General features: G+C 58.2%; 106 protein-coding genes and 1 pseudogene (2 of these 107 only partly in view). 49 read left to right on the forward strand and 58 right to left on the reverse strand.

Features of this window, described 5'->3' with window-relative positions; translation table 11 throughout:
• From KZO34_RS04125 to KZO34_RS04140, 4 genes are all read left to right on the forward strand, one after another.
• Positions 1-81, forward strand: partial view of a YfaZ family outer membrane protein gene (locus KZO34_RS04125; protein ID WP_219473655.1) — the final stretch only. 480 nt of this gene lie to the left of the window's left edge; 81 of the gene's 561 nt are visible here — the last part of the coding sequence; its start codon lies off the left edge, out of view; its stop codon occupies positions 79-81.
• 136 nt (positions 82-217) lie between these two features.
• Positions 218-2,401, forward strand: a complete 2,184-nt coding sequence (locus KZO34_RS04130) for a hypothetical protein (RefSeq protein ID WP_219473657.1) — start codon at positions 218-220, stop codon at positions 2,399-2,401.
• A 91-nt stretch (positions 2,402-2,492) separates the two neighbouring features.
• Entirely contained in the window at positions 2,493-3,419 is a 927-nt protein-coding gene (locus KZO34_RS04135; RefSeq protein WP_219473658.1) for a glucosaminidase domain-containing protein, read from the forward strand.
• Between the two features lie 38 nt (positions 3,420-3,457).
• Complete coding sequence (locus KZO34_RS04140; RefSeq protein ID WP_219473660.1) at positions 3,458-4,351, forward strand: acyltransferase; 894 nt, start codon at positions 3,458-3,460, stop codon at positions 4,349-4,351.
• A gap of 6 nt (positions 4,352-4,357) precedes the next feature.
• On the opposite strand, the gene KZO34_RS18865 is transcribed toward KZO34_RS04140, so the two are convergent.
• The 6 genes and pseudogenes from KZO34_RS18865 to zapE form a co-directional block, all read right to left on the reverse strand.
• Entirely contained in the window at positions 4,358-4,630 is a 273-nt protein-coding gene (locus tag KZO34_RS18865; protein ID WP_459076678.1) for a response regulator transcription factor, read from the reverse strand.
• 57 nt (positions 4,631-4,687) lie between these two features.
• Positions 4,688-6,640 (reverse strand): annotated as a pseudogene (locus KZO34_RS04145) (tetratricopeptide repeat protein); the annotation flags it as partial.
• A gap of 680 nt (positions 6,641-7,320) precedes the next feature.
• Positions 7,321-8,682: a DUF1329 domain-containing protein gene (locus KZO34_RS04150; RefSeq protein WP_219473664.1), complete on the reverse strand. Its 1,362-nt coding sequence runs from the start codon at positions 8,680-8,682 to the stop codon at positions 7,321-7,323.
• Between the two features lie 33 nt (positions 8,683-8,715).
• Complete coding sequence (locus KZO34_RS04155) at positions 8,716-10,614, reverse strand: DUF1302 domain-containing protein (protein WP_219473666.1); 1,899 nt, start codon at positions 10,612-10,614, stop codon at positions 8,716-8,718.
• 379 nt (positions 10,615-10,993) lie between these two features.
• Positions 10,994-12,178, reverse strand: coding sequence for a thiolase family protein (locus KZO34_RS04160; RefSeq protein WP_219473668.1), 1,185 nt, complete (start codon positions 12,176-12,178; stop codon positions 10,994-10,996).
• An 87-nt stretch (positions 12,179-12,265) separates the two neighbouring features.
• Positions 12,266-13,363: a cell division protein ZapE gene (zapE, locus tag KZO34_RS04165; RefSeq protein ID WP_257900304.1), complete on the reverse strand. Its 1,098-nt coding sequence runs from the start codon at positions 13,361-13,363 to the stop codon at positions 12,266-12,268.
• Between the two features lie 231 nt (positions 13,364-13,594).
• On the opposite strand from zapE, the gene KZO34_RS04170 reads away from it, so the two are divergent.
• Positions 13,595-14,026: a Z-ring associated ZapG family protein gene (locus KZO34_RS04170; RefSeq protein ID WP_218634986.1), complete on the forward strand. Its 432-nt coding sequence runs from the start codon at positions 13,595-13,597 to the stop codon at positions 14,024-14,026.
• 4 nt (positions 14,027-14,030) lie between these two features.
• Here the strand turns inward: KZO34_RS04170 and KZO34_RS04175 are convergent, their stop codons facing one another.
• From KZO34_RS04175 to KZO34_RS04225, 11 genes are all read right to left on the reverse strand, one after another.
• Positions 14,031-14,774 carry a Nif3-like dinuclear metal center hexameric protein gene (locus tag KZO34_RS04175; RefSeq protein WP_219473677.1) on the reverse strand — a complete coding sequence of 248 codons (744 nt, stop codon included), beginning with the start codon at positions 14,772-14,774 and terminating at the stop codon, positions 14,031-14,033.
• Between the two features lie 80 nt (positions 14,775-14,854).
• Positions 14,855-15,907 (reverse strand): histidinol-phosphate transaminase, encoded by a 1,053-nt coding sequence (gene hisC / locus KZO34_RS04180; RefSeq protein ID WP_219473679.1) that lies wholly within the window; start codon positions 15,905-15,907, stop codon positions 14,855-14,857.
• 34 nt (positions 15,908-15,941) lie between these two features.
• Positions 15,942-17,249 (reverse strand): histidinol dehydrogenase, encoded by a 1,308-nt coding sequence (gene hisD / locus KZO34_RS04185; protein WP_219473680.1) that lies wholly within the window; start codon positions 17,247-17,249, stop codon positions 15,942-15,944.
• A 43-nt stretch (positions 17,250-17,292) separates the two neighbouring features.
• A complete protein-coding gene (gene hisG / locus KZO34_RS04190; protein WP_219473682.1) occupies positions 17,293-17,940 on the reverse strand; it encodes an ATP phosphoribosyltransferase in 648 nt (215 codons plus the stop codon).
• 29 nt (positions 17,941-17,969) lie between these two features.
• On the reverse strand, positions 17,970-19,232 hold the full coding sequence (murA, locus tag KZO34_RS04195; protein WP_219473683.1) for a UDP-N-acetylglucosamine 1-carboxyvinyltransferase: 1,263 nt from the start codon (positions 19,230-19,232) through the stop codon (positions 17,970-17,972).
• A gap of 28 nt (positions 19,233-19,260) precedes the next feature.
• Entirely contained in the window at positions 19,261-19,503 is a 243-nt protein-coding gene (locus KZO34_RS04200) for a BolA family protein (RefSeq protein WP_219473685.1), read from the reverse strand.
• A gap of 113 nt (positions 19,504-19,616) precedes the next feature.
• Positions 19,617-19,937: an STAS domain-containing protein gene (locus KZO34_RS04205; protein ID WP_219473687.1), complete on the reverse strand. Its 321-nt coding sequence runs from the start codon at positions 19,935-19,937 to the stop codon at positions 19,617-19,619.
• Entirely contained in the window at positions 19,934-20,587 is a 654-nt protein-coding gene (locus KZO34_RS04210; RefSeq protein ID WP_219473688.1) for an MlaC/ttg2D family ABC transporter substrate-binding protein, read from the reverse strand. Before KZO34_RS04210 ends, KZO34_RS04205 begins: the two co-directional genes overlap by 4 nt.
• Positions 20,588-20,626: 39 nt before the next feature.
• Positions 20,627-21,076, reverse strand: coding sequence for an outer membrane lipid asymmetry maintenance protein MlaD (gene mlaD / locus KZO34_RS04215; protein WP_219473689.1), 450 nt, complete (start codon positions 21,074-21,076; stop codon positions 20,627-20,629).
• Between the two features lie 45 nt (positions 21,077-21,121).
• On the reverse strand, positions 21,122-21,904 hold the full coding sequence (mlaE, locus tag KZO34_RS04220) for a lipid asymmetry maintenance ABC transporter permease subunit MlaE (RefSeq protein ID WP_219473697.1): 783 nt from the start codon (positions 21,902-21,904) through the stop codon (positions 21,122-21,124).
• Positions 21,901-22,713, reverse strand: coding sequence for an ABC transporter ATP-binding protein (locus KZO34_RS04225; RefSeq protein WP_219473700.1), 813 nt, complete (start codon positions 22,711-22,713; stop codon positions 21,901-21,903). The genes mlaE and KZO34_RS04225 overlap by 4 nt, the downstream gene beginning before the upstream one ends.
• Positions 22,714-22,946: 233 nt before the next feature.
• Between KZO34_RS04225 and KZO34_RS04230 the strand changes: the two genes are divergently transcribed.
• The 12 genes from KZO34_RS04230 (at position 22,947) to yjgA (ending at position 32,285) form a co-directional block, all read left to right on the forward strand.
• Entirely contained in the window at positions 22,947-23,927 is a 981-nt protein-coding gene (locus KZO34_RS04230; protein WP_219473702.1) for a KpsF/GutQ family sugar-phosphate isomerase, read from the forward strand.
• Positions 23,927-24,496: a KdsC family phosphatase gene (locus tag KZO34_RS04235; protein WP_219473704.1), complete on the forward strand. Its 570-nt coding sequence runs from the start codon at positions 23,927-23,929 to the stop codon at positions 24,494-24,496. Before KZO34_RS04230 ends, KZO34_RS04235 begins: the two co-directional genes overlap by 1 nt.
• The gene (gene lptC / locus KZO34_RS04240) at positions 24,493-25,143 is read left to right on the forward strand and encodes an LPS export ABC transporter periplasmic protein LptC (RefSeq protein WP_308318771.1); all 651 of its coding nucleotides are present in this window, start codon (positions 24,493-24,495) and stop codon (positions 25,141-25,143) included. Before KZO34_RS04235 ends, lptC begins: the two co-directional genes overlap by 4 nt.
• A complete protein-coding gene (gene lptA, locus KZO34_RS04245) occupies positions 25,127-25,684 on the forward strand; it encodes a lipopolysaccharide transport periplasmic protein LptA (RefSeq protein WP_219473706.1) in 558 nt (185 codons plus the stop codon). The genes lptC and lptA overlap by 17 nt, the downstream gene beginning before the upstream one ends.
• Complete coding sequence (gene lptB / locus KZO34_RS04250) at positions 25,662-26,387, forward strand: LPS export ABC transporter ATP-binding protein (RefSeq protein ID WP_219473708.1); 726 nt, start codon at positions 25,662-25,664, stop codon at positions 26,385-26,387. The genes lptA and lptB overlap by 23 nt, the downstream gene beginning before the upstream one ends.
• 154 nt (positions 26,388-26,541) lie before the next feature.
• Positions 26,542-28,074: an RNA polymerase factor sigma-54 gene (locus KZO34_RS04255; protein WP_219473710.1), complete on the forward strand. Its 1,533-nt coding sequence runs from the start codon at positions 26,542-26,544 to the stop codon at positions 28,072-28,074.
• 112 nt (positions 28,075-28,186) lie between these two features.
• Positions 28,187-28,495: a ribosome hibernation promoting factor gene (gene hpf / locus KZO34_RS04260; protein WP_041341072.1), complete on the forward strand. Its 309-nt coding sequence runs from the start codon at positions 28,187-28,189 to the stop codon at positions 28,493-28,495.
• Between the two features lie 86 nt (positions 28,496-28,581).
• A complete protein-coding gene (ptsN, locus tag KZO34_RS04265) occupies positions 28,582-29,052 on the forward strand; it encodes a PTS IIA-like nitrogen regulatory protein PtsN (protein WP_219473712.1) in 471 nt (156 codons plus the stop codon).
• Positions 29,053-29,080: 28 nt separating this feature from the next.
• Entirely contained in the window at positions 29,081-29,965 is an 885-nt protein-coding gene (gene rapZ / locus KZO34_RS04270) for an RNase adapter RapZ (protein WP_219473715.1), read from the forward strand.
• A 7-nt stretch (positions 29,966-29,972) separates the two neighbouring features.
• Complete coding sequence (locus tag KZO34_RS04275; RefSeq protein ID WP_219473716.1) at positions 29,973-30,242, forward strand: HPr family phosphocarrier protein; 270 nt, start codon at positions 29,973-29,975, stop codon at positions 30,240-30,242.
• Positions 30,243-30,357: 115 nt separating this feature from the next.
• Positions 30,358-31,719 carry a magnesium transporter gene (gene mgtE / locus KZO34_RS04280; protein WP_219473718.1) on the forward strand — a complete coding sequence of 454 codons (1,362 nt, stop codon included), beginning with the start codon at positions 30,358-30,360 and terminating at the stop codon, positions 31,717-31,719.
• A gap of 35 nt (positions 31,720-31,754) precedes the next feature.
• Entirely contained in the window at positions 31,755-32,285 is a 531-nt protein-coding gene (gene yjgA / locus KZO34_RS04285; RefSeq protein ID WP_219473720.1) for a ribosome biogenesis factor YjgA, read from the forward strand.
• A 20-nt stretch (positions 32,286-32,305) separates the two neighbouring features.
• Here the strand turns inward: yjgA and KZO34_RS04290 are convergent, their stop codons facing one another.
• The 7 genes from KZO34_RS04290 to KZO34_RS04320 are packed head-to-tail and all read right to left on the reverse strand — an operon-like array spanning position 32,306 to position 41,488.
• On the reverse strand, positions 32,306-33,145 hold the full coding sequence (locus tag KZO34_RS04290) for a carbon-nitrogen hydrolase family protein (protein ID WP_219473722.1): 840 nt from the start codon (positions 33,143-33,145) through the stop codon (positions 32,306-32,308).
• 12 nt (positions 33,146-33,157) lie between these two features.
• Positions 33,158-36,928, reverse strand: coding sequence for a YhdP family phospholipid transporter (locus KZO34_RS04295; RefSeq protein ID WP_219473724.1), 3,771 nt, complete (start codon positions 36,926-36,928; stop codon positions 33,158-33,160).
• 40 nt (positions 36,929-36,968) lie between these two features.
• Positions 36,969-38,447, reverse strand: coding sequence for a ribonuclease G (gene rng / locus KZO34_RS04300; protein ID WP_219473726.1), 1,479 nt, complete (start codon positions 38,445-38,447; stop codon positions 36,969-36,971).
• A complete protein-coding gene (locus KZO34_RS04305; RefSeq protein ID WP_219473735.1) occupies positions 38,444-39,046 on the reverse strand; it encodes a Maf family protein in 603 nt (200 codons plus the stop codon). Before KZO34_RS04305 ends, rng begins: the two co-directional genes overlap by 4 nt.
• A gap of 2 nt (positions 39,047-39,048) precedes the next feature.
• Complete coding sequence (gene mreD, locus KZO34_RS04310; RefSeq protein ID WP_219473738.1) at positions 39,049-39,525, reverse strand: rod shape-determining protein MreD; 477 nt, start codon at positions 39,523-39,525, stop codon at positions 39,049-39,051.
• Positions 39,525-40,400 (reverse strand): rod shape-determining protein MreC, encoded by an 876-nt coding sequence (mreC, locus tag KZO34_RS04315; protein WP_219473740.1) that lies wholly within the window; start codon positions 40,398-40,400, stop codon positions 39,525-39,527. Before mreC ends, mreD begins: the two co-directional genes overlap by 1 nt.
• 47 nt (positions 40,401-40,447) lie before the next feature.
• On the reverse strand, positions 40,448-41,488 hold the full coding sequence (locus tag KZO34_RS04320; RefSeq protein WP_219477161.1) for a rod shape-determining protein: 1,041 nt from the start codon (positions 41,486-41,488) through the stop codon (positions 40,448-40,450).
• A 375-nt stretch (positions 41,489-41,863) separates the two neighbouring features.
• Here KZO34_RS04320 and gatC point away from each other — a divergent pair, with 375 nt between their 5' ends.
• The 7 genes from gatC to KZO34_RS04355 all read left to right on the forward strand — a co-directional run bounded on the left by gatC (position 41,864) and on the right by KZO34_RS04355 (position 49,639).
• Complete coding sequence (gene gatC / locus KZO34_RS04325) at positions 41,864-42,151, forward strand: Asp-tRNA(Asn)/Glu-tRNA(Gln) amidotransferase subunit GatC (RefSeq protein ID WP_219473741.1); 288 nt, start codon at positions 41,864-41,866, stop codon at positions 42,149-42,151.
• 29 nt (positions 42,152-42,180) lie between these two features.
• Complete coding sequence (gene gatA / locus KZO34_RS04330) at positions 42,181-43,638, forward strand: Asp-tRNA(Asn)/Glu-tRNA(Gln) amidotransferase subunit GatA (RefSeq protein ID WP_219473742.1); 1,458 nt, start codon at positions 42,181-42,183, stop codon at positions 43,636-43,638.
• A gap of 24 nt (positions 43,639-43,662) precedes the next feature.
• Positions 43,663-45,114 (forward strand): Asp-tRNA(Asn)/Glu-tRNA(Gln) amidotransferase subunit GatB, encoded by a 1,452-nt coding sequence (gatB, locus tag KZO34_RS04335; protein ID WP_219473744.1) that lies wholly within the window; start codon positions 43,663-43,665, stop codon positions 45,112-45,114.
• Positions 45,115-45,392: 278 nt separating this feature from the next.
• On the forward strand, positions 45,393-45,803 hold the full coding sequence (locus KZO34_RS04340; RefSeq protein ID WP_219477162.1) for a PilZ domain-containing protein: 411 nt from the start codon (positions 45,393-45,395) through the stop codon (positions 45,801-45,803).
• Positions 45,804-45,973: 170 nt separating this feature from the next.
• Entirely contained in the window at positions 45,974-46,882 is a 909-nt protein-coding gene (gene cysD / locus KZO34_RS04345; protein ID WP_219473746.1) for a sulfate adenylyltransferase subunit CysD, read from the forward strand.
• A gap of 1 nt (position 46,883) precedes the next feature.
• Entirely contained in the window at positions 46,884-48,542 is a 1,659-nt protein-coding gene (gene cysN / locus KZO34_RS04350; protein ID WP_219473748.1) for a sulfate adenylyltransferase subunit CysN, read from the forward strand.
• Between the two features lie 80 nt (positions 48,543-48,622).
• Positions 48,623-49,639 (forward strand): nucleoid-associated protein, encoded by a 1,017-nt coding sequence (locus tag KZO34_RS04355; protein WP_219473750.1) that lies wholly within the window; start codon positions 48,623-48,625, stop codon positions 49,637-49,639.
• A 21-nt stretch (positions 49,640-49,660) separates the two neighbouring features.
• Here the strand turns inward: KZO34_RS04355 and KZO34_RS04360 are convergent, their stop codons facing one another.
• From KZO34_RS04360 to trmH, 3 genes are all read right to left on the reverse strand, one after another.
• Positions 49,661-50,260, reverse strand: a complete 600-nt coding sequence (locus tag KZO34_RS04360) for a DUF2931 family protein (RefSeq protein WP_219473752.1) — start codon at positions 50,258-50,260, stop codon at positions 49,661-49,663.
• A gap of 3 nt (positions 50,261-50,263) precedes the next feature.
• Positions 50,264-52,177, reverse strand: a complete 1,914-nt coding sequence (locus KZO34_RS04365; RefSeq protein WP_219473754.1) for a T6SS phospholipase effector Tle1-like catalytic domain-containing protein — start codon at positions 52,175-52,177, stop codon at positions 50,264-50,266.
• Between the two features lie 235 nt (positions 52,178-52,412).
• On the reverse strand, positions 52,413-53,123 hold the full coding sequence (trmH, locus tag KZO34_RS04370; RefSeq protein ID WP_219473756.1) for a tRNA (guanosine(18)-2'-O)-methyltransferase TrmH: 711 nt from the start codon (positions 53,121-53,123) through the stop codon (positions 52,413-52,415).
• A gap of 181 nt (positions 53,124-53,304) precedes the next feature.
• Here trmH and miaB point away from each other — a divergent pair, with 181 nt between their 5' ends.
• The 5 genes from miaB to lnt all read left to right on the forward strand — a co-directional run bounded on the left by miaB (position 53,305) and on the right by lnt (position 58,580).
• Positions 53,305-54,651: a tRNA (N6-isopentenyl adenosine(37)-C2)-methylthiotransferase MiaB gene (miaB, locus tag KZO34_RS04375; RefSeq protein ID WP_219477164.1), complete on the forward strand. Its 1,347-nt coding sequence runs from the start codon at positions 53,305-53,307 to the stop codon at positions 54,649-54,651.
• An 81-nt stretch (positions 54,652-54,732) separates the two neighbouring features.
• On the forward strand, positions 54,733-55,716 hold the full coding sequence (locus KZO34_RS04380) for a PhoH family protein (RefSeq protein WP_219473758.1): 984 nt from the start codon (positions 54,733-54,735) through the stop codon (positions 55,714-55,716).
• Positions 55,713-56,186 carry an rRNA maturation RNase YbeY gene (gene ybeY / locus KZO34_RS04385; protein ID WP_219473767.1) on the forward strand — a complete coding sequence of 158 codons (474 nt, stop codon included), beginning with the start codon at positions 55,713-55,715 and terminating at the stop codon, positions 56,184-56,186. The genes KZO34_RS04380 and ybeY overlap by 4 nt, the downstream gene beginning before the upstream one ends.
• A complete protein-coding gene (locus tag KZO34_RS04390) occupies positions 56,183-57,028 on the forward strand; it encodes an HlyC/CorC family transporter (RefSeq protein ID WP_219473770.1) in 846 nt (281 codons plus the stop codon). The genes ybeY and KZO34_RS04390 overlap by 4 nt, the downstream gene beginning before the upstream one ends.
• Positions 57,018-58,580: an apolipoprotein N-acyltransferase gene (lnt, locus tag KZO34_RS04395; RefSeq protein ID WP_219473771.1), complete on the forward strand. Its 1,563-nt coding sequence runs from the start codon at positions 57,018-57,020 to the stop codon at positions 58,578-58,580. The genes KZO34_RS04390 and lnt overlap by 11 nt, the downstream gene beginning before the upstream one ends.
• Here lnt and KZO34_RS04400 read toward each other — a convergent pair.
• A complete protein-coding gene (locus tag KZO34_RS04400) occupies positions 58,549-59,097 on the reverse strand; it encodes a zinc ribbon-containing protein (protein ID WP_219473773.1) in 549 nt (182 codons plus the stop codon). The genes lnt and KZO34_RS04400 overlap by 32 nt on opposite strands.
• 205 nt (positions 59,098-59,302) lie before the next feature.
• Between KZO34_RS04400 and leuS the strand changes: the two genes are divergently transcribed.
• From leuS to KZO34_RS04425, 5 genes are all read left to right on the forward strand, one after another.
• The gene (gene leuS / locus KZO34_RS04405; protein WP_219477166.1) at positions 59,303-61,888 is read left to right on the forward strand and encodes a leucine--tRNA ligase; all 2,586 of its coding nucleotides are present in this window, start codon (positions 59,303-59,305) and stop codon (positions 61,886-61,888) included.
• A gap of 1 nt (position 61,889) precedes the next feature.
• A complete protein-coding gene (locus tag KZO34_RS04410) occupies positions 61,890-62,477 on the forward strand; it encodes an LPS-assembly lipoprotein LptE (RefSeq protein ID WP_219473775.1) in 588 nt (195 codons plus the stop codon).
• A complete protein-coding gene (gene holA / locus KZO34_RS04415) occupies positions 62,474-63,481 on the forward strand; it encodes a DNA polymerase III subunit delta (protein ID WP_219473776.1) in 1,008 nt (335 codons plus the stop codon). The genes KZO34_RS04410 and holA overlap by 4 nt, the downstream gene beginning before the upstream one ends.
• 110 nt (positions 63,482-63,591) lie before the next feature.
• Positions 63,592-63,855, forward strand: coding sequence for a hypothetical protein (locus tag KZO34_RS04420; RefSeq protein ID WP_219473778.1), 264 nt, complete (start codon positions 63,592-63,594; stop codon positions 63,853-63,855).
• Between the two features lie 192 nt (positions 63,856-64,047).
• Entirely contained in the window at positions 64,048-64,683 is a 636-nt protein-coding gene (locus KZO34_RS04425) for an endonuclease (RefSeq protein WP_219473780.1), read from the forward strand.
• A gap of 77 nt (positions 64,684-64,760) precedes the next feature.
• Here the strand turns inward: KZO34_RS04425 and KZO34_RS04430 are convergent, their stop codons facing one another.
• The 8 genes from KZO34_RS04430 to bioB form a co-directional block, all read right to left on the reverse strand.
• Complete coding sequence (locus KZO34_RS04430) at positions 64,761-66,557, reverse strand: acyl-CoA dehydrogenase C-terminal domain-containing protein (RefSeq protein ID WP_219473782.1); 1,797 nt, start codon at positions 66,555-66,557, stop codon at positions 64,761-64,763.
• 211 nt (positions 66,558-66,768) lie between these two features.
• Positions 66,769-68,568: an acyl-CoA dehydrogenase C-terminal domain-containing protein gene (locus KZO34_RS04435; protein WP_219473784.1), complete on the reverse strand. Its 1,800-nt coding sequence runs from the start codon at positions 68,566-68,568 to the stop codon at positions 66,769-66,771.
• A gap of 262 nt (positions 68,569-68,830) precedes the next feature.
• Positions 68,831-69,463 (reverse strand): putative metalloprotease CJM1_0395 family protein, encoded by a 633-nt coding sequence (locus KZO34_RS04440; RefSeq protein WP_219473786.1) that lies wholly within the window; start codon positions 69,461-69,463, stop codon positions 68,831-68,833.
• A 9-nt stretch (positions 69,464-69,472) separates the two neighbouring features.
• Complete coding sequence (locus tag KZO34_RS04445; RefSeq protein WP_219473789.1) at positions 69,473-69,718, reverse strand: flagellar basal body rod C-terminal domain-containing protein; 246 nt, start codon at positions 69,716-69,718, stop codon at positions 69,473-69,475.
• 51 nt (positions 69,719-69,769) lie between these two features.
• Positions 69,770-70,462 carry a dethiobiotin synthase gene (bioD, locus tag KZO34_RS04450; protein WP_219473791.1) on the reverse strand — a complete coding sequence of 231 codons (693 nt, stop codon included), beginning with the start codon at positions 70,460-70,462 and terminating at the stop codon, positions 69,770-69,772.
• Between the two features lie 37 nt (positions 70,463-70,499).
• Positions 70,500-71,348, reverse strand: coding sequence for a malonyl-ACP O-methyltransferase BioC (gene bioC, locus KZO34_RS04455; RefSeq protein ID WP_219473793.1), 849 nt, complete (start codon positions 71,346-71,348; stop codon positions 70,500-70,502).
• Positions 71,345-72,520 carry an 8-amino-7-oxononanoate synthase gene (bioF, locus tag KZO34_RS04460; protein WP_219473795.1) on the reverse strand — a complete coding sequence of 392 codons (1,176 nt, stop codon included), beginning with the start codon at positions 72,518-72,520 and terminating at the stop codon, positions 71,345-71,347. The genes bioC and bioF overlap by 4 nt, the downstream gene beginning before the upstream one ends.
• Before the next feature lie 20 nt (positions 72,521-72,540).
• Positions 72,541-73,629: a biotin synthase BioB gene (gene bioB / locus KZO34_RS04465; protein ID WP_257900195.1), complete on the reverse strand. Its 1,089-nt coding sequence runs from the start codon at positions 73,627-73,629 to the stop codon at positions 72,541-72,543.
• A 329-nt stretch (positions 73,630-73,958) separates the two neighbouring features.
• Here bioB and KZO34_RS18620 point away from each other — a divergent pair, with 329 nt between their 5' ends.
• Positions 73,959-74,414: a ComF family protein gene (locus KZO34_RS18620; protein ID WP_257900196.1), complete on the forward strand. Its 456-nt coding sequence runs from the start codon at positions 73,959-73,961 to the stop codon at positions 74,412-74,414.
• Here KZO34_RS18620 and KZO34_RS04475 read toward each other — a convergent pair.
• Entirely contained in the window at positions 74,411-75,520 is a 1,110-nt protein-coding gene (locus KZO34_RS04475) for an NAD(P)/FAD-dependent oxidoreductase (protein ID WP_219473797.1), read from the reverse strand. The genes KZO34_RS18620 and KZO34_RS04475 overlap by 4 nt on opposite strands.
• 156 nt (positions 75,521-75,676) lie before the next feature.
• Here KZO34_RS04475 and KZO34_RS04480 point away from each other — a divergent pair, with 156 nt between their 5' ends.
• Genes KZO34_RS04480 through cmoB form a run of 5 tightly spaced genes read left to right on the forward strand, consistent with a single transcriptional unit; the run spans position 75,677 to position 79,287 of the window.
• A complete protein-coding gene (locus KZO34_RS04480) occupies positions 75,677-76,102 on the forward strand; it encodes a hypothetical protein (protein ID WP_257900197.1) in 426 nt (141 codons plus the stop codon).
• 12 nt (positions 76,103-76,114) lie between these two features.
• Positions 76,115-77,131: a serine/threonine protein kinase gene (locus tag KZO34_RS04485; RefSeq protein ID WP_219473799.1), complete on the forward strand. Its 1,017-nt coding sequence runs from the start codon at positions 76,115-76,117 to the stop codon at positions 77,129-77,131.
• 33 nt (positions 77,132-77,164) lie between these two features.
• The gene (locus tag KZO34_RS04490) at positions 77,165-77,530 is read left to right on the forward strand and encodes a kinase (RefSeq protein ID WP_219473801.1); all 366 of its coding nucleotides are present in this window, start codon (positions 77,165-77,167) and stop codon (positions 77,528-77,530) included.
• Positions 77,523-78,278 (forward strand): carboxy-S-adenosyl-L-methionine synthase CmoA, encoded by a 756-nt coding sequence (cmoA, locus tag KZO34_RS04495; RefSeq protein ID WP_219473804.1) that lies wholly within the window; start codon positions 77,523-77,525, stop codon positions 78,276-78,278. The genes KZO34_RS04490 and cmoA overlap by 8 nt, the downstream gene beginning before the upstream one ends.
• Positions 78,279-78,294: 16 nt before the next feature.
• Positions 78,295-79,287, forward strand: coding sequence for a tRNA 5-methoxyuridine(34)/uridine 5-oxyacetic acid(34) synthase CmoB (gene cmoB, locus KZO34_RS04500; protein WP_219473806.1), 993 nt, complete (start codon positions 78,295-78,297; stop codon positions 79,285-79,287).
• Positions 79,288-79,342: 55 nt separating this feature from the next.
• On the opposite strand, the gene KZO34_RS04505 is transcribed toward cmoB, so the two are convergent.
• The 11 genes from KZO34_RS04505 to KZO34_RS04555 form a co-directional block, all read right to left on the reverse strand.
• A complete protein-coding gene (locus KZO34_RS04505) occupies positions 79,343-80,638 on the reverse strand; it encodes an adenylosuccinate synthase (RefSeq protein ID WP_219473808.1) in 1,296 nt (431 codons plus the stop codon).
• Between the two features lie 83 nt (positions 80,639-80,721).
• On the reverse strand, positions 80,722-81,903 hold the full coding sequence (locus KZO34_RS04510) for an ATP phosphoribosyltransferase regulatory subunit (RefSeq protein ID WP_219473809.1): 1,182 nt from the start codon (positions 81,901-81,903) through the stop codon (positions 80,722-80,724).
• 178 nt (positions 81,904-82,081) lie between these two features.
• The gene (gene hflC, locus KZO34_RS04515; RefSeq protein ID WP_219473810.1) at positions 82,082-82,957 is read right to left on the reverse strand and encodes a protease modulator HflC; all 876 of its coding nucleotides are present in this window, start codon (positions 82,955-82,957) and stop codon (positions 82,082-82,084) included.
• A 2-nt stretch (positions 82,958-82,959) separates the two neighbouring features.
• The gene (gene hflK, locus KZO34_RS04520; RefSeq protein WP_219473811.1) at positions 82,960-84,144 is read right to left on the reverse strand and encodes an FtsH protease activity modulator HflK; all 1,185 of its coding nucleotides are present in this window, start codon (positions 84,142-84,144) and stop codon (positions 82,960-82,962) included.
• Positions 84,145-84,221: 77 nt separating this feature from the next.
• A complete protein-coding gene (gene hflX, locus KZO34_RS04525; RefSeq protein ID WP_219473812.1) occupies positions 84,222-85,523 on the reverse strand; it encodes a ribosome rescue GTPase HflX in 1,302 nt (433 codons plus the stop codon).
• 115 nt (positions 85,524-85,638) lie between these two features.
• On the reverse strand, positions 85,639-85,890 hold the full coding sequence (gene hfq, locus KZO34_RS04530) for an RNA chaperone Hfq (protein WP_218635049.1): 252 nt from the start codon (positions 85,888-85,890) through the stop codon (positions 85,639-85,641).
• Between the two features lie 33 nt (positions 85,891-85,923).
• Positions 85,924-86,967 carry a tRNA (adenosine(37)-N6)-dimethylallyltransferase MiaA gene (miaA, locus tag KZO34_RS04535; RefSeq protein ID WP_257900198.1) on the reverse strand — a complete coding sequence of 348 codons (1,044 nt, stop codon included), beginning with the start codon at positions 86,965-86,967 and terminating at the stop codon, positions 85,924-85,926.
• 6 nt (positions 86,968-86,973) lie between these two features.
• Positions 86,974-88,890, reverse strand: coding sequence for a DNA mismatch repair endonuclease MutL (gene mutL / locus KZO34_RS04540; protein ID WP_219473813.1), 1,917 nt, complete (start codon positions 88,888-88,890; stop codon positions 86,974-86,976).
• Positions 88,891-88,910: 20 nt separating this feature from the next.
• Positions 88,911-90,206: an N-acetylmuramoyl-L-alanine amidase gene (locus KZO34_RS04545; protein WP_374706524.1), complete on the reverse strand. Its 1,296-nt coding sequence runs from the start codon at positions 90,204-90,206 to the stop codon at positions 88,911-88,913.
• Between the two features lie 93 nt (positions 90,207-90,299).
• Complete coding sequence (tsaE, locus tag KZO34_RS04550; RefSeq protein WP_219473815.1) at positions 90,300-90,797, reverse strand: tRNA (adenosine(37)-N6)-threonylcarbamoyltransferase complex ATPase subunit type 1 TsaE; 498 nt, start codon at positions 90,795-90,797, stop codon at positions 90,300-90,302.
• Positions 90,794-92,353, reverse strand: a complete 1,560-nt coding sequence (locus KZO34_RS04555) for an NAD(P)H-hydrate dehydratase (RefSeq protein ID WP_219473817.1) — start codon at positions 92,351-92,353, stop codon at positions 90,794-90,796. Before KZO34_RS04555 ends, tsaE begins: the two co-directional genes overlap by 4 nt.
• A gap of 148 nt (positions 92,354-92,501) precedes the next feature.
• Here KZO34_RS04555 and queG point away from each other — a divergent pair, with 148 nt between their 5' ends.
• Positions 92,502-93,581 carry a tRNA epoxyqueuosine(34) reductase QueG gene (queG, locus tag KZO34_RS04560; RefSeq protein WP_219473819.1) on the forward strand — a complete coding sequence of 360 codons (1,080 nt, stop codon included), beginning with the start codon at positions 92,502-92,504 and terminating at the stop codon, positions 93,579-93,581.
• Between the two features lie 8 nt (positions 93,582-93,589).
• Here the strand turns inward: queG and orn are convergent, their stop codons facing one another.
• Positions 93,590-94,132, reverse strand: coding sequence for an oligoribonuclease (gene orn / locus KZO34_RS04565; protein WP_219473820.1), 543 nt, complete (start codon positions 94,130-94,132; stop codon positions 93,590-93,592).
• A 118-nt stretch (positions 94,133-94,250) separates the two neighbouring features.
• Between orn and rsgA the strand changes: the two genes are divergently transcribed.
• Entirely contained in the window at positions 94,251-95,306 is a 1,056-nt protein-coding gene (gene rsgA / locus KZO34_RS04570) for a small ribosomal subunit biogenesis GTPase RsgA (protein WP_219473822.1), read from the forward strand.
• Between the two features lie 17 nt (positions 95,307-95,323).
• Here rsgA and motB read toward each other — a convergent pair whose 3' ends face one another.
• Together motB and motA are read right to left on the reverse strand one after the other, a co-directional pair.
• Positions 95,324-96,283 (reverse strand): flagellar motor protein MotB, encoded by a 960-nt coding sequence (gene motB, locus KZO34_RS04575; protein ID WP_219473824.1) that lies wholly within the window; start codon positions 96,281-96,283, stop codon positions 95,324-95,326.
• Positions 96,284-96,314: 31 nt separating this feature from the next.
• A complete protein-coding gene (motA, locus tag KZO34_RS04580; RefSeq protein WP_219473826.1) occupies positions 96,315-97,166 on the reverse strand; it encodes a flagellar motor stator protein MotA in 852 nt (283 codons plus the stop codon).
• Between the two features lie 176 nt (positions 97,167-97,342).
• Here motA and asd point away from each other — a divergent pair, with 176 nt between their 5' ends.
• Complete coding sequence (asd, locus tag KZO34_RS04585) at positions 97,343-98,197, forward strand: archaetidylserine decarboxylase (protein ID WP_219473827.1); 855 nt, start codon at positions 97,343-97,345, stop codon at positions 98,195-98,197.
• A 3-nt stretch (positions 98,198-98,200) separates the two neighbouring features.
• Here asd and epmA read toward each other — a convergent pair whose 3' ends face one another.
• Both epmA and efp read right to left on the reverse strand, forming a co-directional pair.
• Entirely contained in the window at positions 98,201-99,169 is a 969-nt protein-coding gene (gene epmA / locus KZO34_RS04590) for an EF-P lysine aminoacylase EpmA (RefSeq protein ID WP_219473829.1), read from the reverse strand.
• A 7-nt stretch (positions 99,170-99,176) separates the two neighbouring features.
• Entirely contained in the window at positions 99,177-99,752 is a 576-nt protein-coding gene (gene efp, locus KZO34_RS04595) for an elongation factor P (protein ID WP_219473830.1), read from the reverse strand.
• A gap of 45 nt (positions 99,753-99,797) precedes the next feature.
• Here efp and epmB point away from each other — a divergent pair, with 45 nt between their 5' ends.
• The 3 genes from epmB (at position 99,798) to KZO34_RS04610 (ending at position 105,141) form a co-directional block, all read left to right on the forward strand.
• Positions 99,798-100,835 (forward strand): EF-P beta-lysylation protein EpmB, encoded by a 1,038-nt coding sequence (gene epmB / locus KZO34_RS04600; RefSeq protein WP_219473831.1) that lies wholly within the window; start codon positions 99,798-99,800, stop codon positions 100,833-100,835.
• A 226-nt stretch (positions 100,836-101,061) separates the two neighbouring features.
• Positions 101,062-102,867, forward strand: a complete 1,806-nt coding sequence (locus KZO34_RS04605; RefSeq protein ID WP_219473832.1) for a GTPase — start codon at positions 101,062-101,064, stop codon at positions 102,865-102,867.
• Between the two features lie 189 nt (positions 102,868-103,056).
• A complete protein-coding gene (locus KZO34_RS04610) occupies positions 103,057-105,141 on the forward strand; it encodes an EAL domain-containing response regulator (RefSeq protein ID WP_219473837.1) in 2,085 nt (694 codons plus the stop codon).
• A 76-nt stretch (positions 105,142-105,217) separates the two neighbouring features.
• On the opposite strand, the gene serB is transcribed toward KZO34_RS04610, so the two are convergent.
• Entirely contained in the window at positions 105,218-106,450 is a 1,233-nt protein-coding gene (serB, locus tag KZO34_RS04615) for a phosphoserine phosphatase SerB (RefSeq protein WP_219473839.1), read from the reverse strand.
• Positions 106,443-108,737, reverse strand: a complete 2,295-nt coding sequence (gene parC, locus KZO34_RS04620) for a DNA topoisomerase IV subunit A (protein WP_219473841.1) — start codon at positions 108,735-108,737, stop codon at positions 106,443-106,445. Before parC ends, serB begins: the two co-directional genes overlap by 8 nt.
• A 226-nt stretch (positions 108,738-108,963) precedes the next feature.
• On the opposite strand from parC, the gene KZO34_RS04625 reads away from it, so the two are divergent.
• Both KZO34_RS04625 and ypfJ read left to right on the forward strand, forming a co-directional pair.
• Positions 108,964-109,215, forward strand: a complete 252-nt coding sequence (locus KZO34_RS04625; RefSeq protein WP_219473843.1) for a hypothetical protein — start codon at positions 108,964-108,966, stop codon at positions 109,213-109,215.
• Between the two features lie 152 nt (positions 109,216-109,367).
• Positions 109,368-110,270, forward strand: a complete 903-nt coding sequence (ypfJ, locus tag KZO34_RS04630; RefSeq protein WP_219473844.1) for a KPN_02809 family neutral zinc metallopeptidase — start codon at positions 109,368-109,370, stop codon at positions 110,268-110,270.
• A 54-nt stretch (positions 110,271-110,324) separates the two neighbouring features.
• Here ypfJ and KZO34_RS04635 read toward each other — a convergent pair whose 3' ends face one another.
• Positions 110,325-110,906, reverse strand: coding sequence for a YceI family protein (locus KZO34_RS04635; RefSeq protein ID WP_219473847.1), 582 nt, complete (start codon positions 110,904-110,906; stop codon positions 110,325-110,327).
• 66 nt (positions 110,907-110,972) lie between these two features.
• The gene (locus tag KZO34_RS04640; protein WP_219473848.1) at positions 110,973-111,518 is read right to left on the reverse strand and encodes a cytochrome b; all 546 of its coding nucleotides are present in this window, start codon (positions 111,516-111,518) and stop codon (positions 110,973-110,975) included.
• A gap of 518 nt (positions 111,519-112,036) precedes the next feature.
• Here KZO34_RS04640 and KZO34_RS04645 point away from each other — a divergent pair.
• A complete protein-coding gene (locus KZO34_RS04645) occupies positions 112,037-113,332 on the forward strand; it encodes an EAL domain-containing protein (RefSeq protein ID WP_219473857.1) in 1,296 nt (431 codons plus the stop codon).
• Here KZO34_RS04645 and KZO34_RS04650 read toward each other — a convergent pair.
• Positions 113,319-115,016 carry the 3' portion of an SLC13 family permease gene (locus KZO34_RS04650; RefSeq protein WP_219473859.1) on the reverse strand. It continues 78 nt past the right edge of the window, so the window shows 1,698 of its 1,776 coding nt (coding positions 79-1,776); its start codon lies beyond the right edge, outside the window; it ends in the stop codon at positions 113,319-113,321. The genes KZO34_RS04645 and KZO34_RS04650 overlap by 14 nt on opposite strands.

Consider the following 115,016-nt stretch of genomic DNA (forward strand, 5'->3'; position numbering starts at 1 on the left):
AACACCGAACTGGATCGTCCGTTCCGTGGCGATGTGGATCTTGATGACGGTATCCTGGCAGGCATGAAGATCTACTTCTGATCTGCTGCTCCGGTAAAGATCCAAGGGTGCCTCCGGGCACCTTTTTTTGTACCTCTTTTCGTGCCTTTCCTCACGCTTTCCCGGTCATCGCACTGCTAGACTGAACGCCTGAACTCTCTGCACGGATAGCCAGGCTATGCGATTGACCTCCGGACTGATCCTTTCCTCTGTGTTTTTGCTTCTCGCCGGGTGTGGCGGGGGCGACGATGCCATCACCGGCGCTCAGAATGATCCCAACGATTTCGCCAACGGCACGAATCCGGTCAACGACTTCAGCCCCGGCAGTACTGGCGACTCCAGCAACACGGCCGGCCTGGAAGCGAACGAGGTCCGCATTACCATGGAAGTCCCCGGCGGCGTCGCGCCCGATGCCGAGCTCACCCGCCGTAACCTGAGAATCGTGCAGCCGGACCGGGTCCGCGTCTACACCACCAATACCGCGCTTCAGAATCTGGGCTCGGTTCCGGTATCCACGCGCACCGACGACAACGGCTTCACCATCATCGCCTTCGAAAACGGCCTGCCCCTGGCCCCGGATGTTCTCATCGATGCCAGTTACGGCAATACCCGTTTACGCGCCCTGGCCGCAGACGCTGACCGCGATGTCAAAATCAACCCGTTCTCGGAATATCTGGTGCGCAACACCCTGCCCAATTACACCTCGGGCCAGTTCCAGAGCATTCTCGACTGCGTCGATGATGCCGGCGGCGAGCTCTGCCTTAACAAGTATGTCTGGTCTACCCTGGCCGATCAGGTCCACGATTTTGAGATCGATATTCCGTCAACAGCCAGTCTGACCTCGGCCTTGGACCTGCTTTCCAATCGCGGCGATTTCGCCCGGTACGTCTCCGCCATGGCGGACTATGCCCTACTGGATGAGAGCTCATCCGGGCGAATCAGCGCCAGCTCTGCGGACTATAATTCGGTGCTTTTCGGTGTGGAACTGGGGCAAACCTTCCTTGAAAGCTCGCTGGTCAACTCCGGGCAATGGGGCGCCCGAACAGCCCAGGAAGAGCGGCTGGAAGACCAGAATGGCGTTGGCTACGTTTATCCGGCACTAACCCTCACCAGCTTCGATGCGTTCAATATCAAAGTAACCTCGCTCGCCAGCGACATTCCCTACGCCCGGGAAGCGCTGATCCATCAGGCGGGGAACGACTTCTTTCTCCGGGGCTCGGAGCAGTGGGACCTGAACACCCACGCCTCATCACCGGGTGCCGCCACGCTGGTGGCGGAGACCCGATTACTGGCAGGCCGCGCCCTGTATCAGAGCATCACCGGCCGCGGCAGCTCGCGCCTTATCGGCTGGACCCGAAACCCCTATTATCTTGATGCCTACACCAGTGCTCCCGAGTCCGACACCACAGGACCCGACCGAGTAGTAAGTGGCTACTTCAGCGCGGGCAAAGCGATAGAGCTGGAAGCATCCGGCGAGGAACTCAAGCGAAGGGACACGCTGGAGAAACACTACCTGTCGGTACTGGAACTCGACCTCCTGCGTGACACCGGCTTCAGTCTCGACACTGTCGATGGCCGGGACTACAACGTACTGTACCTGGCCACGCAGTTCAGCAACGGCACCACGCCGGTCACCTTCGAAACGGGCCTCGGTGACTGGCAGATCAGCGGTAACACCATCACCCAGAATCAGGCGGTCACCGCCGTCAGCCGTGACAATACCGGAACAGTCACCAGCGACAACACCGGCACGCTGACGGATTCCTGGACCCTCAGCAACCGTACCTCACGGCTGAGCAACGGCGATGCCGACATCGGACGCCTGAACCTGGATGTGTCGACCGCCTCCGGCGACTTCGACAAGCCGGATCTCGGCGTAGGGGCCAGCACACCGGATGGCAGTCTCCTCGCCTTTAACCTGGACGACAGCCCCTTCGGCGATGGCATTCTCATTGCCGCGAGCCGGACCTCGGGAGCAGCTTTGGCCGATGGCAGCTACCGTCTTCAGGGCATACGCCTGGGCATGGCCTCCGATACCAACCACCTCGCCCATTTTGACAATGCCGTGCTTACGATCAGTTCTGCTACGGATACCGCCGCCCTGGACCCGCGCAGCCTGGACGTTACTCACTCCGTGGGCGAGGAAACTGTGACGCCTCCACGGCTTAACGAAGGTGACACCATCTCACTGACCTATGATGACTCAGCAGGTACCGGGCGAGTGACGTTTGCCGGCCCCAGTCCGACCCTCTCCCTGGAGGGTTTTTACACCGAGGACCAGGACCAGTTCTATCTGCGCCTGAGAGATACCGTCTCCGGCGAAGAGCAAATCGGCCTGGTGATCGCCACCCGAATCCCTTGATTGGAGGGCCCGGAGCGTCCTGACCCAACGGGCAGACTCGCGCGTATAACCTGTTATAATCATTATCATATCGATTCTGACGTGAGGTTTTATGTCTGCAGGTAAACGGGCCCTGATGCTGGTTGTCCCATTGATCGCCTTTGCGATTGGTGGTGGTTTTTATGTCCCCCAGGCAGGCATGGACGGCAATCGGTCCGGCTCAGAGCTGCCGCTGGCCTCCCTGCCCACACTGCCGGACTGGGCCAATGACGGGCTGCCTGATTTCTCCAGCTTCCAGGACACCACCGAGAAGAAGGCCGCATTCTTCTCATTCCTTTATCCGCGCATCGTGCTGGCAAACTCCCGGATTCTGATTGAAAGAGACTACCTGGACAGCCTGGCCGGGAAACCCAGTCTGTCCGACGACGAACAACAATGGTTAGCGGCTCAGGCGGATCGCTTGCGAGTTGAGGCAAAAACCGGGAGCGACGAACAGTTCGAGCTTCTCCGGAAACGTCTTGATGTGATTCCGCCCTCTCTGATTCTCGCCCAGGCTGCCAACGAATCCGCATGGGGAACCTCACGGTTTGCAACCAAGGGCTACAACCTGTTCGGTCAGTGGTGTTTTTCCAAGGGCTGCGGTCTTGTTCCACGTGGCCGCGTCGAAGGCGCCAACCATGAAGTTGCCAAGTTTTCTTCGCCTTACCGTTCCGTTCGGGCTTACATCCAGAACCTGAACCGCCACCCGACGTATCAGGCCTTGAGAGACATTCGCCTGGAAGATCGCAGAGCGGATGATCCTCTCTCAGGTCTTGAGATGGCCCAGGGCCTTCTGGGCTATTCCGAGCGCGGCGAAGACTACATTGAAGAAATCCGGTCCATGATTCACTACAACAACTTGTCGTTCTACGACAATGACTTCCGGGAGGTGATCAGGGATCTCACCCCGGACCGCCTCCAGCAGCTCGCGTCCGCCAACCCCGAGACCGCTCTGCTTCCCGGCCAGAAAACCCAGAATTCAGGCCCCACCGAAGGCTGATTCCAAGACAAACCATAAACTTCCAGAGACATTCCGGCATGCTCAACTTTTTGCCTGCGCCGCTGAAGGGAACCCTGGCGGCCCTGCTTATCCTATCCAATACACTCGTTCTGTTTCCCGTACTGTTGCTGTTTGCCCTGCTCAAGCTGGTTCTTCCGGTCACCGCCGTCAGAAAGGCCTGTACGGTGGTGCTGAACAGAATTGCCTGGGTCTGGATAGGCTTTAACAATGTACTGATGGACCTGCTGCACAAGGTGGACTGGGATGTCAGGGGTATCGACAACCTCGACCGCAAGCACTGGTACTTCGTGACCTGCAATCACCAGACCTGGGCAGACATCCCCGCCATTCAGTACGTCCTGAACAGCCGGATCCCGCTACTGAAGTTTTTTCTTAAGAAAGAGCTGATCTGGGTACCGTTTCTGGGCATTGCCTGGTGGGCGCTGGATTTCCCGTTCATGCACCGCCACACAAAAGAACAGATCGCACGACGCCCGGAACTGAAGGGTAAAGATGTGGCGGCAACACAGGCGGCCTGCGAAAAGTTCCACTTCACTCCGGTCACCGTCTTCAATTTCATGGAAGGGACCCGGTTCACCCCGGCCAAACACCGCAGCCAGAAATCCCCCTATCAAAACCTCCTGAAGCCCAGGGCCGGTGGGACCGCGTTCGTACTGCAGGCCATGGGTGAGATGATTCACACCATGCTCGACGTCACCATCGTCTATCCCGATGGCAAGGCCGGGTTCTGGGACTATCTGTGCGGCCGTATCCGCCGCATCATCATCGACGTCCGTGTGCGGGAAATACCTGATCACTTTCTGGGTATGGATTATGAGAACGACCGGGAGACCCGCCTGGAATTCCAGCGCTGGATCGGCCAGGTCTGGGCGGACAAAGACGCTCGGATCCAGGCTCTGCAAAGCGCCTGAAGTGACCTAGAGTATGCCCAATTCTCGCGCCCGGACGATAGCCTGGGTCCGGGATTTCACCTCCAGCTTGGCATTGATCCGCCGGGCATGGGTTTTCACCGTGTGCAGGGAAATATGCAGCTTGTCAGCAATTTCCTGGTTCGAGAGCCCCTTGGCAATCAGTTCCAGCACCCCCTGCTCGCGGTCGCTGATGGGTTCAGCCAACGCATCGACCGTCTCCGCTTCAGTCTTCACGCAGTAAAGGCGCCCCAGAGACTCTTTGAACGGGCCGTCAGGCATCTGTGGGAAGCCCCTCTGCACGAGATCCTGGAGTTCATGCCGAAGCTCCGCAAAGGGACTGATGAAGTGTTCCCGAGACGCTTCAGCCACCACCGAAGCCAGAATTTTCTGGGCAACCGTCGAGCCTTTCTCCTCCTGCACCAGCACCGCTTCAAGCAAGCGAATGTGCAGCTCGACGCCCCAGGGAATGGCGCTTTCATAGCGCTCCCGAATCCCCTGCAAGGTATCACGGGCCCGGACAAAATCCCCCCGGGCCAGATCTAACCGGACCTTCATGCAGTCCAGCAGGCCTGGCATCATGGGGAACAGCTCCGGAACGCAGCCCGCCTTACGATATGGTTCCAGCTTGGCCACTGCCTGAGCGGCGCTGTCCACCTGATCTTGGGCTAACCAACAGCTCGCCTTGAGCGCCTCCAACACAGGAACAAAGAGTGATTCGTCGACCTGCCAGGCATGCATGGTACGCTCGGCTCGACCGATCCAGACAAAGGCGTCATCCAGCCGACCGTCGGCGCGACACATCAGGATACGAATGGTCATCGCCAGCAACAACCCGAGATCCCGGGTTTGCTCGGCATGTCGACCACAGCTCACCAGCAGTCGGTCAGCTTCCCTGTACCGTCCCTGGTGCCAGAGCACCAGCACCAGGTTTAACTGCAGACGGGTTTCCCCGATACGGGCGGGCCTTGCCAACTCATGCATGGCCGTATCCAGCCCCGTCCGCAGCAATTGTTCAGCGTATCTCAAAGAGCCTTTGCCAAGCTCGATCCGGGCGTGGGCATACACCGCCAGCGCTTCCGAACCTGAGTCACCCGCTTCCCGGGCAAGGCGGGCAGCGGCGCGATTGGCGTCCCTGGCGTCCTGAAACTGCCCGGATGCACACAGAGCGCTGGAACGTACCATCTGCGTTACCAGCTGCCCCTGAGGGGAGAGATCGCCGGCTGACAACGCCTGATTGGCCATATCGAGCGCAGGAGCCACACTTCCCTCACCTCTCAGGATAAACGCCTTGAGGGCACAGATACGGGCAGCATGCTCCTCCAGTCCTGACTCTCCGAGCCCTTCAATCAGCGCTCTGGCCTGACGAAACTGTCCGCCAATGGCATGGACCCAGCTGTATACAATTCTGAGCCGTGCGCTACGCTCCAGAAGCTGCCCCGGCAGGCTCTTGCGCAACCTCAGAAGGGAAGCGGTATCCTGCCCCAGTAATAACGCCTCCGAGCCCTCGGACGCGATGTGAATTACTGCCTCGGCATCGCCGCTCAGCAACGCATACTTCAGCGCTTCCGGAAACTGCCCCCGCTCACCGAACCACCGGCTCGCATAGCTCATTCGTTCGGCATAACCGGCCAACGCTGGCGTTTTGAGCCACTCCTGCAACAAAGGATTGAACCGACACCAGCGTCCACGACCGGGCACTGCTTTGAGCGGCAAGCCCTGCTCCATTGCCTGCGAGGGCAAAAAACCGATTTCAGGCATGACCGGCGCAAGGGCCAGAAAAAGCTCATCGGAACACAGCTCCAGTTCAGCCATCACCCTCAGGGAGCGGCACTGACCAGATGTCATGTTGCCCAGCACCGACTCCTTGAGGAACCGCTCAATACTGTTGGTTTCCTGAACCGGCTTCAGATCGGGATTTCGAGCAATTTCGCGACGATAGAGCGCGAGCGGGGTTGGCCACCCTTCGGTCATGTCGTAAAGGTTATCAATGGCAATACTTGAGAGCTGATTTGAATCGAGCAACGGCCTGAAGAATTCAAAGGTTTCGGAACGACTGAATTCCAGCGTCTCACTGCCCAGACGAACAAAGCGGTTTTCGAGCTCAAGACAATGGGTCTCGAATGGCAGTGCCCGCCGGGAAATGAGCACCATTGTCAGATTTGAAGGCAAATCCGTAACCAGCTGCTGAAGCAGCACAACAACAGCCGGATTGCCGAGGTTCTGAACGTTGTCCAGGATGAGGACCCGGCACGACGACGTGCGCTGACGTTCCAGGGCGACCAGCACCATCGCTAATGCATCCGAGTAGGTTGCGCCCCCCTGAAGACTGCTCTCGGAAGCCTCCGGAAGATCAAGTGCGATGGAGATCAGATTCAGGAATCGGGAAGGCGAGTTATCTTGCGCATTCAAGGCAACCCAGCGGAGATTGTCGGGGTGGACATCAGCGGACGCGACGCCAGCGGTCACAGCGTGGGATTTTCCGAAACCACAGGGCGCTTCGACAAAAAGCGCACCCCGGGGAATCAGTGCCTCGGCGATGCTCCTTTCCACAGACGGCCGTTTCAACACTCCCTCTGGTAACACCGGCACCTGTAACCGCTGTCTGAGCAGATCCCTGACCAGCTCACCCCGTTGCAGACCACTGTTCGCTGACTGGAACTCATCGTTGGCTGCACAGCCATCATTGAATGGTTTCACGCACTGCCCCGCTTAAACACCGGCCCGGAGGTGTAACGTCCTGCGGCCGACAAATGGTTTTCTGCACTGACTTTTGAGTGGCGTCCGGCTTCGGGTACGCCTTTAGTATGAGAGGAAGGTTAAACCAATTGAGGGGCGGGCTGCAAAATTTTGACGTAAAAGGATTTTAGGGGGTGGCGGTTTTTTAACATTTGTCGCGATTCGAGAGAATTATCCCGCCACAAATAAAAACGGCGGACCCTGGGCCCGCCGTTTCAACACACTTTTGACGCTTAACGAGTACCAGCGCGACGCAGTGCTGCCGGAGTGTAATCCCGAGACCGGCGCTCGGCACCGAACTCGTATGGATTCTCTTCCTCGTTGGTCAGGCCAAGTGCCAGGTAACGACCAGACAGAAGATCGTACAGAGTCTCAATGGCGTACCAGGGCACATCCTGATCATAGAACTGCATGGAATGGGCTTCAGCGACACGCCAGAGCTCACCACGACCGTCATAATGGTCAATGACAGAGGCCTGCCAGGTATCTTCATCAATGAAGAAGTCACGCTGGGCATAGATATGACGCTCACCTTCTTTCAGGGTCGCGCGGACGTGCCACACACGGTGCAGCTCGTAACGAGTCAGATCCTGATTGATATGACCTGCCTGAATGATCTGGTCATAGCTGAGGCTCGGGTCAACCAACTGGTAGGAATTGTAGGGGATGTACATCTCCTTCTTACCAACCAGCTCCCAGTTGTAACGATCTGGCGCACCGTTGTACATATCGAAGTTGTCAGAGGTACGCATGCCGTCAGCAGCTGTACCTGGACCGTCGTAGGCTACCTGGGGTGCCCGACGTACGCGACGCTGGCCAGCGTTGTAGACCCAGGCGCGACGTGGCTCTGCAACCTGGTCGATAGTCTCGTGGACGAGCAGGACGTTACCCGCCAGACGGGCCGGACCGGTAATTGCCTGCTTGAAGTAGAACAGAACGTTCGGGTCTTGACCTGGCTCGAAGTCCTGAAGCGCAGTACGCCAGGTAAATTCGTCCTGGAACTTGACCACCGAGAAATCACCGCCTTCGGTGGGAGTCACCTGACCTACGTTCCGGGCGACAGAGCCGCCACGGTAACGGGTAATATGGTTCCAGATAGCTTCAAGACCATTCTGCGGAATCGGGAACGGTGTCGCCTCGACATAGTTGCCAAGACCGTTACCGTCCTTGATCAGCTCGACCTCGGTCGCATTCTGGATCGTCTGGTCATTGATTTCTTTCGGGTACGTAGCCGTACGATGGGTCTCATAGACCGGCATGAAGTAGTCATCGTAGCGTTTGATCATCGCGACCTGGCCCGGGGACAGGTTGTCCGCGTACTCAGCAACGTTGCTCTGATCAATAACGAACTTCGGCTCTTCGCCAGCAAACGGATCCACGTAGCGGCCATCGCCTTTGTAATCCGCAGGCGGTGTGCTCAATCCGCCATCCCATGCCGGAATCTCGCCGCCATTACCGGCCTTCTCAGCACCGATCGGAGTCAGAGAGTCGCCCAGCTTGGCTGCTTCCTCGGCAGAAACCGCACCATAGGCCTGGCCTGCAAAAACGCTTGCAGCCAGCACACCCGTGGCCAGTAGTTTCTTGTTTAGTTTCATCTATAGTACCTCGTCAAACGAATTCTTCCGGTATCAGAATGAGTAGGACACACTCACGGTTGCGAAATCCCGGTCAGTCAACTCGTTATACGGCTTTCCGCCGAAAAAGTTCGTGTAACCGATATTACCGGTGATCTTATTCTGATAAATCGCTTCCAGTGACAGGCCAACTGCCTTGCTGCCTTCGTTGAACGCACCGCCCGGTTGCGGGCTGTAGCCCTGCACATCATGAGACCAGGCCAACTGGGGGCGAAGGTTCACACCTGCAAACACGTTGGGGTAATCCCAAACGAAGCGCGCACGGTAACCCCAGGAGAAGTCAGTGGTGAACCCTTCGTTGTTACAGTAGTTGGTGTTGATGTTGGCACCAGCCTTACAAAAATCGCCAGTGAAGTTTGCGCCATCAACCGGCAAGGATCCAATGCCGTAGGTGCCCGAACGGCCGTAACGAGCTTCGTCGTAGTCCGGCAGGTCATGGATGTAAGTCGCACCGAATTCAGTGATGAAGGACAGTCGGCTGGCCCCCATAACCTGGTCGAAGAACTTGATCAGGGTGAACTGTGCCTGAGACACATTAAAGCGGTCATAACCAGCAACCGCCTTGCCCGCGAGGTTGGCGCCACCGCTCTCTTCAAGACGCTGGGCTTCCAGCTTACTCAGAACGTCACCGTTGGGGCTGCGCTGCTGGAGACCGCCGTAGATCAGTTCGAACGCGTTCCACTGCAGCGGCACGTTGTCACGGAAGCTGTATTCCGCACCCAATGACCAGCCACTCACGGTGGTGTTGATACTGACGCCGTACAGGTTAATGTTCTCCGGGTACTCAATGAAGTAGCTCGGGAAGCTTGAGGACGGCAGCGAGGGATCGCTCGACTGTGTCGCACTCGGGCTGGAAGGGTTGTTGACCAGACCACTGACGTACGGCAGACGGCTGTTGTACTTGATGTAGTAAAAACCAAGCTCGGAATCGTTCAGAGCCGGCACGTACCAGCGCATGGCCACACCGAACTGGTCCTTGGAATCCGCTTCCTCGTCGCCGAGACGCGGGGCGATGAAGCCCTGAGCGAACGCTTGGGAGTCCGGCAACTGACCAGCAAGAAGCACCGGGCCACAGCCGTCAGCGGCAAAATCGTTGGTCGAGAAGAAGGTGCCGCAGTCATCCGGCTTTACAGGCTCCCAGTCGGCCTGCACAAACGTTTCCAAAGTGATGTTTTCGGTCACACCAGCGGACGCGTAGAACATCTCCACGGGCAACAGGGCATCTTTCAGCTCGGCGCCCGGGGCCCGGAACGCGGGCACGTCCACCGGGTTGATCACGTTGATGCCGCCCTGGATAAACGTGCTTTCACCCCAGCTCAGCACCTGACGGCCGTAGCGAAGGCTGACCGGGACGTTTCCGAAATACCAATCTGAGAAGACGTAGGCGTCCAGCAACTCGCCACCAGAGGCGTTATCCTTTGCCTTTCGGTTCAGTTCACGCTGCTGGCCAACGAAATCAACGGCACGGCTCTCGTCTTTAAGTTCGAAATCGTACCAGTACCGGCCACGAAGCAGTCCACCCACGCGCGTAAGCACGTCGCTGTCGACGTTGTAGTTCAGGAACAGTTCGCTGTTGCCCTTGACGATCTTGGAGTAGGTATCGCCCTTCTCAAAGTTCAGGTTACCGTCGTCGTAGTTGTTGGTAGAGGCGCCGATATTTGCCAGCTCTCCACCCGGAGCGTACTCCGGCCCGAGGTTACCCTGAGCGATCAGGCGCTTGTCCCGATCCTCAAGCCGCCAACCAGCACCCGCAGACAGCGTGGTGTTAAACTGGGCTTCGACGTCCCCCATGTAAAACGAATAGGCGGCTGCCTGACCAGACATTCCGGCGGCAACTGCCACGGCCAGCGGTAATTTGGTCCAACGCTGCCATTGATGAGTTTTTCTTGTCATTGGAAGGCTACTCCGTTGTTGTTCTGAGTCGCTGCTCTGATTATTGGTGTTCACGATGTATTGGAGGCTTCATGCACAGTGCTCGTGATGATGGCACTATAGCTAACGCTGTCGAGCGCTTTGATCAGTCAAAAGTATGATTTTGCCTCACACCCCATTAACCAGCGGGTTTCCTCGCACCGCTTCACTATAGACAACTATTCTGGATGCAACCACTTTGGTTTGAAGGGATTTTCCTGATCGTGACCAATGCCTGGCCGAACCATTGTTGAGTCCCAAAAGGGTGGAAGCGGGACCGTATCAGCCGGCGGAGGGGAAATCGCGAAAAGGTGGAATACGGTCCAGGCCATCCGTGGCCTGGAGCCGGGCAGGAGGAAACTTACAGCAACTCAATCGCCATAGCCGTCGCCTCGCCACCACCAATGCACAGCGCAGCAACGCCTTTTTTCTTGCCATAGCGCTGCAGCGCATACATCAGGGTAACCAGAAGGCGGGAACCGGTGGAGCCAACCGGATGCCCCTGCGCACAGGCCCCACCGTGCACATTGACCTTCTCCGGATCGAGCCCGAGTTCGCGGATGGGCATCATTGCCACCATCGCAAACGCTTCGTTGATCTCGAACAGGTCAACCTCATCCTTTGACCACCCAGCCTTTCCGAGCAGCGTTTCAATTGCGCCAACCGGGGCACAGGTAAACTCAGACGGGTGCTGGGACTGAGTGCTGTGGCCGACGATACGCGCAAGCGGCTTCAGACCACGTTTCTCAGCCTCAGACTCCCGCATGAGAACCAGCGCAGAGGCACCGTCGGAAATCGATGACGCGTTGGCAGCGGTTACCGTGCCATCTTTGCTGAACGCCGGACGCAGCGTGGGAATCTTGTCAATATTGGCATTGAAGGGCTGCTCATCATCTTCAACCACGCTGTCACCCTTGCGGGACTTGACGGTAACCGGGACGATTTCATCCTTTAGCAAGCCTTCGTTGATGGCGCGCTGGGCCCGCTTGAGGGAGTTGATGGCATAGTCATCCATTTCTTCCCGAGTGTAGCCCTTTTTGTCCGCCATCTCCTGGGCGAAGGCTCCCATGAGACGACCAGTCTCGGCGTCTTCCAGACCGTCCATGAACATGTGGTCCTGGGCCGTATCGCCAGGCCCCATCCGGTACCCCTTGCGGGCGCTGGGCAGGATGTAAGGCGCATTGGACATGCTCTCCATACCGCCGGCGACCATGATGTCATTGCTGCCCGCCTTGATCAGGTCGTGGGCGAACATGGCGGCCTTCATTCCGGAACCGCACAGCTTGTTGATGGTGGTGGCGCCGGTATTATCCGGCAATCCGGCCTTGCGCATGGCCTGACGTGCCGGTCCCTGCTTCAGACCTGCAGGCAGAACATTGCCCATAATCACTTCCTGCACATCTGCAGGCTGAAGTCCGGCACGCTTGACCGCCTCGGCGATGGTAATGGCACCCAGATCCGGCGCGCTGACCGCTGAAAGACTGCCCTGGAAGCCGCCCATCGGGGTGCGAACGCCGCTGACAATAACTACGTTATCGTTGCTCATACTAAGATCTCTCTGTCGTTTTCATCGGGACGGGTATCACTACCCCCGCTCTTACGATTCAGTGATGCTGAACTCTTATAATGATTATCAAGGCTTGTGAGGTGCCTCGAGGTATTCGTGAGACTGCATTTCCAGCAGGCGGGATTCGGTCCGCTCAAACTCGAACTCGAGGCGCCCGCCCGCATACAGTTCGGTAATCGGGGCGGCGGCCGAGATAATCACCTTGACGTTGCGATCGTAGAATTCGTCAACCATGTTGATGAACCGGCGCGCCTGATCGTCTTTTTCGCCACCCAGTACCGGCACGTTACTGATGATGATGGCATGGAACTGCCGGGCCAATTCGATGTAGTCATTCTGGCTGCGGGGACCGTCACAGACATCCTTGAAATCGAACCAGACCACGTCGTCGGCGTGCGCTTGCGCGGGAATCTTTCGTCCGTTTATCTCCATGCTCTGACTGTGTTTGCCCGCTTCTACCGCCAGGGCATCAAAGCTGGTCCGCAAGCTGACGTCCGCGGCCTCATCGAGCGGCGAATGGAAGAGTTCCGCCTGCTCCAGTGTTCTCAGTCGATAATCAACGCCGCCGTCGACGTTCACAACATCGGTGTGTTGCTTGACCAGAGCAATCGCTGGGAGAAACCGCGCCCGCTGCAGACCGTCCTTGTACAGACCATCCGGAACAATATTGGACGTGCAGACAAGCGTTACCCCGCGGCTGAACAGGCCATCCATCAGGGTCGCAAGGATCATGGCGTCACCAATGTCCGACACAAAGAATTCGTCGAAACAGATGACCCGGGTTTCATCCGCAAATTTCTTCGACACCAGATCCAGCGGATTCTTCTCACCCTTGAGGGACCTGAGCTCATTGTGAACACGCTGCATGAACCGGTGAAAATGCACTCGCATCTTTCGATCAAACGGCAAGGACTCATAGAACGTGTCCATAAGATAGGTTTTGCCGCGACCAACCCCTCCCCAGAAATAAAGCCCCTTGACCGGCTCTTCCTTGCCTTTTTTCAGTTTTCGGCGCAGCTTGGCCATCGCACTGTTGCGATCACTTTCCGCCTCAACCAGTTTGTCGTACAGTGACTGAAGTCGCCTGACGGCATCTTCCTGCGCCGGGTCCCTCTGAAATTCCGGGCGTTCAAGATCCTTCTGGTAACGCTCCCAAGGGGTCAGGTTCGCACGGACGTCTGAGGACATAACTTCTGTCATTGAGGAATTCCCGGAGGTTGGTCGTAAAATTTTGGGCGCCGTATTGTCGCGCATTTCGCGATTTTTCGCCACGCCGGACCTCTGCGAGGCAATACGACGATTGGCGCAGGAGACAATCATGGGCTCATCGCCCTTCCGGCGTTATACTCGGAAGTGGTGCGAGGCTAAATTCCAGGTAAAAGGACGACACAGCATATGACAAACCTGATTCTGGCAGCGATTGCCGCATTGATTGTGGGCATCGTCATCGGGGTACTTGTTGGCCGCTCCGGGCAGGGAACCACGCTCAGGCAGCGTCGGGCGGAACAGCAGATTGAAGAACTGAGAAGCGAATATACCCGCTACCAGGCCCAGGTGAACGAGCATTTCATGGAGTCGGCCCACCTGCTGCGTCGTTTCAATGACGCCTATCGTGACGTCAACCAGCACATGGCGCGCGGCGCAAACCGGCTTTGCAATGACGAAGAATGGATGGAGGAGCTGGCCCAGGAAACCTCGAGAAAGCGCCTCGAAGAAGTCAGCGATGACGGCGTCGAACCGCCCCGCGACTATGCTCCCAAGACCGACCCGGATGCCTCGGGAACACTCGCGGAAGGTTTCGGCCTCCCCAAGAAAGAGAAGGCCTGATCCGTCAGACCGGGTTGTCGCAGTCGATGAACTGATGCGTCAACCCGAACTCTTGTGCCAACGCCTTACCAAGCGCCTGCACACCGTAACGCTCGGTGGCGTGGTGGCCAGCTGCGTAGTAGTGGATGCCGCACTCACGCGCGGTGTGAGTTGTAGGTTCTGAAATCTCGCCACTGATGTAGGCATCCAGCCCGGCCTCGAGTGCCGTGCCTATGAACCCCTGGGCTGCACCGGTGCACCAACCCACTTTTTTGATCTCTGGCTTGCCGTCACCTACCCGAAGCGGCGACCGGTCCAGCCTCTCTGCAATGTACTCGTCAAAGCGCTCCGGGCTCATCGCTTCCGCAAGCTCGCCCTCCCAGACCAGACCACCCAGCGGTCGTGGATTTTCTATGCCCAGCACGTCGGCCAGTTGCCGATTGTTGCCATAAACCGGGTGATCATCCAGAGGTAGGTGATGAGCAACCAGATTGATATCGTTATCCAGTAACTGCTTCAGGCGGTCGCGCTTCATACCCTGAATACGCTGATCTTCACCCTTCCAGAAGTAACCGTGGTGAACCAGAATCATATCCGCGCCAGCCTCGACCGCCGCGTCAATCAGCGCCCGCGACGCGGTTACGCCGCTGATGATGGTGCGGACCTCTTCCTTCCCCTCAACCTGGAGGCCATTGGGGCAATAATCCTGAAAATTGTCGGGCTGAAGCCACTCGTCGGTTTTTCGAAGAATTTCATTACGGTTGGCCATGACTCTCTCCGTTTATGACTGCAGGCTTGTGAGTACGCGGCCGGCGGGGATAACCTTCCGCCTCGACCAATACTGGGAGTTTACAGCGACTGAAGCCCCTTGATCAGAGCATCGTTCTGCTCCGGAGTACCAATGGTGATCCGCAGGAACTCACTGATTCTCGGCTTACTGAAGTGACGAACGATGATGCCCTGCTCTCTCAGCCCTTGGGCCAGAGCTTCGCCAGACTTTGATTCATGGCGGGCGAACACGAAGTTCGCCTTGGAAGGCAGTACTTCGAAACCAAGCTCTTCCAGTGCCGCAGTCAGACGCTCTCGCTCCGCAATGACCCCGTCACAACATTTCCGGAACCAGGCTTCGTCTTCGTAGGCCGCCTTTGCGCCAGCCAGCGCCAGACGATCCAGCGGGTAACTGTTAAAGCTGTTCTTGACCCGGTTCAGGGCCTCAATCAAATCGGGGTGGCCTACAGCGAAGCCAACGCGCAATCCAGCCAGTGAACGGGCCTTGGACAGCGTCTGTGACACCAGCAGGTTCGGATAGGCATCCACCAGCGTGATTGCACTGTCGCCGCCGAAATCGATATAGGCTTCATCAACCACTACGACCCGGTCCGGATTGGCCCGCAGGATTTCCTCGACCTGGGCCAGCCCCAGGTAACGACCCGTCGGCGCGTTGGGATTCGGGAAAATTACGCCACCATTGGGCTGTTTGAAATCATCGGGATTGATTTCAAACGTCTGCGTCAGGGGCACTTTCTTGCCTTCGATGTTGTAAAGGCCGCAGTAAACCGGATAGAAGCTGTACGTCACGTCCGGAAACAGAATCGCTTCGCCATGCTGAAAAAGGCCGTAGAAAATGTGGGCCAGGACCTCGTCTGAACCATTCCCCAGGAAGACCTGCTCCGGCTTGACGTCGTGGTAGCCGGCGATGGTCTGGCGCAGGTCTTCACCTTCCGGGTCCGGGTAGAGGCGCAGGCTATCATTCAGTTCCGCCTGAATGGCCTCAAGCACTCGAGGCGACGGGCCAAACGGGTTTTCATTGGTGTTCAGTTTGACCAGGTTGGCCATTTTAGGCTGCTCACCTGGCACATATGGGACCAGGTCGTTGACCTTAGGGCTCCAGAACTTGCTCATGGAATTCAGACTCCGACGGGAAAATGGCGAGCGCTCAGTCCTTGATGCGGTACTCGGCCGACCGGGCATGGGCAGTGAGCCCCTCCCCTCTGGCCAGAACAGAGGCCACACGCCCCATGCGATCGGCACCGGAAGCACTGAAGCCGATGATGGAGGAACGCTTCTGGAAGTCGTAGACCCCCAGGGGCGAGGAAAACCGTGCCGTGCCACTGGTCGGCAACACGTGGTTCGGCCCTGCGCAATAGTCGCCCAGCGCTTCGGCAGTATATCGGCCCATGAAAATGGCGCCGGCGTGACGGATTTCTTCCACCAGTGCCTGCGGATCTTGCACCGACAGCTCCAGGTGCTCCGGGGCAATCCGGTTAGAGACCGTCGCCGCTTCGCTCAGGTCGGAAACCTGAATCAACGCCGCCCGACTGCCCATGGATTCTGCGATGATGTCTGAACGCTCCATCGTCGGCAGTAGCTTATTGATGCTGGCCTCGACCGCATCAAGAAACGCCGCATCTGGACTGATCAGGACGGACTGGGCCTGCTCGTCGTGTTCCGCCTGGGAAAACAGATCCATGGCAATCCAGTCCGGATCGGTTTGGCCATCGCAGATCACCAGAATTTCAGACGGACCGGCGATCATGTCGATACCGACGGTACCGAAAACCTCTCGTTTCGCCGTGGCCACGAAGATGTTACCCGGGCCCACAATCTTGTCGACCGCCGGGATGGTTTCGGTACCATAAGCCAACGCGCCGACAGCCTGGGCACCGCCAACGGTAAACACCCGGTCCACGCCGGCAATCGCCGCTGCTGCCAATACCATGTCGTTCACCACCCCGTCCGGCGTGGGAACCACCATGACCACCTCGCTGACACCAGCAACCTTGGCCGGGATCGCATTCATCAGAACCGACGACGGATAGGCCGCCTTGCCGCCCGGCACATAAAGACCCGCCCGATCCAGAGGCGTAACCTTCTGACCCAGGACCGTGCCGTCCTCATCCTCGTACTGCCAGGACTGCTGGTTCTGCCGCTCATGATAATCACGAATCCGGTCGGCCGCCTTTTCCAGCGCAACACGCTGATCCTGGGGAATCGCGTCAAGGGCCTTCTTCAGGCGCCCCTGATCCATTTCCAGCTCGGCGACACTACCGACTTTCAGGCGATCAAATTTCTCGGTGAATTCCAGCACCGCGGCGTCTCCGCGGTTTTTCACCTCATGCAGGATATGACGGACCGATTCATTCACCTGATGATCAACGCTGTCATCCCAGGCCAACAGCTTGGCCAGTGAACTATCAAAGTCACTCTGGGAAGCATTCAATCGTGTGATATTGATATCGGTCATGTATCAAACCCTTGGTGGAATTAATGACTTGCCCGAGCGCTTCTTACTCCGAAGTGCGTCGCTTATCTACAGCAGCAGACATCTTTTCAATTATGGGATTAATCTTCTCATGTTTCATCTTCATGGACGCACGGTTCACCACCAGGCGGCTGCTGATGTGCTCGATCAGCTCCCGAGCCTCCAGCCCATTCGCCTTAAGGGTATTGCCGGTATCCACGATGTCGACAATCTCGTCTGCCAGCCCGAGAATCGGCGCCAGCTCCATCGCACCGTACAACTTGATGATGTCCGCCTGACGCCCCTGCGCCGAGTAGTACCGACGCGCCAGATTGACGAACTTGGTCGCCACCTTGATACGACCGGCTGGAGGCGCCTGGTCCTTGGGCCCGGCGGTCATCAGGCGACAACGGGAGATATTCAGATCCAGGGGCTCGTAAAGCCCTTCACCGCCATGCTCCATCAACACGTCCTTGCCGGTAACACCCAGATCGGCACCGCCGTACTGGACGTAGGTCGGCACATCGGTCGCCCGAATAATGAGCACCCGTACGTTGGGATCCGTGGTGGGGAACACCAGCTTGCGGGATTTCTTGATATCGTCGACCAGCTCGATACCGGCTTCCGCCAGCAACGGCAAGGTTTCTTCGAGGATTCGCCCCTTCGACAATGCGATGGTGATGGAATCTGTCATGCGTCCTTCCGGTTTCCCGTTTGTCTCTGTCACGCCGGCAGTCGGCGGATGGTGGCGCCCAGCAACTGCAGTTTTTCTTCGATGCACTCGTAACCACGATCAATGTGATAGATCCGGTCGACAATGGTGTCGCCTTCGGCAACCAGGCCAGCGATCACCAGACTCGCCGAGGCCCGAAGATCGGTCGCCATAACCGGTGCACCGGCCAGATGGTCAACGCCCTTGATGATCGCGGCATTGCCCTCAAGGGTGATATCTGCACCCATGCGAATGAGTTCCTGCAAGTGCATGAAGCGGTTCTCAAACACCGTTTCCACGATCGTACCTGTGCCCTCAGCAACGGCGTTCATCGCCGCAAACTGTGCCTGCATGTCCGTCGGGAAAGCCGGATAAGGCGCCGTGCGAAGGCTGACCGCCTTGGGGCGATTCCCCTTCATGTCCAGCTCGATCCAGTTCGGCCCGGTGGTGATGTGGGCACCCGCCTCTGCCAACTTGAGCAGTACCGCCTCAAGCAGATCTTCCCGGGTATCCTTCAGCTTGACCCGGCCACCGGTTGCAGCGGCAGCTACCAGATAGGTGCCGGTCTCCACGCGGTCCGGCAGGACATCGTAGTGGCAGCCGTGCAGGCGCTCGACACCATTAATTTCGATGGTCGCGGTACCATGGCCCTTGATGTCTGCCCCCATGGCGATCAGACACTCCGCCAGGTCGACAACTTCCGGTTCACGCGCTGCGTTCTCCAGAATGGTTTTACCATCGGCCAGCGCGGCCGCCATCATCAGATTCTCCGTGCCCGTAACGGTGACCGTGTCCAGGAAGATGTGGGCACCCTTGAGACGTCCGTTGGTCTTGGCCTTGATGTAGCCATTCTCCACCTTGATATCCGCACCCATCATTTCCAGGCCGTGAATATGCAGGTTTACCGGACGGCTACCAATGGCACAGCCGCCGGGCAGGGAGACCTCGGCCTCGCCGAAGTGGGCCACCAGCGGCCCCAGCACCAGGATGGATGCACGCATGGTCTTCACCAGCTCGTAGGGAGCGTGGAAGTGCTTGATGGTATTGGCGTGAATTTCCACGCTCATCTTCTCATCAATCATCAGCTCCACACCCATGCGGCCGAGCAGCTCAATCATGGTGGTGACGTCATGAAGGTGAGGCAGATTACCGACGGTTACCGGCTCATCGGCCAGAAGCGTGGCCGCCAGAATCGGCAATGCCGCGTTTTTGGCACCGGAAATCCGGATTTCGCCATCCAGGGGCTTACGCCCCCCGATCAGAAGTTTGTCCACAGTAAATATCCTGTCTTGTAAGGACCGATCAGCCTTGGCGCTCAGCCCATTCAGCTGGCGTGAAAGCTCTCGGATGCAGTGCGTGGATTGTTCCATCCATCACTTGCTGGAACAGCGCCTTGTTAATCAGCTGCTGTCGTTTGATAGTCGACAGTCCCTCGAAAACGTCACCCACCACCACAACCAGATAATGGGTACCATCAACCTGTACCTGAACTTCGCAGCCGGGCAGTGCTTCTTCGACCAGCGCCGTGACTTCGGTGGCGTCCATAAAAAATCCTCGGGTGTTTTGAAATCAGGGGCGAGATTGTAACCAATTACGGACTCCGGGTCAGCTTTACCATCCGGTAACCGGAGACTCGAAAAGCGTCACTCAGGGGAAAATCAGGTGGAAACGGAACTGAAACCGGAAAGCTGGTCGTCAAGGTTGCTCAGAGCAGCGAGTGAAGCCAATCGCTCACTGACCCCCCGATAGGACAGGGAAAGGCCGCGACGGTTCGCCAGACGCTGCCAGCAAAGCAACAGGGACAGCACCACGCTGTGCGCCGTCCGAAGGCTCCCCAGATCGACAATCAAATCGGCATTCACTGTGTTGATCAGCTTTTCTCCCTGCTGACGCAGGGCCATAACAGTGCCTGCATCAACATCACCGCTGACGGTGAGCGCACTGTCGATGATGTCGACCCGGGGCGCCAGGGCGGTCATGAGTTATCGACTTCCTGCTCAAGCTGGAGGGATTTCACCGCATCGCCCCAGCCGTCTATGACCGCCTGGACTTGGCCACGGTTTTCTTCCATCTCCTGGGCGAAGCGGTCACGGAAGGCGAGTCCGATGTTCACCCCTTCGACAATGACGTTCTCCATCATCCAGGAACCGTCCTTGGCCTTGTACATGGAATAGGTGACCGGATACCGGTTGCCAGAAGCACTGATGACCTCCATCTGCACCGATGCACGACCGTCATCCTGCGGGTTGATGACCGCTTCTTTCACCTCAATGCTGAAGTCCTCGGCATCCACCAGAGCCTGAGCATAACTGTCGAACAGGCTGCGCTTGAACTTGACGACAAAATCGTCCCGCTGTTCCGGCGTTGTCTGGCGGGCATACCGCCCCATCACACGCGCAGCGATGCGGCGGAAGTCGACAAACCCTTCCAGGGATTCATTCATGCTGGCATAAAAGGCCTCTGGATCACTCTCATACAGGCCACGCTCCCGGTTCAACTTTTCGACCAGACGCTGGGTATTCTCATCCACGTATTGCTGCAAGTCCTCCGCAGCCCCCGCCTTGGCCGGCCCCACCAGAAACGCACACAGCGCAAGGATGAGGAAAAAACGTTGTTTCACTGCAAGCATCAGAATCTCCTTTAAAGCTTATTCCCTTCCGGCCAGATCTCAACGGCCGGATGCAAAATTCCCTATCAGTCGCTCCAAATTCATGGCCGACTGCGTGGAATAGAATGTGTCGCCCGCACCCAGCGACTCCATATCGCCGCCAACCGATATATCAATGTACTGCTCGCCAAGCAGCCCGGATGTACGTATTACTGCCGAACTGTCCGCAGGGATGTTGTCGATATCCGAACGGATGGACATGGTCACCCTCGCCTGAAAGGTTTCCTTGTTCAGACTGATCGATTCGATGGTACCCACGGTGACCCCCGCCATGGACACCCGACCACGAGGCGTGAGCCCCCCGGTATCGTTAAAATTGGCGTACACTTCATAGGTGTCCTCAGCCGACTTGGGTGACAGCCCACTGACCTCCAGGGCGAGAAATAGCAGTGCTGCCAGGCCGGCGATCATGAACAGGCCGACGATAATTTCTGTTGTTCGCTGTGTCATTACCGGCTCCCGGTCTTTTTTGATTAATCTCAGCTGATCACTCGATCAAAAATCGCCAAACATGACAGCAGTCAGCACGAAGTCCAGGCCAAGCACGGCCAGGGACGAATAAACCACGGTTTTGGTGGTGGCCGCACTGATCCCCGCCGACGTCGGAACGCAGTCATACCCCTGATAAACCGCAATCCACGCGCAGACGAAGCCGAATACCACGCTCTTGATCACACCGTTCATCACATCCTCGGCAAAATCCACCGACGATTGCATGTTACCCCAGAACGAGCCCTCGAAGACGCCCAGCCAGTCGACCCCCACGAGCATACCGCCCCAGATACCGACGGCTGAAAAAATAATAGCCAGCACCGGCATCGAGATAAAGCCGGCCCAGAGACGAGGAGCAATGACCCGTCGCAGGGGATCAACCCCCATCATCTCCATGCTGGAGAGCTGCTCGGTCGCTTTCATCAGGCCAATTTCCGCCGTCAGGGCAGAACCGGCCCGCCCGGCGAAGAGCAGCGCTGTAACCACGGGTCCGAGCTCGCGCACCAGAGTCAGCGCGATCATCTGGCCAATAGCGGCTTCCGAGCCGTAGTCACTCAGAATGGTATAGCCTTGCAGCCCCAGCACCATGCCGATAAAAAGGCCCGAGACAATGACGATGGCCAGTGACAACACGCCGACCGCATACAGTTGCTTGATGAGCAGCGGAAACCCGGTCGACGGTCGTGGCACACCCAGCAACACCCCTGCCAGGAAGCGGCCCGAGCGACCAAAGGAGGAGACCATCGTCAAACCCAGGTGACCTAACGCAATAACCCGGTCGATCAAGACGCACCCCCGGTGAGACCAAAGTCCCGCGCGGCCCCGGCCGCCGGATAGTGAAACGGGACCGGGCCGTCCGGTCGCCCCCTCAGGAATTGCTGAACCTGCTCCGATGGGTGCGCCCGAAGCTCTTCCGGTGTGCCCTGACCGATTATCTTGCCGTCTGCGATGATGCAAGCGAAATGGCAAATGCTGAGCGATTCCGGCACATCGTGGGAGACCAGCACACTGGTCAGTCCCATGGAACTGTTCAGGTCGCGGATCAACTTGACCAGTACGCCCATGGCGATAGGGTCCTGCCCGGCAAAGGGCTCGTCGTACATGATCAATTCGGGATCCAGCGCAATGCTGCGTGCCAGTGCCACCCGCCGGGTCATGCCGCCGGACAGTTCGGAAGGCATCAGATGACGTGCACCCCGCAAGCCCACCGCCTCCAGTTTCATCAGGACAATGTCGTGAATCATGTCCTCGGGTAGCGAGGTGTGAACCCGCAACGGAAACGCCACGTTCTCGAACACACTAAGGTCCGTAAAGAGCGCGCCACTCTGGAACAGCATGCCGATCTTCTCACGCAGCGCGTACAGGTCCGCGCGCTTCAGTCTCGGAACCTCATGGCCATCCAGTACCACACTGCCGGAATCCGGTCTGAGCTGTCCGCCAATCAGTCGCAGGAGTGTGGTCTTGCCGGTTCCACTGGGTCCCATGATCGCGGTTATTTTTCCACGGGGAATATCCAGACTGACGCCATCGAAAATCCGGCGCCCGGAACGGGAGAAAACAACGTCCTTAAGCGATATGTATGCGGGTGAACCCATAGTCCCTACCTTTTGCGGAGCGGCTACATTATTCGAAGGAGCCCTCAAGCTCAATCCATCAAACGCAAAATCTGTTGAAAGCCTTGGTCAGTTTCACTGAACTTTCTGTAACCGCACGGCGTGCGCAATCGAAAATGATATACTCCGCTGTAACTTGAACGGCTTACCCTCAAGCGGGGATTCAGCCTAACCATTATTTTTTGATCACCCAAGCAGACCAGGCCCCTATCCCGATGACTGAACAGAGTTCACAGGATTTCCGTACTTCCGCGATCCGAGCCATTCGTATAGAGAGTGAAGCCATTGACGCCTTGGAAGAACGCATCAATGACCACTTTATCAAAGCCTGCGAGGTCATCATGGCCTGCAAGGGGCGCGTGGTCGTCACCGGCATGGGCAAATCCGGCCACATCGGCAACAAGATCGCTGCAACCCTGGCAAGCACTGGCACCCCCTCATTTTTTGTCCATCCCGGCGAGGCCAGCCATGGGGATCTGGGCATGATCACCAGCCAGGACGTGGTGATCGCCATATCGAACAGCGGCAACACCAGCGAGGTGGTTACCATTCTGCCCCTGATCAAACGCATGGGCGCACCACTGATCAGCATGACCGGCAATGCGGATTCCACACTTGCCCGGGAAGCCGTGGCCAATCTGGATGTCAGCGTCGAGACCGAGGCCTGCCCCCTGGGGCTGGCCCCGACCTCCAGCACCACCGCGACACTGGTGATGGGCGATGCCCTTGCGGTTGCCCTGCTGGATGCCCGCGGATTCAGCTCCGAGGATTTTGCGCTTTCTCACCCGGGCGGCAGTCTTGGACGACGCCTGCTGCTCCGCGTCTCCGACATCATGCACACCGGCCACCGGATCCCGAAAGTTCCAGAGGGCACCACTCTGAGCGGAGCCCTGCTGGAGATTTCGCAAAAGGGCCTGGGTATGACAACCGTGGTGGACGCAAATGGCAAGCTGACCGGTGTGTTCACCGACGGGGACCTGCGCCGCACCCTCGATAAGAACGTCGATGTGCACACCACCCCGATCGAACAGGTGATGACCCACAACGGCAAGACCATCCAGGCCGACCACCTGGCGGCAGAAGCATTGAATATTATGGAAGAGATGAAAATCAATGCCCTGCCCGTCACCAGCGAACAGGGTGAACTGGTCGGCGCTATCAACATGCACGACCTGCTCCGGGCGGGAGTTATCTGATGGCCGCCCATACCAGCCCATTACAGGACGCCTGGTCCGAGACGCTCCTGACAAAGGCCGCCCGCATTCGCCTGATTGCGCTTGACGTCGACGGCATCATGAGTGACGGAAAACTCTATTTCAGTGCCCGCGGCGATGAACTGAAGGCCTTCAACATCCTCGACGGACTGGGCCTGAAACAGTTGATGGCGGCCGGTATCACGGTGGCGGTAATCACCGGCCGCCAGTCGCCACTGACCGAAAAGCGCATGCGGGATCTGGGCATTCCGCAGCTGATGCAGGGCCGGGAAGATAAGCGGGTAGCGCTTCAGGAACTGGTCAGCACGATGAACCTCTCCCCCGAAGCCATTGCCTACATGGGCGACGACCTGCCCGACCTGCCTGCCATCCGCTATGCCGGCCTGGGCATAACAGTTCCCAACGGGTACTGGCTTGTGCGCGAACACGCCGATTACTGCACGCAGGCCGCGGGCGGCAACGGGGCCGTCCGGGAGGCGTGCGATCTGTTGCTGACCGCACAGGACAGGCTCGATAATGCCCTGTCGAAATACCTGGAGCCCGACGCATGAGTGCCGCCTCACCCGGCGAAAACGATAACACCGAAGACGAAGCGAAAAGCAGCCTGCTTTCGATGCTTACGCTCGACGATCGGCCATGGTTGCGCACTCTGGCTCTTGGCGGCACCATCGCAGCCACGGTGTTCCTGATGTGGCGCAGTGACGAGCCGCCCATGGTTCAGGATGAAGCGGCGGAACTCCGGGGCAAGACAGAGCCGGATGGCTTCGTTATAAACGGCAGCTACACCTCCTATGACGAGGATGGCAACCTGAAGATCCAGTTTACCAGCCCGCGGATCGAACAGTTCGAAGAAGGCAACGTCGCTACGATGAAGGCACCCCGGGCCAAACTCTTCGGTCAGCCGGAGACCACCCCATGGATTGTCGAAGCAGAGAATGGCAGCCTGCTGCAGAATGAAGGGATACTCTATCTGACCGATCATGTACGGGTGGTCAGAACCATCGACGAACGGGAGGCTACCCTGACCACCACGAGCCTGACGCTGGACAATGATCTCGGCACCGTCTACACCGATGCCCCCGTCACCATTACCGACAGGATTGGCGTAACCCGGGCAAAAGGCATGAGGGCCTGGATCGACGAACGCATTCTCGAACTTAAATCCCAGGTGGAAGGACGCTATGAAACTGGCAAATAACCGATTATGGACGCTGTTGGCGATCACCCTGGCCCTGTCTTTCACCGGGCCCGCGTCCGCGTTCAATCTGGATTCGGACCTGCCGATCACGGTAAGCGCCGACAACGCTCGACTGGACGACGCCCAGGGCATCGCCACCTACAACGGTGACGTTGAACTGGTTCAGGGCAGAACCCGGCTGACGGCAGAACGGGTAGTACTCTATCGCAATGCTGAAGGCCTGAGCCGGATTGAGGCGTCTGGCAAACCGGCCCGCTACCAGCAACCCACCCGCAACGGCGAGGGCGAAACCGATGCACGGGCGCTGAATATCACCTGGTCTGCCGACGAAAACCGACTGACTTTTGAACGGGAAGCGATCATTGAGCAGAATGGCAACCTGTTCCGCGGCGACGTCATTCATTATGATACCGTCCGTCGGGTCGTGACTGCCGAAGGCGGCACGAAAACCGAAACCGGCAGCGGCCGTGTCGAAATGGTCATTCAGCCACGCAGTACCGGGGGCATACAGGGATCCGATGGCAGTTCTGAGAGCCAGTAACCTGGCAAAAAGCTACAAACACAAGAAAGTGGTGCTCGATGTCTCGCTGGAGATCCGCAGTGGCGAGATCGTCGGACTTCTGGGCCCCAATGGCGCCGGCAAGACCACCTGCTTCTACATGATCGTCGGACTGGTTCCCGCTGACCGCGGCCGCATCATGATCGACAGCCAGGACGTTACACCGCTGCCCATGCATGGCCGGGCCCGGAAAGGAATTGGCTATCTGCCTCAGGAGGCTTCTGTGTTCCGGAAGCTGACAGTCCGGGACAACCTTATGGCGATCCTCGAAACCCGTAAGGGTATGAGTCGGGCTGACCGGGAAAGTCGCCTGGAAGAGCTGCTGGAAGAATTCCACATTACCCACATCCGCGACAGTGTAGGCATGGCGCTGTCAGGCGGTGAGCGCCGGCGCGTGGAAATAGCCCGGGCACTGGCCATGGAACCCGCTTTTATCCTGCTGGACGAACCCTTTGCCGGCGTTGACCCGATTTCGGTGAGCGATATCAAGCACATTATCCGTCACCTGCGGGACAAGGGCATCGGGGTACTGATTACGGACCACAATGTCCGGGAAACGCTGGACATCTGTGAGACGGCGTACATTGTATCGGGCGGCCACATCATTGCCTCTGGCAATTCGGAAACCATTCTTGCGAACCAGCAAGTAAAAGAGGTCTACCTCGGTAACGAATTCCGACTGTGATAACCGCTGCCCGATTGTGTTGATGAACCCGAGCAAGTAAACTCGGCAAAGAACTTGCTAGGGCATTTTTTGGTAACGGCAAGTAACCGGCATACAACAATTTTTTATTGAACTTAGGGTATTACAGCGCCTGATGAGTGACGGATCCTGAACCATGGTTATGAAAGCCTCCTTACAGTTAAAGCTGGGTCAGAGCCTGACCATGACGCCCCAGCTGCAACAGGCGATCCGGCTACTACAGCTATCCACCCTCGATCTTCAACAGGAAATCCAGCAGGCTCTGGAGTCCAACCCGATGCTGGAAACCTCGGAAGACGACGATCAGGCCGAAGCGGCGTCGAGTGACGACGAGCGCGGTCAGGAGGAGTCCGCAGCGGAAACGACGGCCGATTCCGGTACTGACGCCAATACCGACTGGGATGAATCGGAAAACGGACCAGACTGGGCCTCGGAAAACGAGATTCCCGATAACATCCCCGACGATCTTCCCGTCGACACCGCCTGGGACGACATCTATCAGTCAGCCCCTGCCCCGGCCGCCCGAAACGAAGACGAGAACGATCACGACTTCGAAACCCGCAACTCCCCGAGTGAAACCCTGCAGGATCACCTTGAATGGCAATTGAACCTGACGCCGCTGAGCGAACGGGATCAGGCCATTGCCCATGCCCTGATGGATGCAGTGAACGAGCGAGGCTACCTGACCAGCCCACTGGACGACATCCACGCAGGACTGCTGGATGAAACCGAGGAAGACCCACTGGAACTGGATGAAGTGGAGGCAGTCCTTCATCGCCTGCAGCATTTTGACCCGCCCGGTGTCTTTGCCCGGGACCTGCAGGAATGCCTGCTCATCCAGCTGAACCAGTTACCGCCCGAAACGCCCTGGCTTGCCCAGGCACGCCTTGTGATCACTCACTACATTAACCTGCTGGGCAACCGGGACTACGCCCAGTTATTGCGCCGAAGCCGACTCAAGGAAGATCAGCTGCGTGATGTTCTGGCCCTGATTACCGGGCTGAATCCGCGCCCGGGCGATGTGATTGACCGCGCCGAACCGGATTACGTCATTCCCGATGTCATCGTCCGCAAACACAACGGCAGATGGCGGGTTGAACTAAATCCTGAGATTGCACCACGCATCCGCGTCAATGCGAGCTATGCTTCTCTTATAAGACGGGCAGACAGCAGTGCTGATAACACCTACCTGAGGGATCAGCTGCAGGAAGCCAAATGGTTTATCAAGAGCCTGCAGAGCCGCAATGAAACCTTGCTGAAAGTGGCGACACGCATTGTCGAGCACCAACAGGGTTTTCTGGATCACGGCGAAGAGGCCATGAAGCCACTGATCCTCTCAGACATAGCGCAGGCGGTAGAAATGCACGAGTCGACAATTTCCCGGGTCACCACGCAGAAGTATATGCACACACCGCGGGGTATTTTCGAGCTGAAGTACTTTTTCTCGAGCCACGTCAGTACCGATGAAGGCGGCGAATGTTCATCAACAGCCATCCGTGCAATGATCAAGAAACTGATAGCGGCCGAGACACCGAAAAAGCCGTTGAGCGACAGCAAAATTGCGACCATGCTAGGGGAACAGGGTATCAAGGTGGCCCGTCGGACCGTCGCCAAATACCGGGAAGCGATGCATATTCCACCCTCTAACGAGAGAAAAAGACTGGTTTAGGGGCGCACTGTCGAAAACAGCGCTCCCCCGAGCCAAACTTTGCCGGCGCAGTGTGCGCCAGCCCTCAGGCCCGGCCCCGTTGGGACCGGCATGATGACAACAGGAGACGCCTATGCAACTCAACATTTCAGGCCATCACGTAGAACTGACTCCCGCACTCAAGGATTACGTCTCAGAAAAATTCGAGAAACTCGAGCGTCACTTTGACCATATCAGTAACTGCCAGGTTACCCTGCAGGTGGAAAAGGTGCGTCAGATGGCGGAAGCAACGTTGCACGTGGTTGGTGGTGATATTCACGCAAAGGCAGAAAACGAGGACATGTACGCAGCGATTGACGGGCTGATTGATAAGCTGGACCGCCAGATCCTCAAGCACAAGGAAAAGAATGTAGACCGGATGCACGGAAACGGCGCTCGTTAACCGACCGTTTTCATGCATGTCATCTCATCGCGCTGCGGCATGGATAACCTGCCGCAGCCTTTTTTTTACGGAAATGCAGTCGATTCATGAGCGACACATCCCTGACCATAGATAACATCCTTGCGCCGGAGCTGACTTTGTGCCGGATACCCGCCTCGAGCAAGAAACGGGTACTGGAATTCATTGCCGAACAGATTCACCGGCACGACGATTCTCTCAGCGAGACCCAGATCTTCAACAATCTGGTGTCCCGTGAGCGCCTCGGCAGCACCGGAATCGGCCAAGGCATTGCCATACCCCATTGCCGCCTGGAGGGACTGGACCATGTGGTGGGCGTTCTGATGACGCTCGAAGAGAGCATCGAGTTCGACGCCATTGATAACCAGCCCGTCGACCTCGTATTTGCCCTCGTTGTTCCCAAAGAGGCCACCAGTGAGCACCTGGAACTGCTCAGCCAGCTGGCGGAAAAGTTCAACGAACGGGTTTTCTGCGATGGACTTCGCCAGTGCGATGATGCCACCACGCTTTATGAACGCATGACCGCTGCAACTGAGTGACACCCAAGAGAGTGGAGACAGAGTGCCCATGAAACTGATCATCGTCAGCGGCAGATCCGGTTCCGGCAAGAGTACGGCACTCCATGTACTGGAGGATCTCGGCTACTATTGCATCGATAATCTGCCCATTGGACTGTTGTTTCCCCTGACCCGCGAAGCTGCCACTCAGGAGTCGCCGGGGCGCCTTCACAAAATGGCGGTCAGTATCGATGCCCGTAACCTGTCCGGGGAGCTGGCCAACTTCGAAGTGATTTACCGCCAACTTCAGGAGACCGGCGTTACCGTCGAAATCATCTTCCTGGATGCCGACGAGCAATCTCTTCTCCAGCGCTTTCATGCGACGCGGCGCAAACACCCCCTGAGTGATGACCGGACTTCACTCCGGGAGGCGATCAGTAGCGAGAAAAGGCTGCTTGAACCACTGTCCAAGCTGTCTGACCTCTACGTAAACACCACCGGCATGTCGATGTACGAGCTCAGGGACATGGTGAAACAGCGTGTTGTTGGCCGTAAGGACCAGGAGCTGGCCCTGCTGTTCCAGTCATTCGGGTTCAAGCACGGCGTTCCTCTGGATTCCGATTATGTCTTTGACGTTCGCTGCCTACCCAACCCCTACTGGGATAACAGTCTGCGCAAATTTGTTGGAACCGATCAACCGGTGATCGACTTCCTGGAAAAGGAACCAGCCACTGGCAAAATGATCAGTGACCTGACCGGCTTCCTGGAAACCTGGCTGCCCTCTTTCGCCGACAGCAATCGCAGTTACATGACCATCTCCATTGGCTGCACCGGTGGTCAGCATCGCTCGGTGTATGTGAGCGAGCAATTGCGCAAGCATTTCCGGAACAACTACAGCAACGTTCAGGTTCGCCACACGGAATTGCCGCACCTGCAGGCCCGGGGAGAGATCTGAGCGCGCCATGATTCGTCACCCCATCACCATTATTAACAAGCTGGGACTGCACGCCCGTGCGACTGCAAAGCTGGTCGCAACGGCGTCGGAATTCGACAGCAGCGTACGGATCAGTGGCAAGGGCCGGGATGTCGATGCGAAAAACATCATGCAGGTTATGATGCTTGCCGCAAGCCAGGGCACCGATGTAGAACTCATTGCCGATGGCCCCGACGAGGAAGCGGCCATTGACGCCCTGACGGCGTTAATCAATGACTATTTCGGCGAAGGCGAGTAATTATTCGGCACCAAGCGGTGCACCTCCGCGTTCTGTGGAATTCACCTACAACTCTCTCTCACGTCTGCCTCCTAACTCCGCTATAATACAGGCGTTTTCTGACTGTGGGTGATCCATGACCGATATTCTGGAGAAAAGCCAGGCCCGCCAGCGTCTCCGCTCCCTGAGCGAGGCTCTGGACAGTGGTGCCCTAAAACAGGTTGCGCGCATCCTGAACGGCGGCCTGAGCCCCAGTGATATTGCCCACCTGCTGGAATCGTCCCCACCCCGCCAGCGCGCCCTGCTCTGGAACCTGGTGGACAAGCAGCTGGAAGGGGAAGTTCTCCAGTACCTGAGCGATGATATCCGGGGCTATTTCCTGAGCCAGTTGAATGCCCAGGAACTGGCCGACATCATCGAAGATTTCGAATCAGACGATCTCGCCGACCTGCTTCAGCAATTGCCGGACACGGTGATCCAGGAAGTTCTGGACACCATGGACGAGCAGGACCGCCAGCGTGTCGAGGAGGTGCTCTCCTATCCTGAGGACAGCGCCGGCGGCCTGATGAACACGGACACCATAACGGTGCGCCCGGACATCAGCATCGATGTTGTGTTGCGGTACCTTCGCAGACACCGCAACCTGCCCCCGATGACCGACAGCCTGATCGTGGTGAGCCGTCGAGACGAGTTCATCGGCATGCTGCCGATCACAAAAATGCTTGTATCGAATCCGACCGCCACGGTTCGGGAAGTGATGGACACCGACATCGAGCCCATCCCGGTCTCACTCTCGGACACCAAGGTCGCGACGCTGTTCGAACGCTACGACCTGATCTCTGCTCCGGTGGTGAATGAAGACGGGAGATTGCTCGGCCGTATCACCATCGATGACGTGGTCGACGTCATCCGGGAGGATGCCGATCATTCGCTGATGAGCATGGCGGGCCTTGATGAGGACGAAGATACATTTGCCCCGGTCTGGAAAACGACCCGGCGACGGGCAGTATGGTTGGGCATCAACCTGATCACGGCCTTCATCGCCGCTGGGGTCATTGGCCTGTTTGAGGAAACCATCTCCAAGGTGGTGGCGCTGGCCGTGCTCATGCCGATTGTCGCCAGCATGGGCGGTATTGCCGGCAGCCAGACCCTGACACTCGTTATCCGGGGTATGGCAGTGGGCCAGATCAGTGGCGCCAACGTCGGCTGGCTGCTAAACCGGGAATTTATATCGAGCGTCCTGAACGGCCTGCTCTGGGCAGTGGTTGTCGCAACCGCTGCTGCAGCCTGGTTTCAGGATCTGCTCATCGGGGGGATTATTGCCGCGGCTCTGGTCATAAACCTGATGGCCGCCGCCCTCGTGGGTACCGTCCTCCCCCTGTTCCTGAAATCCAGAAACATTGACCCTGCACTGGCGGGAGGCGTCATTCTCACGACGGTTACCGATGTGGTGGGCTTCATGTCCTTCCTTGGACTCGCCACCGTGTTTTACGCTTAATCAACGACCAACGACCGAATTGCAACGGATTTACGATGAGCCATCACGATCAGCACGAAGACGAGGAAGAATTCGGCAAGAGCAAATCCCAGCTCAAGCGAGAGATGCACGCGCTACAGGATCTCGGCAAGCGGATGCTGGACCTGAGCAACGACCAGCTCGACACCTTGCCAATCAGCGAAACCCTGCGCGCGGCGATCGAAGAGTCCCGGCGAATTCGCCAGAACGAGGCGAAACGACGTCACCTGCAGTACGTCGGCAAGATCATTCGCCAGGAGGATGATCCGGAAGCACTGCAACGGGCCATAGACGCGTTCGATGCTGGCAGTGAGGAGCACACCCGACGCCACCATCTGGCCGAACGCTGGCGTGATCGCATGATCGCCGAAGGCGATTCCGTGGTGGGAGAGTTCTTCGATTATTGCCCGACGGCCGATATGCAGCACCTGCGGAATCTGGCGCGCAATGCCCGGAAAGATGTTGAGAAGCAAAAAAACACCGGCCAGTCCCGCAAGCTATTCCGTTACTTGCGGGAGTGCGTTGACGACGCCGAAGCCATCAACTGATCCGAACCCGCCACAGCTTGCTATAACCGGCGATGTTCCCAGACGGGCATTCGCTTACGCAGCTGATTAAGCTGATCGATATCCAGCTCGGCCGCCACCACACCGGGCCCCTCAGCCAGCTCTGTCACCACTTGGCCCCAGGGATCGCAGATCAGCGAATGGCCGTAGGTGCGCCGCCTTTCGCTGTTCTGGCCGCCCTGGCCCGGGGCGACCACCCACACCTGGTTTTCAATGGCGCGGGCACGGATAAGAGCATGCCAGTGCGCATCCCCGGTTTGCCAGGTGAACGCGCTTGGCAGGCACACCCACTCCGCCCCCTGCTCCCTTAAGGCCCGGAAAAGCTCAGGAAAACGCAGGTCGTAACAGATGGCCAGGCCAAGCTTGCCAGCGGGGGTATCAATGGTCACCACCTGCTCTCCCGGCTCAAAGGTGTCCGACTCCCGGTATTGTCCGTGGGCGTCTTCCACCACCGCATCGAACAGGTGAATCTTGTCATACCGTGCGACCTCCTGCCCCTGGTCATCGAAAACCAGACAGGTCGCTCTCGCCCGATCGTTGATGGCAGAGCCATCCGGGCGCACGGCTAGCGGTAACGAACCGCCAACAATCCACATCCCCAGGGTTTTCGCCTGCTCCGACAGAAATGAGCGGATGACAGGGTTCTCACCGGCTTCTGCGCGGCCATGATCCACCATCTGGTGAGTCGCCAGTACCGCAAAATTTTCGGGCAGGACCGCCACCGAAGCGCCCTGTTCGGCCGCTTCGGCAAGCAGACGGCGCGCTTCATTGAGATTCGCATCGATGTCGTGGGTACTCACCATCTGTATGGCGGCAACCCGGGCAGAGACAGTATGGGTCATATGAGACTCCTGCTATTCGCCGGTATCAAATACCCGCTGGAGATCTACCTGAGGGTCGTCCCAGGTGCCAGTAACACCGTAGGACGCGCTGGTCAGTTTACTCAAAGGATCGCCCAGAATCTTGTCGAGGACAAACAGCGCACCGCCTATGGGGGCTCCGGCCCCCATCAACAGCGCCGCCAGTGGCAGATTCTGGGTCAGCGGCAGAACCACCACCAATCGCATGTCGAGAGTTTCATCGGCAATATCGGTAGAGCCGCTCAGTTTGAAGGCACCCGAGGGGCCAACAACCTGAAGCTCCGGATCCATGGTAATCAAGCCGTCGATAAGCTGGGCCTTACCCGAAATCGCGTCAAACGCGACCCCGCGCTCATACAAATCCGAAAAATCGAGCTTGAGGCGGCGCCACAAGGTATCGGCGTTCAGAAGGTTGAACACCCGGAACAGCTGGGCCGTATTGTTCTGTTCCAGGATGATCCCTTCATCCAGCCGGAGGCTGACCGATCCACTCATGTCCGCCATCAAGATCTCGTCAGGGCGGCCGGGCCAGCCCAGATCAAGCTTGATGTTGGTGGCCTTGTTGGTCAGGGGTATATCCGCACCGAACAGCTCGTTCAAGTCGGCCAGTGCGCCGCCAGTGATAGTACCGGCAAACCGGCTTACTTCCCGATCATCAATGATGCTCCAGGTCACAGTTCCCAGCAACGTGAGCGAATTGAGTCGTCCCTCAATCCCGTCAACGTTCAACCGATAGGGCTCTGGTCGAAGCTGGAAGGCCCACCTGCCGAGGGACTCCTGGTTGAGCTGAAGATCGGATATGGTGACGTTCACATCGGGCCAGTCGCCCATGTCCAGGGACCTGAACGCTTCGATCTGCTCCTCAATCGACAGCAATTCCGGCGCTTCTTCCCGAGCTTCATCATCCCGAACCAACCGCATGACCTCAAAATCGGCAGTGACCGCTGTGTCATCATCGGGAACGACTACACGACCTACAGCCCGCTCTGAGCGCGTACCCACGACCCAGCGATCACCAAGGTCCAGAGCCTCAATCTGGATATCTTTCAGTGTGTGGGCTCCGAGATGCAGATGTCCTATGTCCATATCCAGACCGGTCTCCTTCCACAACACATCAAAAGACGCCCGATTCTCCCATTCCCCCTTTACAGCTATTCCGCCCGAGGCCCCGGGATCAATGGTGGCCAGCAAAGGTGCGGCTTCTTCTGCAAGTTTGGCTAACGGATCAGGCCAGTCGACCGCCACACCCTGAAGGTCCGACCTCACAGTGATCAAGGATGTCGAGTCCGCACCAACATTGAGGGCCGCGGAATAGCTCAGAACTCCGCTCAGCCCCAAAGTGGTATCCGGAGCCAAACCCGCCGTCGCCAGGGCGTCAGCCATGGAAAGCTGCCCGGACTGTCGTATGGACAGGGCGTCGCCAGACCCACTGCGGGCCAGGCTGATGTTGACGGGCTCATTGAAAAAACTGGCCGTCAGTGGTCCTCCGGAGAAACCCTTCACAGAGTGGTAGGTCAGCTCCCCACTGAGGGACTCCCAGGCGAGCCCGGCGGGCGGATATGCTACCGAACCGTCGTCGGCGCGGATGTGAGCCTCAACCACGACCTCACGATCCCCTGCCAGTGGCAGATCCAGACCCAGCTCCACCTGGTACGAGCCGCCGAATTCCAGTGCGGCGGTTTCCGAACCGGCCATGTCGCCCAGCGGACTGTTACTCAGCCAGAAACCGACGGCGTCACCCGGAACCACCGCCGAAACGTCAACACGAACCTGCGTACCATCGGTATCGGGGAGGATCGTTACCGTACTGGGCGACAAAGCCAGGCCGCCCGTCTCTCCCCGCTCAAGGGTGACCAGGGTTTCCTGGTCATTGACGACCACCCGACCCTTTGCACCCGAGACCTCAGGCCAGCGTTCGTCGTAGACCACCGAAGCGTTCTCGAAGTCGAACCGCATGGAGGACACGAACGATCCTTTTGGCGCATCCGATCCGATCTGACCATGACCGTAATAGACACCCGAAGTAATCTCCGCCGCCCGTATCGACGTTGTCAGCCACCGGTAAAGCTCCGGGTTCACCACCTTGGACGGCACAAATTCTGCCAACATGGCCTCGTTTGCGTTCTCGACACCTACCCGAAGACCAAGGCTATCCTCACCCTCCCGGTTCAGTTTCAGATCAAACGCCCCTGAAAACTTCGTGCGGTCACCATAAGCCATGTGCAGGTTGTCGGAAAAAACGCGAGTAATCGCACCGTCCAGCTGCCAGGCAACCAACCCTCCGATATCAGAAAGTGCCCAACCTCCGTTGTACAGCTTTGGAAACTCCAGGCTAACCGGCAAGTCGCCTTCCCCGATTTCAACATAACCGGCGCTCGGCTCCAGGTACAGGGAGCCTGACAGGCCCGAGAGGCCTGGCACACCACGGAAGGCTTTGATGCTGATGTCGCGGAGATGACCGGACAGTTCGAAACTGTTTCCCGGTGATTGTGGGAGCCACAGGGACATCCGGTCCAGGTAACCATCGGGGCGGTAGTTCTTCAACGCCTCGGCCCCCTTGGACGGGAGTATGGGGAGCAGGGACAGAAGCCTTCGGGTGGGGCCGAGCGGCAGGGCATCAGCAATAACGGTGACGCCTCCTTGTTCGGGCGCCAGGCGAAGACTGAATGGCGACACTTTGTCACCATTCCAGGTCCATTCAAGCTGCTGGAGGTGCCATTCTCCCGGGCCACCACTTGCACTCGGGCTGTCATCGACCTGGGCAGAACCACCTTCGGATAACGCATCCTGAGACCGACGCCAGCCAAAGCGTGCCTGGATATTTTCAATCGGCGCCAGGGACTCGCTACCCACGCCCAACTGCAGATAAGGCGTTTTCAGGGTTCCATTAACCTGAAGCATCTCACCGTCACGGAAGGTCAGCCAGGCTTCACCGCCGACGTCAAAGCCCTCAACACGGACGCCCCGCCACTGGTATTCGTCGATCAGCCCATCAAAGAGCCGGCCCGAGTTCAGATCCAGATAAAGTTGCCCGGTAAAATCACCCCGGAAAAAATGCCGTCCAACCAGACTGAAGCTTGCCAGCTGCTCAGTGGTCCCGGACTTGATGGCGCGACCCGAGGCCCGGAAAAGCCCTTGCCGGTAGACGAGGTCCAGCTGGGGGATATAGACATGACGCTGGTGCCCCTCGTTGTCCCGGATTCCCAGACTGAATCGGGTGATTTTGAGATAGGGTTCAGACAGCCAGTCACCGGCCAGTTCCAGCCAGTGCTCCAGCCGGTTGTTAACCGGCTCTGGCAGATCGGCACCATGCACGCCTACCTGCCCGGTATCGGACTGATCCAGTGTCAGCTCGACGCCATCCACTTCGAAGTCTTCAAACACAACCCGAAGTCGTCGCAGCGACGACAGGAAATCAAACCGGACACGCAGATGGTCAACGCGGGCAACGGTTACCCCCGAATCCGGGTTCGTTACGGAGATCTGCTGAGCGGTAAAAGAAGGATCCAACCAGAACCACTGGGAGGAGAGGCTACCGATGGCGACCTCTTGCCCGAGGCGCGCTGACAGTTCAACAGCGAGATCATCGGCGAAGGCATCGACATTGCGAGTAAGTTGGCGCCCCAACCCCGCGTACAGCGCAAAAACCACCAGTACGAGCAACAGGAACCACCAGACGAGACTGGAAACCCGTGCGGCAACCCTGACCGGCGGGCTCTCAAGCTGATAATCCGATACTGCAGACTCGCGGTCAGCGGACGACATCAGGTGGACCTACCCGCCACGCCGACAGAAAGCCCTCGGATCAGAGCAGGACAACATCGTACTGCTCCTGACTGTAGAACGGCTCCACCTGGAAGCGAATGGTCTTGCTGATAAACGTTTCGAGATCTGCGACATTGTCCGACTCTTCATCCAGCAGGCGATCGACAACGCTCTGTGACGCCATCACCAGATAATTCTCGGCGTCGTATGCCCGGTTGACCCTCAAAATTTCCCGGAAGATCTCGTAACAGACGGTCTCGCTGGTCTTCAGGAAGCCCCGACCATCACAGATCGGACAGGGCTCGCAAAGTACCTGCCCCAGGCTCTCCGTCGTTCGTTTCCGGGTCATTTCAACCAGACCCAGTTCCGAGACACCGGTGATCTTGGTCTTGGCATGATCCCGCTCAAGCATTTTCTCGAGCATGCGGTGCACCTGGCGCTGATGCTCCGGGTCTTCCATGTCGATGAAATCAATAATGATAATGCCGCCGAGGTTACGCAGTCTCAGCTGGCGACTGATGGACCGGGCCGCCTCAAGGTTGGTCTTGAAAATGGTCTCTTCCAGGTTCCGATGCCCGACAAATCCACCAGTATTGATGTCGATGGTCGTCATCGCTTCAGTCTGATCGATGATGACATAGCCGCCGGACTTCAATTGAACCTTGCGGCTGAGTGCCTTCTGGATTTCGTCTTCAACCGAGTAGAGATCGAAAATGGGCCGCTCACCGGGATAGTATTCCACCTTGTCGGCAAACTCGGTCACAAACTCCTCAACAAACTCCATGACCCGCTGATGACTTTCCCGGCTGTCGATCCGCACCTTCTCAGTCTGTGGACGGATCAGGTCCCGGATGGTCCGGATGAAGAGAGGCAGGTCCTGATAAATCACCGCAGGGGCCTGCACCCGGGCAATGCGTTCGTGGATGGACTGACTGAGGCGGTGCAGGTAGGTCATGTCGCCGATTAACTCTTCCGGGGATGCTGCTTCCGCCGCTGTGCGGATAATATAGCCGCCCTGCACTTCGGTTTCTTCGGCCGCTGCCTCTTCCACCAGCCCCTTGAGCCGGGCCCGCTCGGTTTCGTCCTCGATGCGCTGGGAGATGCCGACGTGATTCACATCCGGCATGAAGACGAGGTAGCGGGAAGGAATGGAGAGTTGGGTGGTCAGCCGGGCACCCTTGGTACCGATCGGATCCTTGGTCACCTGAACCACCAGAGACTGGCCTTCCCGAAGCAGTGTACGGATGTCCGGTACGGTTTTCGGGCCGTCATTGGGCTCATCACCACCGGACTGTGACACCACATCCGAGGCATGGATAAACGCCGCCCGCTCCAGGCCTATGTCGACGAATGCCGCTTCCATGCCCGGAAGCACCCTGACCACCTTGCCCTTGTAGATATTGCCAACGATGCCCTTGCGACTGGTGCGCTCAATGTAGGCTTCCTGCAACATCCCGTTTTCAACCAGCGCCACGCGGGTTTCCACGGGTGTCACGTTGATCAGGATCTCTTCACTCATGTTCGGCTCTCCAGACTGTTTGGCCAGCTTTCCCAGACCGGATGACCGGCGTCTGCCAGCAGGGCCGCAGTTTCCAGCAGCGGTAACCCCACCACAGCACTGTAACTGCCCCGAAGGTTACTGACAAAAATACCACCAAGACCCTGAATTCCATAGCTTCCTGCCTTGTCCATCGGTTCTCCACTGGCGGCGTACGCCTCAATTTCTGCCTTCGAGAGTGGTCGAAACGTGACGTCGGTAATAACGACTCGCGATTCACACCGGCTGCCTTTGGCCAGCGCCACCGCCGTCATCACCTGATGAGTGGCACCGGAGAGCATGCGCAAGGTCTCGACGGCATCGCCCCGGTCGGCGGGCTTCCCGAGAATTACCCCGTTCAGGACGACCGACGTGTCGGACCCGAGCACCAGTGCTTCCGGAGAGGACGCCGAAACGGCCAGGGCCTTGTCCCGGGCGAGCCGCTCCACATAGTGTTCAGCACCCTCCCCGGGACCGGGCGTCTCATCCACATCTGCTGGCTGAACCGTAAAGGAGACGCCAATCTGTTGAAGCAGCTCGGACCGCCGGGGAGAAGCCGATGCGAGGATGACGGTGGACATGGTTAACCTAACTTACGATTGATATTGTCCAGCAGGACACAGAATACCGGCCACGCCAGCGCACTGGTCAGGGCCGGCCACAGATAACTGAAACCGGCTTCGTCGGCGCCCAGCATCTGCTTGATGAAATGAACAAGCATCTGGTTTATGCCCAAGAGCAGAAAAACCATCAGACATTGCTGAGGCATCGGGTACATTCGCAGGCGCTGGTGCACAGTCAGCACCAGGAACGCGATCAACCCCATGGCCAGTGCATTGACGCCTATCGGGGTGGCCTCAAGCACGTCCAGTAGCAGTCCCAGACACCAAGCCAGCAGGATACCGAACTGGGCAGGTGCCCGGAACGTCCAGTAAAACACCACCAGCCCGACCCACTCCGGGCGGAACTCGAACCAGCCAACCGGGAACAGGGAAATGCTCAGTACCAGAGCCACGACAACGGAAAGTGCAAAAACGGGATAACTGATAACGGACAGCATCAGCCTGCACCCTCCTGGTCTGAACCCTGATCGGCTTCTCCTGCGGTCTCACCGCCCTCTTCCACGGGGGCCTCCCGGTTGCCGGCGGGCGGGAACACCACCAGCACCAACCGGCTTTGATTCAATTCTGCTCTGGGCACCGCCTCGATGGACACGAAGGGCTCGCCCGGTTCTTTATTGATCACGCCCACTTCGGCGACCGGATACCCCCGGGGGAACCGCCCCCCCAGACCGGAACTGACCAGCAGGTCGCCTTCCCGGATATCGGCCGTATCCGGAACGTGAACCAGATCGAGGGTGTTGGTGTCACCGTTGCCCAGCAAAATCGCCCTGAGCCCGTTCCGTACCACCTCGACCGGAACCGCATGACTGCTATCCGATACCAGCAACACCCGGGACGTAATCTGACTGGTCTGGACTACCTGCCCCATCAATCCATGGGCGTCCAGAACGGCCTGGCCCGGCCTCAGTCCGTCACTCTCACCTTTGTTGATGATCACTTCGTGGGAGAAAGGATCCGGCGAGACGCCGACAACCTCACCCACAATGACGCGATCGTCCAGCACTTCAGAGGAATTCATTAGACGGCGGAGTTCGTTATTCTCGGAGGCAAGAGCGGCGTATTTGAGCGCACGACGTTCCAGTATCATCAGGCGGGCCCTGAGGTCCTCGTTTTCCTGCTGGAGATCTTCCTTGTTGACGAACAGGCCGGCAACCCAGTCACTGAATTCGTAGGGCGCGTTGCCGAGCCAGTACACAGGAGCCAGGCCAGTGGCGATCGTGCTGCGCACGAGGGAGAGTTTGTCGAAACGCGCATCGGCAACCACCAGGGTTGCCGACACAATGACAATGAGAAAGAGTCTGAAGCCCGGCACCGGGCCCTGGACGAAGATGGTCTTAATGGCGAACCCTCCCTACAGGATTATCCCTCCTGGGAGAACATTCCGATGCCACCCCGATCAATCACTTCCAGCGCCTTGCCGCCACCTCTGGCGACACAGGTAAGCGGGTCTTCCGCAATAATTACCGGCAACCCGGTTTCCTCACTGAGGAGCTTATCCAGGCCTCGCAGCAGGGCGCCACCGCCGGTCAACACGATTCCGCGTTCCGCGATATCAGACGCCAGCTCGGGCGGCGACTGCTCCAGAGCGCTTTTTACGGTCTGAACGATTTGCGCCAGGGACTCCTGAAGCGCATCGAGAATTTCCTCACTGTTCAGTGTAAAGGCCCTGGGCACGCCCTCGGCCAGATTACGGCCGCGAACGTCAATTTCACGGATATCAAGCCCTTCGTACGCGCAACCAATCTCATGTTTGATGCGTTCGGCAGTCGAGTCACCGATCAGGCTACCGTAGTTGCGACGAACATAAGTCACGATGGCTTCGTCGAACTTGTCGCCACCGACTCGCACCGATTCCGCGTAGACAATGCCGTTCAGCGAGATAATGGCAATCTCGGTCGTGCCACCACCGATATCGACGATCATGGAACCACTGGCTTCCTCTACCGGCAGGCCAGCACCGATGGCCGCGGCCATTGGTTCTTCAATCAGGAACACTTCCCGGGCGCCAGCACCGAGCGCAGACTCACGAATGGCCTTGCGCTCAACCTGAGTTGATTTGCTGGGCACACAAACCAAGACCCGTGGGCTAGGGGTAATAAAGCTGTTTTCGTGCACTTTATGAATGAAGTGCTGCAGCATTTTCTCGGTGACTACGAAGTCTGCGATCACACCATCCTTCATCGGCCGAATGGCAGTAATGTTTCCCGGCGTACGCCCCAGCATGCGCTTGGCTTCGGCACCAACCGCCGCGACCATTTTCTGCGAATTGTTGGTGCGAATGGCCACTACCGATGGTTCATTCAGCACGATACCGCGCTCACGCACGTAAATAAGGGTGTTCGCGGTGCCCAGGTCGATGGACAGGTCGCTGGAGAATAAGCCTCGGAGTCTTTTGATCAACATTCGTGTAGTTTCAACCTGAGAGTTGCAGTCGCATAGAAAAGATGCGGCAACTTTAGCAGTGAGCACCCCTGCAGGCAAGGCGCGAACGGGCCTCGCGCCTTACGGTTCACACATTTACCTTATGGGCTGGGGCCTCCCGCGATTGTTCGAATCTGTTACCATACCTCCTTTATTTTTTGGCCACAGTCAAAGGCCGCCTGAAGAATGCTTTCCAAAACCCGCTCAAGCACCCCCAGGTGGCGCTTGGGCTCCGCCATTGAGGGCTCCGAACAGTTTTGGAAAGCATTCTCCGAACGCCCCACAGTTGAACGTGGCCGCTTCTTAATACACAGAGCTTTATTAACGACATTTCATTTATCTGGGAGGCAATGCGTGACCATTTCCCGAGAGGACATCGAAAAAGTCGCTGTGCTCGCCCGCATTCGTGTGGACGACGAGCAGGTTTCGGCCCTGGAGAACGATTTGGGCAACATCCTTGATCTGGTGGACCAGCTCAGCGCTGCTGATACCGAGGAAGTGGCGCCCATGGCACACCCTCTGGATGCCGTACAACGCCTGCGTCCGGACGAGGTCACCGAGACCAATCAGCGCGAAGCCTTCCAGGCCATCGCTCCGGCCACCGAAAACGGCCTTTACCTCGTGCCCCGCGTTATTGAGTGATCTGACGACCAGCGATTTCAGGAACCATCATGCATAACAAATCCGTAGCAGAGCTTTCCCGGGATCTGGAAAGCGGCAAGATTTCAGGCGTGGAACTGACAGAGCAGTTCCTCGACCGCATCAAGCAGGAAGACGGCAAGTACAACAGCTTCATTACCGTGACCGAAGAGCAGGCCCTTGCGGATGCCAGGTCTGCGGATGAGCAGCGGGCCGCGGGTAACGCCACGCCCTGGACTGGCATCCCGTTTGCCCATAAAGATATTTTCTGTACCAACGGTGTGCGGACCACGTGCGGCTCGAAAATGCTGGAGAACTTCGTTCCGCCTTACGACGCCACGGTTACCGCTAACTTTCGCAAATCCGGCGCAGTGTGCCTGGGCAAGACCAACATGGATGAGTTCGCCATGGGCTCCTCCAACGAATCCAGCCATTTTGGACCGGTAACCAACCCTTGGGGACTGAGCGAAGACGAAAAACGGGTTCCGGGCGGCTCTTCCGGCGGCTCTGCTGCCGCCGTTGCCGCACGGCTGATACCCGCGGCAACGGCCACCGACACCGGCGGTTCGATTCGCCAGCCGGCGGCTCTGTGCGGCGTCACCGGCCTCAAGCCAACCTACGGCCGTGTTTCCCGGTACGGCATGATTGCCTTTGCTTCCAGTCTCGACCAGGGCGGCACCATTGCCCGCACCGCGGAAGACAATGCCCTGATGCTCAATGTCATGGCCGGCTTCGACCCCAAAGACTCCACGTCACTGGAGCGCGAGGTTCCGGATTACACTGCCACCCTGAACGAGCCACTTAAAGGCCTTCGCATTGGCTTGCCAAAAGAGTACTTCTCGGATCAGCTCAGCCCCGCCATGGAAGAGCAGGTTCGGGCCGCAGTCCGGGAATACGAGAAGCTTGGCGCCACGGTTAAAGACGTGTCGCTGCCCAACGCCAAACTGGCCATTGCCGCCTACTACGTGATTGCGCCGGCCGAAGCGTCTGCCAACCTCTCACGCTTTGATGGGGTTCGATACGGCTATCGCTGCGAAGACCCTAAAGACCTCATGGACCTGTATACCCGGACCCGCGCTGAGGGCTTTGGCACCGAGGTAAAGCGTCGGATTCTGGTGGGCACCTATGCCCTATCAGCGGGTTATTTCGATGCCTACTATCTGAAGGCTCAGAAGGTTCGCCGTCTGATCCAGCAGGATTTCATCAATGCCTTCAAGGAAGTGGACGTGCTGATGAGCCCGACCACACCCTCCCCTGCCTTTATCCAGGGCGAGAAAACCAACGACCCGGTGACTATGTACCTGGAAGATGTGTTCACCATCGCCATCAACCTGGCAGGCCTTCCGGCCATGTCGGTGCCGGCGGGATTCGTGGATGGTCTGCCGGTGGGACTTCAGATCATCGGGGATTATTTTTCCGAGGCCCGGTTGCTGAACGCGGCCCATCAATTCCAGCAGGTGACCGACTGGCACCAGCGCGAACCGCAATAAGCCCGATTAAAGGAGAGTAACGCCATGCAATGGGACATTGTGATCGGGCTGGAAATTCACGTTCAGCTCGCAACCCAGACCAAGATTTTTTCCGGCTCCAGCACCGCCTATGGCGCCGAGCCCAACACTCAGGCCAACGCGGTCGACCTGGCCATGCCGGGCACCCTGCCCGTTCCTAACGAGCAGGCATTTCGCTATGCGGTCATGTTTGGCCTGGCGGTAAACGCCGACATCGAACGACGCTCCGTGTTCGAACGCAAGAATTACTTCTACCCGGATCTGCCCAAGGGCTACCAGACCACTCAGCTCGAGCGTCCGATCGTCGGACCAGGCCATGTCGACATTGACCTGGCCAACGGCGAAAGCAAGCGGGTGCGCATCCACCACGCCCACCTGGAGGAAGACGCAGGCAAATCCCTGCACGAGGACTTCCACGGCATGACCGGGGTGGACCTGAACCGGGCCGGCACGCCGCTGATCGAAGTGGTCACCGAACCTGACATGACGAGCTCCGAGGAGGCAGTGGCGTTCGCCCGCAAACTACACAGCCTCGTGACCTCGCTGGGCATCTGCGACGGCGACATGTCCCAGGGCTCCATGCGCTTTGACGTGAACATTTCCCTGAAACCGAAAGGCTCCGATACCCTCGGCACCCGCACCGAAACCAAGAACCTGAATTCCTTCCGCTTTATGGAACAGGCCATCGCCCACGAAGTTGAGCGGCAGATGGACATTCTGGAAGACGGCGGCACGATCACCCAGGAAACCCGTCTGTATAACGGCGACCGGGACGAATCTCGTTCCATGCGCACCAAGGAAGAAGCCAATGACTACCGCTACTTCCCCTGCCCCGATTTACTGCCGGTGGAAATCGACGATGCCTTTATCGACGACGCCCGCAGCCGTCTTCCGGAACTGCCGGATGCCCGCAAGGCTCGGTTCAAGGAGCAGTATGGACTGAACGACTACGACGCGGGGCTGCTCAGCGGCGATGCCAGACTGGCGACCTTCTTCGAGGACGCCGTCCGTCATGGCAAAGACGCCAAGCTGACCGCCAACTGGATTCAGGGCGAGTTCTCGGCGCGCCTCAATGCTGAGGAGAAGTCCGTTACCGAATCCCCGATCTCCGGGACACAGCTTGGCGATCTGGTGGTGCGCATTGCCGACAACACCATTTCCTCCGCCGGTGCGAAAAAAGTCTTTGATGCCCTCTGGACCGGTGAAAACGACAGTGTCGATGCCATCATCGACGCCAAGGGGCTGAAGCAGGTATCCGATACCGGCGAACTGGAAAAAATGGTCGATGAGGTTCTGGCCGGCATGCCCGATCAGGTAGCGCAGTACCAGAACGAGGAAGACCCCAAAAAACGCAAGAAAATGTTGGGTGGCTTTATGGGCCCGCTGATGAAGGCATCCAAGGGACAGGGCAACCCGAAACTCTTCAATGAGATTCTGGTCAGGAAGCTGTCTGACTGATCAAACTGAAATGAAGCCGGGGCGCAAGGGTCTGCCGCCCCGGCCTTTACCCAACGGTCCGAAAGGACTGGCCACCTGCACAAACTCCCCGAATGACTTGTGTCAAAAATTGTGACGTCTTGTTCAGAAAAAAGTAACAAATCTGCCACAATGGACGACAGGCTTCTTGCTGATCACTAAGTAAACAACTAGACTTTAGCGGGCTTAAGTATTTTTTCTGGAAGGGATTTATGGGAAAGGCAGCCGCATTTGAAACCAGCCACGCCAGACGAGTTACCATGAAACCAGTCGCCATCAAAACCAATCTGCGCAACCAACAGCGCGTCGATGTTTCAACCGAAATCACCGTGGAAAAACCAGACGGTGCATGCCTGACCTGCTCTGTGGCCAACCTGTCCCGAACCGGCGTGATGATTTCCTGCAGTCGGGAAGCCGTTAAAGCACTCATTCCGGACCAGCAGAACCCCGCCCCTGGCAACTGGATCTCTGTCAAAACCCGTTTCTCGGTACCTGTCGTCGCCACCCAGCCAGTATCCGTCATTGCTGATGGAAATATCGTGCATATGCGCCGAATCGCCCGTGATGAGTTCCATCTCGGCATCCAGTTCGCGGAGTTCGAAGGCAACGGATTCGATTACGTAGACCGCTACGTGGCCAAATTGCTGGCCGATTCCCGTAACCCGGCCTGACTTTCCCCTCCCTGGAAGACACTCTCCATCGCGGCCAATCCCGCCTTGCCGCTATATTATTATAACGCCAAACTCTATTTGCGGCGCTTCTTATACCCTTGTCGGCTCTGGTATAGTTACAGGTCAAATTTGCACAGCCATCAAGGCCCGCACCGCGGCAACGGAACACCATGACCACATACAACCTCACGCACCTGAAGCAGCTGGAAGCGGAAAGCATCCACATCATCCGGGAAGTGGCAGCCGAGTTCGATAACCCGGTCATGCTCTACTCCATCGGCAAGGATTCCGCGGTCATGCTGCACCTTGCTCGCAAAGCCTTCTATCCCGGCAAGCCGCCTTTCCCGCTGATGCACGTGGACACCACGTGGAAGTTCAAGGACATGATCGATTTCCGCGACCGCAAGGTGAAGGAATACGGTCTTGACCTAATCGTTCACAAGAACGAGGACGGCATCAAACAGGGCATCGGACCCTTTACCCATGGCAGCGCCAAGCATACCGATGTCATGAAAACCCAGGCCCTCAAACAGGCTCTGGACAAGTACAAGTTTGATGCAGCTTTCGGGGGCGCCCGCCGCGATGAAGAGAAATCCCGCGCCAAGGAACGCGTTTACTCGTTCCGGGATGAGTATCATCGCTGGGATCCGAAGAACCAGCGCCCTGAGCTTTGGAACATCTACAACGGCAAGATCAACAAGGGCGAGAGCATTCGCGTGTTCCCGCTGTCCAACTGGACCGAACTGGACATCTGGCAGTACATCTACCTCGAAAACATCGAAATCGTTCCCCTGTACTACTCAGCAGTACGCCCTGTCGTTGAGCGTGACGGCACGCTGATCATGGTGGACGACGACCGCATGCCTCTGAACGAGGGTGAGAAGCCAATGATGAAGTCGATCCGCTTCCGCACCCTCGGCTGTTACCCGCTGACTGGCGCCATCGAATCCGAAGCAGACACGCTGCCGGAAATTATCCAGGAGATGCTGCTGGCCACCAGCTCCGAACGTCAGGGCCGGGTCATTGACCACGATTCAGCCGGCTCCATGGAACAGAAAAAGCGGGAAGGGTACTTCTAAGATGTCACACCAGTCTGATCTGATTGCAGAAGATATTCAGGCCTACCTGAAACAACACGAGAACAAAGAGCTGCTGCGCCTGCTGACCTGCGGCAGCGTGGATGACGGGAAAAGCACCCTGATCGGTCGCCTGCTGCACGACACCAAAATGATCTACGAAGATCACATGGCGAGCCTGAAAACCGACAGCGCGAAAATGGGCACGACGGGCGAGAAGCTGGACCTGGCGCTCCTGGTTGACGGCCTTCAGGCGGAGCGTGAGCAAGGTATCACGATCGACGTCGCCTACCGTTATTTCTCCACCGATAAACGCAAGTTCATCATCGCCGATACTCCGGGCCACGAGCAGTACACCCGGAATATGGCCACGGGCGCGTCAACTGCGCAGGTTGCCATCCTGATGATTGATGCCCGTCACGGTGTCCTGACCCAGACTCGCCGCCACTCGTACATCGCCTCCCTGTTGGGCATTCGCCACATCGTGGTCGCCATCAACAAGATGGATCTGGTGGATTTCAGCGAAGAGCGCTTCAACGAAATCAAGGACGAGTACCTGGCGTTCGCCGCCAAGCTTGGCCTCAAGGACATCCGGTTCGTGCCGATTTCCGCCCTGGAAGGCGACAACGTCGTCAACAAGAGCGAGAACACCCCCTGGTTCACCGGACAGCCGTTGATGGAGATTCTGGAAACCGTAGAGGTTTCCCGAGACAAGAACCTGGAACACTTCCGGTTCCCGGTGCAGTACGTGACCCGCCCGGACCTGAACTTCCGTGGGTTTTGCGGCACCATCGCCTCTGGCGTGGTTCGTCCAGGTGACCAAGTCATGGCTCTGCCCTCACGCCGCACCAGCACGGTGAAAGACGTCGTGACCTTCGACGGCAAACTCGAAGAGGCCTACATTGATCAGGCGGTAACCCTGACCCTGGCAGACGAGATCGACATCAGCCGCGGTGACATGCTGGTCAAAGTGGAGGACGAGCCGGAAGTGGGGAACCGCTTCAACGCCAACATCGTCTGGATGACGGACGCCCCTCTGGAGACAGGCCGTCTATACGACATCAAGCTGGGACCGACGTTCACCTCCGGTACGGTCAAGAAGATTCACCATCAGACCGACGTGAACACGCTGGACCAGCAGGACAACCCGAACCGGCTTGAGCTGAACGAGATCGGACTCTGCGAACTGACCCTGAACCAGCCCATTGCCTTCGATGCCTACCAGCGCAACCATGCCACTGGCAGCTTCATCATTATTGACCGACTCTCCAACGTTACGATCGGCGCTGGCATGGTCGCAGGCCTCGCAGATGAACTGGAGTCCCTCGACCCGGTCAGCCAGGAAGAACGCGAGCGTCGTCTGGCCCAGAAGCCGGCCATCATCGGCTGCAGCGGGAAACAGGCGCCAGCGCTGGCACTGGCGGTAGAACGCGCCCTCTTCGACCAGGGCAAGACCGCCGTCGTGGTCACCGAAGACAACGCCGGTGATGCTGATGACCGTCGCCGGACAGCCCAGTTGCTGTCCGCCCATGGCCTGATCGCCGTTGCGGTCAACCTCGGTTCCGATGTAGCCTCTGCGTCCGTTTCCGCTGATAGCGATCAGGAAATCCCTGACGCTGTTGGCCAACTGGTTCAACAATTGATCCGGAGCAAGCGCATCTGACCCCAGGGTTGCATACAAGCCCCGCAGGCCAGACATGCCTCCGGGGCTTTTTATTGCACGTGTAGCAAGAGAATCCGAGCATGGCCATCAAACACCTACGCACCGCCTTTGCCAGCCAATATCAGCCGGGGCAGCCGGCCCGCTTGCAGTCCGGGGACGCTTTTTCGGAACCCGGTGGAGACTACGAATCCCTGCACAAGCAAATGAAGCGTCTGTTCAACAGCAAGCCGGGCAAAAAATATGGCCGGTTTTCCGAGGATATTGGTGAAAGTCCATTCAGCAGCTGGCTTAAGGACTACCTGGATGACAAACAAAGCTTCGGCTCAATGACCGATCGCCTGTTCGGTCAGTGGCAGGAACTGCTCACGGGCAGCCAGGAAGAATTCCAGGGCCACCTGATGATCGTTCATGAAGCCCTGGCGGACGCAGAGGTCGTCTACCTGTTAATTCTGGAGAGTGACAGCGCCCTGCGTTTCGATGGCAACCAGGCTCTGGACGCCACTGACGTCCTCAGCCTCTCACGCCTGAACCTGGCCGTACGAATCGAACTGGATGATTGGCGCAGTGGGAATGGCGCGGAAAACTACCTGACCCTGGTCCATGGCCGGGGAACGGGCGAACCGGGAGAGCTGTTCATTCGCCTGGCGGGGTTCACCAACCAGGTGGACGTCGAAAAGGAAACCGTCACCTTCCTTGACGCGGTCGAAGCCTTTGCCAAGTCCTCCGAACCGGAAAAAGCCGGTGAAGTTCGAAGCCGAGCCTATGAGTTCTGCAAGGAACAGCACGCCCTCGGCGAGCCGGTGGAAATCGAAGCGCTCTCCGGTTATCTGGATGAGAGCGAGCCACAACGCTTCAAAGAGTTTGCCTCCAAAGCCGCCGAACTTCCGGAAAGTGGTGTATTGCACCCGGATCACCGCAAGGTCAAAAAACTCGTCCGCATCGCCGGTTCTGGTGGCGGCATGAGCGTTTCGTTCTCTTCAGACCTGGTGAACCAGGCGGTGTACTACGATCGGGATAAGGATGCGCTCACTATTACCCGGTTGCCGAAGGCCCTGAGAGAGCAATTGCAGCGGTATCTGGAGGCTCGGGAGGAATAGTTTTCTGCAGAGGGTTGGCGATCACCAACCCTCGAGGGGAATGCCGTGTTTTTTTAGGTATTCCCCATGCTCAACAAGATAGTTTTCTCGTAAAACCTCGTATTCAGCAGGGTCTCCCTCAATTTCATTTGCTTGCAGCCTCGCTATTTCAACTTCATTTCCTATTTGGCTCTTGATCCAAATAACTATTTCCCCACCCGGAGCCAATCCAAAAGTTAGAATATTTCTCGGCCCATATTCGATTCCGCCAGCGGTTGTGACTGGAGCATCCTCAAGCATCCGAGCTTTCCACTCTGACTTCACCTCTATTAACCGTTGATAAAAAGTTTGTTCCGCGAGTGAAAACCACTGTAATCCCACGTAGTTGGGGAAGGGATCCAAACTCCCCATAATCCCGCTCGGACCGCTCGGTCCTCGCCAACAACAACTCATCGTTCCCGCCGGGTGATACCAGTGACGCACACCACTCAGCTCAAACTCCAAGTGTTCTACCCAAACATCGTAGTGTTTAGGAGTGGCAAGTTGAAAATACCAATCCGTCTCACTTTTCGGTTTGTACACCGTACAACCGGCCATAGAAAATAAAATGTAAACAACCAGACAAAAAAAGTATCGCCTCATGGATCACTCCGTGCTCTGATTCGGATAGGCAACGCGTTCACGAGACAGCATCGGTTGGGATGGATGCAACTTTCTAAGCGGAGGTTCAAGCCGCGCAACCTCATCCCAGACCATAAACTCGAAAAGGTTGTAGTGATGAGAGTGATGGGTATATCTCTGTTTTAGAATTTCACTTTGCTCCTGATCTAGAACGGGACGGTCTACACCGGCTTCGACCTGTTCTGAAATTTTCTCGTAAATTGAGACCAGTTCAGACGGAATTTCCATATTTTTTCTAACCGAGATTTCTCGGAAAGGGGCGCCCGCATCTGTTGCCACTCCATGGAGTAGGTGAAGCGAGACGCAGGAAAGTCCCCCTCTCACTACCCTCTCCATCTTTAGCTTAAGCTCGACTCTTCCGTCTGGAGCTGGATGTTCGCCGTATTCTTCTTCAATAATTATTCTTGGACGGTGACCATTTTTCAGGGGCAAACTGCGCTCTCCAATCCAACCTTCAGACTTCTCCAACTCTTGGATTGAATTAAGACTATCCCACTCCAGGGTTTCTCGTGGCCACTTCGTATTAGAACCGGTAACTGCTAAAGAGGGAAACAGGAGTAACTCCTCCACCACTTCTTTTGCATAGCCTCCGCCAATATCGGAGTGCGCTCCAGGCAGATAAATTTCCCTGAAGTTGCTCGGAATGGTTTTGTTAGGACTATACAGACTGTTCAGGGCAAAGTTTTCCCTCATCTCATCGACTGCCGCCAACTGGACAACCGAACCTATTGAGCTTGAGTCGAGATATATCTCGACTGGCGAATTGCGGTCATTTGCCGCTGAGATATCTAACCTGAACGGATTCACGATCCCGGCAACAGAATCAAATAGTCCAACAAACCTAATTTCGAGCGCTTTCGGCCACTCAAGCCCCTTTTCCCGGAGAATTTGACCAAACAAACCGGCACTCCCACGAAGAATTTCGTGGATAGCAAACCTGGCGGCGACAGCTCCTCGACTAAAGCCAAAAAGATCAAGCACGACCTTACGAACCTTGGCGAAATCGGTCTCACCTTTAACCCGGGTAGCGAGGCGCTCAAAAGCTCGCCTAACTTGCGCTACAACACCGGTCTCACCCAATCCTGTAGACATTCCCCACAAGGAATCCTCCTCACCCGACCTAGTTCCCACGCCTGACTCATATACCTTCAGATAAATGGTCTTTTGATTATCTGAAAACTGCTTTCCTTCCTCGTACAGTTCAAACAGCTTCACCACATTCGTCGGCGCATTCGCATAACTCTCTCCCATCAATAGCCGTAAACGCTCACGGCAGTCCTCCAATCGATCTGGATCTTCGCGTAAAGGGGCAAGACACTCACGTTCTACTCTCTGCTTAAACAGTTCGACATTGCTCGCGTTATTAAGCGTCCCATCCATAAAAATTCCGATGGTAAGGTGCACTGGCAAGTCAGTGTCATCCACTTGTTTCCAAGAGACCCTTGGCGAGGGCTCAGCAAGTGGGGCAATACCGGCCGCCGCTCCAAGCGGCAAAGACAGCTTTCGGTCTGTCGGGCCGGATGCTTCCACAGCCCCCGCACTCTCCCCCGTTTGTGGGGGCGTTGAGCCAAAACCTCCGGTTGAAGCAATGGATTCAGGCGTCTCACCAAGGCGATTCAATCGGTCGAGCTCTTGCGACAACAATGGAAAGGGGATTGATCCGTAGTCAGACACCCAACGCCCACCGGCAGTAACGCCTGAATCGGGACGCCAGCTGACAGGCGGATTGAAAGGGCCGCTTGATGTGCCGGGATCAAGAACCAGCATCACCTGCCCGGCCTCAAGCGCCGAAAGCAACCGCGCACGGGTTACTTCCGGTCGACCGGAAATCGGTAAACCGGGAATCTCGCTGGGATCAAAGCGCAATTCCTGACTCACACCCGTGGCCAGCGCCTGTCTAACACGGCGCACCGCCAAGTGAGGCGATTCAATAAAAGGGAGGTCTCTCGCAGTCAGGCGAGAGCGAGGTTTTATGAGCATGACAGTCCCTGTCCGTTATGTGGCCAATCTCTGGGCAATCCGTGCCCGGTGCAAACGGCTTACTGATAAACCGTTGATTGGACGGCAACACTAATCAATTCAGGAACATCCAGCAAGACGACTGCGTCTCGTTTTAGTCGGCGTGCTCCAGATTCGGATGGCGAAGCTTGCGAATCTCTCTCATCCAGCCAACGCCGTCAACCAGCTCTCCCGTTTCGGGATCAATCGGCGGATACGGCAGCTTGCGGTCGTCGCAGTAGCGTTTGACTGTTGGCTGGCACCAGCAAAAAAGCAGTCGCTGGTATTCGTCGTCGGGTAGGCGGCGGTAGTCATAGAGACCAGCGGCCTTGCGCTGGCGTTGGGCTTCCGCCAGGATAATCGCGCAGGCTGCCGATACGTTGAGGGATTCCACCATACCCATCATCGGAATCACGATGTGCTCATCCGCCTGCTCGGCCGCATCTGCGCTCACGCCGTCCACCTCATTGCCGAGGACAACGGTACAGGGCACAGTAAAATCCACCTCGCGGTAATCCACTGCCCGGTCGGACAACTGGGCTGCGTACAACCTGTGGCCCTGCCCCTGTAACTCGCCGATTGCGGCATCCATGGTCCGGTGCGTGTGCGTCGTGACCCAGTTGTAGCTCCCACCCGCGGTCTTCCGGAAAGCCCGAAACCCCTCCCTCGGCCAGACAACGTGCATATTGGCCAGACCAAACGCATCGCAGGAGCGGATGATGGCCGACAGGTTACGGGGCTTATGGACCTGATCGGTCAGCACTCGAAGATCGGGCTGGCGGGTGTCCAGTGTTTGTTTGATGCGGGCAAGGCGTTCAGGAGTCATTTGAGTTCAGGGTCTGCAACTACGAAAGACGGGAATAATACCATATTGAGCTAGCTAGAAGCCGAGACAGTGGTGGTTGAAGAATGAGCACCCCGTTATAATACGCAGTTCCTTTTTGATCGCGCCAGCAATACAGAGCCAGAAATCCCGGCGCACCATCCACCAGAATACGTTGAGACCCATGGCCAAGAAGCTGTTTATCAAGACCCACGGCTGCCAGATGAATGAATATGATTCATCCCGAATGGCGGACCTCCTGCGGACAGGCGAGACCGTTGAAATGACCGACACGCCAGAGGACGCAGACATCCTGCTGCTGAACACCTGTTCGATCCGCGAAAAGGCCCAGGACAAGGTATTCCATCAGCTCGGCCGCTGGAAAAAACTGAAAAACAGTAAGCCGGACCTCATCATTGGTGTGGGCGGCTGCGTCGCCAGCCAGGAAGGTCAGGCCATCATTGACCGTGCACCCTACGTGGACATGGTATTCGGGCCGCAAACCCTGCATCGCCTGCCTGATATGATCACCGAAGTGCGTGCCAAAGGTGACGGCGTCGGCGTGGTAGACGTCAGTTTCCCGGAAATCGAGAAGTTCGACAATCTGCCGGAGCCGGGAGCAGACGGCCCATCCGCCTTCGTTTCCATCATGGAAGGTTGCAGCAAATACTGCACTTTCTGCGTGGTGCCCTACACCCGGGGCGAGGAAGTCAGCCGGCCGGCCGATGACGTGATTGCCGAAGTCGCACACCTGGCCAGCCAGGGCGTTCGCGAAGTGAATCTGCTGGGCCAGAATGTGAACGCCTACCGGGGCGAAACCCACGATGGCGACACCATGGACCTGGCGGAGCTGATCACCCTGATTGCCACCATCGACGGGATCGACCGCATCCGGTACACCACCTCCCACCCGGTGGAGTTCACCGATGCGATGATTGAGGTCTACGAGCAGGTACCGGAACTGGTCAGTCATCTGCACCTGCCCGTGCAGAGCGGCTCAGACAGAGTTCTGGCCGCGATGAAGCGGGGTCACACGGCGCTGGAGTACAAATCGAAACTGCGCCGTCTGCGCAAGATCCGCCCGGATATCAGCTTTTCGTCGGACTTCATCATCGGCTTCCCGGGTGAGACCGAGAAAGACTTTGAAGACACCATGAAACTGATCAACGACATCGGTTTCGACATGTCCTTCAGTTTCGTCTACAGCGCCCGGCCGGGCACTCCCGCGTCCGACCTGCCTGACGACACCCCCATGGAGGTCAAGAAGCAGCGCCTGGCCATCCTGCAGGATCGGCTCAACCAGAACGTCATGGACATCAGCCGCAAGATGGTCGGCTCAACCCAGCGCATTCTGGTGACCGGTCTGTCCAAGAAAGATCCGGGCGAATATTCCGGCCGGACCGAGAACAATCGAATCGTCAACTTCAGACACGAGAATCCGGAGGTCGTGGGCAACTTCATCGACGTCGAAATCGTGGAAGCCTACGCGAACTCTCTTCGCGGCCGCCCCGTGAACTCCGAGCTTTATTGAGGGCGGAGTCCGAAGCGCCATACCGGCACAAACACTCCCGTTCAGGTGTAACCCGGGGGAGCTAACGAAAACGGAGTATTTTTGAACACCAGCGATTCCAGACAATTTGACCTGCACCCTGTTGACCAGCGCCGACTGGCCTCTCTCTGCGGCCAGTTCGATGAGAACCTGAAACACATCGAGCGCCGATTGCAGGTAAAGGTTGGCCGGCGCGGTCACCATTTTCGCGTCGAAGGCGAAACCGAACACGTCGCCGCGGCGGTAGAAGTCATCCGCCATCTGTACCGCGAGACCGAAGCCACCGATGACATTTCCCCGGACACGGTGCACCTGTTCATCCGGGAAACCGGCTATGAACGCCTGCCGGAGGATGTACCATTCGACGGTGCCGTCACGGTTATCAAGACCCCCAAGCTGCAGGCCAAACCCCGGGGCGCAAATCAGCAGAAATACGTCCACAACATCCGCACCCACGACATCAACTTCGGTATCGGCCCAGCCGGTACCGGCAAGACCTGGCTGGCGGTGGCCTGCGCGGTGGAGGCTCTGAAAGACGAACAGGTCAAGCGCATCCTGCTGGTGCGACCGGCGGTGGAAGCCGGTGAGAAGCTGGGATTTCTGCCCGGCGACCTGGCCCAAAAAGTAGACCCGTACCTGCGCCCGCTGTATGACGCCCTGTATGAAATGCTGGGATTCGATCAGGTAACACGATTGATTGAAAAAAGTGTGATCGAGATTGCGCCACTGGCATTCATGCGCGGCCGGACCCTGAACAATTCCTTCATCATTCTCGACGAAAGCCAGAACACCACCCGCGAGCAGATGAAGATGTTCCTGACCCGGATTGGTTTCGGCTCCACCGCCGTGATCACCGGTGACACCACCCAGGTCGACCTGCCCCGCGGGCAGAATTCCGGCCTCATTCACGCCGCCGGCGTGCTGGGCAAGGTTACGGGCATCGGTTTCACCCGGTTTGAAGCAAGGGATGTCGTTCGTCATCCGCTGGTACAGCGTATCGTTGAAGCCTACGATGCCATGGACGACGGGAGTGGAACCAGCCAGTGAACGAGCTGACGGTCGATTTCCAGAACGTTTTCGAAGGCTCGGGCGTGCCCGAGGAACCCCTGTTCCAAACCTGGGCGCAAGCTGCCTGGCAGGGGGATCACCCATCCGAAGTAACCATTCGCATTGTCGGGGCGCTGGAAAGCCAGGCCCTCAATCACGAGTTCCGGGGAAAGGACAGGCCGACCAATGTGTTGTCCTTCCCATTTGAAGCGCCAGCCGGTATAACGGTTCCATTGGCGGGAGATCTCGTTATTTGCGCGCCCGTTGTGGAGCACGAAGCCGCGGAGCAACACAAAGCGCTCGCGGCTCACTGGGCGCATATGGTGGTACACGGTATGCTGCATCTTCAGGGCTACGATCACGTAGACGACGAGGATGCCGAGGTCATGGAAGCCCTTGAAATCCGACTGCTGGCGCAGCTTGGATTCGGCAACCCTTACGAAGCAGAGGAAACGGAAAAAGACTCATGAGCGACGATCAGTCGAGTCGCAGCCAGGGCAACAAGTCCTGGCTGGAACGTATATCACAGGCCTTTTCCAGCGGGCCTGAGTCCGTAGAGGACGTGCTGGAAATCCTCCGGGACGCAGAGTCCCAAAGCATCATCGATACCGATGCCATGAGCATCATCGAAGGTGCCATGCAGGTGATCGATATGCGGGTGGATGAAATCATGATCCCGCGATCCCAGATGGTCACCGTCAAGGCTTCGCAAGAGCCTAAAGAGTTTCTCGGCGAAATCATTTCCTCCGCCCACAGCCGCTTCCCGGTCATCGGTGACAGCCAGGATGATGTCATCGGCGTTTTGCTGGCCAAGGATCTCCTCCCCCTGGCTCTGAACAACGAACTCAACTGGTCCAAGATTCGCGAAATCCTGCGGCCGCCCACCTTTGTGCCCGAGAGCAAGCGGTTGAACCAGCTTCTCAAAGAGTTCAAGGAAAACCGTAATCACATGGCCATTGTGGTCGATGAATACGGTGGTACGGCCGGGCTGATCACCATTGAAGACGTGCTAGAGCAGATCGTCGGCGAAATCGAGGACGAGCACGATTTCGACGAGGAAACCCACATCAAGGCCCGTGGCGATGGCACCTTCGCGGTGAAGGCCGTCACACCCGTCGACGATTTCAACGAATTCTTCGAAACAGAACTGGATGAAGAAGAGTTTGATACCATCGGCGGCCTTGTCCTCAAGGAATTTGGTCACCTGCCCAGGCGGGGTGAAACGGTTGCATTCGGTGGCTTGCGCTTTACTATTGCCAACGCCGATAACCGAGTCATCCGTCTGTTGCAGGTAACCCGAAGTGAGCAGTGAAGCCACAGAAATCAGGGGACTGAGTTCCCCTCTCTCCGCCAGCCGCTGGCTGGGCATCGCCACACTCGTAGCGGCCGGTGCCCTGCAGACCCTGACATTCTCACCGTTCGAACTCTGGTGGCTGGGGCCGATCTCGATCCTTCTGATCCTGCTGGTGGCAGTGCCGCTCAGATCCGACCGGCTGTTCGCGGCAGGCTGGGTTACCGGTCTGGGGCTGTTCGGAAGCGGCGCCAGCTGGGTGTACATCAGCATCAGCCAGTACGGCAATACCTCCATCCCCGTTTCTGTGCTCCTTACCGTCATCTTCGTTGCCGGGCTGGCTCTGTTCCACGCTCTCGCATTCTGGTTCTGGGGCAAGCTCGCAAAAAACAGCCCGATCCGCCGACTGATTCTGTTTCCCGCCATCTGGATTCTGGGCGACTGGCTTCGGGGCTGGCTGCTCACCGGTTTCCCCTGGCTCTATCTTGGCACCGCCCACACCGACGGCCCGTTGGCCGGCCTGGCACCACTGGTCGGCGTCCACGGCATCACCTTCTGGGTCACGGTCACGGCCGTTGCACTCTATGCGGCATGGTGGCTGGTCAAACATCTCCGCCATGTCGCGGCTGCGGTCGTAATCGTTGCAGCCCTGGCACCCTGGCTCGCGGGGCCCGCGCTGAATCAGGTTGAGTGGACGGAGGTCAGTACCGAGCCCACCAGCTTTGTTGCGATGCAGGGCAACATTCCCCAACAGATCAAGTGGAATCCGGACTTCCTGAAAGACCAGATTGTGACCTACCTGGGGATGACGGAAGAGCACTGGAATGCCGATCTGATTCTGTGGCCGGAAACCGCCATCCCCATCCCCCAGGATCAGGCCGGTAAGATCATCGAACACATTGATGAACGGTTGGGCAGCAAGAGCACACTGATCACCGGCATTCCCTGGTATGGTTTCAGTGACCGCATCGAGGACTTCACCTATCACAACAGCATCATGGCCATCGGCAATGGCGGGGGCATCTATCACAAGCAGAAGCTCGTGCCCTTTGGCGAGTATGTTCCGCTACAAGGCTTGCTCCGAGGCCTGATCGGTTTCTTTGACCTCCCCATGAGCAGTTTCAGCCGGGGCCCGGAATACCAGGGGCCACTGCAGGCCAACGGCATGAGCATCATGCCGTTCATCTGCTATGAGGTGGCGTATCCCGACTTTGTCGCCTTCAACAGCCGGGGTGCTGATCTTCTACTGACGATCAGCAATGATGGCTGGTTCGGCAATTCCATTGGTCCGCTGCAGCACCTTCAGATCGCCCGTATGCGAGCGCTGGAAACCGGGCGCTACATGTTGCGTGGCACCAATAACGGGGTGACGGCCATTATCGACAACCGGGGCAGAATCACCGAGACCATCCCTCAATTCGAGCGCGCCACCCTGCGCGGCGAAGTGTTTTCTGCCAAGGGCAATACGCCCTATATGCAGACGGGCTCCTGGCCGGTCCTGACCCTGGCGTTGATTCTGGTGGTGTTCGTTCGGGAGCGGATTATTCCTCCTTCCTCGGCCAGCGGCTCGTAACCCGCTCGTAGTAGTGGGAACCGCACGCCTCGCAGGGCTCGAGATGACTGGTGGCTGTGAGGCATCGCATATGGCTGCAGTTCAGGCAGCGAAACATGCCTGCGGTGGCGATTTCCCCGGAGATGTAATGCCCTGCATCGTCGTTTTCCAGTTTCTGGCGCAGCTCCAGAGTATCCACCAGCGTCTGGTCGGCCACAGACAGGAGCTGATCAGCGAGCTGATGTTCAAGCAGGGAGATATCGAGCTGTAGCCACTCGGTCAGCCCCTCCCCGGTTTCCTCGACAAAATGCAGCAGGTGCTCAAGATCACGCTGCAGGTAGGCCCCCAGAAGGTCCGCTTCCTCCCGGGTCATCTCTTCAAGCTCATACTCGAACTCGATCGCCTTGCGAATCTCCTCCTCCAGCGTTTCAAGGGAGGCATCCTGGGTCTGTCTCAGCCCGGCTTGCACCCGTTCCAACATCCGGTTGTATACCTCAAGCGCTTTACCGGACAGATGGTTTCGTTCTGGTTCAGTCATAACGGCTCTCCAACACGCACACCCACTTCAGAGAAAGGTAGCTGCCTGCCACCCCGGCTCAGGATCTTTCGGCGATGCTCCGATACTGTTCAGTCTGGCACAGGATCCGGATTTTGGCAGACTACCTGTCAGGCCTTCTGTGCGTTAGAATGTCCGGCCGCTCCGAACATCATTTTGATACAGGGTAACTTTGGTAATGGCAGGAATGGACGAGCAATACAATCCACGCAACGTAGAAGAGAATGCCCGCAACTTCTGGGAGGAGAACAAGACCTTCGAAGTAAAGGAAGAACCGGGCAAACCCAAGTACTACTGCCTGTCCATGTTCCCCTACCCCAGCGGCAAACTGCATATGGGGCACGTTCGCAACTACACCATCGGCGACGTCATCTCCCGCTACCAGCGCATGCAGGGTAAGAACGTCATGCAGCCCATGGGCTGGGACGCTTTCGGCCTGCCCGCCGAGAATGCGGCCATTGCCAACAAGACGGCCCCGGCCAAATGGACTCACGCCAACATCGAGTACATGAAAAACCAGCTTAAACAGCTGGGCTTTGGGTACGACTGGAATCGCGAACTGGCTACCTGCAAACCGGACTATTACCGCTGGGAACAGTGGTTCTTCGCACGCCTGTACGAGAAAGGCCTGGTCTACAAAAAAATGTCTACGGTCAACTGGGATCCGGTCGACCAGACTGTGCTGGCCAATGAACAGGTTGTGGATGGTCGGGGCTGGCGCTCCGGCGCTCTTGTCGAGCAAAAGAAGATTCCCCAGTGGTTCATCCGGATTACGGACTACGCCGAAGAACTGCTGAACGACCTGGACCAGCTGGAAGACTGGCCGGAACAGGTCAAAACCATGCAGCGCAACTGGATCGGCAAGTCGGTCGGTACCGAACTGACCTTCCCGCTGAAAGACAGCGACGAGGGGATGACGGTTTACACCACCCGCCCGGACACCCTGATGGGCGTAAGCTATATGGCCGTGGCGGCCGAGCACCCGCTTGCCAAGGCCTCGGCTGAGCGTCATCGCGATGTGGCCGAATTCGTCGACGAGTGTCGGACCAGCAAGGTGGCGGAGGCTGAACTCGCCACCATGGAAAAGAAAGGCATCGACACCGGCTTCAAGGCTATCCACCCGCTGACCCAGGAAGAAATCCCGATCTGGATCGCCAACTTTGTGCTGACCGATTACGGCACCGGCGCCCTGATGGCGGTACCGGGTCATGATGAGCGGGACCATGAATTTGCCCTAAAATACCGTCTGCCGATCAAACAGGTGATTGCAGCCCGGGACGGACGCGAAATTGATGTCCAGGAAGCGGCCTTCACCGAGAAAGGCACCCTGGTCTCCTCCGGCAAATACAGCGGCCTGACCAGCGAGGAAGCTTTCCACGACATTGCCAACTATCTGGAAGAACAGGGCATTGGCAAGCGCACGGTCAATTATCGCCTGAGGGATTGGGGCGTTTCCCGCCAGCGTTACTGGGGCGCACCGATTCCGATGATGACACTGGAAGACGGCACCGAACGCCCGGTACCGGACGACCAGCTACCGGTCACCCTGCCCGAAGATGTCGAAATGGATGGCGTACAGTCCCCGATCAAGGCGGACCCGAACTGGGCCAAAACCACCTTTGAGGGGCAGCCAGCCACACTCGAAACTGATACCTTCGACACCTTCATGGAGTCTTCCTGGTATTACGCCCGGTTCTGCAGCCCCAACTATGACAAGGGCATGCTGGATCCCGCCGCGGCAAATTACTGGCTGCCGGTTGACCAGTACATCGGTGGCATCGAACACGCCATCCTTCACCTGCTGTACGCCCGCTTCTTCCACAAACTGCTGCGGGACGTTGGGCTGGTAAACAGCTCCGAGCCGTTCAACCGCCTGCTTTGCCAGGGCATGGTGTTGGCAGAAACCTACTTCCGGACCGACGATTCAGGCAAAACCACCTGGATTGCTCCGGCGGACGTAACGGTAGAGCGCGACAGCAAGGGCCAGGTTACCCGCGCACTTCACAAGGAAGATAACCAACCGGTGGAAATCGGCGGCGTCACCAAGATGTCCAAGTCGAAGAACAACGGCATCGATCCCCAGGCGATCATTGACGAGCACGGGGCCGACACCGTGCGCCTGTTCATGATGTTTGCAGCGCCTCCCGAGCAGTCACTGGAGTGGTCAGACAGCGGCGTTGAAGGGGCCCACCGGTTCCTCAAGCGTTTGTGGCGGATGGTCAGCGAACATACGGCCAGCGGCCCTGCCCCGACCCTGAATGCAGCCGAGCTGAGCGACGCCCAGAAAGATCTGCGCCGCAAGACTCACGAGACCATCGCCAAGGTAAGTGACGATGTCAGTCGCCGCCTGACGTTCAATACCGCCATTGCAGCGGTCATGGAACTGCTCAACGACGTCGCCAAGCTCGGCGGTGACGACGATCAGAGCCGGGCTGTGCGTCAGGAAGCCTTGAATACCGCGGTCCTGGTGCTGTCGCCCATCGTCCCCCACGTCTGCCACTCACTGTGGCAGGCACTGGGCCACGAAGAACCGGTGGTAGACGCCAGATGGCCCGAGGCGGACCAGGATGCCATGGTTCGCAGCCAGATCCAGGTGGTTCTGCAGGTCAACGGCAAAGTACGAGCAAAACAGGATGTACCGGCCGACATCAGCAAGGCCGACCTCGAGAAACTGGCACTGGAAAACGAGAATGTCATGCGATTTACCGAAGGCGCGACCGTCCGCAAGGTTATCGTTGTTCCCGGCAAACTCGTGAACGTGGTGGCCAACTGATATGCCCCGTCGCCCGGCACTGAAATCCATGGCTCGTCCGATCATGACCGCAACGCTTGTGGCTCTGCTGGCGGGCTGCGGATTTCAGTTGCGCGGCGCGCCGCCCGTCTCATCGGCATTGCAGCCGCTCGCCGTTGAGTGCACCGACGACATACCGGACATTCTCTGCCAGTCGGTGCTCGCTCAGCTTGAGCTGGGTGAAGTGCAACTCAGCGCTGCCGGAAGTGCCGCTTATGTCATGAAACTCAGCGACTTCCGCGAAAACCGGAGAGCCTCTGCCATCACAGTACAGGCAGCGGCCGCCGAATACACGCTTCGCCACTCGGTCAGCATTGAGCTTATCAGTGCCGATCGCGTTCCCATGATCGGTGACACGCGACTCACCGCCAGCGAAAGCTATCGTTATGACGAGACCAACGTATTGGCGAAACAGCGTGAAGAGGAAGAGTTGCGGACGCAACTCAGCGATCGTCTGGCCCAACAGGTGATTTTCCGTCTCGCGCCGCTGACGGAAGCCCGGATTGAAACCATCCGTGAAGAGCACCGCTCCGCCAGCAGTGAATCGGACGACGGTGCCCCGACGCAATGAAGACCCAGGCGGCACAACTTCCCCAGTTACTGAAAAAAGGCCTGTCCCCGGTCTACCTGATCTCCGGAGACGAACCCCTGCTGGTTCAGGAATGCTGCGACCAGGTTCGCAAGGCTGCACGGGATGCCGGATTCCATGACCGTTTGACGTTCCACGCCGATCATCAACTGGACTGGAACAGTGTTGCCGACGAATTCAGTGCCATGTCGCTGTTTGCCGAGCGGCGACGAATCGAAATCCATCTTCCGACCGGGAAGCTGGGGGACGGCCGTGCGGTACTTGAGCAGGTACTGCAGGACCCGCCCGACGATATTATCCTGCTGCTGATCAGCGCCCGTCTTGATGCCGCGGAAACACGTCGTAAATGGTACAAGGAGCTGCAGAATAAGGGAGTGCACGTCCCGATCTGGCCGGTGGATGCCGACAAGTTTCATGGCTGGCTGCAACAGCGGGCCTCGAGCCGTGGCCTGAGCCTGACCCGTGGCGCCCTGGCCATGCTCGCGGAGCGCCTCGAAGGGAATCTGCTTGCCGCCAGCCAGGAACTGGATCGCCTCTCCCTGCTGGGCAGTGGCCAGACCATCGATGAAGAAACGGTGGAGCAGGCAGTCCAGGACAGCTCCCGCTTCAACGGATTTGAACTGGTGACAGAGTTACTGGCCGGTCGGGCACCCCATGCCGGCAAGATGATCGGCATCCTCCAGCAGGAGGGCGAAAACCCTCTGGGCCTGCTGGCGGTACTTACTCGGGACCTCAACCTTATTCTGGAACTCAAGGCAACCGCGGGCCAGGGTGAGAACCCTGCTGCGTTCCTTAAAAAACGGGGCGTCTTTCAGCCCCAGCGTGCCCGCGTTATAGAACAGGCGGCTCGACGCCTGAACCGCCCACAGCTGCATGAGGCCATTGAGCTCTGCAGCCAGATCGACCGGGCCGCCAAAGGTTTCGACAGCCTCTCGCCCTGGCACCATCTGCGCGACCTGTCCAATCACTTGGCCAGCCACTCCTGACCTGAGTCAAACCCACTACAGGAAATTCTCTCAGGCGCCTTGCGCTACTTGACAGTTTTTCACCTCACGGCGCATGTTAACGATACCGTCAATCAAAGGAGGTGCTTGATATGAATCTTCAAGAGGAACTCAGGAAACTGTCCGACAAGATCAAACAGTATCGCGATGAAGCTCGCGTCCAGATTCACCTTGCCCGGGAAGACGTCAAAGATGAGTGGGACGATCTTGAGGAAGACTGGGACCGGTTTCGCACCAAGTTCGACCAGGTGATGCACGACGCCGACAACGCATCCCAGGAAGCCCGTCAGACCGCTCGAAAGCTCGGAGAAGACCTTAAGAGCGGGTATCAGAACATCCGGGACAAACTGAAGTAAAGTGTTAACCCGTTAACACAACGCCACAAATCTCAACCAAAGAGGCTCTTTTGGCGAGGGCCTCTGTGCCATACTTCACAGTATGAGTGAACGAAGCGTCATGTTTTTGACCACCTGGTCATTTCAGGTCAACGATTGAACAGGGCCTGCTGGGCATAGCCGCTTACAGACACTGCGAGGTATAAGAGGCGTATGAAAAACTTCTTGCTGACAACAATCACTCTCTCACTCCTGCTTACCGCCAGCCTTGTCATCGGACAGAATACCCGGTTCAGTGATCCCGACACTGTGATCAAGAACGAATTTTGGGGTAACCTGTACGCCAACGGTGGCCATTCCTTTTTCTGCGACAAGGCGTTTACCAGCAAAGGTTTTCTCCTGACCGATGGCTACATCTATCCCCTGGCAGATGTCCGCCGCGCACTCGACTGTGGAACTTCCCGGCAGTGCGAGCAGGACAACCGCTATCGGCAGATCGCATCGGACCTTCACAACATGGTTCCCGCTCGAAACCGGACCGAGATGAAGCGGCGCAATGTTCGCTATGAGAACCTTGGCGAGAGCATCAAGGCGGACGACTGCGGTATTCGGGAAAGTGCCGGGTTCTTTGAGCCACCCGAGCGGGTCAAGGGCGATATTGCACGCTCCGTTGCCTACATGGTAGATACCTACGGCTTGCCATGGCTTGGCGCGACACCGGTATTCCAGGGTTGGAATCGGATGGACCCGCCCGACGATACCGAACTGACCCGCCATCGCCGCGTAGCGGAGATACAGGGTAATGAGAACCCGTTCGTCACACAGCCGGAACGGATGGAACAGCTCTGATCACATCATCCTGAACGGCATAAAAAAGCAGGCCCGGAGGCCTGCTTTTTTTTGATCCTGTTATCACTCGCGAGCGATCAGAACTCTTCCGCAGTCAACGCCATCATGGAATCGCTGCCGCTGCGAATCCCCTCGGCGAGGGAAACGGTCTTGGGCAACAGACGGTCAAAATAGAATTGTGCGGTTTTCAGCTTGCCGGTGTAGAAACCCGAGCTGTCAGACTCTGCTTTCGGCGCCGCCGCCTTCACGATCCGGGCCCACATGTAGCCAAGCGCGGTCAGGCCGAACAGGTCGAGATAATCCACTGACGCAGCGCCGATCGCATCGGGGTTGTCACCCGCTTGCTGGATGACATGCTCAGTGACATCGGACAGACGCTCGAACGCCGCGGCCAGTGGCTCGAGGAACGGGCGCAGCGTCGCATCCGCGCTGTTCTCTTCAATGAACGCCGCCACATCCTGGGCAAACAACTCATACAGCTTGCCCTGACTCCCGACGACCTTTCGTCCCATCAGATCCAGCGCCTGAATACCGTTGGTTCCCTCATAGATCTGGGTAATACGACAATCACGAACCAGCTGTTCCTGACCCCATTCACGGATAAAACCGTGACCGCCGAAAACCTGCTGCCCCATGATGCAGGCATCCAGGCCACGATCGGTCAGGAAGGCCTTGGCGACGGGCGTGAGCAAAGCCACCATGCCTTCGGCGTGCTTGCGGCGGTCTTCCTCAGCAGGATCCGCGTACTTGGAGATATCCAGCCACTGGGCAACATAGGTAGAAAAGGCGCGACCACCCTCTACGTAACCTTTCATGGTGAGCAGCATACGACGCACATCCGGATGCACCAGAATGGGATCCGCGGCTTTCTCTGGCTGCTGAGCTCCTGTCGGTGCGCGGCTCTGGATACGGTCCAGTGCATACTCGCGAGCACTTTGCAGGGATGCCTCCGCGGCGCCAATGCCCTGGATACCAACCCCCAGACGCTCGTAGTTCATCATGGTAAACATCGCGGCGAGGCCCTTGTTCTCCTCACCGACCAGCCAGCCCCGGGCGCCGTCAAAATTCATCACACAGGTGGCGGAACCCTTGATGCCCATTTTCTTCTCGATGGAGCCACAGCTGAAGCTGTTGCGCTCACCCAGAGAGCCGTCGTCGTTAACGAGGAACTTGGGAACCAGGAACAGGGAAATACCCTTCGGCCCCTTGGGCGCATCTGGCAGCTTGGCGAGAACCAGGTGAATAATGTTCTCGGCCATGTCGTGCTCGCCCCAAGTGATAAAGATCTTGGTGCCGGTCACGTTGAATGAACCGTCGTCATTCGGCTCAGCCTTGGTGCGGATGATGCCCAGATCAGTCCCGGCGTGCGGCTCGGTCAGATCCATGGCACCGGACCAGACGCCGGAGTACATGTTTGGCAGATACTTTTCCTTCAGCTCCTGGCTGCCGTGGGCATCCAGGGCCAGACAGGCACCGGCGGTCAGCATCGGCGCCAGGCCAAACGCCATGTTGGCGCCCTGCATCATCTCTTCAAACTGGGCAACCAGGGTCTTGGGCATACCCATACCGCCAAACTCGGGGTTGCCACCGAGACCGTTCCAGCCACCTTCAACGATGGTCTGGTAAGCTTCCTTGAAGCCCTCCGGCGCCGTGACTTCACCTTCATTCCACTTGCTGCCCAGTTCGTCACCTTCGCGGTTCAGCGGTGCCAGAACGCCACTGCTGATTTTTCCGGCCTCTTCCAGAATTGCATCGGCTGTGTCCGGATCCACATTCTCGGCGACCTTGGGCAGCGAGGCCCAAAGGGCGGGAGCATCAAAAACTTCGTTCAACACGAAACGCATGTCACGCAAAGGTGCCTGATAATCAGCCATCTATAACTCTCCAAAATTCCAGTCAGTCTTTGCAGGCGGCAAAACGGCCGTGATTCAGCCTGGCTCGCCTGTTCGGGCTATGTGTCCGCTCAAGATTATTTTTATGGGCGCCTATTCTACCTCAAAAGCAGAAGCCAACTCATGAAAAAAGCCCGCCTCCGGGGAGTGCGGGCTTTCTCAGTACTTCTGAACTGCCTCAGGTGCCCGCGCCTTAGATGGCGAAGGCTTCTTCCGGCATGTCCATCAGGCTGTCCGCCCCGGCCAGCATGCTTTCGGCATGGGCCTTGGAGCGGGGCAGCATACGCTTGAAGTAGAAACGCGCGGTCTGAACTTTGGCATTGTAGAACATCTCCTCGGAGGTGCCGTCTGCCATCTTGTCCAGCGCGACCTTGGCCATACGGGCCCAGAGGTAAGCGAACACCGCATAACCGGAGTACATCAGGTAGTCGACAGAAGCCGCACCCACCTCTTCACGGTTCTTCATGGCGGTCATACCAACCTTCATGGTCAGGTCGCCCCACTCCTTGTTCAGGGCCGCCAGCGGCTCCACGAACTCCTTCAGCTGTTCATTGTCGGCATTTTCCTTGCAGAACACGTGCACCTGCTTGGTGAAGCCCTTCAGGGACTCGCCCTGAGTCATCAGAACCTTACGACCCAGCAGATCGAGCGCCTGAATGCCGGTAGTACCTTCGTAGATCATGCCGATCCGGGCATCACGAACGTTCTGTTCCATGCCCCACTCGGAAATGAAACCGTGGCCACCGAATACCTGCATGCCCAGGTTGGCAGCTTCGTAACCGATCTCAGTCAGGAACGCCTTGGCGATCGGTGTCAGGAAGCCCAGCGCCTCATCGGCCGCTTTGCGGTCTTCTTCGGTCTTGCCACTGTGAACGATGTCGGCCTGCTGCGCAGTCAGATAAATCAGGGCACGGGCGCCTTCGGCGACCGCCTTCTGGGTCAGCAGCATGCGACGGACGTCCGGGTGCACGATGATCGGATCGGCAATGCCTTCCGGATTCTTCGGACCGCTCAGTGAACGCATGGCCAGACGCTCCTTGGCATAGACCAGAGAGCCCTGGAAACCCAGTTCGGCGGCGCCCAGACCCTGGATAGCCGTACCGATACGGGCAGTGTTCATGAACGTGAACATGCAGTTCAGGCCCTTGTTCTCCGGTCCGATCAACCAGCCCTTGGCACCGTCGAAATTCATCACGCAGGTGGCGTTGCCATGGATACCCATCTTGTGCTCGATGGAACCACAGGAAACGGCGTTGCGCTCGCCCGAGGAGCCGTCCTCGTTCGGGAGGTTCTTGGGCACGATGAACAGGGAGATACCCTTGGTTCCTTCCGGGGCGCCCGGCAGTCGAGCCAGAACGATGTGGACGATGTTCTCGGCCATGTCGTGCTCACCGGCGGAAATGAAAATCTTGGTACCGGTGATGGAATAGGTGCCGTCTGCATTCGGCTCAGCCTTGGAACGCAAAGTGCCCAGGTCAGAACCACAGTGCGGCTCGGTCAGACACATGGTGCCGGTCCACTCGCCACTGATGAGCTTGGTCAGGTAGGTCTGTTTCTGCTCTTCAGTGCCGTGCGCCTCGATGGTGTTGGTGGCACCGTGGCTCAGGCCGGGGTACATGCCCCAGGACCAGTTGGCGGTACCAACCATCTCACTCATAACCAGACCCAGAGAGTGCGGCAGGCCCTGGCCGCCGTAGTTGGGATCCGCGGTCATGGAAGGCCAGCCACCTTCAACGTACTGCTGGTATGCTTCCTTGAACCCTGTCGGCGTTTTCACACCGTCTTCGCTCCAGGTACAACCCTCTTTGTCGCCCACCTGGTTCAGCGGAGACAGAACCTGCTCACAGAACTTGGCACCTTCCCCGATAATGGCGTCCACCATGTCCGGAGTCGCGTCGTCGGCACCTTCCAGGTTTGCGTAGTGCTGCTCACTGTCCAGCAGCTCGTTCATTACAAATTTGATGTCACGCAGGGGCGCTTTATATTCAGGCATGGAATCCACCTCGGTTTTCGGTCTCAGCTGAATCTGGTCTGACAGCTTCGGGCCTTGGGTTTGCTCAGACACCGCAACGCAGTGCGCCGCAGCCTTAATTAAACACTTGTTTGAAACATACGTTTACAGGCACAGAATTGTCAATAGTCGGAATAAAAATTTGTGTTGCGGCATGTCACAGGAATGCGCTCCACGGAGGCGCTCGCAAACAAATACAAGCAGTTGCGGATACAAGGAAACCAGGAGGGAATGTTTCGAACTTTCAGGCGGCGACAGGGCCGAAACCGGTTAGGCCCTGTTGAGAATCATCGACCATCGCAGCGACCGACCGATAAGCGTTGCTGGCCTGCTCTGCGGCGCGGGACCGGGAAGTGCCCGGCTCGTCCGCGCCAGAGGCCGATGCATCCTCCGATTTGTCCTTCTGCTCGGAGGCCAATTCCGACCGGGCCTGCAGCATCACCTGCATCGCCTCGGCCGCAACGGCCCGATCCTGACCGGAAGGCTCCGCAGGCGCCATGGCCGCAGCCCGGACGACGCGCATTTTCTCGATTGTCGCCTGGGGATCGCCATTGATTGGAGACATGTCGATGGAAACTTCCCCACCTACGGCATACTGGGCGCCATCCGGACCCCGCTCATAAGTGAAGGACATGGCTCCCGCATACTGACCACCGGCGGCCTGGTGGGCTGCCTCATGGGCCCGGACTTCGCGATCTCTTGCCTTGAGCTCGGAAAGCCGCTTTAGTTCTTCCTGGCTTAGCCCCTGTTCATCCTGGGCCGGTTGAGCTGATTTTTCGCGAACCTCAGCATTTTCCGGGGAACGAGTGGGCGTGGGAGAGGAGGGATTAGCACCAGTAAGCGCAAAAGCAGGAGGATTCGAGGAAATTGCAGTCATGACCGACTGTCAGGCCAATATGTCAAGCAGTGTGCCCAGGGTTTCGTCTGCGGTCTTCACCACTTGCGCTGACGCTTCCACACTGCGCTCGTAAAGCTTCAGATCAATCATCGGCTCCACCAGACTTCCAGAACCTTCGGCCGTCCCCTTAGGACCATCGACACCACCGCGAGCTATTTTCCGGGCGGCATTGTCCATCCCCACCATGCCGTCCTGGATGCCCTGAATGCCGACTGCAAGCGTATTATTGATCATGACCAATACTTCCAATGACCGATTATTGACTCCAGTAAGCCACAATCATGGTCAATTTTCAAACAGGGGGTCGATCTTCAGGTAACTTGTCAGGGCGACAGGGTCTGCATTCTCAAGCCAGGGCAGCACTCCAAGGCAAGGCGCCCTCAGGTGAGTGAGAAGGTAATTCAGAGTTTCTTGCTCACAAGCCATGGGTTCCGGCTCTACGCGATTGGCGACCCAGCCGGCAACGTCCAGTCCGTCGGCCCGAATCGCTTCGGCTGTCAGCAATGCATGATTGATGCAACCAAGTTTCAGGGCAACCACCAGAATCACTGGCATACCCAGCTCCCGCGGCAAGGCGGCGTAGGTTTCCCGGTCATTCAGCGGAACCCGCCAGCCACCGGCCCCTTCAACCAGCATCAGGTCCGCCGGCCGGATCTGCAGACCCCGGCAAAAACCGATCAAACGCTGGGCCGTGACGGTCCTGCCCGCCTGCACCGCGGCAACGTGGGGCGCAATTGCCGGTTCCAGAGCCACCGGATTGATCAGATCGTAAGCCAAGGGTTCCGTAATCGCCTTCTGCAGGGCCAGCGCGTCTTCATTGCGCAAACCGTCAGGTGTCGACTCACACCCCGAGGCTATCGGCTTCATGGCCAGGGTACGCCTGCCCTCCGCCCTCGCCGACTCAAGGATGGCCGCTGAGACCATGGTCTTGCCAACGCCGGTATCGGTGCCGGTAACAAAATAGGTTTTTTTGGCCATGCCTTCCGGATTTCCTGATTAGGTTGTCACGTGATGGTTATTCAGTCGAGCGCCAGTATACCCACGCCGCCTCGTAACTGGCGATCACGGCCCCATCCGGCTCTTTCGGGTAATGGCGGCACATTTTCCGAACGCGACCGGGCGCAGTTAACGTCTTTCGACGGGATTCACTTTTGAAGCCGGCGCCCAACTGCCTCAGCTCCCCTGCCAGCGCCATCGGCGAGGCATAGGGAAGCCGCAACGTTTTGGTCTCCACAGAGGCGCCGGGCATTTCGACCGCTACTCGCTCTTTCAGGAAGGGCTCGGACTCAAACCGGTTTACATGGGCCTGCCCCGGATCGGCGACCGCCCATGCCCTTACCAGCTCACCGAGTGTGCCCTCCAGCAGGGTCGACATCATCAGCCTTCCACCCGGCTTGAGCAATCGTCGGCACTCGGCAAGCACTGGCCCAGGGTCAGCGCACCACTGAATCATCAGGTTGCTGAAAACCATGTCGAAACTGCGGTCCGGGAGCGGCAAGGCTTCAGCGTCGGCAACGAGCCAGTCAATTTCCGCGCCACCATGCTCACGAGCCTTCCGGACCATACCCGGCGAGAGATCTACCCCGGTCAACCGGCTTGATGGTTGAATCTGCGCCAACTTGCGCGTGAACCAACCGGTGCCGCAACCCAGGTCCAGAACCCGAAGAGGACGCCCATCTTCAGAAGCAGTCGCCAACGAACGGAGCATGACCTCCCCCATGAGACGCTGTAACCGGGAGGCGCCTTCATAGGTATCACAGGCGTTACCGAACTGTCTGGCAATCAGGGACTTCTCGGCAATCTCAGACTCCTGCTGCCCGCACAGGTCCAGTGGCCCGGCAACAGCACACGCGGCTACACTCATACCGCAACATCCTGTTTTGCCAATAGGTGTCGGCATTCGGAGAGCCCCTGCAGCAGCCGATCCAGATCCGACTGACTGTGAGCAGCACTGAAGGTAACCCGCAACCGGGCCTCACCTTCCGGAACAGTGGGCGGCCGGATAGCCGTTACCAGAAGCCCCCGTTCTTCCAGCGCGCGACTCAGCTCAAGTGCGGTCCAATTGTCACCCACCATGATCGGCTGAATGGGCGTGGTGGACGGCATGAGCTCATACCCAAGGGCAGAGGCCTCGTTGCGGAAACGATCGACCAGCGCCTGTAGGTGCTGTCGGCGCTCGTCGTCCTTCTCAATCAGATCAATACTGGCGGTGGTCGCAGCCGCAATAGCCGGGGGCATGGCGGTGGTGTAGATGTAGGTCCGCGCTTTCTGGACCAGGTATTCCATCAGCACCGACGAGCCAGCAACAAAAGCACCACTGGTTCCCACGGCCTTGCCCAGCGTTCCGATCAGCACGGGCACATCGGCTTCTGACAACCCCTGAGCCGCGATGCTGCCGCGCCCCTGCGGGCCGAGCACACCAATACCGTGGGCGTCATCAACCACCAGCAAGGCATCGTGATCCCGACACACCCGTGCCAGCTCTTTCAGCGGTGCGACATCGCCATCCATACTGAACACGCCATCCGTCACCACGAGTTTGTGGCCGCTGGTCTGTGCCAGCAAGGCCTCGAGTCCGGCGACATCCCCATGGGCGTAGCGCCGGATCTTGGCACGGCTGAGAATGCAGCCATCGATAATGGAGGCATGATTAAGTCGATCAGAAAAAATCGTGTCGCCGCGGCCAGCCAGAGCCGAAATGACGCCCATGTTAGCCATATAGCCGGTGGAGAAGAACAGTGCCGCGCTGCGCCCGGTAAAGCTGGCCAGACGTTGCTCAAGCTCATGGTGGGCATCATGATGGCCACAGATCAGGTGCGAAGCTGCTCCGCCAAGACCGGTATCAGGCAGAGCATCCCGAAGGGCGTCGAGATTGGCAGGATGATTGGCCAACCCAAGATAGTCGTTGCTACAGAAGGACAACAGGGGCTTGCCATCGGACGTCAACGCCGGCTGCTGAGGACCGGAGATCTGGCGGCGGGTCCGGTAAAGACCCGCCTTCTTTCTCTGAGCAAGCTCGCCTTCAAAGTCACGCACAGTATCACCCCGGGATTCAATCAGGACGCAGCGGATTCCCGTGTGGCGTCATAGAACATGTGGCGGGTCGCCTCATACTCCACCGCTTCGGCAATCGCCTCTTCTTCCTGCTCCTCGGAAGCACACTGTTCCCGCTGCTCCGGGCGAATGCCCAGGCGGCGGAAAAGCTCCATATCGGCGTCGGCCTCGGGGTTGGCAGTGGTCAACAACTTCTCGCCGTAGAAAATGGAGTTGGCGCCGGCCATGAAACACAGTGCCTGCATTTGCTCGTTCATGTTCTCCCGACCAGCGGAGAGCCGGACGTGGGATGCCGGCATCATGATCCGGGCCACCGCTATAATGCGAACGAAGTCAAAGGGATCCAGGTCTTCCACATCTTCCATGGGGGTTCCCTTGACCTTCACCAGCATGTTCACGGGCACACTTTCCGGGTGGTGCGGCAGGTTTGCCAGCTGCATGAGCAGCCCGACCCGGTCATCATCGTCCTCACCCATACCCATGATGCCGCCGCAGCAAACCTTCATACCCGCCTTGCGCACGTTATCCAGGGTATCGAGGCGGTCCTGGTAGGTGCGAGTGGTGATGATGTGGCTGTAGTATTTCTCGGAGGTGTCCAGATTGTGGTTGTAATAATCCAGGCCCGCGTCTGCCAGTTCCTTCGCCTGATGCTCCTCCAGCATGCCAAGAGTCATGCAGGTCTCCAGCCCCAGGGATTTCACCTGCTTCACCATGTCCAGAACGTACGGCATGTCCTTTTTGGACGGGCTGCGCCAGGCGGCGCCCATGCAGAAGCGGGAAGCCCCCTTGCCCTTTGCGGCCCGAGCCTCGGCCACCACCTTCTCGATTTCCAGCAACTTTTCCTTCTCGAGACCGGTATTGTAATGGCCGCTTTGCGGACAGTACTTGCAATCCTCGGGACAGGCGCCAGTCTTGATCGACAGGAGAGTGCTGACCTGGACCTCATTCGGATCGAAGTGCTGACGATGCACACTCTGGGCACGGAACAGAAGGTCATTAAACGGCAGCGCGAACAGATCCCGCGCTTCCTGCAGCGTCCAGTCGTGACGAATTTCCATGGAGGGTGCCGTGGAGGTGGCTGTAGCGGTCATGTGAAAGTCCTGTTAACCTTTTCCGGTCTCTGGGTTTACGGATGAAACAGATGATAAAGGGACAGAACTGGCTGTCAACCTTAATGGAACTAAAGGTTAACAGCGATAACAGAGCCGGCCAGTGCGTAGCCTGCCTTTCGAGCAATGCTTTCAACGGCTTATGCCTGCCCTGCCACAATGACCTGCCGGTCAACCGGTGGCAGTGCCAAACCTGCGCCCTTCCCCTCCCGTACCCGGCCAACGACCTTGCATGTGGCGACTGCCTCGCCTCTCCCCCACCCTTTGGCCGCTCACTAATACCCTGGCGTTACCAGTTTCCAGTCGACAGCATGATTGGACGCTTCAAATACAACAGCCAACGCCAGTTTGCCCGCCCCCTGATCGCAGGGCTGGTGCAGCACCTCGTCGATCACTTCGAGCGGGCCCCCAACTTGAAACCCGAGGCACTGGTTCCGGCCCCCATGCACCGGCAACGGCGCCGCAAGCGTGGCTTCAACCAGGCTCAGGAAATCGCCGAACAGATCGGCAGCCAGTTGGACATCCCCGTTGCCGCCGGCCTGGTTCGCCGCACACAAACCGTCCGGGCCCAGCGGGAACTGAGCCGCCGCGAACGGCTGGACAATCTTCGAGGGGTCTTCGAGATACACGGCCGGGTGCCGGCGCGCATTGCCATCGTCGATGATGTCGTAACCACCGGGGCGACAGTCCGGGCACTGGCGACCCTACTGCGTGAACACGGTGCCCGGGACATACAGGTCTGGGCACTCGCCCGAACACCGGCCTAAGCCAGCTTGGCTTTCACAAGATCGGCAATCGCCAGACAGGACGTCAGCCCGGGTGATTCAATGCCAAACAGGTTCACCACACCGTCGATTCCGTGATCCTGCGGACCTTCGATACGGAAATCGGAACCGCCACCGTCGGGGCCTGCCAACTTCGGCCGAATGCCTGCGTATGCCGGCTGAAGCCGGCTCTCGTCGAGGCCCGGCCACCAGTCCTTGATGCTGTTTATGAATCGGCTGACCCGGGCGGGATCAACGGAATAATCTTCGTTATCGATCCACTCGACATCGGGCCCGAAGCGGGCCTGACCGGCGAGATCCAACGTCAGGTGTACACCCAGCCCTCCGGGTTCGGGAACGGGGTAGATCAGGTTACTGAACGGATGCCGCCCGCCATAGCTGAAATACACCCCCCGGGCCAGCCATTGGCGCGGCTTTTGGGAAGCCGGCAGCCCGTGCCATTCCTGAGCCAGTCCGGCAGCCCCCAGGCCCGCCGCATTGATGACTTTCCGGGCCTCCAGAACAGCAGGCATGTCGCCACCAACCCTCAGGCGATGGCACTTACCGGAGGTTTCCACTCCGATCACCGGCGCCCTTAATACCAGCTGACCACCGGCATCTTCACAGTCGCCCAGCAGAGACAACATCAGTGCATGGCTGTCGACAATCCCGGTTTCCGAAGACCAGAGCCCGGCAGACGCGGTGATATCAGGAAGCATCCTCGACAACGAGGCTCCCGAAACGAGGTCCAACTCCACTGCGTTACGCCCGGCTCCATTCCGGATAACCTCGAGGCTTCCCGCCTGATGATCCGATGTCGCGACAATCCACTTACCACACTTTCGATACCCGACCTTACGAGCTTCACAGTACTGGTATAACTGCTGCCGGCCCGCCACACACAGGCGGGCCTTCAAACTGCCTTCGGGGTAATAGATGCCCGCATGAATGACCTCACTGTTTCGCGAGGACAGGCCCTCACCGAACCGGTCACCCGCCTCAAGAATCAGGATTTCATGGCCCGCCCGGGCTAGCGCCCGGCCAATGGCCAACCCTACCACTCCGGCTCCGATGACAACCGTTTGTGCTTCAAGGGTCTCCTGCGACACTCGACTTTTCTCCCGTTTTCAGCCCCATATATACCCAAGCATAACCGATCCTGTGTTTGTTCCGGAAAATCAACGAGAGCAGGCCAGTCACTGTGCTTACGCAGGCGGCCATACAGGTTATACTTACGCTCTGGACGCAGCGGAGGGAGCCCGGCAATGATGTCTGACAGGAAGCAGTTTGCGCTGGTGATGGTGGTCGCCGCCATGTTCGTCGGTTGGCTTGGATGGCGAGGCTTTGAAATTATCAGCCTGAACGAGCGCCTGAAAGGCGACGAAAAGGTCGCCGATTACCCTTACCAGCACCGGGTCCTGCGCGTCGAAGGCAGCACAGCCATCATGAGTTCGCTGCGCTCTCATACCACATCGACCCAGGAGGCCTTGAGCACGGTTTTTCCGAACATGCGCAACCTGAACGATGACCATCGGTCCTGGCAAAGAGCAGAGCGCGAACTCGCCCGAATTCAGGCACGAGCCGGCGATATCGTCCTGGGGGCGTCAGGAATCAACCGGATCCGCTGGGAACTGGACGAGAACTGGTACCATCTCCAGACAATGAAATCGAACTACGACACAGGACTCTGACCACTTTTCAATATGACCCATGACTCATCACTGGCGACATCGTCTCATCCGTACGACACACTGACTCCCGACATTATTCTGGACGCCATGGAGGAGGCCGGTTTCGCGGTCAGTGGACGTCTGTTTGCCCTCAACAGCTATGAAAACCGGGTGTACCAGGTCGGGCTGGACGAAGGCGCACCGGTGATCGCCAAATTCTATCGCCCCGGTCGCTGGACCGAAGCGGAAATCCGTGAAGAGCATGAGTTCACCCTTGAACTTCTTGCCGCCGACATCCCGGTGGTGGCTCCACTGGCCATGCCGTCCGGCGACACCCTCGGTCAACACGGCGCCTTCCTGTTCGCGGTGTTTGCCCAGCGCGGCGGCCAGGCACCGGATGTCAGCGTGACAGATACCCTGTACCGGTTGGGGCAATGGTTGGGACAGATGCATAACATCGGGGCAAGCAAGCCCTTCGGGCACCGGCCGGGCATCTCGGTACTTGACGGCATCGAGAAGAACAACCGGCTCCTGGTGGAAGGCAACTGGGTTCCGGATGACCTCCGCCCCGCCTGGGACAGCCTGATTCCGGACCTGATCCAGGCCTGCGGCGCCCGGATCGATGAGGCCGGCCCGGTAGACACCCTGAGACTGCATGGCGACTGTCATGCCGGCAACATACTGTGCCGCGACGAACAGATGCTGTTCGTGGATCTCGACGACTGCCGCACTGGACCGGCGGTCCAGGACATGTGGCTGCTACTCAATGGTGAGGATTCGGAGCGTGGAGCCCAACTGGGCGAGCTGCTTGAGGGCTACGAGATGTTCCGGGACTTCAATCGCCGTGAACGCCACCTGATCGAACCCCTGCGCTGCTATCGGCAAATCGCCCATTGCGCCTGGCTGGCAAAGCGCTGGGACGATCCCGCCTTTCCGCGTTTTTTTCCCTGGTTCGCCCAGCCACGGTTCTGGTCGGATCAGGTCCTCTCCCTCCGGGAACAGTTGGCCGCCCTGCAAACGCCGTCCATATCGCTGCCCGGCCAGTACTGATTAATCCATTGACCACATCCAGATGAGGTAGGCATGAGCCAGAACGAGGCCCGTTACACCGTACGCAGTTTGATTGTCACCGCCATCGTTACGGCGGTGGCCACGGTGGTGATGCTGGAAGCCAGCGGCAAGATTGACCATTCTGACAACAAGGACCATGTGCCGGTCGGTGACTTTCAGGCCATTCATGTGACGCCGGATGAGCCTTTCCGGATGTCTCCGAAAGCGTCCGAATTGCACGCCGCCTGCGAAAACGGTTTTCTGGCCATCGCGGCGGACGTGGACCCGTCGTTCCGGGGCATATTGGTGGATTACAAGAACCGGGGTGTGCGCTGCAGTCGGCCGACACCGACCGCCCCGCCCGTTCCCGAGGTCGAGGAGAGTGGCAGCAATGGGTAAGTCGGGCCAGCCACCGGAGCAGAAGACCGACCGGCTTTTCGCCACCGAGCGTCGCCCGGAGGATTTCCGCTTCGACGCCTCGGTGGCCCGGGTCTTTCCGGACATGATCCGCCGTTCGGTGCCCGGCTATACCACGATCATTCCTATGATTGAGGTCATTACCGAACAGTACGCTCAGGCAGGCTCCCATTGCTACGACCTGGGCTGCTCCCTGGGCGCATCCACACTGGCGATGCGTCACGGTATTTCACACCGGGACTGCACACTCGTAGGCGTCGACAACTCCAGTGCCATGATCGAGCGCTGCGAACACTACATCGCGCTGGACGACAGCTCACTGCCAGTAACCCTTCGCTGCGAGGACATCCTTGAGACCGAGCTTAGCAATGCCTCGGTAACCACCCTGAACTTCACCCTGCAGTTTGTCCCACCCGAGCACCGAACTGGCCTGCTCACCCGCATCGCCGAGGCCACTCGCCCGGGCGGGGCACTGATCCTCTCCGAGAAAATCCGTTTCGGGTCCGACGAGGAACAGGACATCCAGACTCGACTGCATCATGAGTTCAAGCGCGCCAACGGCTACTCGGATCTGGAGATCAGTCAGAAACGCTCCGCCATCGAGCAGGTGCTGATCCCCGAAACCCTGGCCGACCACAAGAAACGCCTGCTGGACGCCGGATTTGATCGGGTACTGGTCTGGTACCAGTGCTTTAATTTTGTCTCCATGCTGGCCATCAAAGCCCACTGAAAACGCTCGGAGAACCATGGCAAATTTTGACTGGGAAAAACACTTCGGACCGTTGCTGACGGAGCTTACTCAAACTGGCCACGCCCGCTGGACCGACCGACTTCGAGATCAGCTCACCCATCGTTTCGACGATAACCCGCACGGGGACCTCGACCGGTGGCAGACGGCCCTGAACAGCCTGCCGGAACTGGCCGGAGTCGAGGTAGAACTCAAGCACTCCGCCATCACGCTGAGCACCCCGGATAATCTGACCGGCCCCCAGCAGGAACAGCTGGAAAACGCCCTCCGTGGACTGATGCCCTGGCGTAAGGGGCCATTCGAGTTCTTTGGCACCTATATTGATACCGAATGGCGATCTGACTGGAAGTGGGATCGGGTACTGCCTTACCTGTCTGACCTTTCCGGCCGGAAAATCCTGGACGTCGGTTGCGGCTCCGGCTACCACTGCTGGCGCATGCTCGGCGAAGGTGCCGGGCGGGTTATCGGCATCGATCCGGGGCTGTTATTCCTGTTCCAGTTCCTGAGCGTCAAGCGCTATCAGGATAACGCCCCGGTGGACCTGCTGCCCGTGAGGATGGAGGACTTGCCAGAGAATCTGCAAGCCTTCGACACCACCTTCTCGATGGGCGTGCTTTACCATCGGCGCTCCCCGCTGGACCACCTGCTCGAACTCAAAGGCACCCTCCGGCGGGGCGGTGAACTGGTGCTGGAAACCCTGGTCGTGGATGGTCCTGAAGGTTACTCCCTGATGCCGGAAGACCGGTACGGGCAGATGCGAAACGTCTGGTTCCTGCCAAGCTGCGATACCCTGCTTCGCTGGCTGGATCGCACCGGCTTTCGTAACGCCCGGGTTGTGGACGTCACCGACACCACCACCGACGAGCAACGAAGCACCGATTGGATGCGATTCAATTCACTGCAGGACTTTCTGGACCCGGAGGATCCGTCCCGAACTGTCGAGGGCTATCCCGGTCCCAGGCGGGCCACCATCATCGCCGAAAAACCCTAGCACAAAAAAGCCGCCCTGCAGTTGCCCGCAGGGCGGCTTTCTTGCTTCCCATCAATTACTCATCAAACGGATGACGCAGGGTGATCGTCTCGATCCGGTCCGGACCGGTGGAAATGATATCAATCGGTGCCTCGATCTGCTCCTCAAGGAAACGGATGTAGGCCTTGGCGTTCTCCGGCAGCTGGTCGACGCTGGTCAGCCCCACCGTGCTATCACTCCAACCCGGAAGCTCGGCGTAAACGGGCTCGATATCCTTGTAGGTGTCACAGCCGATTGGCGGACGGGTAATCTCGCCTTTCGGTGTCTTGTAGCCCACACACACTTTCACCGTATCCATCCCGTCCAGAACGTCCAGTTTGGTCAGGCAGATACCGGATACGCTGTTGATCTGGATTGCATGACGGAGCGCCACTGCATCGAACCAGCCACAACGGCGTGAACGGCCGGTTGTGGTGCCGATTTCATTGCCCTTGACCGCAAGATGGTGACCCATGTCGTCGAACAACTCGGTCGGGAAAGGACCGGAGCCCACGCGGGTCGTGTAGGCTTTGGTGATACCCAGCACATAGTCCAGGAACAGCGGGCCGAAACCGGAACCCGTGGCGGTTCCACCCGCGGTTGTGTTTGAGGAGGTGACGTACGGGTAGGTGCCCAGATCAATATCCAGCAGGGAACCCTGAGCACCCTCGAACAGGATGTGCTCGCCGCGCTTACGGAAATCGTGCAGCATGTCGGTCACATCCGCCGCCATCGGCAGGATTTCCTCGGCCATCTGCTTGAGCTCTTCGAGGGCCGCGTCGATATCTTCGGCCTCTTCCTTGAAGTACTCGGTCAGAACAAAGTTGTGGTAGGACATGATTTCCCGCAATTTGGCTTCGAAATCGCCGGGATTGCAGAGATCACCGAGTCGAACGCCGCGCCGGGATACCTTGTCCTCGTAGGCAGGACCAATGCCCCGCCCGGTGGTACCGATCTTGTCGACGCCACGTGCGCGCTCACGAGCCTGATCGATGCGGACGTGAGTGCGCAGGATGATGGGACAGGCCAGACTGATCCGCAGCCGGTCGCGCACGGCAACGCCATTGGCTTCGAGTTCGCGAACTTCCTTGAGCAGCGCCTCCGGTGAGAGTACAACGCCATTTCCGATCAGGCAGTAAACGTGCTGGCGAAGAATGCCGGACGGAATCAGGTGCAGCGCGGTTTTCTTGCCGTCAATCACCAGTGTGTGGCCGGCATTGTGACCGCCCTGAAAACGGACAACGGCCGCAACCTTATCGGTCAGCAGGTCAACAATCTTACCCTTGCCTTCATCACCCCACTGGGTGCCCAGCACAACAACGTTTTTACCCATGATTCTCTCTCAGTGCGGCTGCCCCGGAGGACAGGCGTTTCGCAAGTTTACCTGTAAATGAGTTCACCGACGCCCGAGGGGCCTCAGTTCAGTTTCTCAACGACCCACTGGCCGCCCTGTTTTACCAGTTTCCGGTCGCAGCCCCGGGCTGCCGGATCGGCATCGACGTCGTCCGGGAGCGCCCGGATCACGGTTTCGGTCATTCTCAATCCGGAAATGACACCCTCCAGGGCCGGATCTTCATCCGCCGGAGCCCACACTGCGCCTACCCGATGCTGTACGCGCTCTCCCAGTGCAACCAGAGCCCGGATATCCAGACTGAAACCAGTCGCCGGACGGGCGCGGCCAAAATCACTGCCAATGGCATCGTAACGACCGCCCTTGGCCACCGAATCGCCGTGACCGGGCACGTAAGCGGCAAACACCAGACCGGTGTGGTAGTTGTAACCACGCAGTTCACAGAAATCGAAGCCCACGCTCACTTCCGGGAAATCCCGCGCCAACATGTCACAAACGCGACCCAGTTTTTCCAGGGCAGCGTCCAGGTCTTCCGATGCACCCTTGAGTATCCGCTTTGCCTGGACCAGGGCTTCCGGGCCGCCACTCACCCGTGCCAGCTCCCGCAGTCGCGCGCCGGCCGAGCCTGCGGGGCACTGGCCCAGCAATTCGTCCAGCTCCGGCACCGACTTGCGGGCCATGGCATCAAAAATGGCTGCTTTGGTGTCGCGATCGAAATCCGCATCGCCAATCAGGTTCTGGTAAATCGAGACATGCGCCAGATCCAGATGAATGCGGGGCAGACCGGCGACCCGCAGGGTCTCCAGCATCAGGCTGATCACTTCCATATCGGCGGATTCGGATTCACTGCCGAACAACTCACACCCGGCCTGGATCGGGGTCCGGCCGGTCAGCATATGCCTTGGCCGGGTATGCAATACATGGCCGGCGTAACAAAGGCGGGTGATGCCCTCCTGCCCCATGGTGTGCGCATCAATGCGAGCGGCCTGGGGGGTCATGTCTGCCCGGACCCCCATCATCCGCCCCGTCAGCTGATCCGTGAGTTTGAAAGTCTGCAGTTCCAGATCGTGACCGGTACCGGTAAAGAGCGACTCAAGGTATTCGATCAGAGGAGGAATTACGAGCTGGTAGCCCCAGCGTTGGCAGGTATCCATTACATCCCGGCGCAGGGATTCGATCCGTCCGGCCAGGGGCGGCAGAATGTCCTCTACCCCGTCCGGCAGTAACCAGCGATCAGATACTGTCATGAGATTACGTTGTCCGTCAGGCCCGCTTCGGCGAGAGCGCCGTGGGGTTTACACAGGATTTATGGCGAATTCCGCGGCAAAAACCGGAAACAAAACCGTCGGAATTTTACACGGTTGGTCGGCACAAAAAAACCGGAATACCGAGGTATTCCGGTTTTTCGATCCGGAAGGCGGAGCTTCAGCGACCGCCCTGAGGATCCTTCAGGAATTTCATGAAGTCACTGTCGGAGTCAATGACCATGATATCGTCCTTGCTGGAGAAGGTATTCCGGTACGCCTGCAGACTGCGATAGAAGCTGTAGAACTCGGCATTTGAGCCATAGGCATCTGCATAGATCGCAGCCGCCTGACCATCGCCTTCACCACGGGTCTCCTCAGACTCTGCGAACGCTTCAGCCAGGATTACGGTGCGCTGGCGATCCGCATCCGCACGAATGCCTTCTGCCAACTCACGGCCCCGAGAGCGGAATTCCTGGGCCAGTTTCTCTCGCTCGGTCGCCATACGGCGGTAAACGTTCTCGCTGACCTGGCCGGGAAACTCGATGGCTTTGACACGCACATCCAGCACCTCAATGCCGAATTCGCTCAGGGAGGTCTCGTTCACCCGGTCACGCAGTGTGTGCATCAGCTCATCGCGCTGCCCGGATACCACTTCGTGCATGGTACGAATACCGAACTCGTCACGCAGGCCATTGTCGACCCGGGACAGCAGCAGAGACTGTGCCCGGTATTCGTCGCCGCCAGTGGCACGATAGAACTGGTCAACATCACGGATTTTCCAGGCAATGTAGGAATCCACATCCAGCGGCTTCTTCTCGACCGTCAAGTACTGGCGGGACGGAAGATCCATGGTCAGTACCCGGATATCGAATTCACGAACCTGATCAATGACCGGCACTTTGAAATGGATCCCGGCCTGAATGTCGGTTTCCACCAACTCACCAAAGCGCAACATAACGCCCCGGTGCGTTTCCGGGATGATGTACACGCTGGACAGCACGAGCAGGACAACAATGAGGGCGCCTGCAAGACCCACTACACCTTTAGGTCCCATGATTATCTGCTCCTCCGTACATTAGTGTCCTGCCTGGAACGCAGCTCCTTGATGACCTGATCGGTCAGGGACTGAATATCCATCTGGTCTCCACTGCCGCCTGAAGACTGACCACCGCTGCGCGGGAGGCTCCCCTGGGTCAAGCGATCCAACGGCAGATACATCATGTTGCCACTGCTTTCGGTATCCACGAGGATCTTGCTGCTGCTGGACAGCACCGTTTCCAGGGTCTGAAGGTACATGCGGTCACGGGTAACCGTCGGTGAATTCTGATAAACCGCCAACAACTCGAGGAAGCGCGCGGTTTCGCCTCGGGCTCGCTCGATGACTTCCTGTTTGTAGGCATTAGCTTCCTCAATCATGCGCTGAGCCTGGCCTCGAGCTTCGGGAACCACCTTATTGCGGTAGGTTTCGGCTTCTTCCTTGACGCGCTGCTCATCTTCCCGGGCGCGCTGAACTTCGCGGAAAGCATCCTGAACCGCCGGTGGTGGCTGAGTGCTCTCAACGTTCACACGCACGATCTCAAGACCAGTTCCGTACTCCCCCAGGAACCGTTGAAGCCGCTGCTCTACCCGGACGGAAAGTTCTGCACGACCTTCGGTCAGCACATCATCCAGGGACGAACTGCCCACTTCATGACGCAGGGCACTGTCGGTCGCAAACGCCAGGGCCTGGTTTGAGTCGCGAACATTCAGTACGTAGGCCTGGGCATCACCCACCCGGTACTGTACCTGCAGATCCACGGTAACCAAGTTCTCATCCTGGGTCAGCATCTGACCACTGGACTCCGCGGTACGAACGCTGGTCACACGGACTTTGGTTACGTCATCGATCAACGGCACCTTAAAGCGCAGGCCCGGGTTTTCAGTCCGGTTGTACTCACCGAAACGCAGGACAACCGCACGTTCCTGTTCGTCGACAGTATAGAAAGACTGGAAAATCACGTAACCGACAACCAGAATCCCGGCGAGCGCAAGAATGGCACCAAAGCCACCGGCGCTGCCACCGGTTCCGCTTCCGCTGCCGCCGGACTTACCGCCCTTTCCGCCGAGCATTTTGTTCAGTTTATCGAGACCTTTTTTCAGTGCCTCATCGAGGTCTGGCGGCCCCTGATCATCGCCGCGACGACCACCGGTGCCCCAGGGATCATTGTCGTTGCGATTTCCACCCGGTTCGTTCCAGGCCATAGTGCTCTCCGTTCCTGACTTAATAGAATGGCTGCAAATACTAGGGATTTATCAGCGCCCCGGCAATAGCCCGCCCACTATCGGGTGTGGCTGTCATCGAGACGGACTGAATCTTCGTTCATTCCGGCACGGCTCAGTAACTGATGCCAGTCCCGGTTCTGCAATCGCACTTCAAGGACGGCATCGCCGGTTTCCCGGTGCTGCTCGCTCAGTACAGATCCCGCTTCGTGAAGTAAGGCCCGCAGCTTGCCATCAGCCGGCCCAAGCAACACGTAATAATGCACAACATCTTCGGCCAGACGCTCTACGACGGCGTCGAACAGACCATCCAGCCCCTCACCCGTGACTGCGGAAACCCAGGCTCGCACCGGGATACCGTCTTCATTACGCTCAACCCGGGGGGTAAAATTATCAAGCAAATCAATCTTGTTAAAAACCTGAAGCACGGGGATTTCATCCGCACCGATTTCGGCCAGCACCTCTTCAACCTGCTCGATATTCTCATCGCGGCGACTATCATGGCAGTCGATAACGTGCATCAGCAGCGATGCTTGCGTTGTTTCTTCCAGCGTTGCCCGAAACGCCTCAACCAGCTTATGAGGCAGGTGACGAATAAAGCCCACGGTGTCGGCCATTACGACCGGGCCGATATCCGGAAGTTCCAGTCGCCGCAGGGTCGGATCGAGCGTTGCAAACAACTGATCTGCTGCATATACGCTGGAAGTGGTAATTCGGTTGAACAGGGTCGACTTGCCGGCGTTGGTGTAACCAACCAGCGAAACCGTCGGAATGTCAGCGCGTTTTCTCGCCCGACGCCCCTGATTCCGCTGGCGACGCACCTTTTCCAGACGCTTGTGGATGGACTTGATCCGCTCCCGCAGCAGTCGCCGGTCTGTCTCCAGCTGCGTCTCACCCGGCCCCCGCAGACCAATACCGCCTTTCTGACGCTCCAGGTGTGTCCAGCCGCGTACCAGTCGCGTTGACATATGCTCAAGCTGGGCGAGCTCAACCTGGAGTTTACCTTCGTGAGTGCGGGCTCGCTGGGCGAAAATATCGAGAATCACACCGGTTCGGTCGAGCACCCGACATTTCAGGTCCCGCTCGATATTGCGCTCCTGGCTCGGGCTCAGGGCGTGGTTGAACAACACCACGTCTGCCTCATTCGCGCTGATGGCGTCACGGATCTCTTCCAACTTGCCCTCTCCCACGAATAGCCGTGGGCTGGGCTGCTTACGCGAGCCATTAACCACTGCCACCGGCTCTACGCCCGCGGAGGTCACCAGCTCCCGGAATTCATCGGGATCTTCGGTTTCTTGCTGGGAGGTGAAATCGATGTGAACGAGAATCGCCCGTTCACCGACGTCTGGACGTTCAAACAAGTGTTATCAACTCCGAAACAGTCAAACTGTCATGCCATAAAAACAAACACCCGCGCCCTTCCGAGCGGTGAGGCTCTTCAGAGACGCGGGTGGCAGTGCCGGCGAGCCGGGCAAATCAGTCTTCAGACTCACCCTCTCCTCCCGGGGCCTGCGGCGGAATGCGAACATTACGGGCAGGTACCACGGTGGAAATAGCGTGCTTGTAGACCATCTGGCTGACAGTGTTTTTCAGCAAAATCACGAATTGGTCGAAAGACTCAATCTGGCCCTGAAGCTTGATGCCATTGACCAGAAAGATGGAAACCGGAATGCGTTCCTTGCGCAAGGCATTGAGGTAAGGGTCTTGTAACGAGTGCCCTTTTGACATGTGTGTTCTCCTGTTTTTAGTAAATGCAGATCGTCATTTTTCAGAATTAAATGTGGTGCGAAGTCCAATTTTTTTCAAGGCTGTCGTGGAGATATCTAGCTCCCCGCTGTCCAGCCAATCCACACCGGACCACTTGCGCAACCATGTTAACTGCCGCTTGGCCAACTGGCGCGTGGCTGCAACGCCCTTACTTACAAATGTGTCATAGTCACAATCACCGGCCAGATAACCCCAGGCCTGACGATAACCGACACAACGCATGGAAGGGAGATCCGGGTGCAAATCGCCTCTGCCCATCAGAGCCCGCACTTCATCAAGAAAGCCGGCTTCCAACATATTCAGAAAGCGCAGATGAATTCTTTCGTGAAGCAGTCGCCGCTCCGGCGGCGCCACAGCAAGCTGGACCACAGTATACGGAAGCGAAGTGACTTCGTCTGCCTGCCATTGGGTGAAATAGGTGTAATCCTCGACACCATCCCCTTGATTTTGGGGCAGACTGGAACCTTCGGCCTGCCAGAATGAAGAAATAGGCTTGCCGGTCAGGCGAATGACCTCAAGTGCCCGCAGTAATCGCTGCCGGTTGTTGGGGTGGATCAGGCGGGCCGCAACGGCGTCCTTCTCCCCAAGCTCCCCATGCAGTGCTGCCCAGCCCTTGCACTCAGCCTCCCGCTCCAGCGCCCGGCGCAGTTGCGGATCGGCACCCGGTAACCCGGACATCCCGTGCTGCAGGGCCTTGAAATACATCATGGTGCCGCCCACCAGTAACGGAATCCGGCCCGCCGCGGTGATCTTCTCCATTTCAGCCAGGGCATCCCGCCGAAAATCCGCCGCCGAGTATGACTCGGCCGGGTCACAGATATCGATCAAGCGGTGCGGCGCCCGCGCCAGCTCCTCAGCGGACGGTTTGGCCGTACCGATATCCATGCCCCGGTATATCATCGCGGAGTCGACGCTGATGATGTCGCAGGGCAGACGCTCACACAGCTCAATCGCCAGATCGGTCTTTCCCGATGCCGTTGGCCCCATCAAAAAGATGGCGGGCGGCCGCTCTTCTGACCCAATCTTTCGCGCAGTCATGACCTGTCAGCGCCCCCGCAGGAACAGCTTGTCCAGCTCTGACAGCGTCACCAGTGTCCAGGTAGGACGGCCGTGGTTGCATTGACCGCTGCGCTCGGTGGCCTCCATATCCCGCAACAGGGAGTTCATCTCCGGAATGGTCAGCTGTCGATTGGCTCTCACGGAGCCATGGCAAGCCATGGTTCCCAGAAGCTCGTGGGTCACCGCCTCCACCCGATCACTCTGGCCATGTTCAATCAGGTCGGCCAGGACATCCCGAATCAGTTGTTCGGTGTCTGCACCGCGCAGTAAGGCCGGCACCTGCCTGACCGCCAGGGTCTCGGGCCCGATCCGCTCCACCTGCAATCCGAGCTGCTGCAATTCCTCCCCGTGGGTCTCTGCCAACGCCGCTTCTTTCTGGCTCACTGCCACGGACAGAGGCACCAGCAGGGGCTGACTCTTGAGATCCTGCTCCGCCAGCGCCCGTTTCATACGCTCATAGGTGATGCGCTCGTGGGCCGCGTGCATATCCACCACAATCAGCCCGGCCCGACCCTGAGCCAGAATGTAGATGCCGTGGAGCTGGGCGATGGCGTACCCCAGTGGCGGCTCCTCGTCACTGTCGGTCGGAGGCGTTGGCATGACCGCTGCCATACCGGCGGATGCCGTCGCCGCGCCATGGTCGACACCGCCCCCGGCATTCAGGGAGTTATAGAACGCCATCTGGTCACTGGCGTGCCACTCCTGCTGAGGCTGGTTTTGGCCCGTGTACTGACCGCCGAAAGCGCTCGTCTGCGCCGGCGGCTCACTCGAATACGACCCTGCAGGCTGCCCAGCCCACGCGCCGGCAGTCGCTCCCGGGCTGGCCATTGCAGGTTGGGGTACGGACGCATTCTCTCGCCCGAAGGATTGAGCAACGGCACCACGCAAGTGATCGTCCGGACGCACATCGGCCAATGCCTTGTGCAGCGTCCGGAAAATGAAATCATGCACCAGCCGGCCATCACGGAAGCGGACTTCGTGCTTGGTCGGATGTACGTTCACATCGACCGTGGCCGGATCAACCTCCAGATACAGCACAAAAGCCGGATGGCGATTGTTGTAGAGCACGTCCCGGTAAGCCTGGCGCACGGCATGAGCCACCAGCCGATCGCGGATCACCCGCCCGTTCACGAAGAAGTACTGCAGATCGGCCTGGCTCCGGGAGAACGTCGGCAAAGCCACCCAGCCCCACAACCGCAGCCCGGTGGCCTCGGCATCAATCACCACGGCATTGTCGATGAACTGCTGACCGCACAGCGCACCGATTCGGCGCTCTTTATCCACGGAAGACTCTGCCGGACGCAGGCTCTGCACCACACGCTGGTTGTGACGCAGGGTAAATCCGGCATCAAAACGGCTGAGAGCCTGGCGGCGGACACACTCTTCCACATGATTGAATTCAGTCTTTTCAGTACGCAGGAACTTACGACGGGCGGGTGTATTGAAGAACAGGTCGCGCACTTCCACGGTGGTTCCCACCGGATGTGCTGCGGGCGAGATTCGGGCGTCCATATCGCGGCCCTCCACTTCCACCCGAGAAGCGGCTTCCTGGGCGACCGTCCGCGACGTCAGTGTCAGGCGGGAAACCGAGCTGATACTGGCCAGCGCCTCACCACGAAAACCGAGCGAGGCCACCGCCTCCAGATCGTCAAGGCTGGCGATCTTGCTGGTGGCATGGCGACTGAGCGCCAGTGGCAAATCCTGCTCGTCGATACCGCTGCCGTCGTCCCTGACCCGAATAAGCTTTGCGCCGCCCTGCTCGATCTCTACGTCGACCCGGCCAGCACCGGCGTCCAGGGCATTTTCAACCAGTTCTTTAACGACCGACGCAGGACGCTCCACCACCTCGCCGGCGGCGATCTGGTTCGCGAGCCGTGGCGAGAGCAATTGAATGTGGGGCATGTTTCGGGAAAACCTCTTGATCAGGATGCGGGAATACGAATGGTTTGCCCTACCATAACACGGTCGTCCCTCAGGTCGTTAAACTGCATAAGCTCGCTGACGGTGGTCTGATTCCTTCTGGCAACGCCGGAGAGCGTGTCTCCGCGCTGTATCCGGTAATGACTGACGGAACTGCCGCCCCGCTGCTGCTTCTGCCACGCCAGCAACGTGCCCGGTGGTGGTGTTTTCTGGAAGTAATCGTCGATGCCTTTCATGATGGCGCTGGCCAGACGGCTTCGATACCACTCGGTCGACAGGTTCTTTTCTTCCTGCGGATTGGAGATGAACCCGGCCTCAACCAGGATGGAGGGAATATCCGGGGATTTCAGGACCACGAACGCGGCCTGCTCGACCCCCGACTTGTGCAGCTTGGCTACGCTGCCCAGCTTGCCAAGTACCGAGCTACCCACACCCAGACTGGCGTTGATGCTCGCGGTCATGGACAGATCAAGCAGCACCCCGGCCAGCATGTCGTCGCGACCATCCAGAGACACACCACCGGTCAGGTCCGAACGGTTTTCACTCTGGGCGAGCCAGCGCGCGGTCTCACTGGTGGCGCCCCGCTGTGACAGCGCAAAAACCGAGGCACCCTTGGGTTGTGGGGTGCGAAAGGCATCGGCGTGCACCGACACGAACAGATCGGCGTTGTACTTGCGAGCCAACAGGGTCCGATCGCGCAAACCAATATAATAATCCCCGGTGCGAGTCAGCTTGGCGGTGTAGCCGGGGCGTTCGTTAATCAGGTTGGCCAGTGTCTTCGACATTTTCAAAACAACGTCCTTCTCGCGAGTGCCTCGCGGCCCCAACGCCCCCGGATCCTCACCACCGTGACCGGCGTCGATGACAACAATGACATCCCGCTTACCCCCGGCGTCTTGCGTCACTGTTGGTTTGGTCGCCTTTTCCAGTCGAGTGCCACCCTCGTCGATCAAATCAACCACCAGGCGGTGACCATACTGCTCGTTGGGCTCAAGCTGAAAACTGCGCGGCTTGATATCGCTCTTGAGATCCAGGACCACCCGCAGATCAGTCCCATTGCGGGGTGCGCTGCGGATTCGGCGAATCGGACTGTCTGACAGGTCCAACTTGTCAAAATTGGCTTTCAGCTCGGTGTTTTTCAGGTCAATGACCAGGCGGGCAGGGCTCTGTAATGAAAAAACGTTATGTGCCACCTTGCCGGCCGTATCCAGCACCAGACGAGTGTGATCCGGAGCCGGCCAGATGCGCGCACCCTCTACGCGGGTGCCCGCTTGGGCTGCCAGCGAGAACGACAGCATCAGAACCAACGCCAGGCCCGCCACACTGTTAAGGATTGATGTAACCTTACTCATACCGCTGTCCTGCTCAACTAGAGTCTTAGCCCGTTGCCATCAGTGGCCGGGCCCGATCAATTCCAACTGGTTCAGCAGGACTGCTCCCTGCTCCGAACCGGCCCTGAGAACCACCGAGCGACCGCTGCCCTCGCGCTCAAGGTGTATTTCAAGGTCTGCATCCGGAAGGAGGCCTTTGCCTCGCTCCGGCCACTCGATCAGGCAGAGACTCTGTCCCGAAAAGTAATCCCGAATGCCCATGTATTCCAATTCCTCGGGATCGCCCACTCGATAAAGATCAAAATGATACGCCATCGGCTGCAGATGCTCGTAAGGCTCAACCAACGTATACGTCGGGCTTTTGACCGCGCCTTCGTGACCAAGTCCCCGCATAACCCCCCGGCTGAGCGTGGTCTTACCCATGCCAAGATCCCCATCGAGAAAAACCGTGAGCCCCTTGCCCGAGGCAACTACCAGCCTTGCCAGTTCGCGCCCCAGTTGCTCGGTTTCCAGTTCACTTTCGAGGAACAGGCGCCGCTCATTTCCGAAAATAGTCATGAGTCCTCCCGACCCCATACTCTGCCCACTTCCGACTCGCGGAACACCGCTGGCAAAGCGTCAATCACATCACTGGGCACCAATCCGATAAAGCCTTTGCTTTCGGAGGCCAAATTGGCGGCAGCTAAATGAACGGAAGCCGCGAGTCCCGCTGCCCGCCGGGCATCACCGATCTGGCCATACAGGGCACCAATCATGCCGGACAATACATCGCCCATACCCCCTGTCGCCATGCCTGGATTGCTGCCGCTGACAATATCAACGGTTTCCTCGTCCGACGCAATCACCGACCCGGCCCCTTTCAGGAGAATCGTACCACCATAGGTTTTCTGCAACCTTCTGGCCGCCGCAACCCGATCCGCCTCCACTTCAGGCACCAGACAGTTTAGCAACCGGGCCGCCTCTCCCGGATGGGGCGTCAGTATGTGATTATCTGCAGGCACGGGCACACGAGATGACAGCAGATTGAGGGCATCGGCATCCAGCACCCTGGGCTTGCCGCTCTCGACAACCTGCTCCAGCATCTGCTGCCCCCAGGCTCCCTGCCCCATTCCCGGACCACAGACGACAATCGTTGCTGACTCCAGCAAGGGCGGCAGTTCGGACCCGTGAATCAGGCCGTGAACCATGATCGACGGGCAGCGGGCCAAAGCCGCCGTTACGTGTTCCGGACGCGTTGCAAGGGACACCAGTCCGGCTCCGGCCCGGGCAGCAGCCTCGGCAGCCATCAATCCCGCGCCGCCAAACCCACGATCCCCGGCCACCACCAGCACATGGCCAAACCGGCCTTTATGCGCATTGGCCGGGCGCTCCGGGAGCCACGAACGGGTTGCCGGCCAGTCAAGCCGATGCGCCAGCGGCTGCTGCCCGCTCAGGTCAACGCCGTCACCGGTATCGAGGGACTCAAACACCACACAGCCGCATACCGCTGCGCCCTGCCCGGTAAACAGACCGGCCTTGAGGCCGATGAAAGTCACCGTCAGGTCAGCGTTGACCACATCGCCTTCCGTTGCGCCGGTGGTGGCGTTGAGCCCGGAAGGCAGATCAATCGCGAGCACCGAGGCCGGGGCTTTGTTGCACCGGCTAATCAGACCGGCGAAAGGCTCCCGGGGCGCTCCTGATACGCCCGTACCCAGCATCGCATCGACCAGCACGCCAGCCTGACTGAACAGGTCATCCAGCTCCGCCTCACTCAGCTCATCCAGCTCCAGCACCGGCACACCGTCTTTACAGGCCTTCTGCCATGCCTTGCGAGCATCTCCGGAGAGCTTCGTGGTCGGAGCAACCGCAATGCATCGGACCTCAATTCCGTGGCGCGCGGCATTGGCCGCCACCAGATACCCATCGCCACCATTATTCCCGGCACCGCACAGAACCAGGACCGGCCCTGAATCCGGCCACTGCCGAACCAGCCGCCGAAAGGCTGAATAGGCAGCTCGCTGCATCAAATCGAAGCCGTCCACACCCTGCTGATCAATCACATAGCGATCAATCTCCCGCACGGCATCGGCGGAAAACAATGCGTCTGGTAGACTGCTCACATCGGACGGCGGCATGAGCCTTTGCTCCCGTTACAGAAACCGGTTTAAAAAAAATGGCCAGATACCTGTAAAGCATAGCAAAACAGGGAAAAAGGTCATAACTTAATCAAATTAAAGTTTGGCATACTGAATTTCAATAAGTTGCCTCAGAACAGCAGGCCCCATGAGCGCAGCACCTGAGCACTCCGATACCGGAAAGGATTTCGCAGACCTCGTCGATCGCATTCGCGACCGGGCCTCTGAGCTCGGCTTCGCGGATCTGGGCATAACCCTCCCCGACACCGGCCAACACGCCCGGTACCTGCAGCGCTGGCTGGATAAAGGCTACCAGGGCGAAATGGATTATATGGGCTATCACGGCGATAAACGCTACACGCCGCGATCACTGGTTCCCGGGACAACCCGGGTCATTTCCGTGCGAATGGATTACCTGCCCACCCCGGACAACCCCAGAGAAGCGCTTACTAACCGGGAAAACGCCTACGTGACCCGCTACGCACTAGGCCGGGACTACCACAAACTGATTCGCAAACGACTGGCAACACTGGCGGCGTGGATTGATGGAGCCGTCAGCGGCTACGACTACCGTGCGTTCGTGGACAGTGCGCCGGTGCTGGAGCGAGCGCTGGCTCAACGCGCCGGGCTCGGATGGATCGGCAAAAACAACATGCTGATCCACCCCCGGGCCGGCTCGTTTTTCTTTCTGGGAGAGATTTTTACCAGTGCCCCACTGCCCGTGGATGAGCCCTTCGAAACGGACCACTGCGGCAGCTGTTCGGCCTGCCTCGATCTGTGCCCAACCGATGCGTTCGTCGGGCCACACGAACTGGATGCCCGACGGTGCATCAGCTACCTCACCATTGAGCTCAAAGGCAGCATTCCTGAGGAACTGAGACCACTCATGGGCAATCGGGTTTTTGGCTGCGACGACTGCCAACTGGTTTGTCCCTGGCAGAAATTCAGCAAACCTACCGCCGAAGACGATTTCCAGCCGCGCCACAGGCTGGATAACAGCACCCTGGCGGAGCTCTTTCTCTGGACCGAAGAGCAGTTCCTGAAGCGGACGGAGGGGTCGGCGATTCGCCGAACGGGGTATGAAGGGTGGTTAAGGAATCTGGCCGTGGGACTGGGCAACGCCCCCTCAACCATCCCCGTTATCGAAGCCCTGAAGCAGCGTGCGGACCATCCCAGCGACATGGTCCGCGAGCACGTTCGGTGGGCCCTGAGGCAACACGGCCTGTAGCTTGAAGCCTAAAGCTTGAAGAAGGTATCGCGATAGTGGCGCAACTCGTTGATGGAGTCGCGGATGTCGTCGAGGGCCAGATGACTGCCCTGCTTCTTCACGCCCGCCAGCACGTCCGGGCGCCAGCGCCGGGCCAGTTCCTTGACCGTGGACACGTCCAGATTGCGGTAGTGAAAGAAGCTCTCCAGCTTTGGCATGTACTTGACCAGGAATCGGCGATCCTGGCCAATGCTGTTGCCACACAGCGGTGACTTGCCTGACTCCAGGTGCTGCTGGAGAAATGCCAACGTCTGCTGTTCCGCCTCAGCTTCGTCGATTGTGCTCTCTTTCACCCGCTTGGTCAGACCGCTGGCACCATGGGTGTTCGTGCACCACTCGTCCATCGCCTCCAGCAGGCTATCGGACTGGTGCACGGCAATGACCGGCCCTTCCGCCACGACATTCAATTCCGAATCGGTAATGATGGTGGCCATCTCAATGATCCGTTCCTTCTCCGGATCGAGGCCGGTCATCTCCAGATCTATCCATACTAAACGATCACCTTCTGCCATTTTCAGTTCCTAACCTCGGGGTATCTTGGTGGTGGAATTGGGTAATACTCTGTGTATTGTGGCCGATTCACGTATGATGTGACACCTCACTCCACCGAATACTGGCAGCTGATCCTTAATGGCAAAACGGCGACTGAACAAACAGCAGCAATTCCGAATCAAGAAAATCCAGGAAGAGCGAGCGGCCCGCGCAGCCCGGAAGGAAAAAGCCGTTCAGCAACAGGCCGAGGCCGGTGAGCTGGGCCAGGAACAGGAAGGGCTCGTCATTGCCCACTACGGACAGCAACTGGACGTGGAAGCCCTTGAAGGAGAGCACTCCGGCGAAGTGGTTCGCTGCTTTGTCCGCGCCAACATCGACAGCCTGGTGACCGGCGACAAGGTGGTCTGGCGCTCCGGCAAGAATGAAACGGGCGTGATCGTTGCCCGCTGCGACCGGCAGAACCTGCTGCAACGCCCCGACAATTTCGGCGCGCTCAAACCGGTGGCGGCCAACATAGACCACATCATCCTGGTGATCGCGTCCGAGCCCGAACCCCACGACAACCTGATCGACCGCTACCTGGTCGCGTCCGAAATCACCGACATTCCGGCGGTGATCCTGCTCAACAAGACCGACCTGATTACCGACCGGAACCGGGACCAGATCGATGCCCTGCTGGGGCGGTATGAGGCATTGGGCTATCAGGTTGTCCGAACCTCGGCGGCGGAATCCGGCGATCGCCCCTCGCCGGAAGTCGAGGCCCTCGTGAAAAACCAGACCAGCGTCTTCGTCGGCCAGTCCGGGGTTGGCAAATCGTCGATCATTCAGACCCTGATACCGGATGAGGCGATCCGGGTCGGGGCGGTTTCGGAAAGTACCGGCAAGGGCGTACACACCACCACCACCGCCAAGCTGTTCCACCTGCCCATTGGCGGGGATTTGATCGACTCACCGGGCATTCGGGAATTTGGCCTCTGGCACATGACGCCTCAGGAGATTGAGTACGGGTTTCGTGAAATCCGGGACGAAATCGGTCACTGCAAGTTCCGGAACTGCCGGCATATGGGCGACCCCGGCTGCGCCATTGATGCGGCGGCGGCGGAAGGCCGGATCAGTCCGGCACGCCTCAAAAGCTTCCACCGCATCCTTCAGGATATGAGCGAGCAGCAGGCGCGCGGCCTCAAACTGGACTGAGCCGACTGCGCCCGGCGCTACCAGCTCAGCTCGCCCGGCGCGGGTTCGGGCTTGTCTTGCTGCCAGTCTCCACTTTCCAGCTTCTGCATTGCTTCCTGTTTTTCGGCTTCAGACGGCTGGGTCAGGTCGATAAGCGGCTCGTCACTGCGGCCTGCGCTATCCTGAATCCCTCTCACCGTCTTCTTGTTCAGTACGATGATGGAGATTCTCCGGTTGACCGGGGCCTGCGGGTCCTCCTTGTCAAACAACACAGAATCGCTCAGACCCACTACCCGGGCAATCTGCCCCTGCCTGACACCGCCTGCCACCAACGCCCTCCGGGCCGTATTCGCACGGTCCGCAGACAATTCCCAGTTGGTGTAGCCGGGCCGCCCACCGAACGGGGTCGCGTCGGTGTGCCCGGTCAGGCTGAGCTTGTTATCCACCGACCCCAGCGTTTTCGCCAGTTCAAACAGAATGTCCTGAGAATAGTATTTGAGCTCGGCACGGCCACTATCAAACATCGGCCGTCCTGACCGATCGACGATCTGAATGCGTAACCCTTCGTCGGTGATGTCGATCAACAGCTGATCCTTGAATTCCTGAAGGGTCTCGTTCTGCTCAATCCGCTCCTTGAGCTCTTGAAACAGTTGCTCCATGCGCCGCTGCTCAAGGGTTTCGGACAGCTCGTCCACCACTTCGTCTTCGATCTGAATCTGACTGGATTCAATGTCAGGACTCGCCTCGGTGACCACCGACGCACTGCCTTCGAGGTCGACAGGATTGGGGGAACCACCCTCGGTGAAACCAACGGGATCGCGAAAGTAACCCTCAACGGCCTTTTTCTGTTCAGGAGACGCCGTTGCTGTCAGCCACAGCACCAGGAAGAACGCCATCATGGCGGTCGCAAAGTCGGCAAAGGCCACCTTCCAGGAACCACCATGGTGACCGCCGGCAACCACCTTCTTGCGTTTGATGATGATCGGTTGTTCTTCCACGCCTCAGCTCCGGATCAGGGTTGGACAGACATCACTTGGAGCGAACGTGATCGTTCAGTTCCTGGAAGCCCGGCCGCTTGTCGGTGGGCAACGCCTTGCGACCGAACTCGATCGCCATCTGCGGCGCCTGGCCGGACACAGTGGCAACAATGGCCGATTTGGTGCATTCATAAGCTTTCAGCTCGTACTTGGCCGAATGCTCCATGGCAATGGAGACGGGGCCGACAAAACCGTACCCCATGAAGATCCCCAGGAAGGTACCGACCAGTGCCGCGGCAACACTCAGACCAATGCGCTCGGGCCCTTCGGACAGGAAGTTCATGGTAATGACGATGCCGAGCACCGCGGCAACAATGCCCAGGCCCGGCAACGCGTCGGCAATCTTGTTTACCGCGTGGGATGGCTCTTCCAACTCATGCTGACGGCTATCAATCTCATTCTCCATCATGCCCTCAAGCTCATGGGTTGCCATGTTGCCGGAACTGATGATGCGCAGGTAGTCGGTGATGAAGGCGAGCAGCTCCTTCGACTTCATGATCGCCGGATAACGGCTGAAAATCTGACTGGACTCAGGATTATCGATGTCCTCTTCGATCGCCATTACACCCTGCTTTCGGGACTTGTCGAAGATCTCATAGAGCAGGCTGAGCAGATCCATATAGAACGACTTGTTGAACGGCGACCCGGTCAATTGACGCAGCATGCCCTGAAACACTTCCTTGACCGTGTGCAGAGGATTGGCAATCACGAACGAGCCGATTGCGGCGCCGAAAATAATCAGAATCTCTGTGGGTTGCCAGAGAACCATCAGGTTGCCGCCATGCAAGACATACCCACCGAGCACACTCACAAGGACAACCACTGCTCCAATAATCAATAACATGGGGAGAATGCACGCCTTCGTTTTTTGGTTATCGGCGAACGGAATCAGCGCTCACCGTATTTTGTGCCCCGATCATAGCAAGGCTCCGCGGCGACCGCTAAGCCGTGAAACAATTTCTATACAGGGGGCAGTCTTTGGTAAACTTCGCGCCTTTGAGCGCAAAGGGTTACTTTTTAATGTTCGACAAGCTGTTTGTTCTGAGCCAGTACGTTACTCCGCAGCTGGCGGTTTCCCGCGTTGCCGGCCGGCTGGCGGATAATGATCGTACCCCGGCGCTCAAGAATCGCGTGATTAAATGGTTTATCGGCCGCTATGGCGTAAACATGAATGAAGCCGCCGAGCCGGATCCCACGGCGTACCCCAGCTTCAATGCGTTCTTTACGCGCGCCCTGAAACCCGGACTTCGACCACTGGCCGGAGGCGAAGAAACGCTGGTCAGCCCGGTGGATGGGGCCATCAGCCAGCTTGGCCAAGTCAGTGGCGACCGGGTCTTCCAGGCCAAAGGGCAATCGTTCAGCCTGACCGAACTGCTGGGCGGCGATCCGCAGCGGGCAGAGCCCTTCGAAGAAGGTGAGTTCTCCACCATCTATCTCTCACCCAAGGATTATCATCGGATTCATATGCCCATGGCCGGCACTCTTCGGGAGATGGTCTACATTCCGGGCAAGCTGTTCTCGGTGAATCCGGTAACGGCCGAGAACGTCCCGAACCTGTTTGCCCGTAACGAGCGGGTTGCCTGCATCTTTGACACTGACGCCGGCCCCATGGCCCTGGTGCTGGTGGGCGCCATGATTGTGGGCAGCGTAGAGACGGTATGGTCTGGCGTGGTAGCCCCCGGAAACGGCCTGGTCACCAGCACCCGTTACCAGGGAGAGCAGGCCAGAACGTTTGCCCGGGGCGAAGAGATGGGGCGATTCCGCCTGGGCTCAACGGTTGTGATGGTGATGCCCAAAGGTTCAGTGACCTGGAATGAGGACCAGGTTGCGGGCAAGACTGTGCGTATGGGCGAGGCGTTTGGCACGCAAGCCTGAGACCTAAGCCCGCTCAAACGGAAAGCTGAGTACGTCGGCGATATTCCGGGTACCCAGCTTGAGCATCAGCAGACGGTCAAGGCCGAGTGCAACACCGGCACAGTCGGGCAAACCGGCGTTCATTGCCGCCAGGAAAGCTTCGTCCACATCCATCTCCGGTTTCTCCGCCTGCCTGCGAAGCAGATTATCCATCTCGAAGCGTCGGCGCTGCTCTTCGGCATCCGCCAATTCCCAGTAGCCATTGCATAACTCCAGCCCGTCAACGTAAAGCTCGAAGCGATGGGCCACGTTGTGCCCGTCCACTTGCGACACCCTGGCAAGGGCCGCCTGTGACGACGGGTAACCGGTTATGAACTCTGGCGCGCTCCGACCGAGGTTGGGCTCCACAGCAAAGCTCATCACCAGATCAAGGCAGCCATCCCGCCCCAGTCCAGCCACTTGCTCCGGCGCCAGCCACTGCTCACAGCGATGGGCCAGATCACGATCACTGATCTCGAACGGGTCCAGGTGCGCCCATGCCATCATGGCGTCACGGTAGGACAAAAGACGGGGCCGCGAGCATCCAAGCCAACCGCAGACCAGGTCAGACACTTCCTCCATCAGCCCGCGATCGTCGAATCCGACCCGATACCATTCGAGCAGAGAGAATTCCGGATTGTGGCGCCGCCCCCGCTCCCCGTTCCGGAACACTTTTGAAATCTGGTAGATCGACCCCGAGCCTGCGGCCAGGAGCCGCTTCATATGGTACTCGGGCGAAGTCTGCAGCCAGCCTCCCCGGCGCCCCATGGCCGACACATCGGCAAACACGCCCTCGAGATTCAGATCGGTGACACCCTGTTGTGCAAGAACCGGTGTCTCCACCTCCATGACCTCCCGTTCAGCAAAAAAGCCGCGCACAAACGCCAATTGTTGTGCACGGCTTTTCAGGGCGGCCTGCGAGGCAGAAGGCTGCCAGACAGGTTGCTCAGTCATCCTGGAATCAGCTGCTCTTTACGCGGCTGACATACTCGCCGGAACGGGTGTCGACCTTGAGCACTTCCCCGATGGTGATGAACAAGGGAACGTTGACCACGGCACCGGTAGAAAGTGTCGCCGGCTTGGAGCCACCCTGCGCGGTATCACCCTTCATACCCGGATCGGTATCCACCACTTCCAACTCGACAAAGTTCGGCGGCGTGACCGTCAGCGGGGCACCGTTGTAAAGAGTAACGGTGTAGACATCCTGCTCCTTGAGCCACTTGACGGTATCGCCAACTGCCTTGGCGTCTGCCGGATACTGCTCAAACGAACCATCGGTGAGCATGAAATGCCAGAACTCACCATCGGTGTAAAGGTATTCCATGTCCTGGTCGAGAACGTCCGCGGCTTCCAGGCTCTCACCTGACTTGAAGGTGCGCTCCCAGACCCGGTTCGTCATGAGATTCCGCAGTTTTACCCGGTTAAAGGCCTGCCCCTTCCCCGGTTTGACGAATTCGTTATCGAGCATGATACAGGGGTCGCCATCCAGCAAAACCTTAAGACCGCTGCGGAATTCGTTGGTAGAATATGAAGCCATGAAATGTTCACCTGACAAAATGCAGTTTAAAATTCAAAGGTCGCTATGATACAGCGAACCCCCACCCGTATAGAAGCCCACCTTGCCGAAGACCACCGAAGCTGGCAGCAACTGCTCTCGGAGTCGATCACGTCGCCGGAGATCTTGTTGGAACGGCTGGAGCTTTCACCCGAGCGTTGGCTGGCGGGCGCCAGGGCCGGGCACGAGCTTTTCCCCGTGAGGGTACCGAAGCCCTTTCTGGATCGGATGCGCAAAGGCGACCCAGACGACCCGCTGCTGAAACAGGTATTACCGATGGATCAGGAGAGCCTGAGCGTTCCGGGATTCCTGCGCGACCCACTGGAAGAAGGCGACGCCATGCAGACGACTGGCCTGATCCGCAAGTATCGCAGTCGTGCCCTGCTCATGGTTACCGGGCAGTGCGCGATCAACTGCCGTTACTGCTTTCGCCGTCATTTTCCTTATGAGGACCAGCGACTGAGCCCTGACGACCGGCAACAGGTACTGGACACGCTTTCTGCAAGCCCGGAAGTCAATGAAGTCATTCTCAGCGGGGGTGACCCGCTCGCGGTCAACGACCGCCTCCTGGCACAGTGGGCAGCCGACCTCAGCGCCATCCCGCACATACGCCGACTGCGCCTTCATACCCGGCTGCCGGTGGTGATACCGCAGCGGGTGTGCGACGCCTTGCTGAAGTGGCTGGCCGAAACGCCTGCCCAGGTGATCATGGTACTGCACGTCAACCACCCGGCAGAGATCGACGACGCAACCCGAAAGGCGCTGGCCCGACTTCGTGCAGCCGGCGTTACGCTGCTGAACCAGAGCGTGATCCTGCGCGGCGTGAACGACAACGCCAACGTGCTGGAGACGCTCAGTGAAACCCTGTTTGACGCCGGTGTTATGCCTTACTATCTCCACGCCTTCGACCCGGTTGAGGGGGCACATCACTACGATGTCGCTGACGAGGAAGCGCGAGGCCTCGTGCGAACATTACTGACACGCCTACCCGGATTTCTGGTACCGAAGCTGGTTAGAGAGGTCCCGGGGCGGGAAGGTAAGTCTCCTATCAATCTGTTCCCGTGATAGGCTTCACAAAAAGCTGGCCCAACTTCACATGTCAAAGATTGTAAACTCGTGATTTGTTCGCTTTTTGTAACTGGCTTGCTATTTTAGGATCCAGTAACGTTTGAACAATTATATGTATTTGCGGCGTTTTGCTTAGTAAGCCGGCAGTGCGAAGAACCACCTGCCTTGCTGTCATGGGCTAACCCGGGATACCAACCGTGACCCTCAATAGTGGCGTGAATTCATGGAAGGCATGATCCTGAAACCAGATCTCCGAGTCCCTGAACAAAAGACAGCCAGCCTGTCGTTCTGCGATACCACGCCCAAAGCATTTCGGGGGTGGGTAAGCCAGCTGCCCATGGCGAACATCGGAGAGGTCTCGCGCCAGCTCTATCACGCAATCATCGAGCTCAACCATCTCTTCATCGCGCCGCAGCAACGCCTGCAGTATCTGGAACTGATTCGCGAAAAGATTCACTTCGTCTGTAACGAGCTCTCCCGCCACTATCTGGGCATGGCTGTGGCCCTGCCGGAAAAACAACGCAAGATTGCCAATCTGTCCCAGGCACTGCAGCTGCATCTGGCCTCCGGTTACAAACTCTGCGTCCTGGAATTTCTCGACAACGGCGGCATAGAGCGCAACCGAAAGCAGGTTGCCATCGCGGTACACCGGGCTATTTCCGAACTGGCGGCGACCATTGTACGTTCCCATCAGCTTTACTGCCCCAGCCCGGCACAAAGCTGGCTTGAGTGCCACCGCCTGTTCCGCTTTGGCCACCGCAACAAACTGGCCTCCATTGGCGTCGACGACGACACGTTGCTGCATCGCCGAGCCAGTACCGTGGCCGATGCCTACAAGCGGATTCTTCTGTTGGGATGCGCCCGCCCCAACCAGCTTCGCCAGTCAGAACTGCTCCACGTTTACGAGCTTTTCGAGGCCTGGAGTGATCACACCCGCTGCGGCCCCGACACCGGAGAAGACAGCCTGTTCGTGGTCAACATGGAGCGGGACAACCCGCCCATCTATCGCAGCCTGCTCGACCATCAGCCCGGAGAAGAAAGCTTCGGGTTTGATACCCGGGATTTGTCAGCCATGTTACTGGAGGTACTGCACGCCCGACGCAATCACAGCGCGGGCGATAGCGGCCTGCACGTCCCTGGCAAGGTCAGCGATACCCTGTTGACCCATCTGAGCCAGGCTCTGGGCATCCTGGCCAAACGCAATTTCAACCGGATTGCCAGCCAGGGCACGCTGGAGGTCTGCGTTGGCCTCACCGCTGCGCATTATTTCATCGCCGGCGAGAAAACCTTCACCGAGTTCGTGAACGGTAACGACAACGGCCACCAGGACGAAGAGAACCTGTTCGTGCGCAATGCCCGCCAAAAACAGGACGCCTGGGCCGGCGCCCACGATGCCGGGCCAAGCGACGATGGCTTTCACTCCTCGGATACGCCCATCAACTTCCGGGGCAACTACGGCACTGCTTCGACACAGTTTGCCGACAGAAATCGACCGAAATCGCACCACGCCCTACTCATCAACACCAGCCCGGGCGGCTACTGCGTTGCCTGGGAAAGCAATGTGCCAGCGTCCCTGCAGGCCGGAGAGATTCTGGGCGTGCGGGAACAGAGTTCGCACCCCTGGAGCGTGGCGGTTGTTCGCTGGATTCGCCAGATCAAGCATCAGGGGACCCAGGTCGGAATCGAACTGCTGGCGCCAAGCGCCGCCCCCTGCGGCGTACGTCTGATCCAGAAGGTGGGCAACAGCAGCGAATACCTCCGGGGTCTGCTGCTTCCCGAGATCAGCGTGGTCAACCAGTCAGCAACCCTGATCACGCCCCGACTTCCGTTCCAGTCGGGCAGCCGCATCTCGCTTCTGCACGACGGCCGGGAAGACCAGGGACAGCTGTCCAAAAAAGTATCGTCGACGGGCAGCATCAGTCAGTTTGAGCTGAAACTGCAGAATGCTGCCGCACTCACGCCGACCCGCCAGGCGACATCGTCCGCGGCTAGCGAGGACGAGTTCGACTCACTGTGGCCCTCACTGTAAAAGGCCCGGGGCGAATCCCCGCTGGCTCGAGGGTTGTTATTGGACGCTATCCACTGCATCATTCAGCATACATGACCGACCGGCCCACAGACGCAGACACTCAGCCTCGCATGAGCGAGATGTAAACGCTTACTGTCGCAAAAACACGAGGCCGGCTCAGCCAAACGTGCTTCACGAGACGCCTTACGAATGCAGAAAAAGAACGCGACCGTACACCTGTTGATCCTTGATCCCGACCAGAACGATGCCGAATCCCTGGTCAGCCTTCTGAGAAACTCCGGCAAGGCAACCCGAGCTCACCGCATCACGTCCGAGGAAGACCTGGAAGAGACCCTGAAAGCCGGGAACTGGGATCTTTTACTGGCCCGGGATCTTGAGCAGGAATTCACTGCTGACGATGCCCTGGCCATGATCCGGCGGATGGACAAGGATATTCCATTCATTCTGCTGACCGAGGAATCGAGTCGCGAGCGCACAGTTGCCATGATGAAGGCAGGTGCCCAGGACACCGTCCCCTTTGCCCATACCGACCTGTTGGTGCTGACCGTCAACCGCGAACTGGCCGCACTGGATGAGCGTCGGCGCCGCCGGGTTCTTGAATCCCATCTCCGGGAAGCCGAGCAACGTTGTCAGCTCCTGCTGGAAAGCTCCAAGGATGCAATCGCCTATATCAATGACGGCATGCACATTTACGCCAACCAGTCCTACATGGAGTTCCTGGGCTACGACGATATTGACGACCTGATCTGCATCCCGGTGCTCGATACCCTCACGCCGGAAAGTCAGGACAAGTACAAGGAGTTCATGAAGTCATTTGTCGAAAAGGGCGAAGACGGCATGACCCTGAACTGCACAGCCCGGCGCAGTGACGATCACGAACTGAATGTCACCATGTCGGTATCCGCAGCCACCTACGACGGCGAAGCCTGCACCCAGATCGTGATGCAGCCGGAGCACAGCGATGCCGAGCTGGAAGAGAAGCTGCGCCAGATCAGCAGCCAGGATCTTCTGACCGGCTTGTTCAACCGCCAGCATCTGATGGATGCTCTGGCAGAAAACATCGCGAAGGCCGGCAAAAACAATGAAACAGGCGCTCTGGCGTACATTGCCCTCGACAATTTCATGAGCATGAAAGGTCAGGTTGGCATTGCCGGCGCCGATCTGCTCCTGGGTGACCTGGCGAATCTGCTGAAAGAACAGGTCGGCGAGGACATCGTTCTGGCCCGCCTCAGCGATGATGCCTTCTGCCTCATGAGCCAGCCCTGCGACGATAAAGCGATGGCCGAGCACAGTGAGCGCGTTCGCAAGGCTGTGGAAGACCACCTGTTCGATATCAATGGCCGTACAATCCAGTTCACCGTCAGTATCGGTGTCGCAGCCATTACCGAGAATTCGCCCAAGGCGGAAGAGCTTATGGCGCGGGCGCACACGGCGTCGTCCGACGTGCGCAAACAGGAAGGCCACGAACAGGGCAACGGTGTTCTGATCTACAACCCCGCGGATTACGAGTCGCTGGATGAAAGCAACTCCGTCGAGGCCATCCAGAAGGCACTGGAAGACAACCGCTTCAAGCTGCTGTTCCAGCCCATCATTAACCTCCGCGGCGAGGGTGAAGAGCACTATGAGGCGTTTGTCCGCATGCTTGACAAGGACAACGAGGAAGTCTCGCCCTACGACTTCCTGCCCCCGATGGGCCCGTCCGACACCGCCATCAAGATTGACCGCTGGGTGATTCTGCAAACCATCAAGCAACTGGCCAGCCACCGCTCGAAGGGGCACGATACGCGCCTGTTCCTGAACCTCACGGCCGAAACCCTGCAGGACAAGACCTTCACGCCATGGCTCAGTGTTGCCCTCAAGGCCGCACGCCTGCCCGGCGATTCGCTGATTTTCCAGATTCGGGAAGGCGATGCGAACAACTACCTGAAGCAGGCCAAGGAGTTCACCAAGGCCGTCCATGAACTGCACTGCAAATTGTCCATTTCCCAGTTCGGGTGCGCACTCAACCCGTTCAATACCCTCAAGCACATTGAGACGGACTATGTGAAGATCGACGGCTCATTCACGGAAGAAATCCAGAAGAACGACGAAGCCAAGGAACAGGTCAAGGAGATGGTGAAGACCCTGCAAAGCAGCGGTAAGCTTACCATTATTCCCCTGGTGGAAAACGCCGGCGTTCTGGCCACGCTCTGGCAGGCGGGCGTGAACTATATCCAGGGCTACTACCTGCAGGCACCGGTTCCGGAAATGAACTACGACTTCGGCGATCAGTAATTCCGGACCACCAGAACGAAAAAAGACCGGCTCCTCGCGGACGCCGGTCTTTTTTTGACGCGAAACTAAAGACACTCTAAAAGCCGGCCCGCTCCAGCCCCTGGTTGGTTTCACTTTCCCGGAAACCGATCAGGTACAGAATTGCATCCAGCCCCAGTGTCGAAATGGAGTGGCGCGCAGATTCCTTGACCAGCGGCTTGGCACGAAACGCCACACCCAACCCGGCCTGGCTCAACATGGGCAGATCGTTGGCGCCATCGCCGACGGCGATGACCTGCTCACGGGAAATGTGCTCCTTCTCCGCGATCTCAAGCAACAATTCGGCTTTTCGATTGCCATCAACAATCTGCCCCGAGACACGACCGGTAACCTTGCCGTTCTCGATTTCCAGTTCGTTGGCGTAGACGTAGTCGATACCCAACTTGCTCTGGAGATGACGGGCAAAATAGGTAAATCCGCCGGACAGGATGGCTGTGCGGTAGCCCAACGCCTTCAGGCTCTTGATCAGATGCTCCGCCCCTTCGGTCATCCGCAGACGACTGGCAATCCCCTCAAGCACGGACTCATCCAGACCCTTGAGGAGTGCCAGGCGCTCGGCAAAACTCTGGCTGAAATCCAGCTCTCCCTGCATGGCGCGCTCGGTAATCTCGGCAACCTGCTCGCCGACGCCCGCTTCGAGGGCCAGTTCATCAATAACCTCGGCGTCAATCAGCGTGGAGTCCATATCAAAGACCACCAGCCGACGGTTCCGACGGAATATGGAGTCTTCCTGGAAGGCAATGTCCACATTCATCTCGCCGGCAATATGCAGGAAATCCGCCCGGAGCGTTTCCAGATCGGAAGGGGTGCCACGCACTGAGAATTCCACGCAGGCAATGCGGTTTTCCGACGGATTCAGCGACGGGCGGGCAGACAGGCGGGAGATGTTGTCAATGTTGAGTCCGTGCCGCGCAGTGATCGCCGACACCCGGGCAATCTGCTCGGCCTTGATGTCCCGGGACAGCAGAGTGACGATGTAACAGGCCCGGTTGCGTCCTTCGGCCCAGGACTGGTACTCCTCGACCGAAATCGGAGCGAACCGAACCTGAAGATCGAGCGCATGGAGCCGAAACAAGAGATCGCGGATCACTGGCGAGGACTTTGACTCGTCCGGAATCTCGATCAGGATGCCCCAGGTCAGATGATCGTGAATGACCGCCTGGCCGATATCGAGAATCCGAACCTCATACTGGCCCATGATCCCGGTGATCTCCGAGGTAAGTCCCGGCTTGTCACGGCCGGATACGTTGATAAGTACCAGCTCACTCACTCTCGGTGCTCTCCTCTTCTTCGGTTCTTGCTGCAGAAGGAATCACATCAATGGCATCTACCCTCTGGAGGCCCCGAGGCAATTTGTGACCACGCCGGCCTCGCTCGCCAAGGTAATGCTCCAGGTCACCGAACTGCAGCCCCATCTTGCGCTTTCCGGCGCGAATTTCGAGCTGGTCATCCTCGGCGAACACCGCGACTGCGACCACAAATTCCTCGCGGTTCTGAACGCGGGCGGAGGGAATGCTGATGATCTTGTTGCCCTTGCCCTTGGCCAGCTCCGGCAGTTCGCTGAGCGGGAACACCAGCATCCTGCCCTCGTTGGAGATTGCGCCGAGGTACAGCGTTTTTTCGGTCGCCGGTACGGTGATCGGGGGCATGATTCTGGACCCTTTGGGCACACTGACGACTGCCTTGCCGTTCCGGTTCTTGCTGATCATGTCGTTCAGAGAGGTGACAAAGCCATAGCCGCCATCGGTAACCAGCAGCGTTTTCCGGGCCGGGTCACCCATGAGAAGGCCGGAGAACGTGGCACCGGACGGCGGGTTGATGCGCCCGGTCAGCGGCTCCCCCTGACCCCGGGCAGAGGGAAGACTGTGCGCCATCAGCGAGTATGCACGACCGGTTGAATCCAGAAATATCGCCTGCTGGTTATTGCGTCCACGGGCTGCCAGGGCATAGCGGTCCCCCGCTTTGTAGCTCAGGCCCTCAGGCTCTATATCGTGACCTTTTGCTGCGCGGACCCAACCCTTTTCAGACAGCACCACCGTAACCGGATCGTTGGAAACCAGGTCAACCTCGCTGAAGGCGCGAGCCTCCTCGCGCTCAACGATCGGGGAGCGGCGGTCGTCGCCGAAGGTTTCGGCGTCTGCCTGCAGCTCGGCCTTGATCAGCTCCCGCAGGCGATCTTCCGACCCCAGGATTGACTGCAGCTCATCGCGCTCGGCAGCCAGCTCATCCTGCTCGCCCCGGATTTTCATTTCCTCAAGCTTGGCGAGGTGCCGCAGTTTCAGCTCAAGGATGGCTTCGGCCTGCTCCGGGGAAAGTCCGAAGCGCGACATCAACTCCGCCTTGGGTTTGTCCTCGGTACGGATAATCTCAATCACCTCATCAATATTGAGGTAGGCGATCAACAAACCCTCAAGGAGGTGCAGTCGAGCCAGCACCTTGTCCAGCCGATGCTGCAGGCGGCGGGTGACCGTGGTCCGGCGGAAGGCCAGCCATTCGGTCAGCATCTCGTGCAGCCCCTTTACTCCCGGGCGGCCGTCATTGCCAATGACGTTGATATTCACCCGATAGGTTTTTTCCAGATCGGTGCTGGCAAACATATGCGCCATCAGGCCTTCGAGATCGACCCGATTAGACCGTGGAACGATCACCAGGCGCGTGGGGTTTTCGTGATCCGACTCATCTCTCAGATCTGCCACCATCGGCAGTTTCTTGGCCTGCATCTGCTGTGCGATCTGCTCCAGCACACGCGCACCTGACACCTGGTGCGGCAGATCGGTAATGACGATTTCACCGTTCTCACGAATCCACCGGGCTCGCATCCGCAGGGAACCGCGCCCGGTTTCGTACATCTGGCGGATGTCCTTGCGCGGGGTGATGATCTCGGCGCGGGTCGGGAAATCCGGCCCCTTGATGTGTTCGCACAGCTCATCCACGGAGGCATCCGGGCTATCCAGCAGCCGAATGCAGGCGGCGGTCACCTCCCGCACATTGTGAGGCGGGATGTCGGTGGCCATACCCACGGCAATGCCGGTGGTGCCGTTGAGCAGGACATGAGGCAGGCGCGCCGGCAGAACCGACGGTTCATCCATGGTGCCATCAAAATTTGGCACCCAGTCTACGGTTCCCTGGCCGAGTTCACTGAGCAGAACTTCGGCAAACGGCGCCAGCCGGGATTCGGTGTAACGCATCGCCGCAAAGGATTTGGGATCGTCCGGAGACCCCCAGTTACCCTGGCCATCCACCAGTGGATACCGGTAGGAAAACGGCTGAGCCATCAGCACCATGGCTTCGTAACAGGCACTGTCACCGTGGGGATGGAACTTACCCAGAACATCACCGACGGTACGTGCGGATTTCTTGTACTTGGACGTGGATTTCAACCCCAGTTCGGACATGGCGTATACGATGCGCCGCTGAACCGGCTTCAGCCCGTCTCCTACATTGGGCAGGGCCCGATCAAGGATGACGTACATGGAATAGTCGAGATAGGCCTTTTCCGTGTAGTCCCTCAGTGAAACCCGCTCAAAGCCCTCATCCGTAGTCTGAAACTCTGGCATGGATGCCTCTTCTGCCTGTATTACCTGATGTGAATGACGCCGATGATGCTACTCGTTGCGTCCGAATTAATCACGGACCTCAGCGAGAGGCCACATTATATGGACGCCGGCCCGGATACACCAATTTCCAATAGCGGAATTCCCGAATGGAGACTCTGTAATGCGAGCCGTATGCTCGCCGTCACTGAATAGAAGACCGTTTAACTTCTCAAACAAGCGGAACACTATGAAACCCAACCTCAAAGCCTGCGGGCAAGCCATGGTCACTGCCATGGTGAATGCGGTACTGGCAGTCGCCCTGATGCTCCTCGTGGAGTTTGCAATCAGCGGCACTTTCCAGGTTCCCGAGCCCTACCTTTGGGCTGGAGTGCTCATTTGGCTGGTTATCTTTGCCGGCCAGTTCTGGCGCCAACGGCATTTGTGCAAATCCTGTCAACCGACCGGCAAATCCAGCGATCCTTCCCACCGGGCAACCTGACCACGTCGGGTTGCCTGCCCTGACGCCGAAATCCAGGGAAATCTCGAAGACAATCCCTCCCCCGCTGCTATTATTCAGGATGATCAAACAGGGCTATGAGGGCGGCTCCGGGCACTTGCACGCCCCCTCCGGCAAGGGCTGAGGATTTCAGAATGCGCTGGCGAAGCGGGAGACGAAGCGACAACATCGAAGACCGACGCGGTCAGTCTCAACGTTACTCGGCAGCCGGCGCCGGCGGGGTCATGCTACTGAGGCTGCTACCGCTTCTCTTTCGCAGCAAGATCGGACGCGTCATCCTGATTGCAGGCGTCGCGGTGGTGCTGGGAGGCAAATTCCTGGGCATCGACCTTCTGCCGATGCTAACGGGAGGGGCCACCACCGCCCAGGCGCCCCGGGAATTTTCGCAGGCAGAACAGCAGCTCGCCGATTTCACCTCGGTTGTCCTGGCGGATACAGAAGATACCTGGCAGACCATTTTCAACAGTTTCGGCGGGGACTACCGGGAGCCAACACTGGTTCTGTTTTCCGGCCAGGTACAATCCGCCTGCGGCTTCGCCAGCGCCGCCGTCGGGCCTTTTTACTGCCCCGGCGACCAGAAGGTCTATCTTGACCTGTCGTTCTTCGACGATCTGGCCAGACGCTTCGGGGCCCCCGGGGATTTTGCGCAGGCCTATGTCATTGCCCACGAGGTGGGACATCACGTACAAACATTGCTGGGCATCAGCCAGGAAGTGCGTCAGGCGGGACAGGGGCGAAGCCAGGCAGAAATCAATGCACTTTCCGTCCGGCAGGAGTTGCAGGCCGACTGTTTTTCAGGGGTGTGGGGCCACATAGCCCATCGCGATCGCCAGATCCTTGAACCGGGAGATCTTGATGAGGCACTGCTGGCAGCGTCGGCAATCGGAGACGACCGACTGCAGCGCCGTTCTGGCGGTCAGGTGGTACCCGACAGTTTTACCCACGGAACTTCTGCACAACGGACCCGATGGTTCCGAAAGGGCTTCGAAAGCGGGGACATTGAGTCCTGCAATACGTTCGCAGCAGAGTCGCTCTGATCAGAGATTCCGGGCAACCCGGCCCGGAACCTCTTCAGCCGGAATGGGCCGGATTTACTGGCGGACGCCCTCGACGGAAATAATGATATCGACGGTTTCAGACGCCTTACCCAGATCCATGGGAATACCGAAATCCTTCAAGCGAAGCTCGGTCTCAGCCTCGAACCCCATGCGGTAACCACCCCACGGATCAGCCCCGTGGCCAATCATTTCGGCCTCAAGGGTGACTTCCTTGGTGACGCCGCGCAGGGTCAGGTCACCGATAATGTCCGCCTCGCCGTCGTCATCGACAACCACCTTCTTACTCTTGAAGCTCGCTTCCGGGTATTCGTCGACAGACAGAAAGTCTTCGCTGCGCAGGTGCTTGTCGCGCTCGGCGTGATTGGAGTCAACGCTTGAGGTATCGATGGTGACCGTGACCGAACTGTTCTCCGGGTTCTCGGCGTCGTAGACGAACTGACCATCAAAATCATTGAAGCGGCCGTACAACCAGCTGTAGCCCAGGTGTGAAATCTTGAAGGTGACGAACTGGTGCGCACCTTTCTTATCGAAGGCATAGGTACCACTATGCTCATTGGCGAAGGCGCCGCCAACGAATGCCATGGACATGGCGGATGCGAGCAGAACTTTTTTCATCGGTATCTCCCTTTCTCGGTTCAGACCCCAGGGGCCACTTTTTGAAACGTTCGGACGGTACATGGCCTACTGACCAAGCATACGCCGGAGTGTGCGGTCGCGATCAATCAGGTGGTGTTTCAGGGCGGCAACGGCATGCAGGGCAGCCAGCACCACAATTGCCCAGGTCGACCAGTAGTGAACCACGCCCGCAGTATCCTCAAGACCCTTGACCTGACCGGTAAGCGACGGTACGTCGAACCATCCGAACACACTGATGGCCGAGCCATCTGCGGTGGAAATCAGGTAGCCGCTGATCATGGCCACAAACAACAGGATGTACAGCAGGGCGTGGGCGGCGTGGGCGCTGGCAACTTCCCAGCGCGTATGGTCGGGCAACGGCCCTGGACCGGAATCAAACAGGCGCCAGACCACTCGAATAAGCATCAGGGCGAATAAAAGGATGCCGACGCTGCGATGAATGTCGGGACCCTGCTTGTACCAGTCGTCGTAGTAGGACAAATCCACCATCCAGTAACCCAGCGCAAACAGGCCGATGACAGCCACGGCAACCAGCCAGTGAATTGAAATGGCAACAAGCCCGTAGCGCTCGGAGGAATTTCTGAATTGCATCTTCGGTTTGACCCCTTCCCTGACTGATCACGTTATCCGGATTCTAAGAGCCGGATTCGATGAAAAAAATCAAAATGTTTTGCTAACCACCATCAGAATTTCTGACCAACGGGACACACCTATGCCTTTGGTCGTATACGGCTTTTACGGATTGTTCAAAACTACAGCACCGATAGACTTAACACATATTTCGCAGCCCCGTCGCGGGGCCTCATTGACTGAGAGGATACAGACATGGAACTCGATTTCGACGAAAGCGTTGTTGTTCCAAGCAACAATTGATTCTCTGGCGGCCCCCGGGCCGCTCAGCAGCTAATCTCGCAACTTAGTCCGCAAAAGATACAAACGGTTTCCACTTTCTACATGAAACAGTGGTAATGAAACGGTTTTTTTGGCAATCTCGGCGCTTACGTCAGTAGTGCTGCCTCCTTGCTCGCCGCATATGTACTGATTCCCGACAGTTCAGGCCGTCCCTTCTGAGGCGACTGATGTTTTCGTGCAACCAATCAGAACAGTCTATGTCGCGAAGCCTCTCCGAAAAGCTGACAGCTCCGGAACTCGATCTGCTGTCCCCCATGCTTAGCCAGGAAGGTGACACGTGGACTGCCAGTTTTCAGGGCCTCACCCTGAGGACTGCCCTGCAACCGATTTACAGCATCTCCCACAAACGCATCGTGGGTTACGAAGCCCTGATCCGGGCCTTCGATAACGACAATTCTGCCGTCTTGCCGCTCCACCTTTTTCAGCTGCCATCGACCAATGCCGAGAACCTGCTTCTGGACCGACTGTGCCGCTATCTGCACATTCGCAATTACAGCGATCTCGAGGATCAGCTTAACTGGTTATTTCTGAACGTGTCTCCCCAGGCCGTCACCAGCGGCAGTCAGGCCGATTCGTTTTTTGGGCAGTTACTCAAGCAGACAGGTCTGCCTCCGCACCGAATCGTGATGGAAATCGTTGAGCAACCAACCGATGACGCCGAAAAGCTCAAAGAAACCGTCGCCTATTACAGAAAGCTCGGCTGCCTGACCGCCATTGATGATTTCGGTGCCGGACACTCGAACTTTGAGCGGATCTGGAACCTGTCGCCCGACATCGTAAAGCTGGATCGAACCCTGCTTACTCGCGCCACAGAGGACCACAAGGCCCGGCAGATCCTTAATGGCATTGTTTCGCTGTTGCACCAATCGGGCTGTCTGGTACTGCTGGAAGGGGTGGAAACCCGCGATCAGGCACTGATCGCCATTGATGCCGGGGTCGATTTCGTCCAGGGGTTCTTCTTCCGCCGCCCCAGTACGGATCTGGAGGCATTGACCCAGTCCCCCACAAACTTTGATGAACTGCTGGATGAGTACAAAACCCGCAATCAGGTGACCCTGGACCCAACCCGGCAACTGGTGGATTTTTTCAGCGGCTTTTTCAGGGATGCCATCGACAGGCTCGTCAGCGGAGCGGATATGCAACAGGCCTGCCTAGAGCTCTTGAACCACCCCGCGGTATCGCGCTGCTACCTGGTGAACGACCGGGGCATCCAGATCGAAGATACGCTGATTTCCGACCTTGGCGCCCGCAGCCTCGACCCTCGCTTTAAACCGCTGGAGAGCACCAGCAGCGCAGACTGGTTCCGGCAGCAGTACCTCCGCCAGGCCCTGGCACAGCCGGAGAGCCTACACATTACGGCGCCCTACCTTTGCGTCACCGGCGCTTATATGTGCGTGACCCTGTCACTGGGCTACTACCAGGACGGTGAACTGCGAGTGTTGTGTTGCGACATTCTGGCCAATCCGGCTGAACCGGGGATCAGCCCAGACTGATCCCGTAGACCATGGCAATGATGGCCACGGTTATTGCACCAATGAACAGGTTCATGGGCAGCCCCACCCGAACAAAGTCACCGAACCGGTACCCCCCCGGACCAAAGACCATCATGTTGGTCTGGTAGCCCAGCGGCGTAGCAAAACTGGCTGACGCCGCCATCATGACCGCAATCACAAATGGCTCCGCAGCGACCCCCATTGTGGTGGTCATGGACAGGACCACCGGAATGACCAGCACTGCCGCGGCATTATTGGTAATAACCTCGGTCAACACAGACACCGTGATATAGACCAGCAGGATCGCCAGCAAGACGTTGCCCTGGCTGAGCCCGAGAATGCCTTCGGCAACAAAACGGGCGGCGCCAGTCTCCAGGAGCGCCGCGCCCAGGGCAAAGGATGCGGCGATCGTCAGTATTACCGGGACATCCACAGATTTCTGGGCCTGGCCAACGGAGCAACAGCCGGTAATGATCATCAGGGTTGCGCCCAGCAGGGCCGCGTTCAGCATGCTCAGAACGCTGCAGGCAGCCAACCCGACCAGAACCAGCAGAATACCCCAGGACAACCACGCACGGTCGTGACGCGGGGTCTCTGTTTCCAGATCGTTGATCAGCAGAAAGTCCTTGTTGTAGCGCTGACGACTCACAAACGCGGGGCGCGCCTCCAGCAGCAACACGTCACCCGGTTTCAGGCGTATATTGCCAAGGTTGCCTGAGACCCGTTCACCACCGCGGGCCACCGCAAGCACCACCGCACCATACCGGTCGCGAAAACGGGCATCACGGATGGTCAGGCCCAGTACATCCGACTGGGGTGACAGCGCAGCCTCCACGAGCCTCCGCTCGGCACGGTCCTGGCTCAGGCTGGGTTCGTCTTCGTGCACGGACGGCACGATACCGTTTATTCGCAACAGATCGGAGATAGCCTGGGTGTCGCCGGCAAATACCAGACGGTCGCCACCCCGGAGCCGCTCTTCCGACGGCACCGCGGTCACCACGCTCCCGTCGCGCTCGATTTCCACCAGATACAGCCGCTCCAGCTCCCGCAAACCGGCCTCTCCCACCGATTTTCCGACCAGCGGTCCGTCAAAGGAGACGGCGACTTCCAGGGTGAACTCCCGCATGGAACCGAACTTCTGCTGATCCTTCCGGTCCGGCAACGCCCGGGGCATCACCAGCAGGATCACGGCGACCCCGATGACGGCAACCGGGAGCCCGACCGCAGTGATGGAGAAGATCGAGAATCCCTGCCCTCCGGTGAGCTGCTGATACTGGCCATTAACCACAAGGTTCGTGCTGGTACCGATGAGGGTCAGGGTGCCCCCGAGAATGGCGGAATAGCTCAGGGGAATCATTAACTTGGAAGGAGAAATACCGATCTTTCGGGACCAGGCGTGTACCGCCGGAATCATGGTGGCAACCACCGGCGTGTTGTTCAGAAAGCCACTGAGCAGGGATACCGGCAGCGCAATCCTGGCCTGGGCGCTACGAACAGTTTTCGGGTTACGGAGCAGGTGGTGAACCAGCAGATCGACACCACCGGAGTGGTGAATACCAGCGGCGACCACGAACATGGCCACCACGGTGATCAGCCCGCTGTTGCTGAACCCGGCAAGCGCCTGATCAGCCGAAATAATGCCACTGGCGCTGAGCACGACCAGCACCCCCATCATCACCATGTA

It is taken from the genome of Marinobacter sp. F4206 (assembly GCF_019392195.1).
In the GTDB taxonomy this organism is placed as follows: domain Bacteria; phylum Pseudomonadota; class Gammaproteobacteria; order Pseudomonadales; family Oleiphilaceae; genus Marinobacter.

Excerpts from the sequence above, each read along its gene's own strand:
- KZO34_RS04130 (WP_219473657.1), top strand. The coding sequence starts at position 218 with ATGCGATTGACCTCCGGACTGATCCTTTCCTCTGTGTTTTTGCTTCTC.
- KZO34_RS04135 (WP_219473658.1), top strand. The coding sequence starts at position 2,493 with ATGTCTGCAGGTAAACGGGCCCTGATGCTGGTTGTCCCATTGATCGCC.
- KZO34_RS04140 (WP_219473660.1), top strand. The coding sequence starts at position 3,458 with ATGCTCAACTTTTTGCCTGCGCCGCTGAAGGGAACCCTGGCGGCCCTG.
- KZO34_RS18865 (WP_459076678.1), bottom strand. The coding sequence starts at position 4,630 with ATGCCTGACGGCCCGTTCAAAGAGTCTCTGGGGCGCCTTTACTGCGTG.
- KZO34_RS04150 (WP_219473664.1), bottom strand. The coding sequence starts at position 8,682 with ATGAAACTAAACAAGAAACTACTGGCCACGGGTGTGCTGGCTGCAAGC.
- KZO34_RS04155 (WP_219473666.1), bottom strand. The coding sequence starts at position 10,614 with ATGACAAGAAAAACTCATCAATGGCAGCGTTGGACCAAATTACCGCTG.
- KZO34_RS04160 (WP_219473668.1), bottom strand. The coding sequence starts at position 12,178 with ATGAGCAACGATAACGTAGTTATTGTCAGCGGCGTTCGCACCCCGATG.
- KZO34_RS04170 (WP_218634986.1), top strand. The coding sequence starts at position 13,595 with ATGACAAACCTGATTCTGGCAGCGATTGCCGCATTGATTGTGGGCATC.
- KZO34_RS04175 (WP_219473677.1), bottom strand. The coding sequence starts at position 14,774 with ATGGCCAACCGTAATGAAATTCTTCGAAAAACCGACGAGTGGCTTCAG.
- hisC (WP_219473679.1), bottom strand. The coding sequence starts at position 15,907 with ATGAGCAAGTTCTGGAGCCCTAAGGTCAACGACCTGGTCCCATATGTG.
- hisD (WP_219473680.1), bottom strand. The coding sequence starts at position 17,249 with ATGACCGATATCAATATCACACGATTGAATGCTTCCCAGAGTGACTTT.
- hisG (WP_219473682.1), bottom strand. The coding sequence starts at position 17,940 with ATGACAGATTCCATCACCATCGCATTGTCGAAGGGGCGAATCCTCGAA.
- KZO34_RS04200 (WP_219473685.1), bottom strand. The coding sequence starts at position 19,503 with ATGGACGCCACCGAAGTCACGGCGCTGGTCGAAGAAGCACTGCCCGGC.
- KZO34_RS04205 (WP_219473687.1), bottom strand. The coding sequence starts at position 19,937 with ATGACCGCCCTGGCGCCCCGGGTCGACATCATCGACAGTGCGCTCACC.
- KZO34_RS04210 (WP_219473688.1), bottom strand. The coding sequence starts at position 20,587 with ATGCTTGCAGTGAAACAACGTTTTTTCCTCATCCTTGCGCTGTGTGCG.
- mlaD (WP_219473689.1), bottom strand. The coding sequence starts at position 21,076 with ATGACACAGCGAACAACAGAAATTATCGTCGGCCTGTTCATGATCGCC.
- KZO34_RS04225 (WP_219473700.1), bottom strand. The coding sequence starts at position 22,713 with ATGGGTTCACCCGCATACATATCGCTTAAGGACGTTGTTTTCTCCCGT.
- KZO34_RS04230 (WP_219473702.1), top strand. The coding sequence starts at position 22,947 with ATGACTGAACAGAGTTCACAGGATTTCCGTACTTCCGCGATCCGAGCC.
- KZO34_RS04235 (WP_219473704.1), top strand. The coding sequence starts at position 23,927 with ATGGCCGCCCATACCAGCCCATTACAGGACGCCTGGTCCGAGACGCTC.
- lptC (WP_308318771.1), top strand. The coding sequence starts at position 24,493 with ATGAGTGCCGCCTCACCCGGCGAAAACGATAACACCGAAGACGAAGCG.
- lptA (WP_219473706.1), top strand. The coding sequence starts at position 25,127 with ATGAAACTGGCAAATAACCGATTATGGACGCTGTTGGCGATCACCCTG.
- lptB (WP_219473708.1), top strand. The coding sequence starts at position 25,662 with ATGGCAGTTCTGAGAGCCAGTAACCTGGCAAAAAGCTACAAACACAAG.
- KZO34_RS04255 (WP_219473710.1), top strand. The coding sequence starts at position 26,542 with ATGGTTATGAAAGCCTCCTTACAGTTAAAGCTGGGTCAGAGCCTGACC.
- hpf (WP_041341072.1), top strand. The coding sequence starts at position 28,187 with ATGCAACTCAACATTTCAGGCCATCACGTAGAACTGACTCCCGCACTC.
- ptsN (WP_219473712.1), top strand. The coding sequence starts at position 28,582 with ATGAGCGACACATCCCTGACCATAGATAACATCCTTGCGCCGGAGCTG.
- rapZ (WP_219473715.1), top strand. The coding sequence starts at position 29,081 with ATGAAACTGATCATCGTCAGCGGCAGATCCGGTTCCGGCAAGAGTACG.
- KZO34_RS04275 (WP_219473716.1), top strand. The coding sequence starts at position 29,973 with ATGATTCGTCACCCCATCACCATTATTAACAAGCTGGGACTGCACGCC.
- mgtE (WP_219473718.1), top strand. The coding sequence starts at position 30,358 with ATGACCGATATTCTGGAGAAAAGCCAGGCCCGCCAGCGTCTCCGCTCC.
- yjgA (WP_219473720.1), top strand. The coding sequence starts at position 31,755 with ATGAGCCATCACGATCAGCACGAAGACGAGGAAGAATTCGGCAAGAGC.
- KZO34_RS04290 (WP_219473722.1), bottom strand. The coding sequence starts at position 33,145 with ATGACCCATACTGTCTCTGCCCGGGTTGCCGCCATACAGATGGTGAGT.
- KZO34_RS04295 (WP_219473724.1), bottom strand. The coding sequence starts at position 36,928 with ATGTCGTCCGCTGACCGCGAGTCTGCAGTATCGGATTATCAGCTTGAG.
- rng (WP_219473726.1), bottom strand. The coding sequence starts at position 38,447 with ATGAGTGAAGAGATCCTGATCAACGTGACACCCGTGGAAACCCGCGTG.
- KZO34_RS04305 (WP_219473735.1), bottom strand. The coding sequence starts at position 39,046 with ATGTCCACCGTCATCCTCGCATCGGCTTCTCCCCGGCGGTCCGAGCTG.
- mreD (WP_219473738.1), bottom strand. The coding sequence starts at position 39,525 with ATGCTGTCCGTTATCAGTTATCCCGTTTTTGCACTTTCCGTTGTCGTG.
- gatA (WP_219473742.1), top strand. The coding sequence starts at position 42,181 with ATGCATAACAAATCCGTAGCAGAGCTTTCCCGGGATCTGGAAAGCGGC.
- gatB (WP_219473744.1), top strand. The coding sequence starts at position 43,663 with ATGCAATGGGACATTGTGATCGGGCTGGAAATTCACGTTCAGCTCGCA.
- KZO34_RS04340 (WP_219477162.1), top strand. The coding sequence starts at position 45,393 with ATGAAACCAGTCGCCATCAAAACCAATCTGCGCAACCAACAGCGCGTC.
- cysD (WP_219473746.1), top strand. The coding sequence starts at position 45,974 with ATGACCACATACAACCTCACGCACCTGAAGCAGCTGGAAGCGGAAAGC.
- cysN (WP_219473748.1), top strand. The coding sequence starts at position 46,884 with ATGTCACACCAGTCTGATCTGATTGCAGAAGATATTCAGGCCTACCTG.
- KZO34_RS04355 (WP_219473750.1), top strand. The coding sequence starts at position 48,623 with ATGGCCATCAAACACCTACGCACCGCCTTTGCCAGCCAATATCAGCCG.
- KZO34_RS04360 (WP_219473752.1), bottom strand. The coding sequence starts at position 50,260 with ATGAGGCGATACTTTTTTTGTCTGGTTGTTTACATTTTATTTTCTATG.
- trmH (WP_219473756.1), bottom strand. The coding sequence starts at position 53,123 with ATGACTCCTGAACGCCTTGCCCGCATCAAACAAACACTGGACACCCGC.
- miaB (WP_219477164.1), top strand. The coding sequence starts at position 53,305 with ATGGCCAAGAAGCTGTTTATCAAGACCCACGGCTGCCAGATGAATGAA.
- KZO34_RS04390 (WP_219473770.1), top strand. The coding sequence starts at position 56,183 with ATGAGCGACGATCAGTCGAGTCGCAGCCAGGGCAACAAGTCCTGGCTG.
- KZO34_RS04400 (WP_219473773.1), bottom strand. The coding sequence starts at position 59,097 with ATGACTGAACCAGAACGAAACCATCTGTCCGGTAAAGCGCTTGAGGTA.
- leuS (WP_219477166.1), top strand. The coding sequence starts at position 59,303 with ATGGACGAGCAATACAATCCACGCAACGTAGAAGAGAATGCCCGCAAC.
- KZO34_RS04410 (WP_219473775.1), top strand. The coding sequence starts at position 61,890 with ATGCCCCGTCGCCCGGCACTGAAATCCATGGCTCGTCCGATCATGACC.
- holA (WP_219473776.1), top strand. The coding sequence starts at position 62,474 with ATGAAGACCCAGGCGGCACAACTTCCCCAGTTACTGAAAAAAGGCCTG.
- KZO34_RS04420 (WP_219473778.1), top strand. The coding sequence starts at position 63,592 with ATGAATCTTCAAGAGGAACTCAGGAAACTGTCCGACAAGATCAAACAG.
- KZO34_RS04425 (WP_219473780.1), top strand. The coding sequence starts at position 64,048 with ATGAAAAACTTCTTGCTGACAACAATCACTCTCTCACTCCTGCTTACC.
- KZO34_RS04430 (WP_219473782.1), bottom strand. The coding sequence starts at position 66,557 with ATGGCTGATTATCAGGCACCTTTGCGTGACATGCGTTTCGTGTTGAAC.
- KZO34_RS04435 (WP_219473784.1), bottom strand. The coding sequence starts at position 68,568 with ATGCCTGAATATAAAGCGCCCCTGCGTGACATCAAATTTGTAATGAAC.
- KZO34_RS04440 (WP_219473786.1), bottom strand. The coding sequence starts at position 69,463 with ATGACTGCAATTTCCTCGAATCCTCCTGCTTTTGCGCTTACTGGTGCT.
- KZO34_RS04445 (WP_219473789.1), bottom strand. The coding sequence starts at position 69,718 with ATGATCAATAATACGCTTGCAGTCGGCATTCAGGGCATCCAGGACGGC.
- bioD (WP_219473791.1), bottom strand. The coding sequence starts at position 70,462 with ATGGCCAAAAAAACCTATTTTGTTACCGGCACCGATACCGGCGTTGGC.
- bioC (WP_219473793.1), bottom strand. The coding sequence starts at position 71,348 with ATGAGTGTAGCCGCGTGTGCTGTTGCCGGGCCACTGGACCTGTGCGGG.
- bioB (WP_257900195.1), bottom strand. The coding sequence starts at position 73,629 with ATGACCGCTACAGCCACCTCCACGGCACCCTCCATGGAAATTCGTCAC.
- KZO34_RS18620 (WP_257900196.1), top strand. The coding sequence starts at position 73,959 with ATGATTGGACGCTTCAAATACAACAGCCAACGCCAGTTTGCCCGCCCC.
- KZO34_RS04480 (WP_257900197.1), top strand. The coding sequence starts at position 75,677 with ATGATGTCTGACAGGAAGCAGTTTGCGCTGGTGATGGTGGTCGCCGCC.
- KZO34_RS04485 (WP_219473799.1), top strand. The coding sequence starts at position 76,115 with ATGACCCATGACTCATCACTGGCGACATCGTCTCATCCGTACGACACA.
- KZO34_RS04490 (WP_219473801.1), top strand. The coding sequence starts at position 77,165 with ATGAGCCAGAACGAGGCCCGTTACACCGTACGCAGTTTGATTGTCACC.
- cmoA (WP_219473804.1), top strand. The coding sequence starts at position 77,523 with ATGGGTAAGTCGGGCCAGCCACCGGAGCAGAAGACCGACCGGCTTTTC.
- cmoB (WP_219473806.1), top strand. The coding sequence starts at position 78,295 with ATGGCAAATTTTGACTGGGAAAAACACTTCGGACCGTTGCTGACGGAG.
- KZO34_RS04505 (WP_219473808.1), bottom strand. The coding sequence starts at position 80,638 with ATGGGTAAAAACGTTGTTGTGCTGGGCACCCAGTGGGGTGATGAAGGC.
- KZO34_RS04510 (WP_219473809.1), bottom strand. The coding sequence starts at position 81,903 with ATGACAGTATCTGATCGCTGGTTACTGCCGGACGGGGTAGAGGACATT.
- hflC (WP_219473810.1), bottom strand. The coding sequence starts at position 82,957 with ATGGGACCTAAAGGTGTAGTGGGTCTTGCAGGCGCCCTCATTGTTGTC.
- hflK (WP_219473811.1), bottom strand. The coding sequence starts at position 84,144 with ATGGCCTGGAACGAACCGGGTGGAAATCGCAACGACAATGATCCCTGG.
- hfq (WP_218635049.1), bottom strand. The coding sequence starts at position 85,890 with ATGTCAAAAGGGCACTCGTTACAAGACCCTTACCTCAATGCCTTGCGC.
- miaA (WP_257900198.1), bottom strand. The coding sequence starts at position 86,967 with ATGACTGCGCGAAAGATTGGGTCAGAAGAGCGGCCGCCCGCCATCTTT.
- mutL (WP_219473813.1), bottom strand. The coding sequence starts at position 88,890 with ATGCCCCACATTCAATTGCTCTCGCCACGGCTCGCGAACCAGATCGCC.
- KZO34_RS04545 (WP_374706524.1), bottom strand. The coding sequence starts at position 90,206 with ATGCTGTCGTTCTCGCTGGCAGCCCAAGCGGGCACCCGCGTAGAGGGT.
- tsaE (WP_219473815.1), bottom strand. The coding sequence starts at position 90,797 with ATGACTATTTTCGGAAATGAGCGGCGCCTGTTCCTCGAAAGTGAACTG.
- KZO34_RS04555 (WP_219473817.1), bottom strand. The coding sequence starts at position 92,353 with ATGCCGCCGTCCGATGTGAGCAGTCTACCAGACGCATTGTTTTCCGCC.
- queG (WP_219473819.1), top strand. The coding sequence starts at position 92,502 with ATGAGCGCAGCACCTGAGCACTCCGATACCGGAAAGGATTTCGCAGAC.
- orn (WP_219473820.1), bottom strand. The coding sequence starts at position 94,132 with ATGGCAGAAGGTGATCGTTTAGTATGGATAGATCTGGAGATGACCGGC.
- rsgA (WP_219473822.1), top strand. The coding sequence starts at position 94,251 with ATGGCAAAACGGCGACTGAACAAACAGCAGCAATTCCGAATCAAGAAA.
- motA (WP_219473826.1), bottom strand. The coding sequence starts at position 97,166 with ATGTTATTGATTATTGGAGCAGTGGTTGTCCTTGTGAGTGTGCTCGGT.
- asd (WP_219473827.1), top strand. The coding sequence starts at position 97,343 with ATGTTCGACAAGCTGTTTGTTCTGAGCCAGTACGTTACTCCGCAGCTG.
- epmA (WP_219473829.1), bottom strand. The coding sequence starts at position 99,169 with ATGACTGAGCAACCTGTCTGGCAGCCTTCTGCCTCGCAGGCCGCCCTG.
- efp (WP_219473830.1), bottom strand. The coding sequence starts at position 99,752 with ATGGCTTCATATTCTACCAACGAATTCCGCAGCGGTCTTAAGGTTTTG.
- epmB (WP_219473831.1), top strand. The coding sequence starts at position 99,798 with ATGATACAGCGAACCCCCACCCGTATAGAAGCCCACCTTGCCGAAGAC.
- KZO34_RS04605 (WP_219473832.1), top strand. The coding sequence starts at position 101,062 with ATGGAAGGCATGATCCTGAAACCAGATCTCCGAGTCCCTGAACAAAAG.
- KZO34_RS04610 (WP_219473837.1), top strand. The coding sequence starts at position 103,057 with ATGCAGAAAAAGAACGCGACCGTACACCTGTTGATCCTTGATCCCGAC.
- parC (WP_219473841.1), bottom strand. The coding sequence starts at position 108,737 with ATGCCAGAGTTTCAGACTACGGATGAGGGCTTTGAGCGGGTTTCACTG.
- KZO34_RS04625 (WP_219473843.1), top strand. The coding sequence starts at position 108,964 with ATGAAACCCAACCTCAAAGCCTGCGGGCAAGCCATGGTCACTGCCATG.
- ypfJ (WP_219473844.1), top strand. The coding sequence starts at position 109,368 with ATGCGCTGGCGAAGCGGGAGACGAAGCGACAACATCGAAGACCGACGC.
- KZO34_RS04635 (WP_219473847.1), bottom strand. The coding sequence starts at position 110,906 with ATGAAAAAAGTTCTGCTCGCATCCGCCATGTCCATGGCATTCGTTGGC.
- KZO34_RS04640 (WP_219473848.1), bottom strand. The coding sequence starts at position 111,518 with ATGCAATTCAGAAATTCCTCCGAGCGCTACGGGCTTGTTGCCATTTCA.
- KZO34_RS04645 (WP_219473857.1), top strand. The coding sequence starts at position 112,037 with ATGTCGCGAAGCCTCTCCGAAAAGCTGACAGCTCCGGAACTCGATCTG.